The 115343-nt window shown below is 37.8% G+C and carries 101 protein-coding genes and 2 riboswitches (2 of these 103 cut by a window edge); of the genes, 11 read left to right on the top strand and 90 right to left on the bottom strand.

Features of this window, described 5'->3' with window-relative positions; translation table 11 throughout:
• The 5 genes from IEV09_RS01625 to IEV09_RS01605 form a co-directional block, all read right to left on the bottom strand.
• A protein-coding gene (locus IEV09_RS01625; protein WP_188366511.1) for an ABC transporter permease crosses the window boundary here: on the bottom strand, positions 1-53 show its 5' end (the start). 769 nt of this gene lie to the left of the window's left edge; only the first 53 of its 822 coding nucleotides appear in the window; it begins with the start codon at positions 51-53; its stop codon lies off the left edge, out of view.
• On the bottom strand, positions 50-1012 hold the full coding sequence (locus IEV09_RS01620; RefSeq protein WP_188366510.1) for an ABC transporter permease: 963 nt from the start codon (positions 1010-1012) through the stop codon (positions 50-52). The genes IEV09_RS01625 and IEV09_RS01620 overlap by 4 nt, the downstream gene beginning before the upstream one ends.
• A gap of 65 nt (positions 1013-1077) precedes the next feature.
• Positions 1078-2652, bottom strand: a complete 1575-nt coding sequence (locus IEV09_RS01615) for an ABC transporter substrate-binding protein (RefSeq protein WP_188366509.1) — start codon at positions 2650-2652, stop codon at positions 1078-1080.
• A 353-nt stretch (positions 2653-3005) separates the two neighbouring features.
• Complete coding sequence (locus IEV09_RS01610; RefSeq protein WP_188366508.1) at positions 3006-4184, bottom strand: cation:proton antiporter; 1179 nt, start codon at positions 4182-4184, stop codon at positions 3006-3008.
• Positions 4185-4239: 55 nt separating this feature from the next.
• A riboswitch (Fluoride riboswitch) is annotated at positions 4240-4315 on the bottom strand.
• A 28-nt stretch (positions 4316-4343) separates the two neighbouring features.
• Positions 4344-5324, bottom strand: a complete 981-nt coding sequence (locus tag IEV09_RS01605; RefSeq protein ID WP_188366507.1) for a tRNA dihydrouridine synthase — start codon at positions 5322-5324, stop codon at positions 4344-4346.
• Between the two features lie 171 nt (positions 5325-5495).
• Between IEV09_RS01605 and IEV09_RS01600 the strand changes: the two genes are divergently transcribed.
• On the top strand, positions 5496-5972 hold the full coding sequence (locus IEV09_RS01600) for a nucleoside deaminase (protein ID WP_188366506.1): 477 nt from the start codon (positions 5496-5498) through the stop codon (positions 5970-5972).
• A gap of 38 nt (positions 5973-6010) precedes the next feature.
• Here the strand turns inward: IEV09_RS01600 and IEV09_RS01595 are convergent, their stop codons facing one another.
• From IEV09_RS01595 to IEV09_RS01580, 5 genes are all read right to left on the bottom strand, one after another.
• Positions 6011-6607 (bottom strand): ankyrin repeat domain-containing protein, encoded by a 597-nt coding sequence (locus IEV09_RS01595; RefSeq protein WP_306450157.1) that lies wholly within the window; start codon positions 6605-6607, stop codon positions 6011-6013.
• Positions 6608-6761: 154 nt separating this feature from the next.
• Entirely contained in the window at positions 6762-7145 is a 384-nt protein-coding gene (locus tag IEV09_RS01590) for a RidA family protein (protein WP_188366504.1), read from the bottom strand.
• 186 nt (positions 7146-7331) lie between these two features.
• Entirely contained in the window at positions 7332-7460 is a 129-nt protein-coding gene (locus tag IEV09_RS12790) for a hypothetical protein (RefSeq protein ID WP_268234640.1), read from the bottom strand.
• A 38-nt stretch (positions 7461-7498) separates the two neighbouring features.
• Positions 7499-7813, bottom strand: coding sequence for a hypothetical protein (locus IEV09_RS01585; RefSeq protein WP_188366503.1), 315 nt, complete (start codon positions 7811-7813; stop codon positions 7499-7501).
• A gap of 371 nt (positions 7814-8184) precedes the next feature.
• On the bottom strand, positions 8185-9036 hold the full coding sequence (locus tag IEV09_RS01580; RefSeq protein WP_275950516.1) for an aldo/keto reductase: 852 nt from the start codon (positions 9034-9036) through the stop codon (positions 8185-8187).
• A 265-nt stretch (positions 9037-9301) separates the two neighbouring features.
• On the opposite strand from IEV09_RS01580, the gene IEV09_RS01575 reads away from it, so the two are divergent.
• Complete coding sequence (locus IEV09_RS01575) at positions 9302-10207, top strand: AraC family transcriptional regulator (RefSeq protein WP_188366502.1); 906 nt, start codon at positions 9302-9304, stop codon at positions 10205-10207.
• 120 nt (positions 10208-10327) lie between these two features.
• On the opposite strand, the gene IEV09_RS01570 is transcribed toward IEV09_RS01575, so the two are convergent.
• The 20 genes from IEV09_RS01570 to pcrA all read right to left on the bottom strand — a co-directional run bounded on the left by IEV09_RS01570 (position 10328) and on the right by pcrA (position 35783).
• The gene (locus IEV09_RS01570; protein ID WP_209651412.1) at positions 10328-11320 is read right to left on the bottom strand and encodes an alpha/beta hydrolase; all 993 of its coding nucleotides are present in this window, start codon (positions 11318-11320) and stop codon (positions 10328-10330) included.
• Between the two features lie 94 nt (positions 11321-11414).
• A complete protein-coding gene (locus IEV09_RS01565) occupies positions 11415-11774 on the bottom strand; it encodes a YbaK/EbsC family protein (RefSeq protein ID WP_229731640.1) in 360 nt (119 codons plus the stop codon).
• Positions 11726-11905 carry a hypothetical protein gene (locus tag IEV09_RS12695; RefSeq protein ID WP_229731639.1) on the bottom strand — a complete coding sequence of 60 codons (180 nt, stop codon included), beginning with the start codon at positions 11903-11905 and terminating at the stop codon, positions 11726-11728. The genes IEV09_RS01565 and IEV09_RS12695 overlap by 49 nt, the downstream gene beginning before the upstream one ends.
• Positions 11906-11934: 29 nt before the next feature.
• The gene (locus tag IEV09_RS01560; protein WP_188366500.1) at positions 11935-13281 is read right to left on the bottom strand and encodes a metallophosphoesterase family protein; all 1347 of its coding nucleotides are present in this window, start codon (positions 13279-13281) and stop codon (positions 11935-11937) included.
• A gap of 160 nt (positions 13282-13441) precedes the next feature.
• Positions 13442-13819, bottom strand: a complete 378-nt coding sequence (locus IEV09_RS01555; protein WP_188366499.1) for a RidA family protein — start codon at positions 13817-13819, stop codon at positions 13442-13444.
• A gap of 47 nt (positions 13820-13866) precedes the next feature.
• Positions 13867-14625: a DeoR/GlpR family DNA-binding transcription regulator gene (locus IEV09_RS01550; RefSeq protein WP_188366498.1), complete on the bottom strand. Its 759-nt coding sequence runs from the start codon at positions 14623-14625 to the stop codon at positions 13867-13869.
• A gap of 21 nt (positions 14626-14646) precedes the next feature.
• Positions 14647-15993 carry an alanine/glycine:cation symporter family protein gene (locus tag IEV09_RS01545; protein ID WP_188366497.1) on the bottom strand — a complete coding sequence of 449 codons (1347 nt, stop codon included), beginning with the start codon at positions 15991-15993 and terminating at the stop codon, positions 14647-14649.
• A 127-nt stretch (positions 15994-16120) separates the two neighbouring features.
• Positions 16121-17368, bottom strand: a complete 1248-nt coding sequence (locus tag IEV09_RS01540; RefSeq protein WP_188366496.1) for an MFS transporter — start codon at positions 17366-17368, stop codon at positions 16121-16123.
• 34 nt (positions 17369-17402) lie between these two features.
• Positions 17403-18356 carry a sugar phosphate isomerase/epimerase family protein gene (locus IEV09_RS01535; protein WP_209651413.1) on the bottom strand — a complete coding sequence of 318 codons (954 nt, stop codon included), beginning with the start codon at positions 18354-18356 and terminating at the stop codon, positions 17403-17405.
• Positions 18357-18600: 244 nt separating this feature from the next.
• Positions 18601-19206: an acetate uptake transporter gene (locus tag IEV09_RS01530; protein WP_188366495.1), complete on the bottom strand. Its 606-nt coding sequence runs from the start codon at positions 19204-19206 to the stop codon at positions 18601-18603.
• A 268-nt stretch (positions 19207-19474) separates the two neighbouring features.
• A complete protein-coding gene (locus IEV09_RS01525; RefSeq protein ID WP_188366494.1) occupies positions 19475-21511 on the bottom strand; it encodes a methyl-accepting chemotaxis protein in 2037 nt (678 codons plus the stop codon).
• Between the two features lie 416 nt (positions 21512-21927).
• Positions 21928-23637 (bottom strand): methyl-accepting chemotaxis protein, encoded by a 1710-nt coding sequence (locus IEV09_RS01520; protein WP_188366493.1) that lies wholly within the window; start codon positions 23635-23637, stop codon positions 21928-21930.
• A 904-nt stretch (positions 23638-24541) separates the two neighbouring features.
• Positions 24542-25915 carry a 23S rRNA (uracil(1939)-C(5))-methyltransferase RlmD gene (gene rlmD / locus IEV09_RS01515; RefSeq protein WP_188366492.1) on the bottom strand — a complete coding sequence of 458 codons (1374 nt, stop codon included), beginning with the start codon at positions 25913-25915 and terminating at the stop codon, positions 24542-24544.
• Positions 25916-26037: 122 nt separating this feature from the next.
• Positions 26038-27042, bottom strand: coding sequence for a diacylglycerol kinase (locus IEV09_RS01510; protein ID WP_188366491.1), 1005 nt, complete (start codon positions 27040-27042; stop codon positions 26038-26040).
• A gap of 10 nt (positions 27043-27052) precedes the next feature.
• On the bottom strand, positions 27053-28483 hold the full coding sequence (gatB, locus tag IEV09_RS01505; RefSeq protein WP_188366490.1) for an Asp-tRNA(Asn)/Glu-tRNA(Gln) amidotransferase subunit GatB: 1431 nt from the start codon (positions 28481-28483) through the stop codon (positions 27053-27055).
• Positions 28483-29952 carry an Asp-tRNA(Asn)/Glu-tRNA(Gln) amidotransferase subunit GatA gene (gene gatA, locus IEV09_RS01500; protein WP_188366489.1) on the bottom strand — a complete coding sequence of 490 codons (1470 nt, stop codon included), beginning with the start codon at positions 29950-29952 and terminating at the stop codon, positions 28483-28485. The genes gatB and gatA overlap by 1 nt, the downstream gene beginning before the upstream one ends.
• Positions 29952-30257: an Asp-tRNA(Asn)/Glu-tRNA(Gln) amidotransferase subunit GatC gene (gene gatC, locus IEV09_RS01495; RefSeq protein WP_188366488.1), complete on the bottom strand. Its 306-nt coding sequence runs from the start codon at positions 30255-30257 to the stop codon at positions 29952-29954. Before gatC ends, gatA begins: the two co-directional genes overlap by 1 nt.
• A 149-nt stretch (positions 30258-30406) precedes the next feature.
• A complete protein-coding gene (locus tag IEV09_RS01490) occupies positions 30407-31504 on the bottom strand; it encodes a CamS family sex pheromone protein (RefSeq protein ID WP_188366487.1) in 1098 nt (365 codons plus the stop codon).
• Between the two features lie 15 nt (positions 31505-31519).
• Positions 31520-33514, bottom strand: coding sequence for an NAD-dependent DNA ligase LigA (gene ligA / locus IEV09_RS01485; RefSeq protein ID WP_188366486.1), 1995 nt, complete (start codon positions 33512-33514; stop codon positions 31520-31522).
• 22 nt (positions 33515-33536) lie between these two features.
• Positions 33537-35783, bottom strand: coding sequence for a DNA helicase PcrA (gene pcrA / locus IEV09_RS01480; RefSeq protein WP_188366485.1), 2247 nt, complete (start codon positions 35781-35783; stop codon positions 33537-33539).
• Between the two features lie 196 nt (positions 35784-35979).
• On the opposite strand from pcrA, the gene IEV09_RS01475 reads away from it, so the two are divergent.
• The 3 genes from IEV09_RS01475 to IEV09_RS01465 are packed head-to-tail and all read left to right on the top strand — an operon-like array spanning position 35980 to position 39544.
• Positions 35980-36735, top strand: coding sequence for a DeoR/GlpR family DNA-binding transcription regulator (locus IEV09_RS01475; protein WP_188366484.1), 756 nt, complete (start codon positions 35980-35982; stop codon positions 36733-36735).
• On the top strand, positions 36732-37655 hold the full coding sequence (gene pfkB, locus IEV09_RS01470) for a 1-phosphofructokinase (protein WP_188366483.1): 924 nt from the start codon (positions 36732-36734) through the stop codon (positions 37653-37655). Before IEV09_RS01475 ends, pfkB begins: the two co-directional genes overlap by 4 nt.
• Entirely contained in the window at positions 37655-39544 is a 1890-nt protein-coding gene (locus IEV09_RS01465; RefSeq protein ID WP_188366482.1) for a PTS fructose transporter subunit IIABC, read from the top strand. Before pfkB ends, IEV09_RS01465 begins: the two co-directional genes overlap by 1 nt.
• A 62-nt stretch (positions 39545-39606) precedes the next feature.
• Here IEV09_RS01465 and glmM read toward each other — a convergent pair whose 3' ends face one another.
• Genes glmM through cdaA form a run of 3 tightly spaced genes read right to left on the bottom strand, consistent with a single transcriptional unit; the run spans position 39607 to position 42955 of the window.
• Positions 39607-40962, bottom strand: a complete 1356-nt coding sequence (gene glmM, locus IEV09_RS01460; protein WP_188366481.1) for a phosphoglucosamine mutase — start codon at positions 40960-40962, stop codon at positions 39607-39609.
• Positions 40963-40997: 35 nt separating this feature from the next.
• Positions 40998-42068 (bottom strand): CdaR family protein, encoded by a 1071-nt coding sequence (locus IEV09_RS01455; RefSeq protein WP_188366480.1) that lies wholly within the window; start codon positions 42066-42068, stop codon positions 40998-41000.
• A complete protein-coding gene (gene cdaA / locus IEV09_RS01450; protein ID WP_188366479.1) occupies positions 42068-42955 on the bottom strand; it encodes a diadenylate cyclase CdaA in 888 nt (295 codons plus the stop codon). The genes IEV09_RS01455 and cdaA overlap by 1 nt, the downstream gene beginning before the upstream one ends.
• A gap of 222 nt (positions 42956-43177) precedes the next feature.
• Here cdaA and IEV09_RS01445 point away from each other — a divergent pair, with 222 nt between their 5' ends.
• Positions 43178-43693 carry a DsbA family protein gene (locus IEV09_RS01445; protein WP_188366478.1) on the top strand — a complete coding sequence of 172 codons (516 nt, stop codon included), beginning with the start codon at positions 43178-43180 and terminating at the stop codon, positions 43691-43693.
• Between the two features lie 40 nt (positions 43694-43733).
• On the opposite strand, the gene IEV09_RS01440 is transcribed toward IEV09_RS01445, so the two are convergent.
• From IEV09_RS01440 to uvrB, 7 genes are all read right to left on the bottom strand, one after another.
• A complete protein-coding gene (locus tag IEV09_RS01440) occupies positions 43734-44435 on the bottom strand; it encodes an amino acid racemase (RefSeq protein WP_188366477.1) in 702 nt (233 codons plus the stop codon).
• A gap of 3 nt (positions 44436-44438) precedes the next feature.
• On the bottom strand, positions 44439-45692 hold the full coding sequence (locus IEV09_RS01435; protein WP_188366476.1) for a carboxylate--amine ligase: 1254 nt from the start codon (positions 45690-45692) through the stop codon (positions 44439-44441).
• Between the two features lie 96 nt (positions 45693-45788).
• Positions 45789-46724 carry a DNA-binding protein WhiA gene (gene whiA / locus IEV09_RS01430; RefSeq protein WP_188366475.1) on the bottom strand — a complete coding sequence of 312 codons (936 nt, stop codon included), beginning with the start codon at positions 46722-46724 and terminating at the stop codon, positions 45789-45791.
• A 38-nt stretch (positions 46725-46762) separates the two neighbouring features.
• On the bottom strand, positions 46763-47749 hold the full coding sequence (locus tag IEV09_RS01425) for a gluconeogenesis factor YvcK family protein (protein WP_188366474.1): 987 nt from the start codon (positions 47747-47749) through the stop codon (positions 46763-46765).
• Positions 47746-48630 (bottom strand): RNase adapter RapZ, encoded by an 885-nt coding sequence (gene rapZ / locus IEV09_RS01420; RefSeq protein ID WP_188366473.1) that lies wholly within the window; start codon positions 48628-48630, stop codon positions 47746-47748. The genes IEV09_RS01425 and rapZ overlap by 4 nt, the downstream gene beginning before the upstream one ends.
• A gap of 180 nt (positions 48631-48810) precedes the next feature.
• Entirely contained in the window at positions 48811-51636 is a 2826-nt protein-coding gene (gene uvrA, locus IEV09_RS01415) for an excinuclease ABC subunit UvrA (protein WP_188366472.1), read from the bottom strand.
• Positions 51637-51648: 12 nt separating this feature from the next.
• Positions 51649-53637: an excinuclease ABC subunit UvrB gene (uvrB, locus tag IEV09_RS01410; protein WP_188366471.1), complete on the bottom strand. Its 1989-nt coding sequence runs from the start codon at positions 53635-53637 to the stop codon at positions 51649-51651.
• A gap of 237 nt (positions 53638-53874) precedes the next feature.
• On the opposite strand from uvrB, the gene IEV09_RS01405 reads away from it, so the two are divergent.
• Entirely contained in the window at positions 53875-56019 is a 2145-nt protein-coding gene (locus IEV09_RS01405) for an amino acid ABC transporter substrate-binding protein/permease (RefSeq protein WP_188366470.1), read from the top strand.
• A 1-nt stretch (position 56020) separates the two neighbouring features.
• The gene (locus tag IEV09_RS01400; protein ID WP_188366469.1) at positions 56021-56758 is read left to right on the top strand and encodes an amino acid ABC transporter ATP-binding protein; all 738 of its coding nucleotides are present in this window, start codon (positions 56021-56023) and stop codon (positions 56756-56758) included.
• Between the two features lie 47 nt (positions 56759-56805).
• Here IEV09_RS01400 and IEV09_RS01395 read toward each other — a convergent pair whose 3' ends face one another.
• The 18 genes from IEV09_RS01395 to thrS form a co-directional block, all read right to left on the bottom strand.
• Positions 56806-58515 (bottom strand): putative glycosyltransferase family protein, encoded by a 1710-nt coding sequence (locus tag IEV09_RS01395; protein WP_188366468.1) that lies wholly within the window; start codon positions 58513-58515, stop codon positions 56806-56808.
• A gap of 135 nt (positions 58516-58650) precedes the next feature.
• Complete coding sequence (gene dnaJ / locus IEV09_RS01390; protein WP_188366467.1) at positions 58651-59802, bottom strand: molecular chaperone DnaJ; 1152 nt, start codon at positions 59800-59802, stop codon at positions 58651-58653.
• Between the two features lie 153 nt (positions 59803-59955).
• Entirely contained in the window at positions 59956-61779 is a 1824-nt protein-coding gene (gene dnaK / locus IEV09_RS01385) for a molecular chaperone DnaK (RefSeq protein WP_188366466.1), read from the bottom strand.
• Between the two features lie 39 nt (positions 61780-61818).
• Positions 61819-62373, bottom strand: coding sequence for a nucleotide exchange factor GrpE (grpE, locus tag IEV09_RS01380; RefSeq protein WP_188366465.1), 555 nt, complete (start codon positions 62371-62373; stop codon positions 61819-61821).
• Between the two features lie 33 nt (positions 62374-62406).
• Positions 62407-63453, bottom strand: coding sequence for a heat-inducible transcriptional repressor HrcA (gene hrcA, locus IEV09_RS01375; RefSeq protein ID WP_188366464.1), 1047 nt, complete (start codon positions 63451-63453; stop codon positions 62407-62409).
• A gap of 133 nt (positions 63454-63586) precedes the next feature.
• Positions 63587-64756, bottom strand: a complete 1170-nt coding sequence (hemW, locus tag IEV09_RS01370) for a radical SAM family heme chaperone HemW (protein WP_188366463.1) — start codon at positions 64754-64756, stop codon at positions 63587-63589.
• Positions 64757-64876: 120 nt separating this feature from the next.
• On the bottom strand, positions 64877-65821 hold the full coding sequence (locus IEV09_RS01365; RefSeq protein WP_188366462.1) for a LacI family DNA-binding transcriptional regulator: 945 nt from the start codon (positions 65819-65821) through the stop codon (positions 64877-64879).
• Between the two features lie 197 nt (positions 65822-66018).
• Positions 66019-66702: a phosphoribosylaminoimidazolesuccinocarboxamide synthase gene (locus IEV09_RS01360; RefSeq protein ID WP_188366461.1), complete on the bottom strand. Its 684-nt coding sequence runs from the start codon at positions 66700-66702 to the stop codon at positions 66019-66021.
• 131 nt (positions 66703-66833) lie between these two features.
• Entirely contained in the window at positions 66834-67400 is a 567-nt protein-coding gene (locus IEV09_RS01355) for a methylated-DNA--[protein]-cysteine S-methyltransferase (protein ID WP_188366460.1), read from the bottom strand.
• 77 nt (positions 67401-67477) lie between these two features.
• Positions 67478-68419, bottom strand: a complete 942-nt coding sequence (ribF, locus tag IEV09_RS01350) for a riboflavin biosynthesis protein RibF (protein WP_188366459.1) — start codon at positions 68417-68419, stop codon at positions 67478-67480.
• A 4-nt stretch (positions 68420-68423) separates the two neighbouring features.
• Positions 68424-69356: a tRNA pseudouridine(55) synthase TruB gene (gene truB / locus IEV09_RS01345; RefSeq protein ID WP_188366458.1), complete on the bottom strand. Its 933-nt coding sequence runs from the start codon at positions 69354-69356 to the stop codon at positions 68424-68426.
• A 138-nt stretch (positions 69357-69494) separates the two neighbouring features.
• A complete protein-coding gene (gene rbfA, locus IEV09_RS01340; protein WP_188366457.1) occupies positions 69495-69842 on the bottom strand; it encodes a 30S ribosome-binding factor RbfA in 348 nt (115 codons plus the stop codon).
• A gap of 27 nt (positions 69843-69869) precedes the next feature.
• Complete coding sequence (gene infB, locus IEV09_RS01335) at positions 69870-72233, bottom strand: translation initiation factor IF-2 (protein WP_229731638.1); 2364 nt, start codon at positions 72231-72233, stop codon at positions 69870-69872.
• Between the two features lie 12 nt (positions 72234-72245).
• Entirely contained in the window at positions 72246-72548 is a 303-nt protein-coding gene (locus IEV09_RS01325) for a YlxQ-related RNA-binding protein (protein WP_188366456.1), read from the bottom strand.
• The gene (rnpM, locus tag IEV09_RS01320) at positions 72541-72837 is read right to left on the bottom strand and encodes an RNase P modulator RnpM (protein ID WP_188366455.1); all 297 of its coding nucleotides are present in this window, start codon (positions 72835-72837) and stop codon (positions 72541-72543) included. Before rnpM ends, IEV09_RS01325 begins: the two co-directional genes overlap by 8 nt.
• Positions 72838-72855: 18 nt before the next feature.
• Positions 72856-74013 (bottom strand): transcription termination factor NusA, encoded by a 1158-nt coding sequence (gene nusA / locus IEV09_RS01315; protein WP_188366454.1) that lies wholly within the window; start codon positions 74011-74013, stop codon positions 72856-72858.
• Positions 74014-74033: 20 nt separating this feature from the next.
• Positions 74034-74507 (bottom strand): ribosome maturation factor RimP, encoded by a 474-nt coding sequence (gene rimP, locus IEV09_RS01310; RefSeq protein WP_188366453.1) that lies wholly within the window; start codon positions 74505-74507, stop codon positions 74034-74036.
• Positions 74508-74680: 173 nt separating this feature from the next.
• Positions 74681-76615 carry a threonine--tRNA ligase gene (gene thrS / locus IEV09_RS01305; protein ID WP_188366452.1) on the bottom strand — a complete coding sequence of 645 codons (1935 nt, stop codon included), beginning with the start codon at positions 76613-76615 and terminating at the stop codon, positions 74681-74683.
• Between the two features lie 490 nt (positions 76616-77105).
• Between thrS and IEV09_RS01300 the strand changes: the two genes are divergently transcribed.
• From IEV09_RS01300 to helD, 3 genes are all read left to right on the top strand, one after another.
• Positions 77106-77738, top strand: a complete 633-nt coding sequence (locus IEV09_RS01300; protein WP_188366451.1) for an NUDIX hydrolase — start codon at positions 77106-77108, stop codon at positions 77736-77738.
• Positions 77713-78246, top strand: coding sequence for a nucleoside/nucleotide kinase family protein (locus IEV09_RS01295; protein WP_188366450.1), 534 nt, complete (start codon positions 77713-77715; stop codon positions 78244-78246). The genes IEV09_RS01300 and IEV09_RS01295 overlap by 26 nt, the downstream gene beginning before the upstream one ends.
• A 105-nt stretch (positions 78247-78351) precedes the next feature.
• Entirely contained in the window at positions 78352-80634 is a 2283-nt protein-coding gene (gene helD, locus IEV09_RS01290) for an RNA polymerase recycling motor HelD (RefSeq protein ID WP_188366449.1), read from the top strand.
• Between the two features lie 48 nt (positions 80635-80682).
• Here the strand turns inward: helD and cls are convergent, their stop codons facing one another.
• From cls to purE, 32 genes are all read right to left on the bottom strand, one after another.
• Entirely contained in the window at positions 80683-82257 is a 1575-nt protein-coding gene (gene cls, locus IEV09_RS01285; protein WP_188366448.1) for a cardiolipin synthase, read from the bottom strand.
• Positions 82258-82270: 13 nt separating this feature from the next.
• Positions 82271-82930 (bottom strand): hypothetical protein, encoded by a 660-nt coding sequence (locus IEV09_RS01280; RefSeq protein ID WP_188366447.1) that lies wholly within the window; start codon positions 82928-82930, stop codon positions 82271-82273.
• Positions 82931-82943: 13 nt separating this feature from the next.
• The gene (gene glpK / locus IEV09_RS01275; protein ID WP_188366446.1) at positions 82944-84464 is read right to left on the bottom strand and encodes a glycerol kinase GlpK; all 1521 of its coding nucleotides are present in this window, start codon (positions 84462-84464) and stop codon (positions 82944-82946) included.
• 118 nt (positions 84465-84582) lie between these two features.
• A complete protein-coding gene (locus IEV09_RS01270) occupies positions 84583-85299 on the bottom strand; it encodes a YebC/PmpR family DNA-binding transcriptional regulator (protein WP_188366445.1) in 717 nt (238 codons plus the stop codon).
• 94 nt (positions 85300-85393) lie between these two features.
• Positions 85394-86560 (bottom strand): nucleotidyltransferase, encoded by a 1167-nt coding sequence (locus tag IEV09_RS01265; RefSeq protein WP_188366444.1) that lies wholly within the window; start codon positions 86558-86560, stop codon positions 85394-85396.
• Positions 86561-86626: 66 nt separating this feature from the next.
• Positions 86627-87355: a class I SAM-dependent DNA methyltransferase gene (locus IEV09_RS01260; RefSeq protein WP_188366443.1), complete on the bottom strand. Its 729-nt coding sequence runs from the start codon at positions 87353-87355 to the stop codon at positions 86627-86629.
• A 1-nt stretch (position 87356) separates the two neighbouring features.
• Positions 87357-87719 (bottom strand): ribosome silencing factor, encoded by a 363-nt coding sequence (gene rsfS, locus IEV09_RS01255; protein ID WP_505661216.1) that lies wholly within the window; start codon positions 87717-87719, stop codon positions 87357-87359.
• Positions 87720-87725: 6 nt separating this feature from the next.
• Complete coding sequence (gene yqeK, locus IEV09_RS01250) at positions 87726-88304, bottom strand: bis(5'-nucleosyl)-tetraphosphatase (symmetrical) YqeK (protein ID WP_188366442.1); 579 nt, start codon at positions 88302-88304, stop codon at positions 87726-87728.
• On the bottom strand, positions 88279-88938 hold the full coding sequence (locus IEV09_RS01245; protein WP_188366441.1) for a nicotinate-nucleotide adenylyltransferase: 660 nt from the start codon (positions 88936-88938) through the stop codon (positions 88279-88281). The genes yqeK and IEV09_RS01245 overlap by 26 nt, the downstream gene beginning before the upstream one ends.
• A gap of 19 nt (positions 88939-88957) precedes the next feature.
• Positions 88958-89269 (bottom strand): ribosome assembly RNA-binding protein YhbY, encoded by a 312-nt coding sequence (gene yhbY / locus IEV09_RS01240; protein ID WP_188366440.1) that lies wholly within the window; start codon positions 89267-89269, stop codon positions 88958-88960.
• 11 nt (positions 89270-89280) lie between these two features.
• Positions 89281-90390 (bottom strand): ribosome biogenesis GTPase YqeH, encoded by a 1110-nt coding sequence (yqeH, locus tag IEV09_RS01235; protein ID WP_188366439.1) that lies wholly within the window; start codon positions 90388-90390, stop codon positions 89281-89283.
• Entirely contained in the window at positions 90387-90914 is a 528-nt protein-coding gene (locus tag IEV09_RS01230) for a YqeG family HAD IIIA-type phosphatase (RefSeq protein ID WP_188366438.1), read from the bottom strand. Before IEV09_RS01230 ends, yqeH begins: the two co-directional genes overlap by 4 nt.
• Positions 90915-91021: 107 nt before the next feature.
• Entirely contained in the window at positions 91022-91798 is a 777-nt protein-coding gene (locus IEV09_RS01225; RefSeq protein ID WP_188366437.1) for an inositol monophosphatase family protein, read from the bottom strand.
• 1 nt (position 91799) lies between these two features.
• Entirely contained in the window at positions 91800-92078 is a 279-nt protein-coding gene (locus IEV09_RS01220) for a UPF0223 family protein (protein ID WP_188366436.1), read from the bottom strand.
• Positions 92079-92640: 562 nt separating this feature from the next.
• A complete protein-coding gene (gene lpdA, locus IEV09_RS01215; RefSeq protein WP_188366435.1) occupies positions 92641-94047 on the bottom strand; it encodes a dihydrolipoyl dehydrogenase in 1407 nt (468 codons plus the stop codon).
• A gap of 7 nt (positions 94048-94054) precedes the next feature.
• Positions 94055-95659, bottom strand: a complete 1605-nt coding sequence (locus tag IEV09_RS01210; RefSeq protein WP_188366434.1) for a dihydrolipoyllysine-residue acetyltransferase — start codon at positions 95657-95659, stop codon at positions 94055-94057.
• Positions 95660-95689: 30 nt separating this feature from the next.
• On the bottom strand, positions 95690-96667 hold the full coding sequence (locus tag IEV09_RS01205; protein WP_188366433.1) for an alpha-ketoacid dehydrogenase subunit beta: 978 nt from the start codon (positions 96665-96667) through the stop codon (positions 95690-95692).
• Positions 96668-96670: 3 nt separating this feature from the next.
• Positions 96671-97777, bottom strand: a complete 1107-nt coding sequence (gene pdhA / locus IEV09_RS01200; protein ID WP_188366432.1) for a pyruvate dehydrogenase (acetyl-transferring) E1 component subunit alpha — start codon at positions 97775-97777, stop codon at positions 96671-96673.
• A gap of 451 nt (positions 97778-98228) precedes the next feature.
• A complete protein-coding gene (mgtA, locus tag IEV09_RS01195; RefSeq protein ID WP_188366431.1) occupies positions 98229-100823 on the bottom strand; it encodes a magnesium-translocating P-type ATPase in 2595 nt (864 codons plus the stop codon).
• A gap of 183 nt (positions 100824-101006) precedes the next feature.
• A riboswitch (M-box (ykoK) riboswitch) is annotated at positions 101007-101179 on the bottom strand.
• 147 nt (positions 101180-101326) lie between these two features.
• Positions 101327-102433 carry a non-hydrolyzing UDP-N-acetylglucosamine 2-epimerase gene (wecB, locus tag IEV09_RS01190; RefSeq protein ID WP_188366430.1) on the bottom strand — a complete coding sequence of 369 codons (1107 nt, stop codon included), beginning with the start codon at positions 102431-102433 and terminating at the stop codon, positions 101327-101329.
• A 247-nt stretch (positions 102434-102680) separates the two neighbouring features.
• Positions 102681-103658, bottom strand: coding sequence for a GMP reductase (gene guaC, locus IEV09_RS01185; RefSeq protein ID WP_188366751.1), 978 nt, complete (start codon positions 103656-103658; stop codon positions 102681-102683).
• Between the two features lie 170 nt (positions 103659-103828).
• On the bottom strand, positions 103829-104743 hold the full coding sequence (locus IEV09_RS01180) for an aldo/keto reductase (RefSeq protein WP_188366429.1): 915 nt from the start codon (positions 104741-104743) through the stop codon (positions 103829-103831).
• Between the two features lie 149 nt (positions 104744-104892).
• Positions 104893-106149, bottom strand: coding sequence for a phosphoribosylamine--glycine ligase (purD, locus tag IEV09_RS01175; RefSeq protein ID WP_188366428.1), 1257 nt, complete (start codon positions 106147-106149; stop codon positions 104893-104895).
• Positions 106150-106179: 30 nt separating this feature from the next.
• Complete coding sequence (gene purH, locus IEV09_RS01170; protein WP_188366427.1) at positions 106180-107721, bottom strand: bifunctional phosphoribosylaminoimidazolecarboxamide formyltransferase/IMP cyclohydrolase; 1542 nt, start codon at positions 107719-107721, stop codon at positions 106180-106182.
• Positions 107699-108298, bottom strand: a complete 600-nt coding sequence (gene purN, locus IEV09_RS01165) for a phosphoribosylglycinamide formyltransferase (RefSeq protein WP_188366426.1) — start codon at positions 108296-108298, stop codon at positions 107699-107701. Before purN ends, purH begins: the two co-directional genes overlap by 23 nt.
• On the bottom strand, positions 108295-109335 hold the full coding sequence (gene purM / locus IEV09_RS01160) for a phosphoribosylformylglycinamidine cyclo-ligase (RefSeq protein WP_188366425.1): 1041 nt from the start codon (positions 109333-109335) through the stop codon (positions 108295-108297). The genes purN and purM overlap by 4 nt, the downstream gene beginning before the upstream one ends.
• A gap of 15 nt (positions 109336-109350) precedes the next feature.
• Positions 109351-110790: an amidophosphoribosyltransferase gene (purF, locus tag IEV09_RS01155; RefSeq protein WP_188366424.1), complete on the bottom strand. Its 1440-nt coding sequence runs from the start codon at positions 110788-110790 to the stop codon at positions 109351-109353.
• Positions 110775-112997, bottom strand: coding sequence for a phosphoribosylformylglycinamidine synthase subunit PurL (gene purL / locus IEV09_RS01150; protein WP_188366423.1), 2223 nt, complete (start codon positions 112995-112997; stop codon positions 110775-110777). The genes purF and purL overlap by 16 nt, the downstream gene beginning before the upstream one ends.
• Complete coding sequence (purQ, locus tag IEV09_RS01145) at positions 112998-113672, bottom strand: phosphoribosylformylglycinamidine synthase subunit PurQ (RefSeq protein WP_188366422.1); 675 nt, start codon at positions 113670-113672, stop codon at positions 112998-113000.
• 1 nt (position 113673) lies between these two features.
• A complete protein-coding gene (gene purS, locus IEV09_RS01140; protein WP_188366421.1) occupies positions 113674-113928 on the bottom strand; it encodes a phosphoribosylformylglycinamidine synthase subunit PurS in 255 nt (84 codons plus the stop codon).
• Positions 113929-114194: 266 nt separating this feature from the next.
• Positions 114195-115319 carry a 5-(carboxyamino)imidazole ribonucleotide synthase gene (gene purK, locus IEV09_RS01135; protein ID WP_188366420.1) on the bottom strand — a complete coding sequence of 375 codons (1125 nt, stop codon included), beginning with the start codon at positions 115317-115319 and terminating at the stop codon, positions 114195-114197.
• On the bottom strand, positions 115312-115343 hold the 3' end of the coding sequence (gene purE, locus IEV09_RS01130) for a 5-(carboxyamino)imidazole ribonucleotide mutase (protein ID WP_188366419.1). The gene runs 457 nt beyond the window's last position; 32 of the gene's 489 nt are visible here — the last part of the coding sequence; its start codon lies off the right edge, out of view; it ends in the stop codon at positions 115312-115314. The genes purK and purE overlap by 8 nt, the downstream gene beginning before the upstream one ends.

Raw genomic sequence — 115343 nt, 5'->3', positions numbered from 1 at the left:
ACCGAAAAAGTATAAACCGGTGAGGAAAATAATAAGTTTCGGAATTTTATCATACTCGTGAACCTCCTTTACGAATCCGCGGATCGACAATCGAATATAAAACATCCGATAAGAGGTTACCTAAGATTACTAAAGTCGCTGATAATAGCATCATCGCCATAATCACAGGATAATCCAGACTTTTGGTAGCACTCATTAAATACGGTCCCACACCTGGCCAAGCAAAAATCGTTTCAGTAATAATGGCTCCCGTCACTAACATCGGTAGAGCTAAGCCTATTTGCGTGACTACAGGAATTAAGACGTTACGACTAATGTGTCGACTAAAAATTTGCCACTCACTTGCATGAAAAGCCCTTTGAACCATCACATAATCTTCTGACACTTGTTGCCTTGTCGATGATCGGATATAACGGGTTAACTCGGGAAAGAAAGCCACGGTTAATGTGGTGTAAGGTAAAATGAAATGATTGAGATAGTCCGCTAAATCGCCTTCTTTTCCAACAGTGTGCATACCGATAATTGAAAACCAATTTAAACGGTAACCAAAAAAATAAATTAAAATCATGGCAAACCAAAAAGTCGGTACAGCAATTCCAATAGAGGCAATTCCATCAATTAAACGATCCAAAAATTTCCCTTTATTAGCTCCTGCAATTAAACCAAGAGCAATTGCCAAAAATAAAGCCGTTAAATACGCAGGTAAAACCAAGCGAATCGTATTTGGAATTCGGACCATCATTTCTCCTGCAATGCTTTTTTGCGTGACTAATGAATAGCCCAAATCGCCAGTCACAATATTTTTAAGCCAAATAAAGTATTGAACTAAAAAAGGTTCGTTCAATCCATAGCGTTCTCTTAATAAGTCGATTTGACCTTGCGACATATTCGGTGTCGTCATTGAATCGATCACATCGTATGGTGCTAAATGAATAAGTGAAAACACGATAAATGAGATGACTAGTAACAAAGGAATCGCTTGTAGTATTCGTTTTAAGATATATTGGAGCACCTTTTTCATCCTCTCTGATTTTATATAAAAATTTAGGGGCGTGACTTCTGTCACAGCCCCTTCGTTTACTTAATCGTTAATTTAGATAAATCATCAAATGTATAAATTGGAATCAAACCAGCATCTTCAACGTTACCAATCCGGTTGCTAACTGCAAGGATCTTCTTATTATCAACAATTGGATAAATCCGGGCATCATCTGCAATTGCACGTTGTAAATCATCATACAGGAGTGCACGCTTCTCAGGATCTAGTTCAATTGCTGCATCAACAAATAGTTGGTCGGTTTCAGCATTCTTGGTTTGGAAGTAATTGGCACTTCCATTCGTTGTAAATAGCGAACTATATAAATCAGGATCATTTCCCATAATATAACCACCTAAGAAAAGGTTATATTTCGTAGAACCTGGTTTACTTAATTCGGTATAAATAGCTGTACCGTCGCCACCTTCTAAGGTTACATTGATTCCTGCTTGTTGTAATTGTTGTTGAATCAATGTCGCTTGAATCGTTTGAGCGGGATCAGTCGAGCTAAAAGCAATATTTAGTTTTAAATCTGTTACACCCGCTTCCTTTAAAAGCTCTTTTGATTTCTCAATATTCGTTTCATATTTTTCTAAATCTTCTGTTGCATAAGGGTTATTTGGTGGTAAAAATGAGTACGGTGTCGAAAAATATTGCTCATCCAAATAAGCTGCTTGATTGAGTTCTGCCTTGTTAATTGCAAAAAAGACTGCTTGACGCACTTTCGGATCTTTCAATGCCTCGGATATAGTATTGACACCCATGTAACCAACACGATTTTCTGAATATGGATAAGTTGTAATTGATCCACTGTCTAGATCCGCAATATCTGAAGGTAAGACAACTGCCGCATCGACTTCACCTTTTTGTAAGGCAACTTTTGCTGTATCTGTACTTTCAATAATACGTAACGTCACATTTTTAATTTTTGCTTCACCACCATAGTAGTGTTCGTTGGCTTCAAAAGTTAAATATTCGCCACGTTTATATTCTTTTAAGCGATAAGGCCCCGTTCCAACTGCCGGGCTCGACAAATCATTAACAGAAAAATCGGCTTCATCTTTAAAAACATGTTCCGGAATAATAAAAGTTTCGGAAACGATATTTTGCAAAGCAGCCGCACTTGGAGATGGTAAAACAAATTTTACCGTATAATCATCAACTTTTTCGATTTTAATCGGTTGATCATTAATCCATAATTGATCGGCATTCCCATTTTCTTTTTTTACTTTTTGTTCATAGGTAAAAACAACATCATCGGCTGTCAAGTTTTCGCCATCTGACCACTTGACCTCTTGTTTTAATTGAACAGTTAACGATAAGCCATCTTCTGCCGCTTCAACAGATTCTGCTAAGGCATTACGTTGAGTGCCATCCGTTTCTACAACAACTAATGGCGAATAAATCATATTATTCATTGTTAGCCCCCAACGATCACTTGTGTTAATCGGATTGGTCGATGACGGATCACCGCTAATTGCATAGGTAAACGATGCTTTATCTCCTCCTGAAACAGCCTCACTATTTCCGGTCTCGCTCGTATTTCCACCACATGCTACCAGTACCAAACTTGTCGCGACAATTATCCCAGCTAACCATTTGTTTCTTTTCCCCATTCGTATAGCCTCCCTTTTATTTAAAAACACATCAAAGGTTTTTTCTTAATTTCCTTTGATCAATGAAGCAGAACCAACAGCAACACTCGCCCATATCTTCATTATTCATCTTTTCTGCCTCACCTCCTTTAAATAAAAAAACCTTTATCAGCCAACGCAAAAAGCATTGCTGATAAAGGTAACATTCTTGTTCCTTAATAGAGCGTCAATTTATCGATTATACAACTTATTGTATTTTAATCAAAAAGACTGGTCTAATCAACGTTTCATACTTTCCCTAGCTTGTTAATAAGAGTTACTTTAACCTAATTGTAATGTACTGTCAAATAATACCACTCATTATTTTGAACTAGTCAATCTTTAGAAAGAAAGCTTCGATAAGTTTTATCCATTAAGATTGCTCCGAGTGGTGCAGTCACAACAATCGACAATACCGCAACGGTTAAAATAATTTCACCACTAGCCAATCCCATCGCAAGTGGTAACCCGCCAATTGCCGCTTGAACCGTGGCTTTTGGGGTATAGGCAATCGCTGTAAATATTTTTTCTTTCCGATCCAAATTTGTACCAATCAAGCTAACAAAAACACCGACAATTCTAAAGAATAAGCTTCCGACAACAATCAAAACAGCTAGAAATCCTGCATTCCTTGCATAGTCCAAATTAATTAACGCACCGACAAGGACGAACAAAAGAATTTCTGCCCCACTCCATAATTTTGAAAATTTTAATGATAAGCGGATTGTAACAGCCTGTTTTAACTGATTCAATGTCACACCAAGCGCCATCACTGCTAACAATCCTGAAAAACTAACAATTCCTGACAGCCATTGTTCACACGTGACGAGTAAAAATGAAAGTGACAACAAAATAATGACTTTTCCTGTGTCTCGCATTCGTAAAATGGTGAATAATTTCGCCAGAATGATTCCGAGTAAAACGCCGACAAAAATACCAAGAACAATTGCAATCGGAATGTTTAATAAGTGAGTGGCTGTAATCGACTCTCCTTGTGCCAATCCCATGAATGCCGTAAATAAAATAATCACAAAAACATCATCGACTGAAGCACCGGCTAAAATCATTTGGGGAATGCTTTTTTTCGTCCCATAATTGGTTTCCATCAATTTTAACATACGAGGGACAATGACTGCCGGAGATACCGCCGCGATGACTGTACCTAAAATAGCCGCATCTAATAAACTAAGTCCAAAAAAACGAGGACCTAATAGCAGCATACCAATTATTTCAAAACAAGCTGGGATAAAACACATTAAGATTGCTGGCCGCCCAACTTTTTTCAAGTCATAAACATCTAAATTTAAGCCTGCACGAATTAAAATAATAATCAATGCAATTTGTCTTAAATCCGTTGAAAGAGCTAGAATCGTCGGATCTAATAAATTCAAAACACCAGGACCTAGCAAGATGCCTGTCAGGAGCATCCCTAGCAATTGTGGTAGACCCATTAATTGGAATAATTTACCTAAACTCATCCCAACTAGAAAAATTAGTGCAAGTGATAGTAACATTTTGTTCTCTCCATTCTTCTCGCAGCAATCAAAAAAAGCCAATGATCCTGCGAGTATTTTCGCAGAAGTCATCAGCTTGAATAAGCGGTTTAGGTTGTACACCTAGGGAGAACTTCATTCCCTATGAAAAATTGTACTATAGGTGAAATCGACTGTCAATCAGCCACCGATTTCTTCTTCACTCATTTTCTGAAATGCATCTAAAATCGCGCGGACTTCATCCGTCGATTTTGTCCCCATTAAGCTCACTCGTAAATCACTCGCTCCTGGAAAACCTTTAACATAAATTTTAAAGAAACGATGCAAGCCTACGATTGAACGAGGTACCATCTCTGCATAATGATCTTGTAAATCAAGTTGCAGTCGTAATAAACCTAGTAATTCTTGACTCGTATGTTCTTTTTTTTCTAATTCAAATGCATAAGGATTTTTAAAAATCCCTCGACCAATCATTATTCCATCGACACCATATTGCTCAAATAATTCCAAGCCTTTTTGACGATCTGGAATATCACCGTTAATCGTAATCAATGTGTCGGGTGCAATTTTATCACGCAAAGCCATGATTTGTGGAATGACTTCCCAATGGGCATCGACTTTACTCATTTCATTACGTGTCCGCAGATGAATCGATAAATTGGCAATGCCTTGTTTTAAAAGGTGACTAATCCAAGCTTCCATTTCTGACATTTCAGCGTAACCAATTCTTGTTTTGACACTGACCGGTATTCCTCCAGCCTTAGCTGCCTCGATTAACTCTGCTGCAACTTCTGGGCGTAAAATTAAGCCACTACCTTTTCCTCGACCCGCAACATTGGGTACAGGACAGCCCATATTAATATCCAGCCCTTTAAAGCCCATTTCAGCTAGCGCAAGACTCATCTCTTTAAAATAAACGGGATTATCTCCCCAAATATGCGCCACGATTGGCTGTTCATCTTCTGTAAAAGCGAGGCGACCACGAACACTGTCTTTTCCATCTGGGTGACAAAAACTATCTGAATTCGTAAATTCTGTAAAGTACACATTCGGTGCGCCAGCTTCTTTAATCACATGACGAAAAACAACATCCGTCACATCTTCCATCGGTGCTAATACGAAAAAAGGCTTTGGTAAATCAGCCCAAAAATTGTTACTCATAAATGTTAACTCTCCATTTCTTACACTTTTTATCTACTGTTACGAATCATCTTCAAAAACATTCCTATTATACTAATAATTTAGCCAAGAAGCAAAGCCTTACGCATTGTTTGACATAAGACAGTCTCTCAGCCAAAATGAAAGATAAGATATTTAAGAAGGAGGATACAAATGATTGATGAGAAGGATAAGAAATATTTGAAACGCTGTGTCGAATTAGCCGAAATTGCCTTAACAAAAGGCGATGAACCTTTTGGCTCAATTTTGGTCTCTGCTTCTGGTGAGATTTTAGCTGAAGATCACAACCAGGTAGCTGGTGGCGATCATACTCAACACCCGGAATTTGCTTTAGCAAGATGGGCAGCAGAAAATCTAACGCCCGAAGAACGCCAAAAGTCCACTGTGTATACGTCTGGTGAACATTGTCCAATGTGCGCTGCAGCTCATGGTTGGGTCGGGCTTGGGCGGATTGTTTACGCTAGCTCCTCGAAACAACTCGTAGAATGGCTTAGTGCTCTAGGTGTGGCCCCAGGACGTGTTCGTAATCTATCGATTGCAGAAGTCATTCGTGATACGATTATTGATGGTCCTGACCCCGAATTGGCCGAGGAAGTTCGACTTCTACAAGAACGATTCCACACAAAATAACAAAAAAAGAAAGCTTTGTGACAAGCTTTCTTTTTTTGTTATTTTTGCAACTCCTGTAAAATTCGATCGTAGCCTAGCTCTTTGGCACAGTCTTCTGCTGTTCGACCTGAATGATCACGTAACGTTTTATCTGCATTGTATTTCAAAAGCTCCTGGACAATCTCTAAATAAACCTGCGAACCATCTCTTAAAGCAACCGCTTCGATTAATGCTGTATAGCCAAAATTATTTTGATGATTAATATCTAAACGACCGTCTTCAAGTAGTAATTTGACGTTGGCAAGGTGCCCTTTTTCCGCTGCTGGAATCAAGGCGTTACCACCATAACGATTGACAATTGATTGATCGGGCTGACCATGTTCTAGCATATATGCTAGAATCTCAGTTTTACCTTCGGCGCCTGCATATAAAAATGGACTGTCTTGTATTTGATCTTGCTGATTGACATCAGCCTTGGCATCAATTAATACTTTCGCAATTTCCAGTGAATTATTGTGTGTCGCAATTAATAGTGGGCTTTCACCTTGACTATTTGTCTGATTGATTGCATCGGGTTGAATGGCTATAATTTCTTTGACTGTCACTAAGTCATTCCCTTCAACGGCTTCGATTAATTCTCCTGATAACTCATCCATTGATATCGATCCTTTCGTTTCCATGGTTTCTGACATTTCAACACGGCTAAAACTATTAGTAGAAGAGATTGAATCCTCTGTAACCTTTTTCGGTGAGCAACCTACTAATAGTAAAGATACTGCGAACACGAATGCGATTGTCTTAAACATAGACTCACACAGGCTTCTTAACAATGCATTCAATTTCAACATCCGCACCTAAGGGTAACTCATAAACAGCGACACATGTGCGGGCTGGAAACGGTTCGTTGAACATCGTTTGATAAACGGAATTCATTTCCTCAAAATATTTCATTCCAGTTAAGTATACATTCACCTTTACAATATCATCAAAAGTCACACCCGCTTGATCTAGAGCATCTTTTAAGTAAGCAAAACTTTTCTTCGTTTGTGTCGTAATATCGTATTTCTCTCCTTGATAATCTGCCCCATTGTAGCCAGTTTGACCAGAGAAATAAATAAAATCACCCGCATCAACCGCATGAGAGTACGGTCCTGACGATGTCATTGATTTCCCAGTATACGTTTTTCTTCCCATAATATCCCTCCTATTTTCTGTTCTTATCTTATCATATAAATTGATCTGAAAGACATCAATCTATAGGACTCACCCTTTTTCCTTATGCGAAAGCGGATAAAGAATTCTTTATTCGTTAACTTTTTATCGATTTTTAAAAAAATAGCGTTATTCAACGAGTAATCATCGAATAACGCTATTTTTCGTTTACTTATTAAAAATCTTTGGCCCTTTACGCATGTTTTTACGATCGTTCTTCGGAACATCGACTTGTTTTGATCTTCCGCCGCCTTGTTTCTTTTTAATTAGTTCTTGCATTTTTTCTTTTGTATTCATAGTTATATGACACTTCCTTCATTAATATCGATGATTTGTTAGAGAAAGAATAAGTGAATACTACCGCCAATAACTGCCACCGAAAATAAAATTTTACTAATCAGTTTGTTTTTCTGAGCAAAATTCCCGATAATCAGAGCACCTATCGCTAAAACTCCCCAAATAAGACTAATCACTCGTTCCACAATAAAATTATTTGGCAATGCGGTAAATATAAGATAGGAGAATAAAATCCCTAAAATCGTATTCCAAATGAATCCAATATTTTTTTCGCTATTTTTATAAAGCAAAAATTGACCCACAACGACCAAAACAAATAGGATCACATAAAGCATCAATAATAGCTGCATCATAAAAATCCACCTCTTCTCTACTTGTGTAAATATAGCATATTGAATTTTTTTTTGAAAGAGAAAACCATGTTTTCATACGAATATTTTCAATAACTTACAAAATATCGACTTGTTGTTTACGATTTATTAGAATACCAACTAAAATTGAACGTATTAAGACGAACAATAGGATTAGAACAAATTCTGCTTGTCGAATTCGACCATTTAATAATAGAAGAAATAGGTGATTTTGATAGGTAGCAATTGTAAGATAAATATGCTTTTTACATCTGTACTATTGAAGGTTGATCTGGAAATAAATGGATGAACGAAACAAAATTTAAACCATTCCATTCGTATTTTTCTACGCTACTGACTCTCATCTTCTGTCTTTAAATGTCTAATTTTCTTAACCCTAATCCTTTAACGATTTCTGGATCACGATGCGAAAAAAATAAACTTTCTTTTTGATCCATTTGAGCAATAAGAGCCATGTTTTCTTCACTTAGTTCAAAATCAAAGACAGTGATGTTTTCAAGCATTCGCTCTTTACGGACCGATTTTGGAATCACCACAATGCCTCTTTGGATAAGCCAACGTAAAACGATTTGAGCGGGTGATTTTTGATACTCTTTTGCGATGGATTGCAATCTTTCGTTGGTAAACAACTCATTTCGTCCCTCTGCAAAAGGTGCCCACGCTTCAATCTGAACATTATTTTCTTTCATAAAATGAGCATTTTCAATTTGTTGATGGAAAGGATGTGTTTCGACTTGATTCACTGCAGGAGTGATTTTATTATGAATGATCAAGTCCATCAAACGATCTTCTTGAAAATTACTGACGCCAATCGCTTTTATTTTTCCTTCTGCGTAAAGCTCCTCCATCGCACGCCATGAACCATGTACGTCACCATAAGGTTGGTGAATTAAATATAAATCGAGATAGTCAACTTGCAATCTTTCTAACGAGAGATTAAACGCTCGTTTTGTTTTTTCATATCCAGTATCTTGCACCCAAAGCTTGGTTGTAATAAATAGCTCTTCACGAGGAATTCCGCTACGTTTAATGCCATTACCCACAGCCTCTTCATTTAAATATGAAGCTGCCGTATCAATTAAACGATAACCGATTTCTATCGCATCAACAACTGCCTGTTCACATTCTAGTGGATCATTGATTTGAAAAACACCAAAACCTAAGATTGGCATTTTTACCCCATTATTCAAAATAACTTCTTTCAAAAAAATTCCTCCTCATACTTGCATATTAGATTTAGTACCCACTCGATAAATTTATTTTTTGTCGAAAAATGAATATTTTCCAAATTCGCTACAAATTGCTAAACGTTATCAAAGTAGTAATCTTATTTTCATTATCGTTCAAGATCGGAATGAAACGGTAGCCTATATTTTTCAAATGTTTGCCTAATCCTCTCATATCCATTTACAGTTGAACCTCCTATCACTTATACTGGTTGAAATGAGATCTTATAAGGAGATGACTTTTATGTCACATCATTTACTACAGCAAGAAGCACTTACCAATATCATTGAACGATATACTCGAACAGACGGTCAACATCCTTCGTTGATTCCGACATTATCATTCACTCGAATATCAAAAATTACCGATCCTGCTCATGGTGTTTATACGACATCTTTATGTGTTATTGCCCAAGGTGAAAAAGAAGCCCTACTTTCAAACGAACGGTATACTTATAATCCCAATCATTATTTAATTGCTTCTGTCGAATTACCTGTTATTGCGCAAATCACAAAAGCTTCTTCAGAAAAGCCTTATTTAGCCTTAAAACTGGATTTTTCAGCTCATGAAATTATTGACTGCTTACGAGAAATGGCATTGACTACTCAAAAATCAAAGACTACGAAACGTGGCATATACATTAGTCAAATGGAACAGCCTTTACTTGACGCCTTGCTTCGTTTAGTCTACTTACTCGAAACGCCAGCAGATATTTCAGTCCTTGCACCTCTTATCAAAAAAGAAATTATTTATCGTCTCTTGCAAAGCGAACATCGGGAACAACTCATTCAAATCGGCATTGAAGGCAGTACGACACAACAAGTGGCACAAGTCATTCAATATATTACAAAAAACTATGAAAAAAATATTCCTATCAAACAGTTGACTGCTATCGCACAGATGAGTCCCGCAACTTTGTATCGTCATTTCAACCAAGTAACAACGATGAGTCCCATCCAATTCCAAAAAGAATTACGATTACAAACGGCACGACGTCTCCTAATTTCGGAACCCTTAAACGCTTCCGATGTTGCTTTTCGTGTCGGATATGAAAGTCCGTCCCAGTTTAGCCGAGAATATTCTCGAATGTTTGGTCGGTCACCCAAAGAAGACGTGAAGTTTTTTGAAGAAAAGTTGACGCTACGATAACTAAAAAATGGACACCCATAATTGACGATTAGGGTTGCCCATTCTTCATTTTGTTCAATTATCTTTGTTTAGATATCTAAAAAATTCTACAATCGTCCTAACAAATAACTCCATCTCTACTTATTGACTCGTTTCATTTAAAAAATCAATTAACTGATTAAACGTATTTACTGCTTGTGGCGTATTCATTATGAATTGATATTCGTGTTCTAATTTGGCCTCATCAAGTGAATAAAAAACATCCTGAACCATCACACCTTGTGCTCGTAATTTTTCTGCCAATGCAACGCCTTGATTTTGGAAAGAATTCACATTTCCATCTGTAATAAATGTACTCGGAAAGTCTTCTCCAACGTGTTCAATGATCGAAGCTTCTTGTATCACCTCTGAATTGGACCAATCTCGTTCTCCAATGTAGGACCAACCAATTCTCTTTAAGAAAAATTGCAACACAGCATTATCACTCATGCTCGCAAATTGCGAGATATCATATGGTCCGCAGAATAATAATGCGCCTTTAAGCGTCTCTATAGGGATGCTGGCTTGAATGTCACTCTTGTTTTTATAGTTTTTATTGACTTGAATCGTTAAATATTGACTGGCAATTTGTGCTCCAGCTGAATCACCAGCAAAATAAATTCGCTCTAAATCAATCCCATAATCTTCTGCATGTTCTTTTATGTATTGATAAGCTTCATCCAACTGTTTAACAGGTGTAGGATAGATTGCACTGGGCGCCAGTTGGTAATTAAGATTCACAACGACATAACCTTGGTTAGCGATTTGAACGGCATACTCCGTTACGTCTGATTTATCTCCGCCTACAAACGCGCCTCCATGAACCCAAAATATAACAGGTACTTTTCCACTGTGTTTAACAGGTTTAACGACATCTAAATAGCCATCTTTAAACTTTGATTCGTAGGAAATATCTGTATAACTAATTGTTTGTTTTTCAATTTCATCATAGTTAGCTGGTTTAACTGCTAACCCTCCTTCAAACATTTTATTAATTAATAGTGCCGTCGGTCGAGGTGAAACAAAGATTAAAGCAAGTACGAGACCAATTCCCCCAAGTAAGACAATAGCAAAATTCCTGACTATTTTTTTCAAAAGCATTTACTCCTATCCGAGTCACTATTTTTATTTGACTGAATTTATTTTATCATGTTCTCATTCAAATGTGAGAATATTTATCAAAAAACAATCAATGATTCCATTCAAACATGTGATAATGTGTCACTTGGCAATAATTCATCAGTTTAGGAATGATTTCACCATGAAAAACAAGTGTTTGGTCATTTCGATTCGGATGAAAAGCTACGGCTGGATGATTGACAATCTTTTTTTCGATGAAATAATGAATCGTTTTTCTTTCATCATTTAGAACATTTAGCAGTGAAACGGCACCTGGTTCAACTTTTAATTTTGTAAATAATTCTTCTTTTGAGGCAAAACTCAATTTATTTTCACCAGTTAATTCTGACATTTGTTTCAAAGTCAATGAACATTCTTCCGTTACACTAAATAAGTAGGACGCACTCTTCTTTTTGTTACGTAAAAACAAATTTTTATTTCCAAAATCTCTTCTTCAAATACTAATAATTTAGCTTGTTCGATCGTGTAAACAGGGATATGTTCATAACGCTTATACGAAATACCTTCTGTTTCGAAAAAATCAGCGTATGGTTTCTTCATTAATGGCCTCCACTTAGATTTTATTCTTTTTACGGTAAATCAATTGTGATCGATCGATTGTTCGGGATGTTCGTATCTTCAATCGAATGTTCAATACTTTGCCACAGTCGAGGAACTGATTTTTTTAACATTGCATAGTTGGGATCATTTCTAATCTGATCTTTCTCCGCTTCGGTCAATTGATTATTCCCTGTAAAATATCGTAAATTCGCCTCTCCTACCATATCAGCTAATTTTTCAGCATTTTCGATGTCTGACTGTACAAGAATATTTGTCGCAAGATCTTTTCCAACTTGGCGATATTTCTCTTCTAGATATGATGGATACTCTTTTAAATAAGGATTTTCTAAAGCAAGTGAGTCAAAATATTCTCGTGGATCGAAAGCCTCTACTTCATACTTCATTTGATTATTTAATAGTTGTAGATGGCCAATCTGATTACCCGCAGTACTAAAAGAGGAACTAGTAATTTCATAAAAATTCGGATTATCTCTGCTTTGCATAATATTTTGTAAATGGATATGCCCGGTCACTGCCAGTGGTACCTCATACTGTTTAACAAGTGATAACACCCTCGTGGCATTATTCAAAACAAAACCTTTTGTAACTTTTTCATTGTGCGCTAATAAGTTATGATGCATGAAAAGAATCGGTGTTTTTTTCAATACTTTCGCTTCTTTTAGAGAGCTCTCAATCCATTCAAGTGTCTTTTCCTTAAATTCGCCACTTGTAATGGGTTCTATTTTTGAAAAACGATCCGCATAAATATTACTATCGAGGAATAACAAGCGATAGTTTTCTAGGTCAACCGCATAGCTGAGTGAATGTTTATCTTCTGAATGACTGAGGTTATAACCATCAGAAAAAGCCAATCGAAAATCACCGGGACTAATTTGGTGTGTCGTAATTTGTTGTTGATTGGTGAATTTTCGTGCCCAACCATTATAAATATCATGATTACCTGGAATCGCAAAAACAGGGATTCCTGCTGCTTTTAATGGCTTAAAAATTTCAGTCATTTGTTCTAGACTCTGTTTTTCACCATTTAACGTCGTATCACCGGTCAGTACAATGCCATCCGGTTTTTCTTTCAAAGCTTTTTTGACAAAAGCTGTTAAGACTTGTGAAGTATATCGAATGTCTTTTCCAACTGAAGTGGCTTCAAATTGCCGAAATTTTTCGCTATCCTCAAATAATTCATCTGCATAAAAATGATTATCTGAAATAACCCACAGTTCAGGATCTGCTGCAGTCAATAGTTGTTTAGGAACTTGCGTACTCGCTTGCCCTTTCATGCGTTGTTGATTGATAATAAACAACGCACTCATGAATACGATACTAATTATAAAGATGATAAAACTTCTTTTTTTAATCAAGCGTTATCCTTCCTTTTAAAGACATTTTTGTGAATTTAGTACTATTTTAGTATAAAAGACTTCGGGATTATTTGCACTCAATTGGCTTAAATGTAAATAAGTGCAAAAAAACCTAAAAACAAATTACTTTCGAGTAATCATTTTTAGGTTTTTTTACGATTTATAGTGTTGCAATCACTTCAATTTCAACTTTGACGTCTTTTGGTAGTCGAGCAACTTCCACACAGCTTCTAGCAGGAAACGGCTCTTTGAAAAACTGGCTATAAACCTCATTAATTTCTACGAAATCATTCATATCTTTAATAAAAATAGTTGTTTTAAAAACTTTCTCCATGCTCGTTCCTGTTGATTCTAGAATCGCTTGAACATTTTCTAATGATTGCTTTGCTTGTTCTTTCACACCTTCTGGAATCATTCCAGTTGTTGGATTAACTGGCAATTGACCGGATGTATAAACAAGTTCTCCTATTTGAATAGCTTGCGAATATGGCCCGATAGCACCAGGTGCACCATTTGTTGTGATTGGTTTAATATTCATTTGTCATTCTCCTTTGATTGCTATAATATTATGTTATAAATTTCTTTTTAAATAATTTCTACACCATATTCTGAATATTTTTTTATAATATCCGGATTTACCTTAGAATCTGTAATAATTAAATTAATTTCCTCAATGTCAGCAATTTTCACAAGGGACTCATTATCCACATTATCACTTGTGACTAAGACAATTACTTCTTGAGAAATCTCAATTAACTTCTTTTGAATATGAACTTCGCTCATTAAGTAATCAGTCACTCCTCGGGAAAGCGAAACTCCAGCCATACTTAAAAATGACTTGTGAACCACAAAATTCGACAACATGTCTCCTGTAAATTGTCCATCAAATGAGTATTCTTTACTGTTTAAGACACCGCCTAATAAAATAATTGTAAAATTTTCTTTTTCGGCTAATTCATTTGTAATCATCAGTGAATTGGTGATTATCGTCAACTCATTGAAATGATGCTTCATTTCTTTAGCAATTTCTAAGTTTGTTGTACTATTGTTCAAAGCAATGACAGAACCTTCTTCAATATAGCTTACCGCTTTTTGGGCGATTTCTCTTTTCTCCTCAATCGACTCGTCTTTTCTTTTTGCATAATGTAGTTTGCTCGATTGATTTCCTTTTAAGACGGCCCCACCATGAACACGCTTCAATAACCCTTTTTTTTCTAGCGTTTCTAAATCTCTTCGAATTGTTTCGATCGATACATCAAATTCACGTGTTAATTTTGAAACAATCACACTACCTTCAATCGCCAATTTTTTTAAGATTTCTTCTCTTCTATCAGCCGCTAACAAGCTATCGCCTCCTTTATTATATTATAAGTCTACCATAGAAAGATATTCATCGTTTCTTTCTTTCACCTTCTTACTCAAGAGTAATACTGCTAAAATATTTGGAATAATCAAAATTCCCAATATACTATCTTGAATACTCCAAACTAGGGATAGTTCAATCCAACCACCGATTACAATCAAAACTAAAAAAACATATTGATAGACAGTAATTTTTTTATTTCCAATAATGTATTCAATTGCTGTATTTCCTAAGTACCACTGAGCTATCATTGATAAAAAACCAAAAACAACTGTACTCATTCCAACAATATATTTAAATAGTGGGTGAACCGTCCCAAAGGCTAGACTGACTAAAACAGCTGGTGACGCACTTGTTTCTAAAACTCCAGTTGTTAAAATCGCAAACGCAGAAATGGAGCAGATGACAATCGTATCAACAAAGACTTCAGTAATGCCAAAAATCGCCTGTTTTCCAACATGATCAACTGTCGCTGAAGCATGTAATACCGCAGCCGTTCCCTCACCGGCTTCATTAGAATAAAGACCTCTAGATACACCATAACGCATACTTTCTCGTATTGAATAACCTAAAACGCCACCCACACCAGCTTCAAGAGAAAATGCACTTTCAAACATACTAACAAAGACACTTGGGATCGTTTTAATATTAATTAAAATAACGATTGTGCCACCGATAACATAAAAAACTGTCATAAAGGGTACTACTTTTTGTGTCACTGTACCAATTCTTTGAATTCCTCCAATAATGATTAGACCAATTAAAATAATCAAACCAAACGTCGATAGGAGTGGAGGAATACTAAACATTGACTCTATATTCATTGTAATCGCATTTGCTTGAATAAGTGTTCCCCCGGCATTTTGTAAGAGTAAAAGAATCGCATAAATAATAGCTACTTTAGGTAATTTTAAACCTTTAGAAATATAGTACATTGGACCACTAATATACGTTCCGTCTTCTAATTTCTCACGATATTCCATTCCTAATAAAATCTCACTATATTTTGTTGCCATACCAATCATAGCAGCGATCCACATCCAAATAACACTACCCGGACCACCTGACACAATTGCTGTAGCAACTCCAACAATATTTCCATTGCCAATGCAACTTCCTAAAGCCGTACATAGCGCTTGGAAAGGAGTTACATTTCCTTCTCCCGTGACTGCTTGACTATTTAAAATCGGTTTAACAATGGTTTCATTAAGTATTTTGGGTAATTTTTTGATATAAAAGAAACGGATAAGGCCGCCCAAGTACAATCCAGTTCCAATTAGTAAGGCAATTAACCAATTACTCCAAATTAAATTTGAAAAGCTAGTAAAAAAAAGTTCCAGTTTGTCCATGGTCGACTCCCTATCCTCTTTATAATATTTTTCAAAAACTCTTATAACCCTATATATAACAATCAAAAATAACTACAGAAGTGATAGAGCACTCTATAGTTATTTTTGAAATGTCATCCCATTGCTCTTACTTTTTTTGAATTTTTTTAACAAGTAGATTGCTGACAATGAATCCAGCAACACCGAAACCACACATAATTAAGAACACTATCTGATATCCTTTTAAGCCAGGGTTATTATCTAATATATTCCCATACAAAGTGTATGCAAAAATCCCAGGTGCATAACCAATAAAGCTTCCAATAGACATTGCCGCCCCACTCATCTCATTTGGAATTTTAATTTCACCCATCGGAGCAAAGAAAACCGCTCGCATTGCGAAAATAATCGTTCCAATGACTAATGTTAAAATCATTCCAGTGTAAATGCCTAAAACTTTATGCGGTAGGAAAGTAAAAAGTCCTAAAACAATTACACCTACAACAAAAGAGAACCTTAAGAATTTTGAGGGAGATTTAAATTTTTTATCAGCTAAAACACCGCCAACTGGTCCACTTAAGATTTTCAATCCGTATTGATTAATAATACCATACGCACCCACTAAAGCGACTGGTAACGCATAAATTTCTTCTAAGAATGGTAAGAAATACACAAGCCCACAATACATACCATACACGAAGAAAATCGTAAACGATACGAGCCAAACTTCTGGCATTTTCAACGTTGCTTTTACAACTGCCATCGTGTCACCTTTCGTTTTTTCTGTTTGATCAACTACGACTTTCTCATCGTGTTCCAAGCAGAAATACGAAATAATTCCAATCACAATCATCGCAATTGCAAAAAACCAAATGGAGCTTTTCAGTCCTAGTGCACTACTGCCCAACCAAGCAAAAATCCCTAAGCCAATGAAAGCAACAATCGTATCGACTAAGCCGCGACCTCCTTCAAGGAAACCAAATAGCCTTCCTTGTTCATGATCATCCCCTAATGATTTGACTGATTTTAATAAAATCGGCCAGTAGAGCATATCACACGTAATTCCAAACATCGCATAAATAAATAATATGACTTTAAAACTTGGGAAAGTTGCCAACCAAATACTTAAAAACCCTGTTAAAATCAAGGCAAGTGGCAACATGATTTTTTTAGAAAACTTATCAGAAATATAGACTGAAAAGATAAAACCAAAACTAGCAATCGTTGACCAAACACCTGTAGCTGTTCCAATTTGAGTGTGGCTTAAGCCCATAAACTCTTGCATCGGGACGTAGAAAGCTGATTTTAAACTAGCAACTTTATAAATCGTCCCAGCACCTAATACGAGTATGGCGAAGGTAAACCATTTCTTAAAATTTGCACTCTTTGTATCCATTTAATAAACCCCCACTAGATTTTTCACTTTTTGACTACCGGCAATATTTATCTCGTAAAGCTAATGTATGTTTCACACATTGTTCAACACCTCTAGCTTGATCTTCAATCATCTGATCCATTAAGTGTGCTGGTGGATAGTAGTAGTCTAAAGGCTTGATTTCATCATAATCATAGGGTGGTTGTTCAACTTTAAACGCCCCTTCTCCGACTTCATAAACCCCACCTGCTCCAGCTTCACGTTTAAAGCGCGTACAATAAGGGAAACACATTTCAATATTGATACGCGTGAGTGGTGACTCTTCTACTAAAATCTTAAAGCATGTATCCAAATCAATGTTACCTGTTCCAATTGGAACGCCACACACTCGATACTCATCGCCATCTTGTACAATAATATGGTCTTTGAAATGAGTGGTATAAGCATATGGAGCAAGTTTTTTAACTGCTTCAACGGGATCTTCCCAGGCCATCATACCGTTCCCCATGTCACAGTGTGCTTTAATCCAAATGCTATCTACTTCTTCAATCATACCGATAATTTCATCCGCTGTTTCGAACTCATGATTTTCAAGCGCAATTTTCACACGGTATTTTTTTAGAACAGGGATTAGTTTCTTTAAATCTTCAACAACTGTTGGGAATACAGATGAATCAAACTCGTCAAACGGAATATAGGTTCTAATCACATCTGCACCAATTTGGTGTGCAACTTTCACCACTTCTGTTAAGTGCCCCACTTCCGTTCCGCATGTATCAATCTCCGCAAACAAGTTATACTTTTGGATTTCAGTTTTTACTCGAGTTAAATAATCCGTATCAAAAGATTCTAGTACTTTGATATGTTCACGACCCGGCCATGGAATAATGTTTAACATTACGCCATCTAAACCTAATTCTGCTGTTTTTTGAATAAATCCAAAAACATCCATTTTCCCAGTAATAAACTGTAAGTGATAACTTTCTGTTTCTAATCCAATTTTCATCATGTGTACACTCCTTGTATATTCTTTAACAATTTGTACTATACACCATTTTGAATCCGTTATCAACACACAAATGCAACTTTTACATGTATTTATGACCGTTTATGTGTTTTTAAATAAAATAAACCACATAAAACCACTCAAATATAATTTAATCAAATGCTTAATACATCAAAAAACCAGTTAACAAGACAATAAAAATCGTCCCATTAACTGGTTTGTTTATCGTTTAAATATTATGATACTCTTACTTAAAAATACCAAATGGTTTTCCAACTGGTAAAAATGTTTTGCCGAAATGTGTATTCAAAACTGCGGCACCACAGCCATAAAATGAAACGAGTGCAATTGCTAACTCTGAATAAGCCGCTAATAAGTGCATACCGTGTTCCATAATACCAAATGAAGATGCTGCTAGTCCTAAGAATAATAAGTCAATTAAGAAGAAAATCGTAAATAATACTTTATGTGTTTCCATGGCACCTAATGTCATAAAAATGGTAAAGATTAAGTAACCAACAAAGGCGAAACCTAGTTGTTTTGGATCAGCACTCGCTTTTAATGCTTCACCAAATACACCATTTTGAATTAACCATGAAAAGCCCATGGCAAACCAGAAAAATCCGTAAGCCGCAAAAGCTGTTGCACCAAACGTGTTATTATGTTTAAAATCATATACCGCTGCCATCAATTGTGCCGATGCACCTAAAAAAATTGCCCACGGTAAAACTAAAGAGACATCTGAGGTTAACCCTAATTTTTGTGAAGAGGCTACCAGTGTCACCATTGCTAATCCAAACAGACCTAATGCCGATGGATCTGCTACGATTACTTTAACTTTTGTTTCTTTCATTCTTTGATACTCTCCTATCCTTTTTTCTTGAACGCTTGCTTTGAAGTCACTCAAGATTCCTTTTATAATCCTTGGCTATAAAATAATACCTCATACATCTTAGCAAAATTTTATTTAATATGATACTGTTTTTCTTGATTTCTCATATAATATCGCTACCATCGCACGCAAGGATACTTTCGTGGTCGTTCTAGCGTACCAAACAAGTCGCTTTCGATAGCTTACACCGCAAAAAAGAAGTCGAATATTTTTTCGACTTCTTTTAACATTAGATTCTAAACTGTGCAACTCTACGACTTAAGTCTTCTGCAATTTTTGCAAGTTCCTCACTTGAATGAGCAATCTCTTCCATTGAGGCCGTTTGCTCTTCAACTGAGGCAGATGCTTCCTCTGTTCCTGCGGCGTTTTCTTCTGATATCGCAGAAAGTTGCTCAATCAGCGTAATAATTTCTGATTGATCTTCTGCCATTTCATCACTCGATTCACTTACTCGATCGATTATCTTTTGCATTTCATCAATTGCTTCTGTAATTCCATCAAATTTATTACTTGTCATTTCCACACTCTCAGATTGCGATACTACAATTTGTTCTAGAACACTCATCGTCTCGACTCCTGTAGCGGTCTTTGTCGTTAATTCTTGAATAATTGTACTGATTTCTCCAGTAAATTGTCTCGATTGCTCAGCTAACTTACCGATTTCATCTGCAACTACAGCAAACCCACGACCAGAATCCCCCGCTCTTGCTGCCTCGATGGCTGCGTTTAATGCTAATAAGTTTGTTTGATCAGCAATATTTTGAATCATCGCACTCGCGCGCGCAATTTGTTGAGCGCTTTCGTTTGTTTCAACAATAATATCATAAACTTCTTTTGAAGAACGACTATTGTTCTGTGTTTTTTCTACTAATTCCCCTAATATATCGAGTCCTTGATCTTTTAGGACATCGACTTGTTGCGTTGATTCGTTTAACTCTTCAATATATCCCTTGTTTGCTATAACCAATTCACCTAAGTGCATAATCGCTTGAACACCTTGTTCGGTTTCTTTGGCTTGGGTAGATGCACCTTTGGCAATTTCTTCAATCACGGTTGCCACTTCTTCTGCAGCAACAGCAGATTGTTGGCTGATTGCAGTTAACTCCTCGGAAGAACTCGCCAACTGCTCAGATGCTTCCATCACACTACCAATCACATCTTTGACTGCACCTTGCATACTTGATACTGCTTGTGATATTTCACCAAATTCGTCTGTTTGTGCTAATAAATCACTCGGCAATTCATTTGAAAAGTCACTTGCAGCCATGAATCCCATTTGCTCTTTCAATTTATTGATTACTTTTACAGCATCGTTGGATGAGCGATACAACACAACACCTAAGATCGCAAAAGCTGCTAAGGCTGAAACAGCGGCTACCATAATATTTTTTTGAATGGATGACTGAATATTCTCCATTGCATAACCAATACTAAATGCTCCGACATGCTCACCATTAATTGTTGCTGGGTGAACAATGTCATATACAGCAATCTTCTCTTCTCCATAATCCCATGACTCCGCATAAATCTCTTTATTAACTACGGCTGATACCGCACCCTCATCCTCATAGACCTTTCCAATTTCTTCGTGGTCACTATGAGCTGTTGCTACAAGATTATTATCAATAAACATCACGTAAACAATCCCATCATCTGCAGCCATAATATCGACTAAACGTTGATAACTAAATGTCTCTGTCAACTCTTGAATCGTATCCGCTAAAATTCCGACTTGAACATAGCCTTGATTACCTATTTTAAAATAACCATATTTGATGAACTGTCCCGTCTCGCCGTCTTGTACGATTTCATCCATTACTTCTGATTCACCTGATTGAATGAAGTCATACATCCGATCACCAGAACTTGCTCTCCATCCTATAAAATCTGAGATGTTTGTATGCAAAACTTTTCCATTGCGATCATAAACATAAATTTCATCGACATCAGAACCTGCGACTAACGCTTCGATAAATGCATTATCTAAATGCGCCATACTTATTTGAATCGTATTATTCGTTGTTCGAATGGTATTATCTAGCATCTCGGTCATCTGATTGAGTGAATTTGTGTTGTCTTCAATCCGATCAATAAATTTTTCAGATGTGGCAATCCCGTTACTTCTCATCTCTGATAGTAAACTATCGCGAGTGAAATAAGAAGTTATTGCTCCAATTCCTGTTATGACTAGTAACACAACAATCAGCGGAATGATGACCAGTTTAACTTTAATCGTACTGCGTCTCAGTGATTTTTCTTTTTTCATTTTTTTTATACAACTTCCTTCCCTTTAATCGAACAATCAACTTAAAAATTCTTATAAATACCTCTTTCCAAAGCCAGACAATATTTTTTACTTTGCCTGAATATCGAAACAACTATCTAGTACTCTCAGAAACCTCCTGCTAATACCCTCTATCGACCGAAGTCCATTTAACTTAAGTAAAACAAATAAGAGTCATGTTGCCAAATCCAGATAACATCACTCAACAATGTGTTCCGAATTTAATATCGTAATTAAATACCACTCGTTTCCTTTTTATTTCAAAGAGTCGTCTACACTCGATATTTTTAACCCTTATCATGGATTTATTGATTTACTGTCATCGAAAAAAAACATCCCTTACTAGAAAAGGTTCTTCTAGTAAGGAATATTTTATCTTTAATCAATTCTCTTATAAGTTATACTCTAAACTGGCTCACGTTACTTTGTAGTTCTTCTGCTATTTTCGATAGTGATACCGAAGCAGACGTAATTTCTTCCATTGAGGCTAGCTGCTCTTCAGAGGCAGAAGCAACAGTTAATGTATTCCCTGCTGAAACTTGAGAGACTTGTGCGATTTCTTCAATTGAAGCATTAACTTGTTCCACACTTGCTGACATCTCTTCTGATACTGCAGACGTCTCTTGAATACGAGCACTTACAAGATCAATATTATGTAAAATCGTTTTAAAACTTTCCTCGGCTTCATTGACGACAATGACTCCTGTTTTCACTTCTTCCGTTCCTTGATGCATCACATCAACTGCTTGAGAAGTATCTTCTTGAATTTTGTGAATCAATACAGTAATTTGATCGGCTGATTGTTTCGATTGTTCTGCAAGCGTTCGAACTTCCTCCGCTACAACTGAGAAACCTTGTCCATGTTCACCTGCCCGTGCCGCTTCAATCGCAGCATTAAGTGCAAGTAGGTTCGTTTGATCAGCAATCGTTGTTATCACTTCAATAATTTTACCGATTTGGTTTGAGCTAACACGTAACTCTTGAACAACAGTTGCCGATTGATTAACAGATGAATTAATCGTATCCATTTGCTCAATCACTTTTTTCAATGATTCAAATCCTTGGTTTGCCCCTTGATTCGTCTCTAGAGCTAGCTCGGAAACACTTGAAGTTGACTCTGCAATTTGTTGAATACCAATTGACATCTCGTTGATCGCTAATGAACTCTCTGCAGCTCCGCGTTCTTGCGCTTCCGCTCCTTCAGCAACTTGTTGAATCGAGATTGTAATTTCATTCGTTGCTTCCGTTGTTTGTTCAGCACTCGCTGTTAATTCTTGCGAAGAAGCAGCTACCTGCTCTGAGATGCCATTGACTTGCCTCATTAATCCTCTTAAGCGAGACATCATTTGATTAAATGAATTCATTAATTGCCCTAACTCATCTTCAGAAGTATATGTTCCTTCAACGGTTAAATCGCCATCTTCAGCAGCTGACATCAAGGTTTTCACTTCTTGAATTGGGCTGACAATCATTCGAATAATGATTATCGCAACCACCACCTCTACAATGAGTGACAGTACGAAAATCGCAATAATAATCGCACTACTCACATTGTTACTTTCAGTGATTTCGTCATTTAGGTTATCCGCATATTCTTCCAAATAAACTTCAATATCTCTCATGTAAGCGTTTGCTGCTCTTCGGCTTTCTTGTACATCAGATAAGAAAAGAGCATAACCTTCGTCTTGTTTGTCCGCAAAAGCCAAGTCAATTACTTGACCGAGCCCTTCAATGTATTCCTGATTGGCTTTTTTAAATTCCTGTAAATTCGCTAGTTGTTCATCAGATAGGAGAATATTTTCTAATTTTTCCACGTATTCGTACGTTTCTTCTTCTCTTTCAATAATATCAAGTCGACGTTCTTCTTTTAAATCGTATTCTTTATCCAGTAATATTTCAAGAATAAAACTATCGATGGCACGATTATTTGTTCGAATCTGCCCTTGCCATATAATCGGTTGTAGTGAATAATCGAAGACATCTTCTGAATATCGATCCATCTTATCCATTGAGTAATACGCCGTACCAGCAACTACCCCCAAAAAGATCAATGAAATGGTTACTAAGGCTATTAACTTCGTCCTTATTTTGGCATTTTTTAGTGTCACTAAATCAAACTCTCCTTTTCTATTTCATTTGAAACTTCACGAGATAATCCATACGCATCACACGAACCAAATGTTTATGGTATTTTTCAGGAAAATGGTGTAGTCATTTTTCCTTTGTTAAAGATTCTGAATCTCTGTAATACTGTCACTCACTTTAACTCCGTTGTCTACCAATGGTTTACAATGCTGATTGATTTGTTTTTTTCTCGCTCTTACTTAATACAATCGGCATATTATAAATAAAGTTAAATTTATCACAATATCTGATTGTAAAATCGCGAATGACAATAACATAATTATTGTCATCCAGTACTAACCAAACAAAAATACAGCGACGGATTCCTATCTGTTTGTGAGTAGATTTTCTTCCAAATGATCACTATATCGAATGAAAGCAGGTAGTATCTTACATTTTTTCGAGTGTCTTGCTATATTTATATTGTAAAAAAATTGAAAAAAGACAGATTTTTTAGGAATGAGTATAGGAATCGAATATTCAGAAGTCGTGCCCTTTCGCTACGGATTATTGAATTGTGCACTTGTAGTTTAAATAAAAACCCTGTATCTATAATCACAAATGGATGATCGACACAGGATTTCCCGTAGTTATTCATATTCAATTGAGTAAAAAATCACAAAGTCAGTATCGAATTCGCAGATATTCCGCCATCAATTCGATACTGACTACTCCGTATTTAAAGAAACCCTATATAACTACTTTCAGACAACATTAGTGAGACTACATATAACAAATTTTTCTTTATTTCTCTATTCTGTCATTGATACCTCTAAAATTCGGTCATTAAAAATCCCACAACAAAAAAAGGATTTCACCTGTTTATTCACTAAAAACAAACTTAGGCGAAACCCTATCATTCTCACTATATTAAAACTTTGTTAATTCTTATTTACCAATCTTAGACAACAAAGCCACACACTCAACATGATGTGTTTGTGGGAATAAATCAACCGGTTGAACGACTTTTGTCACATAACCTTGTTCTGCGAATAGGCCTAAATCACGAGCCATCGTCGCTGGATTACATGAAATATAAACGACTTTTTTCGGTTTCATTTCACATGTTGCTTCAATAAACGATGCTTCTAATCCTTTACGTGGTGGATCCACGAACACAACATCTGCTTCAATCTCAGCTTTTTCCCATTGTTTCATTGTTTTTTCTGCACGTCCAACTAAATAAGTAGCATTTTCGATGCCATTGATTTCTGCATTTTGTTGCGCATCTTTAACCGCTTCTTCTACAATTTCCATCCCATAAACGTGGCGAACTTGCTTTGCGATACTTAAACCGATTGTGCCAATACCTGCATAGGCATCAATTACAATATCTGTTGGTTTCAATTCAGCCAACTCGAAGGCTTTTTTATATAACTCTTCTGCTTGGACAGTATTGACTTGATAAAATGATTTTGAAGAAATACGGTAAGTGTTTCCTAGTAATTGGTCTTCGATATAACTTTGACCAAACAGAACTTTTTCATGTTCACCTAAGATGACATTGGTTTTTTCTTCGTTAATGTTTTGCATTACAGAAACAACTTCTGGAATTTCTTCTTTAATAATTTCAGCAATTTCACGGCCTTTGAAGAATTTTGCACGGCGAGTAACTAAAACAACCATCATTTGTTGGCTATAATGACCACGGCGGATGATGATGTGACGTAAGAAACCTTCGTTAAATTCTTCATTGTAAGCTGTAATATTAAAACGTGCTAAAATTTCACGAACTTTAACGATGGCAGAATCAATTGCTGGATCTTGAATATAAAAATCTTCAATCGGAATAATGTCATGGCTGTTTTTACGGTAAAAGCCCGTTACTAATTCCCCTTGCATTTTACGCACTGGAATTTGTGCTTTGTTACGATATTCGATTGGATTTTCCATACCAATGGTTGGTAAGACTTCCACTTCTGGCATTTTAGCAATTTTACTCATCACTTTTACAACTTGTTCTTGTTTAAACGCTAATTGCTTGTCGTAAGCTAAGTGGCTTAACGGTGCAATTCCTGTACGCAACAAATCATCATTTGACACTTCTTCTCGATCTGGACTCGTTGTCAAACGCTCTGTTACGCGTGCATAACCAAATTTGCTACCTGCTTTGATTATTTTTACTTTAGCAACTTCTCCTGGTAAAGCATTCTCAATAAACAGGGGATAGTTATCGACTTTAGCAACACCTAATCCTTCGTGCGACAAGTCAATAATTGTTACTTCTAATTCTTGGTTCTTTTTTAAATTTTTGGGGTTCATTTGTTTTCTCCTTTAATTGTATCTTCACTCTATTTTAGAGAATTTAATTGAAAAAGGCAACAAGAAAGGAAATGCGTTGAAAACAAAATGTTTTCTCACATTTCCTTGACTAACCGGCTTCGTTATTCAGTTTCTTGTTCACTAGCTTCTAACTTTTCAATTTCTTCTAAAAACTCTTTGCTAACTTCCTCATACTCACCAATTACTGCTTTGTTTGGAATCGCATCAATATTGGCGTAAAATTCAATATGATTTTTTAAATTGGTGAACGTCATTGGTGCGTCTCCTCCATATTCGCCATCTAAATTAATCATTAGACGCTTCTCTGGATTCGGAATGTTCACTTCCAATTTGGTCGTTTTGGTATAAATAAGACGTTTGTCATTTACGTGTTTTCCACCACTTAACATTAAACGAATTAAATGAATAATCTCAAAAATATTCGCAGTTTTAACGATTATTAACGAGAATTTTCCATCATCCAACTTGGCATCCGGAACGATTTGCTCGAAACCGCCCACAGAATTCGTTAATCCTAGGAAAAACATGGATGCATCGCCTTCATAGATACCGTCATCATATTTCAGATGCATCTTGATTGGTTTAACTTGCGGCAATAACTCTGCACCTTTTGCCAGATAAGCTAAATAGCCAAAGATGCTTTTTAGTTCTGAAGGCACTTCATATGTCAATTCTGTTAAATGTCCACCTGCTGCGATATTAATGAAATACATTTCCGCAGCTTGACCGATATCCATTTTAAGTGTTTGGTTTTTTAGTATGACTTCTGCCGCAGCGCGAATATTATCTCGCGGTACTTTCAAAGCACGCGCATAATCATTGGTTGTCCCTCCAGGAATAATCGCCATTTTCGGACGTTTTTCCAGAGGAGCAATTCCATTGACAACTTCATTAATAGTGCCATCACCACCAGCTGCAACGATTAAATCAAAGCCAGCTTCGGCTGCTCGTTGGGCTTCCTTCTTGGCAGACTCTGGTTCAGCTGTCGTGGCATAGGCGCTTGCTTCAAAACCAGCTTGTTCCAACACGTCTAAAATATCAGGTAAATTCTTTTTCATTAGTTCTTTACCTGAAGTAGGATTGTAAATAACCCGAGCTTTTTTCATGCTGCACCTCTTAACGTTTTGATAATTCTTCTTGTAGTAGTTTATTCACAACACCAGGATTTGCTTTTCCTCGTGTTGCTTTCATAATTTGACCGACTAAGAAACCAACTGCACGATCCTTACCATTTTTGAAATCATCAATCGATTGTTGATTATTGTCTAAAACTTCATTAATCATCGGTAATAATTGACTTGGATCGGATAATTGAATTAATCCTTGATCTTCAACGACTTTCTTCGCTTCGCCACCATTTAAAATTAACTCACGGAAAACTTTTTTAGCAATTTTCGAACTAATCGTTCCATCTTCAATTAATGCAATCATTCCAGCTAAGTTTTCAGGTGTTAACTTTGTATCGTGTAATTCTATTTTTTCACTGTTTAAGTATGCTGAAACTTCGCCCATTAACCAGTTTGATGCTTGTTTCGCATCTGCTCCTGCATTAATCGTTGCGTCAAAGAAATCAGACATTTCTTTTGTTAACGTCAAGACCATTGCATCGTATTCTGGCAATTCAAAATCAGCAATGTAACGTGCACGACGAGCTGCTGGCATTTCAGGTAATGATTGGCGTACTTTTTCAACCCACTCATCGCTAATTTCGAAGCGAGGAACATCTGGTTCTGGGAAGAAACGGTAATCCGCTGATCCTTCTTTAACACGCATTAAGCTCGTTGAGTTCGTTGCTTCTTCAAAGCGACGTGTTTCTTGTTGGATTTCTCCACCTGAAAGTAAGACTTTTGCTTGACGTTTTTCTTCATAAATTAAACCACGGCGAACAAAGTTTAATGAGTTCAAGTTTTTAATCTCTGCTTTTGTTCCAAATTCTTCTTGACCATACGGACGTAAAGAAATGTTGGCGTCACAACGCATTGATCCTTCTTCCATTTTCACATCTGAAACGCCTGTGAATTGGATGATTGAACGTAATGCTTCAATAAACGCGTATGCTTCATCTGGTGAGCGCATATCTGCTTCTGAAACAATTTCGATTAACGGTGTGCCTTGACGGTTTAAATCGACGTGTGAATAACCATCCATACCATGTAAATTTTTACCCGCATCTTCTTCTAAGTGAACACGGTTAATACGAATAATTTTCTTTTCACCGTTCACTTCGATTTCAATCCAACCATCGTGTCCGATTGGCTTGTCATCTTGTGAAATTTGGTAAGCTTTTGGATTATCTGGGTAGAAATAGTTTTTACGGTCAAAATACGTATCTTGCGAAATTTGACAATTTAGCGCAAGAGCTGCTTTCATACCATATTCTAAGGCTTGTTTGTTCATTACTGGTAATACACCAGGATAACCCCAGTCAATCACATGGGTGTTTGTATTTGGCTCTGCACCAAAATGAGCGGGTGCTGGCGAGAAAATTTTTGAATTTGTTTTTAATTCAACGTGGACTTCAAGCCCAATGACTGTTTCGAAGTTCATTATTTATCTCCTCCTAAAATCACTGGTTTTTTCGTGTGGAAATCAGTCGCTTGCTCAAAAGCGTAAGCGGCTTGATACATGGTTTGTTCATCAAAATGTTTCCCAATAATTTGTAAGCCTACTGGTAATCCTTCTGAGAAACCAGCTGGAATCGACATTCCTGGTAAGCCTGCTAAATTCACTGGAATCGTTAATAAATCACTTAAGTACATCGCAACTGGATCAGCAATGTTTTCGCCTAAACCATAAGCTACGTTTGGTGCTGATGGGCCAATGATAATGTCGTAGTTTTTAAAGACATTGTCAAAGTCTTGTTTGATTAATGTACGGACTTGTCCAGCTTTCTTAAAGTGTGCATCGTAAAATCCTGAACTTAATGAGAAGCTACCTAACATAATACGACGTTTGACTTCTGTTCCAAAGCCTTCGCTACGTGATTTTACATAAACATCTTCTAATGTTTCAATGTTTTCTGAACGGTAACCAAAGCGGATGCCGTCAAAACGTTGTAAGTTTGAACTTGCTTCTGAAGACGCAATGATGTAGTAAGCTGCTACACCGTATTTTGAATGCGGTAAGCTAACTTCTTCAACGATTGCCCCTAATTTACGGTAAGTATCTGCGGCTTCTAAAATCGCCGCTTTAATTTCAGGTTGAATTCCTTCACCTAAATATTCTTTCGGTAACGCAATACGCATTCCTTTCACTTCACCTGTTAATTTCGCAGTGAAATCTGGAACTGAACGACCAGAAGATGTGCCATCTTGTGCGTCAAAACCACTAATCGCATTTAATGTATAGGCATTGTCTTCAACGTTACGAGTCAATGGACCAATTTGGTCTAAAGAAGATGAAAAGGCAATTAAACCATAACGAGAAACACGACCATAAGTTGGTTTCATCCCAACAATCCCATTAAAGGCTGCTGGTTGACGAATCGATCCACCAGTATCTGTTCCTAATGATACTGGAATTTGGCCTGCGGCAACGGCTGCTGCTGAACCACCAGATGACCCTCCTGGAACTTTCGTGTGATCCCAAGCGTTTTTAGTTGTTTTAAAATACGATGTTTCCGAACTTCCACCCATCGCAAATTCATCCATGTTTAATTTCCCAACTGGAATCATGTCTGATTGATAGATTTTATCCATCACAGTAGCATCATAAATTGGATCAAAATTATAAAGCATTTTTGATGCTGCTGTTGTTCTTAAATCTTTCGTTACAATATTATCTTTGATCCCAATTGGAATTCCAGCTAAAACATTGCTATCTGTAATCCCTTTTAAGTCAATTGCTTTCGCTAATTCCAGTGCTTTTTCTTCATTTAAAGTAATGAATGAATCCACTTTTGGTTCTGTTTCGTTAATACGGTCAAATGTCGCACGAGTTAAATCCGTTGCTGTAATTTCTCGTGAAGCCAGTAAGTTATGTAACTCAACTAAACTTTTATCATATAATTTCGTCATTATGCACCAGCCTCCCCATTATCCATAATCGCTGGTACTTTAATAAAGCCATCTTCTGATTCTGGAACATTTTTCATTAATTCATCGCGATTCCAACCTTCAGCCGGTACATCTTCGCGCATCACATTAATGACATCGACTACGTTTGATGTAAAGGGAACACCTTCTGTATCCACTTCCTCTAACATTTCAACCATATCAATAATTTTTCCTAATTGAACGGTAAATTCTTGTAATTCGTCATCACTAAAAGACAACTTTGCTAAGTTAGCAACGTGTTTGACTTCTTTTTCACTAATTGCCAATATTATCCCCCTCTTATCCATTCATGCAACTTTGCATTTTCTTTTCACTGTATTGTATCATTTTATCGCCCTTGTTGAAATGATAATCCCGTTTTTTTCATGAGATTCCGCTATTTTACTGATTTTCAAGGCTTTCTCTCTCTTTTTAATTAACGAAATTGATATGAAATCACTTCTTTGGTTCCCGCTTTTCGCCCCACATAGGCTTGCGGTGTTGTGACCGATTGAATCTGGACTTCAACTGTTCCTTGAATATCTTCAAATAGCGATTCAATTTGTTTTCCTACAAATTGAGCCAAACTGTCAATTTCTGTTTGACTAAAATATTTCGAGTCCAAATTAATAACAATCGTTTCGATCTCACGCTCAATAAAATGAACTTTTCCAGTCACACCAACAACCTTTGGAAAAGCTGTTTGTAGACTAGATTGAAACGTTTGGAAGACCTTATTGATTCCTTCCTCTGTCGCAATATTTGTCTGTCCACTTAAAACAGGCAACGTTACATAAGCCTCATTGACTTCATCAAAAACATCGACGGCTTGTTCTCCATCTTTGCTAACGGCCTTATAAATATAACGTCCACCATTAATATCTTTCTTATTCGCTTGTTCAAAAATCCCAATCATAATTGGAATTTTTTCAAATTGAGGTGTTTTTCGAAGACGACTTAAAATAGCATTGACTGTCTTTTTGATCTGTCTCATCAAGACGTCTTGAGAAATCTGCTCTTGAACCTCGCCTGACTCATCATAACGGGTAAATGCTAAGCCAAAACTCAAACCACCTAAAGTACGTCCCTCTTCTTTAAAAAAATCATATTCAATAATTTGTTGGAAAATAAGCGGTTGTTTAGGATCACTAGCATTTAAGCCTTCTGGATTCTCTTTTGATTCACGGCCCAACCATTTCGTGACTGTCTCTTCATCTAAGACTTGACCTTCATGAAAGTAATACAAATCGGTAGGAAATATTTCCTTCGAAAACTGTAGCAAACCCGTTTCAAAATTTCTTTGATTAAAGCCACTGCTCGATCCACTCGCCGTTATTCCACGAATCGTACTCGTTTGATACGTTCCTTCAGTTAGGATTCCTTGATACACGCCATGGTCTACACGCCCCGTTGTCACGGTTTGGTTCGCTGCTTGTGTATCCCGAATCGGTTTGACTTCTTTTTCAAGATTTCCACAGCCAGAAATCAAAAAGAGACTGGCCGCGATAATTAATAGAGAGTTTCGTTTCCTCATCGCTTATTCTCCTTTCTATTCTACTGCGGTAACGAATTGTGCCTCCGTCCAAATCTCAATACCTAGACTTTGGGCCTTGGTTAATTTACTTCCTGCCTCTTCTCCGGCAATCACTAAATCGGTTTTCTTCGAAACGCTCCCCGTTATTTTTCCACCTTGATTTTCAATGATAGCTTTCGCCTCATCGCGGTTAAAGTGGGTCAACTTCCCTGTCAAAACAACGGTCTTATCTTTGAAAATCGATGTTACTTCTGAAAGCTCTACAGATGTTTTGCCTAAATAAGTCAAATTCACACCAGCTGTTTGAAATTCAACGAGCAATTCCTGAACTTCTTTGTTGTCAAAGTAATTTACCACACTGTCAGCAATCGTCTCTCCAATTGAGAAAATACTTGAGATTTCTTCTTTAGTAGCCAAACTTAAAGTCGGAATATCTCCGAAATGCTCGAGTAATATTTTGGCTGCTTTGGCACCTACATGACGAATACCTAAACCAAATAATAAGCGCTCTGCTGAATTCGTCTTACTATTTTGAATCGCTGTTAAAAAATTATTTGCTGATTTTTCTTTGATTTTATCTAAATTTAAAAAATCCGCTTCGGTAAGCAAGTACAAATCAGCAACATCTTTGACAAAGCCTTTGTCAAACAACTGTGCTAAAACTTTTGGTCCTAAACCATCAATATTCATCGCATTTCGTGAAACAAAATGATTCAGTCCTTCTTTCATTTGAGCTGGACACTTAGGATTAATACAACGTAAAGCAACTTCTTCTTCTAAATGAACGAGTTCACTATCGCAGACAGGGCAATGCGTTGGTATCTCATAAGGCACACTACTTTCGGGACGTTTATCCTTTATCACATACGCAACTTCTGGAATAATATCCCCCGCTTTATAAATAATCACCTGATCGTTTAAACGAATATCTTTTGCCTCAATGAAATCACGGTTATGTAAACTCGCGCGTGCAACCGTTGTTCCCGCCACTTTTACAGGCGTCATCACTGCTGTCGGTGTCACAACACCTGTTCGTCCAATCGTCCATTCAATATCTTCGATTGTTGTTTCAACTTCTTCTGGGGGAAATTTATAAGCAATAGCCCATCTTGGCGCACGAACAGTAAATCCTAAAGCCTCTTGTTGGGCAAAATCATTCACTTTAATCACAACACCATCAATTTCATAAGGTAATTCACTACGTTTTTGATGATATTCCTGAATGTATTCCCAAACTTCACTCATATTTTGACATAAACGATGCTCACGATTGATTTTAAAGCCCAATTCGTCTAATTCCATTAATGCATCCGCTTGATTCGTCACATGTAACGTACCCGCATCGGCTACGGTATATAAAAAGCTACTTAAATTTCGTTTGGCTGTTACACTTGAATCCAACTGGCGTACACTTCCCGCCGCGGCATTTCTTGGATTAGCAAAAACATCTTGTCCCGCTTCCTCTCGCTCCTTGTTTAATTGAATGAACGATTGCTTTGGCATATAACACTCACCACGAACTTCCATTGAGTAAGGATGAGTCAATTGCAACGGAATAGAACGAATCGTTTTTACGTTTACGGTGATATCTTCACCAATCGTTCCATCCCCTCGTGTCGCTCCGCGAACAAGTTTTCCTTCTTCATAACGTAAGGAAATCGAAAGTCCATCAATTTTCAATTCACATGTATAGGAGACTTCTTTTCCTAAAGCTTTTTCAACCCGTTGATTAAAAGCAATCAAGTCCGCTTCACTAAACGCATCATTTAAGCTAAATAACGGAATTTCATGATTCACTTTTTCAAAGCCTGGTGAAATAATTCCACCGACACGCTGAGTCGGTGAATCACTCGCAATTAGCATCGGATATTGCTCTTCTAACGCTACAAGTTCAGCGTATAATCGATCATAAACAAAATCTTCAATGGTTGGCTGGTCTTTTACATAATATTCGTGAGCATATTGATTTAATTCTTCTACCAGCTCTTTCATTCTTTGTTGTGCTTCCATAAAGACCCTCCTATTTGTACTTTTATTCTATTTTTTCAATCGGTGCAAAGGCAGCTAATAAGCGCTTGACACCTTGTTGAGGAAAAGCAATAAATAACTCCGTATCTTGTCCTTCACTAATCATCTTAACCACGGTCCCTTGTCCCCATTTTTTATGATTGACCTTATCACCAATCGACCAATCGCTTGTGTGAGCACCCGTCATTTTCTTACTTGAAACGGTTGCCTTAGTTGGTTGATGATAGACAGGTTTTAAGACTTGCGGTTTGCTGTAGCCTTGCGTAGTAGCTGCCGGACGACTCGAGGTCTCCTCTAGCAAGGTTTGGTTAATTTCACTAATAAATCGTGACGGTCGATTGTATTGACTACGACCATAGAGCATGCGTGAAAAGGCATTCGTCAGATAGAGCTTTTCTTCTGCACGCGTAATTCCAACATATGCTAAGCGACGCTCTTCCTCAACGTCTTTATCTTCTATTAATGAGCGTGAGGACGGAAAGACATTTTCTTCCATACCAACTAAAAAGACGATTGGGAACTCTAGCCCTTTAGCCGCATGTAAAGTCATTAATGTCACTTGGGTACTTTCTTCTTCGTAGGAATCGACATCGGAAAGTAGCGCTAAATCATTCAAGAAAATAATTAAACGTTCTTCTGGTGTCGTTTCACCTTCTTCATTTTCGGCATTCGCTTTGTATTGCTTATCAAATTCTTGAGTAACTGTTAAGAATTCTTCTAAGTTTTCAATTCTAGCTTGTGATTCTAACGTATTTTGAATACGTAATTCGTTGATGTATCCACTTTTTTCAAGTACTTGTTCTGTCAATTCAGTCACACTTAAATAAGGTATCATCTGCGTGAAATCCATCATCATCTTGCCAAAAGTTTTTAATTCTGCCCCTGCTTTACCAGAGATATTTGCTAAATCAGCATTTTGGGCCGTTTCTAATAGCGACCAATCATGAATATTGGCAAACTGATGCAACTTATTTAAAGAAGTTGGTCCAACACCCCGTTTGGGTACATTAATGATTCGTTCAAGACTAATCGAATCACTTGGGTTGGCAATCGCGTTTAAATAAGCTAGTAAATCTTTAATCTCTTTACGATCATAGAATTTGTGTCCTCCGACCATCTTATAAGGGATATTAGCCTTTAAAAGGGCATCTTCAATTGCACGTGATTGGGCATTGGTTCGATATAAAACGGCGAAATCACTATATTTACGATTCTCTTCACGAATTCCTTGACCGATTTGATTGACAATAAATTGACCTTCTTCTCGTTCACTCTGACCGCGATAATACGTAATCGCTTTTCCTGCAGGATTATCGGTCCATAATTTTTTTTCATGACGGTTGTGATTATTTTGAATGACCTGGTTCGCAGCTTCTAGGATTGTTTGTGTTGAACGATAGTTTTGCTCAAGCAAAATGACCTTTGCCTCAGGGTAATCTTTTTCAAAATCTAAGATGTTTTGCATATCTGCACCACGCCAACCATAAATACTTTGATCCGCATCACCAACGACACAAAGATTTTTGAAACGATCCGCTAACAAATTAACTAACGTATACTGCGCATGGTTCGTATCTTGATATTCATCAACATGGATGTATTGAAATTTCGCTTGATAGAAACTTAAAACTTCTGGCGCTTCTTCGAATAATCGAATGGTATTCATTATCAAATCATCAAAATCCATGCATTGATTTCGTTGCAATTCCTTTTGGTAACGAGTATAACATTTTGCTACGATTTGTTGATAATAATCACCTTTTTGGGTTTCATACTTTTTGGGTGTGACGATGTCATTTTTCGCATTTGAAATCGTCGCTAAAATACCTCGAGCATCATATTTTTTAGGATCTAAATTTAGCTCCTTAATGATTCGTTTCATAACTGATAACTGTTCTGAAGAATCTAAAATCGTGAAATTTTGAGAATAGCCAATTTTGTCAATGTCTCTACGTAAAATTCGAACACACATTGAGTGGAACGTTGATACCCAAACATCCTCACCTTGAGAGCCTAATAATTGGACTACACGCTCTTTCATTTCTTTAGCGGCCTTATTCGTAAAGGTAATCGCTAAAATATTCCATGGATTAATCATTTTCTCTTGAATGAGATATGCAATTCGATGTGTCAACACACGGGTTTTTCCACTTCCGGCACCAGCCATTAATAGTAGCGGACCTTGTGTTAGTTGCACCGCTTCTTGTTGTCGTTCGTTCATTCCATTTAATAGTACATGCTTGGATGACATAAAATTCAAACATCCTTTCTTTTTTCATCTCTTCAATTATAGCACCTCCTGATTTGTCATCAAAGGGAACAAGTAACAAAAATCGATTCTTTTCTAAATCCTTTCATTTCGAGTGATTGTTTCTGGTTGTTTTTGACTGATTTCGATTGATTCAATAAATGGAATATGATATATTCATAGACAAGGAGTGATGTAAATGCTTACAGAAGAGCGTTATCAATTTATTTTATCATTTTTAGAAACAAACCAAACAATTACCATCCATGAAATAACTCGCTCGCTCGGCACTTCCGAGTCAACCATTCGTCGAGATTTACAAACTTTAGAAGATCGCGGTTTGTTAATTCGTGTGCATGGGGGCGCCAAGAAAAAGCAACAGTTAAACTACGAACCTTCAATGAATGAAAAAAAAACACAGCGTCATTTAGAAAAAAAGGCTATCGCTCAATTAGCCGTCACAAAACTCCAACGAAACGATATGATTTATCTCGATGCTGGGTCGACAACCCTTGAAATGATTTCCCTCTTACCAAAAGATTATGATTTGACGGTTGTTACAAACTCTGTCACACACGCTATCCATTTGTTAGACGCACAAATTCCGACGATTATTCTAGGCGGTTCATTAAAAATGCGCACTGATGCTATTTTGGGTTCAACTGCTGTCCAACAATTACAACAACTTTATTTCGATAAAGCCTTTCTTGGAATCAATGGCATCGATGTTCAATCTGGTTTCACCACGCCCGATCCAGAGGAAGCTTTCTTGAAAAAAACAGCAGCTAACCAAAGTCAAAAAACATTTGTTTTAGCCGATCATTCAAAATTTAAAGAACGTAGCTTCTCCCAAGTGTTACCACTAGTCAACGCGCACATCCTAACAGACAATTGTCCTGTTGACATTTTATCTAAGATCCAAAAAATAACAAATATCACGGAGGTTAACCAATGATTTATACAGTAACCCTTAATCCTTCGATTGATTATGTTGTCCATGTCGAACAAGTTGAACTGGGACAAATTAATCGAACAAACAAAGAATTTAAATTTCCTGGAGGCAAAGGAATCAACGTTTCCAGAATCCTAGAGAGCTTGGACATTCCTACGACTGCCTTAGGTTTTCTCGGTGGCTTTACCGGAGACTTTATTCAGTCCGCTTTACAACAAGAAAAAATTATGACTAACTTCACTAAAATCACAAAAGATAGCCGCATCAACATTAAATTAAAATCTGATACTGAAACAGAAATTAATGGTTCGGGTCCGACGATTTCTCCCGCCGAGATAAAAGACTTCTTAAAAACTTTCGATTCACTCACAACTAACGATACCGTTGTTTTAGCCGGGAATCGTCCCAACAGCTTGCCGAAAGACTTTTATCAACAGCTCATTACGCAGATTCAAGAGAAAAATGCGCACTTTGTTATTGATACAACTGGTGATGATTTGTTAAATGCCCTTCCCTATAAGCCACTCTTGATTAAACCTAACAATGATGAACTCGCTGATTTATATCAAACAAACATTTCAAGCTTTAGTGATTTGCTTCATTACGGAAAAAAACTTTTAGAAGATGGTCCTGAGCACGTTATTATCTCAATGGCTGGCGACGGCGCTCTGCTCTTTACTAAAGAAGGGGTTTATCAAGCAGATGCAATTAAAAGACCTTTAAAAAACTCTGTCGGCGCAGGTGATTCTATGATCGCTGGTTTCGTGGGTCAATATTCACTTAACCATGATCCAGTAGAAGCCTTTCGTTGGGGTGTTGCTTGCGGTAGTGCAACTGCTTTTTCAGATGATTTAGCACAAAAAGAATTGATATTAGCTTTGCTACCAGAAGTTAAAATCACCAAAATTGAGGAGGAAATATAATGGAAATCACAGACTTGTTGCGACAAGATGCCATGATTATGGATTTAAAAGCAAGTGATAAAATAACAGCTATTGATGAAATGGTTGAACGACTTTACGACATCGGAGCAATCAGCGACCGAGCAGCATTCAAAGTTGGAATCATTGCCCGCGAAGAACAAACATCCACCGGCCTTGGTGATGGAATTGCGATGCCTCACGCTAAAAACGCCTCAGTAAAACAAGCGACTGTTTTATTTGCTAAAAGTCAAAACGGGATTGATTACGAAGCTTTGGACGGACAACCGACCTTTTTATTTTTTATGATTGCAGCTCCCGAGGGGGCAAATCAAACACATTTACAAGCTTTGGCTGCTCTTTCTGGACGCTTAATTGATCCGGTATTTGTGAATCAATTGAAAAACGTCCAAACTCCTGAAGAAGTTTTCGAACTTTTTAATCAAATTGGAAAAGAACAAGAACCTGAAAATGAAGAAAACGAAAACCTTAATCGCCCTTTCTTAGTCGCAGTTACTGCGTGTCCGACGGGTATTGCGCACACTTTTATGGCGGCTGACGCGCTCAAACGTAAAGCCAACGAAATGGGCGTTGAAATCAAAGTCGAAACAAACGGTTCTGAAGGGGTTAAAAACAAACTAACACCTAACGACATTAAAAGAGCAACAGCCGTAATTGTCGCAGCTGATAAGAAAATCGAGATGAATCGTTTCGATGGAAAACCTTTACTGAATCGACCCGTTAGTGATGGTATTCGTAAAACAGAGAGTTTAATTAACGAAGCCCTGTCTGGTTCCGCACCGATTTACCATGGTGATGCATCAGCTACACTAGAAGAAACACAAAAAAGTGGTTCTTTTGGGCAAGAAATCTATAAGAACTTAATGAATGGCGTTTCCCATATGCTACCTTTTGTGATTGCTGGTGGGATTTTAATTGCTCTGTCCTTTATGATTGATCAATTTATCGGTGTCCCTGTTGATTCTTTAGATCAACTAGGTAGCTATAATATTCAAGCGGCCTGGTTCAACCAAATCGGTGGCGCCGCGTTTAGCTTTATGCTTCCTGTATTAGCCGGTTTCATTGCCATGAGTATTGGTGATCGTCCTGGTCTAGTGGCTGGTTTTGCTGCTGGCGCTTTAGCTAGTAGTGGTGGTGCTGGTTTCCTCGGCGCTCTCGTTGGTGGTTTTCTGGCAGGTTATGTCGTTCTCTTCTTAAGAAAGATCTTACGCTCTTTGCCAAAATCCCTTGACGGTATTAAGACGATTTTATTTTATCCAGTTTTCGGCTTATTAATAACCGGACTGTTAATGTTACTAATTAATGTACCGATGAAATTAATTAATGATGCCTTAAATAATTTCTTGTTAAGCATGGATGGTACAAATGCTGCGTTACTAGGAATCATTTTAGGAGTCATGATGGCTGCTGACCTTGGAGGGCCGATTAATAAAGCCGCCTATGTCTTTGGTACTGGTACTTTAGCTTCAACTGTAGCTACAGGAGGAAGCGTCGTTATGGCTTCTGTGATGGCGGCCGGCATGGTGCCTCCATTGGCAATTTTTATTGCCACACGACTGTTTAAAAACAAATTCACTCAACAAGAACGAGAAGCTGGCTTAACAAACATTGTCATGGGACTATCTTTCGTAACTGAAGGAGCGATTCCTTTTGCAGCCGCAGATCCCTTACGCGCTATCCCTAGTTTTATGGTAGGTGCAGGACTTGCTGGTGGTCTCGTCGGGGCATTTAGTATTAAATTATTGGCACCACATGGTGGCGTCTTTGTTATTTTCTTACTTAGCAACCCATTCATGTATTTATTGTTTATTTTAGTTGGTGCACTCGTTTCTGGTATCCTTTTGGGTGTATTAAAACAACAATCAAAATAAACAAAATCCCACCGTTGGCTATTTCGCTTCTGCCAACGGTGGGATTTTTTATTGTTATTTCATTAATCTAAGCCGATTTCTTCCCGAACGACTGCCGAAATTTTCTCGACATAATATTCAACCAACTCATCAGTTGGCGCTTCAGCCATCACACGCAATAATGGTTCTGTTCCGGATGGACGGACTAAGATACGCCCATTCCCGCCCATTTCTAACTCCGCTTCTTCGATGACTGCTTTAATTGCTGGAACATCCATCGCACCATTTTTATTTGACACTCGAATATTAACGAGTTTTTGCGGATAAATCGTTACTTCTGCTGCTAATTCTGATAATTTCTTCCCTGTTTGTTTCATGACATTTAATAGTTGGATACCGGACAACATCCCATCCCCAGTTGTATTAAAGTCTAGGAAAATCATATGACCAGACTGCTCGCCACCAAAGTTATAGTCGTTTTTACGCATCTCTTCCACAACATAACGGTCACCAACTTGGGTGATCACATCTTTCATTCCCGCTTCTTCGACTGCTTTACGGAAACCTAGATTACTCATCACAGTTGTAACGATTGTATCTTTTTTCAAACGTTTATGTTGGGCTAGATATTTCGCACAAATATACATGATTTTATCACCATCGACGATATTTCCTAGTTCATCAACTGCAATAATTCGATCACCATCGCCATCAAACGCTAGGCCTACATCTGCTTGTTTTTCAACGACAAACTCAGCTAATTTCTCTGGATGAGTCGATCCGACACCATCATTAATATTTAATCCATTTGGTGAGGTACCCATTGTAAAGAAATCTGTTTCTAAATCAGCAAATAATCGATGAACCAATGTTGAAGTCGCACCATGGGCACCGTCAATACAGACCTTGATTCCTGACAAATCGCCATTAATCGTTTGCTCTAAGAATTTAGAATATTTTAATAATCCTTCTGGAAACTCACCGACTGTTCCCAAACCTTGAGCTGACGGACGTGGTAATACGTCTTCTTCTGCGTCTAGCAACGCTTCAATTTCTAATTCTTGTTCATCAACTAATTTAAATCCATCATTACCAAAGAATTTAATCCCATTGTCTTCAGCAGGATTATGTGAAGCTGAAATCATTACACCCGCACTCGCTTTTTGTGTACGCGTTAAATAAGAAACACCTGGTGTTGCAATCACGCCTAATTGTAGGACTTCGATACCAACAGATAGTAAACCAGCAATCAACGCGCTTTCTAGCATTTCCCCAGAAATTCGAGTGTCTCGGCCAACAAGTACACGTGGACGTTGAGAGCCTGTCTCGTGTTGGCTTAAAACATAACCACCATAGCGACCTAATTTAAATGCTAATTCTGGTGTTAGTTCTTTATTGGCTTCACCACGAACACCATCTGTTCCAAAATATTTACCCATAGTTATTTTATCTCCTTGTCTACTAATCGTTTCTATTAATTACTTGTTTCGGATGTTTGATCCGTTGTGTTGCTTTCTTGAGTCTGTGTCTCACTATTGATTGTTTCTTTTGATTCTTCGGATGTCTCTTTTGAATCTTCAGAACTTTCCTTCATCACAATTGGTACCGGTGTGATTGTTAACAGTACTTGTTGAGGATGAACGAAGACTCCTTCACTTGCGCTTAGAGTAACTGAGCGCTCAGTATATTCTTTAATCTTCGAAATATCAATCGGCACACTTAAACTTTGATAGTTAGCTAATAAATCAAGCGAACCAATCAAGACCGCCGTCTGCTGACTTAAACGAATTTCAAAATGTGAAATCCCCTGTGGTAACGTGCCTGTTTGCTCAACCGTCAATGGCACTTCTTTTTGCGGTGCTTTTATTTCTAATGTAACGAGTACTTTTTCTGGCGAGAGGATGGTATTTAAAATTTCACCATTCTTATCTACGGCATAAATTGGTATTTCTTTTGATAAGTTTTGATTAATCCCCTCTAATGAATCAAGATTAGCAACCACTTGAGCGATTTCTAGCATGCTTTCATGACCTGTTCTCACTTCAACTTCAGCTGGATTAACTTTTGCACCTGTCAATTGGTAACCTTCTGCTAAATTTTGATTGGAAATATTAACTTCGACTGGAAAAGTCTTCGTTTCAAGTCGTTCAATCGTGACCGTAATACTTGTCGGCTCAATCGAGGCCTCGACACCACTAATCAAGTTTTGAACTTTTAAAGGCACAACATGCGTTCCTTCTTCTAGCTGAGTCAAATCAGCCACTACTCGAAAAGTTCTCGTTTCCTCATTAATTTCGCCATTTAAAAGAATGCGATTTAAACTACTCAAACGAACCGTCACTGTTGGTTCATAACCTTGAATAAAATACTTGTCAGCATCGTAGTTTGGTTGGATCACAACGGCTTGAATGGTTTCTTCAAAGCGATTTGGCGACAAAATACCCGCAGTAAAGTTTGAACTTTTTGTACTAAAAAATAGAATCAAACTAAAGACTAACGATAATAATGCATACATTACATTTGTCACTCGATTTCTTGTAAACATTATCGGTCACCTCGCGTCAATCGATTGATTTCTTTCCATAGCGTCACAAATATATTCTTTTTTTCTGGGTCTTTAACTTCTGGAATGAGGTTTTGATTTAGCATTTCAACATACTCTTCTGAAGTTAAATTGGAATACAAATGGTTTTGATGCGCAATACTGATTTCTCCCGTTTCTTCTGAAACAATTAAAGTCAGAGAATCCGTCACTTCGGCAATTCCTACAGCCGCACGGTGTCTCGTTCCAAAATGTTTTGGAATTAACAAACTATCCGACAATGGCAAGTAGGCACTGGCTACAGCAATTTTTCCGTCTCGAATAATAACTGCACCGTCATGTAAGGGAGTGTTTGGAATAAAAATGTTAATTAGTAATTCTTCTGATAAATCAGCGTCTAAACGAATACCCGTTTCGATGTATTCTTCGAGCGATGTGTTGTTCTCAATTGTAATCAGCGCACCAATTTTCCGCTTAGACATGTATTGTAATGCTTTGTCTAGCGCTGTTACCATTGCCTCATCTTGATTTATTTTATTTTTTTCAGAACTGAGCAATGTAGTACGCCCTAAATGTTCTAATCCGCGACGGATTTCAGGTTGGAAAATAACGATACCTGCAATCACACCATAAACAATAATCTGGTCCATTAACCATGAAAGTGTATGTAGACCGATAATTTCTGAAAAGAATCGAATTGCTACAAAAACAGCAACTCCCTTGAATAATTGCAAAGCTTTTGTTTTTCGTAATAATTGAATCAATTTATAGATCATAAACCAAACAACAAGCACATCTAAAATATTAATAAAAAGCGAGCTTGTAAACATATCCCACGAAAAAAACTGCAACCAATATTCTAGTCGAAACCATTCACCTATATTACTCACATCCGCATACCTCCCTTTTTTCATATTTTAACAACTTTAATTATAACATAGCTTAAAGCACTCGTTTTGAAAAATATGAAATTTTCAGTCCATTCTCACTTTTTTTCTAAAGAATAATGCTCTACTCATCCGATTGTCTGTTTCGGACTTACTAGTTTTAGATAATTTTGTTATAGTAATAAGTGAAACAAAAATAAGCGTTCTTTTAAAGGAGTCAGTAAAATGGATATTTCAATTATTAAGGCAGAATCTGTCACTGCTGAAACAGGTATTTTCATTGGAGAACATGCACCAAAACAAACAGTTGAATTTATGAATGTTCGCTGTCCTTATTGTAAGAAATGGTTTGAAAATTCTGCCGAAATTTTATCGGAAGCAGTCGATAGTGGGAAATTACAGCGTGTCATTAAGCTTTTTGATAAGGAAAAGGCATCACTGCTTTCTGGGAACGTGATGCACCGCTATATCTCTAAAACCGATGGTCGCCAAGCGCTACTTGACCTCACAAAAATCTATGCTACACAAACCTCTTGGGGGCAATTGCCACTTGAAGACGTCGCTGTCTACGCTGAAGAGACACTCAATTTAACGTTACAAGACGATCTTGATACAACCAACAAAATTATCGAAGAAGCGAATCAAGCAAATATTAAATTTGTACCGACAATTCTTTTAGACTCGCATATCTTTGATGAAAACATTTCGCTTGAAACACTATCTAGCTATTTAAATCAATAAAAAATGAAGGTTTAAGAAAGGAATATTCCTTTCTTAACCTTCATTTTCTTAATGTGCGTGCTTTTTCAATGGTTCGATCAACTAAAACCGATTGTGCATCAATGACAGGATACAGATGATCCGAAAAATGCTCTTGCATTAATGATAGTTCTGTACATCCTAAAATGATTTTTTCGCAACCAGCATCCAATGCGGCTTGTAAGATTTCAAAGTATAAACGGTCATTCAATCGATCATTTTCTTTAATTTCATGATAAATCAAATAACTAATCTTTTCTTGCAATGCTTTAGGTGGTAGATAGACATCAAGACCTGCTGCACGCATTTCTTTTTCATAGATTCCAGCTTTGACACTACCCTCTGTCCCAAAAAATGCCACTTTTCCACTTGTACCACTTTGAAGAACTTCTTCAACCGCTTCTTTTGGCATATTTAATAAAGGAATCGGCGTCGCTGCTTGTAAATCATCAAAAAAATGGTGCGCCGTATTACACGTTAAGACAATAAATGCTGGTTTCAATAAATTTTGTTGTGCAATATCTTCTAACAAGTAAGGAAGAGGATTCTCTTGATCGGTATTTAAAATATAAGCCGTTCGATCAGGCACACTCGCATGATTAAATAAAACGTAATTTAAATAATCTTGATCTTTTTTAGCATGGACGCGTTTGTTTAGCAAATGAATAAAGCTTTCAGTCGCCATAGTTCCCATGCCTCCAAGAATACTAAAAAAGTCTCTCATCGATTACCCTTCTTTCACTTCGAAAAATTTTTTGAATCGCTCGTTGTATTTATAAAATGCCCATTTCATTCTTAGGTAACGTCCTAAAGAATGATCTTTTTCATAAAAAATCGTCGTGCCCCAACGTCCAGCTTGCAATAATTGCTTGCCTCGTTCTTTTTCTTCATTTTCATTTGCGTATTTTAGAAAAATATTCTTTGGAACACCTAGCCAGAGTTTCGAATCTTTTGTCTCTTTCTTACCATAAACCGTTCCAGTAAATACACGATTGAAAACAAGATCATCGGTAATGAACTTAGCTAAGTTCAAACCATTCAAAGTTAAAAAGAAACTACTTCTACCTTGTCGTAAGTTGATTTCAAATAGTTTATATTCATCATCTCTTGGGTCGTATTTTAAATCAAAATTCGCAAAACCAACGTATTGAATATCCTTTAAAAACTGTTCAATTCGTTGATAAAGTTGTTGATTTTCATCTGGTAATATTACAACATAGTTCCCGACTGACCCTGGACTTGGATCTTCTAACAATGGATGACCCAATCCCATTAAACGAACTTGGTGCTGATGATCCACATATGCGTTTAGGACGCGCATGTTACTGTCATCTCCAGGAATAAAATCTTGTGCAATCATTTCACTTTGGTAACCTGCTTGGTAAATACGCTCAATAATCACGTCAAACTCTTCACGATTGTGTAAAATAAATGCCTTTTTTCGTCCTTCAAAATCAATTGACAGCCACTCGACACTATTAGCCGGTTTCAAAGCAATCGGAAATTCAAAAGGGAGCGCTACTTGATATTTCCCATCAACCATTGAATCTTTCGTAATTATTTGTGTTTTTGGATACGGTAGCTGATATTTTTCGCAAATATCATAAAATTCAACTTTATTTACTAATCCTTTAAATAACTCATAGTCATTCGCAATGAACGTATAATGTGGCGCAAGAACGGCTTTATTTTTTGAAAGTAGCTCTGCATAGCCATCGCCACATGGAATTAATAAATACGTTACATCCGGTTGATTGTACGTAGTTTGAGACAGCTCTAGTAACGTTTCCGTAAACACAGGATCTTCATCAAATCCTTTGGTTGGATGAACCGTCACAATTTGACTACTTTGTGTTGGTGCTAGAACAAATCCAGCATGAGCTTCTGATTTAATACCGTATGCTTCATGAAATGATTTAGCCATTCCATAAACATTCATATCACTCCCTAATAAAATAGGGACAAATTTCTTTTGTACCATTCTCTAACACTCTCTTTTTCCAAGATTTTTTCCATCTCAATCATCCTACCATAAAAAATCATTGTTTTTAAATGTTTCTTCACTTTTATATGAAAATTAATGTTTACCCTCGCGTAACTCCTCAGCAAAGTCATTAATCTTACGAATGCGATGATTAATACCCGATTTTGAAATCACTCCAGTTGGCACCATTTCTCCCAACTCTTTTAAGCTTACTTCAGGATTTTCAAGTCGTAATCGTGCAATTTCTTGTAATTTTTCAGGCAATGCACCTAACCCCACGCGAGCCTCAATAAATTCGATATTCTCAATTTGTTTTGACGCTGCATCGATCATCTTGTTCATATTCGCTGTTTCACAGTTAACGATGCGATTGACTGAATTACGCATATCACGCACAATACGGACATCTTCAAATTTTAACATTGAATTAGTCGCGCCAATTAACGTTAAAAAATCGGCGATGTGTTCTGCGCCTTTCAAATAAGCAATATATCCATTACGACGTTCGAGTGTTCGACCATTTAATCCGTAATAATTGAGCATATCACAAATATCTTGATTATGCTCTTCATAAGTCGAATAAATTTCTAAATGATAACGGCTCGTTTCTGGATTATTGACCGATCCAGAAGCCATAAAGGCTCCTCTTAAATAAGATCGCATCTTTTGTGAATTGCCCATAATCTCGTCTGAAACATGACTATGGACCATCATCCCTTCAAAAATACTTAAATCATCTAAAATTTCCTTGGTTTCTTGTTTCAAACGAACGATATAGACGTTATTTTTCTTTAATTTCATTCGTCGACGTACAAGTAATTCACTACGTACGTTGTAATGATCTTTTAATAATGAATAAATTCGACGAGCAATTGCCGCATTCTCCGTTTGAACATTCAGGATAAATTGTTGATTTTGAATACTCAATGAACCGTTCATCCGGATTAAGGCAGCTAACTCGGCTTTTGCATGCTCACGATGAACTTCTAATGTTGTTAATTCTTTTTTTACTTCCGATGCAAAAGACATTTTCTCACTCCTTTATCTCTAGATGACCGTCTAGAGTGCTAATAAACAATACGTAACAATTCTTCAATAACTTTATCTCCATCATGGAACACGCCGCCGTCTCTCAAAGCTAAAAAATCAGTTGATACAACACGGCATCCTTGGGCGCGTAAGTCATTGAAATCATGTCGAACTTGGACTAAATATTCATCGTAAACTTCAAAGTCCATATATCCTTCAGGAACTTTTTCAGTATTAACCAAAACAGTGTCAATAAACGGCTGCTTCAGATGCTCATGTAAAATTTTAATATGATCGGCATCTGTAAAATGCTCCGTCTCACCTTTTTGAGTCATAATATTGCAAACATAAACGGTTTCAGCTTTTGTTTGCAATAACGCCTCACCGATTTCTGGAATCATTAGGTTGGGCAAGATACTAGTAAATAAACTTCCTGGCCCTAAAACAATTAAATCCGCTTCTAGAATTGAAGACACGACTTTACGAGCTGCTTTGGGTACCGCTCCACATGCTTGAGTCACATAGACATAATCAATCGTTTTTCGATGCTCCGCAATTTTTGATTCACCAGAAACACTCGTTCCATCTTTAAAAACGGCGTGTAACACAAGTGGCTCATCTGAAGAAGGATAGACTTTTCCTTGGACATGCATCATCTTTGATAATAATTGAACGGCTTCGTACGTACTTTCTCGCATTTCAGACATTGCCGCAATAATTAAATTACCTAATGCATGGTTAGCTAAGAATTTGTCTTCTTTTTTAAAGCGATACTGAAAAATATCGGCATAAAGTTGTGGCATGTCTGACAGTGAGACTAATACGTTCCTTAAATCTCCAGGTGGAGTCATAGAAGTCACTGAATCGCGTAACTCTCCACTACTTCCACCATCGTCTGCAACTGTAACAATTGCTGTTATATCCATTCCCTGGTTTCTTAAACTTTTTAAAAGAACAGGTAAGCCCGTTCCGCCACCAATGACGACAATCTTTGGTTTACGAATTCGATAGGTCTTTAATTTCATGAGCGATTAACCGTTTCTTTCCGCTTATCTTTATCGCGATGGGTCGTATTCACTTTATATTCATCTTGAAACGATTCTGTTAAACGCTTAGTCAGGGCAACCGAACGGTGTTGCCCACCCGTACAACCAATTGCGACAGTTAAGCTACTTTTTCCTTCTTTAATGTAACCTGGGACAATACTATGCAAGAGTTGGTTAAATTGTTGATAAAATGATTCCGTCTCTGGAAAACTCATGACATAATCATAAACGGGTTGATCCAATCCTGTTTTAGGACGTAATTCCGGTATGTAATGCGGATTTGGCAAAAAGCGCACATCCATGACAATATCAGCATCGATCGGAATACCATATTTGAAACCAAAGGACAGCATTTCAATTCGGAAACCACTTTCCTTTGATGCTTGGAACTCCTGATTAATCGCTTCGCGTAGTTGTCGAGGTGTTAAATTCGTTGTATCAATTACAATCGAAGCTTGTGTTTTTAAGTCTTCTAAAATTGCGCGTTCTTTACGGATACCTTCTGTTACTAAGCCGTCCATCGCTAGTGGGTGCGTACGTCTTGTCTCTTTGTAACGTGAAACCAACTCACTATCTGAGGCGTCTAAGAACAACATTCTTGTATCAATAAAAGCTGTATTTTCAATATTCATCAACATTGTTTGGATTTCTTCAAAAAACGAACGAGAACGTAAATCAACGACTAATGCAATCTTTGTTACTTTCCCAGATTCTTTTACTAATTCCCAAAACTTAGGAATTAAATTTGGAGGCATATTATCAATACAGAAATACCCCATATCTTCAAAACTTTGAATCGCCACTGTTTTCCCAGCGCCACTCATTCCAGTAATAATGACTAGCTCTAAACTTTCAGTCATCGCAATCATTCCTTTTTCTATTTTCTATTAGTCATTGTAACACTCCACGCGTATCATAGCTATGTTTTTTCCTCAATGAACACAAAAATGAAAGAAAACACAGTATTTTAACACTGATTGTTCTAAAGTATTCGTGAACAAGTAATAAGGCCGTGACAACTGTCACAGCCTTATTGTTGCTTATCCTTTTTGTAATACTTTTTTCAAGTATTGCCCAGTATAACTTTCTGCAACTTGAGAAATGTCTTCTGGTGTGCCCGTTGCTAATAACGTACCACCACCATCGCCACCTTCTGGACCTAAATCGATTAAATAATCGGCTGATTTGATGACATCTAGATTATGTTCAATTACCAACACCGTATTTCCCTGATCGACAAGGCGCTCCAAGACAACTAGTAATTTCGCAATATCTTCTGAGTGCAATCCCGTTGTTGGTTCATCTAAAATATAGAGACTCTTACCATGTGATTTTTTGTGTAACTCACTTGCAAGCTTCATTCGCTGAGCTTCACCACCAGACAATGTGGTTGCTGGTTGCCCTAGCGTAACATAACCTAAACCTACATCGACAATCGTTTGTAATTTACGATTTATTTTAGGGATCGCTTTGAAAAATACGACGGCATCTTCGACTGTTAAATCTAAAATATCCGCAATGTTTTTTCCTTTGTAACGAACTTCTAATGTCTCTGAATTGTAACGTTTGCCATCGCAGACCTCGCAAGGAACATAAACATCTGGCAAGAAGTGCATTTCTATTTTGAGAATACCGTCTCCTTTACAAGCTTCACAACGACCACCTTTAACGTTGAAACTAAAACGGCCTTTTTTATATCCACGAACTTTTGCTTCGTTCGTCGCCGCAAATAAGTCACGCACGTCATCAAAGACGCTTGTATAAGTTGCCGGATTACTACGAGGGGTACGCCCGATTGGACTTTGATCGATATCAATTAAACGTTCAATATGTTTATAACCTGTTAGTTTTTTGAATTTACCTGGCTTATTTGAATTACGATTAATTTTTTGAGCCAATGCTTTTTTCAAAATATCATTGACGAGCGTGGACTTCCCTGATCCTGAAACACCCGTTACAGCAATGAAACTACCTAATGGAAATTCAACCGAAATGTTTTTTAAGTTATTTTCAGTTGCGCCAGAAATTTTAATCGACAATCCATTTCCCGTGCGACGTTCTTTCGGAACAGGTATGCGACGTTTGCCTGATAAGTATTGTCCGGTTAACGAATTCGGATTATCCGCAACTTCTTGCGGTGTTCCACAAGCGACAATTTCCCCACCTGCATGACCTGCGCCTGGACCAATATCAATCAGATAGTCCGCAGCCATCATCGTATCTTCATCATGTTCAACGACAATCAGTGTATTCCCCAAATCGCGCATCTTTCTTAACGACCCCAATAAGCGATCATTATCACGTTGATGCAACCCAATCGATGGTTCATCTAAAATATAAAGCACACCAGATAAGTTCGAGCCAATTTGCGTGGCCAAACGAATCCGCTGAGCTTCTCCACCGGACAAACTACCGGATGCTCGACTCAAGGTTAAATAATTTAATCCCACGTTTTGCAAGAAACTCAAACGATCGTGTATCTCTTTAACAATCGAGTGAGCGATTATCGTCTCTGCTTCAGATAATCGTAAGCCTTCAATAAAACAAATCACATCATTAATCGAATAATCGCTGACTTCACCAATATGTTTATCATTGACTTTTACAGCTAATGCTTGAGGATTCAAACGATAGCCATGACAAGTTTGACAAGTCAACTCCGTCATATATAAACGCATTTGTTCTCTAGTGAAATCGCTATTTGTTTCATGGTAACGACGATTAATGTTCGTAATCACACCTTCAAATGCTACTTCGACATCACGCACACCACCGAAATCATTTTCATAATGAAAGTGGAATAATTCGCCGTTTGATCCATATAAGATAATTTGTTGATGTTCTTCGGGCAGTTCTTCAAATGGTGTGTCTAAATCGATATTAAATTCTGCACATGCTTGCTCAAGCATTTGCGGATAATACTGTGAACTGATTGGATTCCAAGGAATCAATGCACCTTGTCGTAGTGTTTTACTTTTGTCTGGCACAACTAAGTCAATATCGACTTCTAGTTTAATACCCAAACCATCGCATTCACCACACGCACCAAAGGGAGCATTAAAAGAAAACAAACGTGGCTCCAATTCTCCTACTGTAAAACCACAATAAGGACACGCGTAATGTTCACTAAACAGCAACTCATTTTCACCGTTGACGTCAACTAGCGCATAACCTTCTGCTAACCGTAGCGCATTTTCTAAAGAGTCAAACAAGCGTGAACGAATGCCTTCTTTTAAAACAATTCGATCCACGACAATGGCGATGTCATGTTTTTTATTTTTTTCTAACTCAGGTACTTCACTGACATCATAAACTTCGCCGTCCACTCGAACACGAACATAGCCTTCTTTTTGAATTCTTTCAAAAACTTTTTTGTGTTGTCCACGCTTTTGATTAATTAATGGTGATAGGATTTGAATTCGACTACGCTCAGGTAACACTAAGACTTGATCGACCATCTGCTCGATTGTTTGGCTTGTAATCTCAATATGATCATTTGGACAAATCGGATGTCCTACTCGAGCATATAGTAAACGCATATAGTCATTAATTTCTGTCACTGTCCCAACAGTCGAACGAGGGTTTTTACTCGTCGTTTTTTGATCAATTGAAATCGCAGGACTCAAGCCATCAATACTATCAACATCCGGCTTATCCATTTGACCTAGAAACTGCCTTGCATAGGCAGATAAGCTTTCAACGTATCTTCTTTGTCCTTCAGCATAAAGTGTATCAAATGCTAACGAGCTTTTACCCGAACCAGATAATCCAGTAATAACCACCAATTTATCTCGCGGAATGCTTACATCGATATTTTTTAAATTATGGGCACGCGCGCCCTTAATAATGATTTTGTCATTTGCCATCGTCTTACTCCTTTATTGAGCTTTTAATTCTAAAATAGTATCTCTTAATGTTGCTGCTTTTTCAAAATCAAGTGTCTTAGCCGCTTCTCGCATCTCTTGCTCGAGTTTTAAAATAAATAATTCTTTTTCTTCTCTTGATAAATCATTGTAAGAAGTCGCAAAATCTTCGCCTGATTCTTCTGCTGCTTTAGAAATCGAAATGATTTGACGAATTTCCTTAATAATTGTTTGTGGCACAATACCATGTTCTTTATTATATGCTTCTTGAATATCTCGTCGACGTTGTGTTTCGTCAATCGCTTTTTGCATGGAATCCGTCACTTTATCTGCATACATAATAACTTTACCGTCTGCATTTCGAGCAGCACGACCGATAGTCTGAACAAGCGAGCGTTCACTACGTAGGAAACCTTCTTTATCTGCATCTAGAATCGCAACGAGCGAGACTTCAGGCACATCAATTCCTTCACGTAATAAGTTAATACCAATTAATACATCGAATTCACCTAAACGTAAGTCACGAATAATTTCAGTTCTCTCAAGTGTTTTAATGTCACTATGTAAATATTTCACTTTGATTCCTAATTCTTTGAAATAATCAGTTAAGTCTTCAGACATTTTTTTAGTTAAGGTTGTAATAAATACGCGTTGATTTTTTTCAACTCTTTCATTAATTTCACCGACTAAATCATCAATTTGTCCCATAATCGGTCGAACTTCGATTACTGGATCTAGAAGGCCGGTTGGTCGAATAATCTGTTGCACGATATGATTTGTTTGCTCGTATTCATAAGGACCAGGTGTTGCTGAAACGTAAATAATTTGGTTGACATGATTTTCAAACTCCTCTAAGCGCAATGGTCGATTATCAAGCGCAGATGGTAAACGAAAACCATAATCAACGAGCATTTGCTTCCTTGCACGGTCACCATTGTACATCCCGCGAACTTGTGGCATTGTCACGTGAGATTCATCAATCACTATTAATGAATCTTTTGGGAAGAAGTCAATCAATGTATAAGGCGGTTCACCTTCTTTTCGGCCATCTAAATGTCTCGAATAGTTTTCAATCCCAGAGGTATAGCCCATCTCACGCATCATTTCAATATCGTAATTTGTTCGTTGCTCTAAGCGTTGAGCTTCTAGCAATTGATCATTTTGACGTAAAACACCTAAGCGCATTGTTAACTCAGCTTGTATTGCCGCAATCGCTGTTTCTAAATGATCCTCATCCGTCATAAAGTGTGTTGCTGGGAATATCGACACATGCTCCAAGTCGCTAACTATTTCACCCGTCAACGCATCAACTTCTCGAATACGTTCAATTTCATCTCCAAAAAATTCAACTCTTAATGCTCGTTCGTCACGTGAAGCTGGAAAAATTTCTACAACGTCTCCTCGTACCCGAAAACGTCCTCGTTGAAAATCAATATCATTGCGCTCGAATTGAATTTCGACTAACGATTTCAATAAACGATCCCGTGAAATTTCCATATCCGTTCTCAATGAAACTACTTGTTTTTGATATTCCATAGGAGATCCTAGACCGAAAATACACGAAACAGAAGCAACAACAATCACATCATTGCGCTCTAATAGTGAAGATGTTGCCGAGTGACGAAGTTTATCAATCTCATCATTGACGCTCGAATCTTTTTCAATATAAGTATCACTAGAAGGAACATAGGCTTCTGGTTGATAATAGTCATAGTAACTAACAAAATATTCAACGGCATTCTCAGGGAAAAACTCCTTAAACTCACCGTAGAGTTGACCAGCTAGTGTCTTATTGTGAGCAATAATCAAGGTCGGTTTATTCACCGCTTGAATCACATTTGAAATCGTATAAGTCTTACCTGTTCCTGTGGCCCCAAGTAGTACTTGCGCTTTTTGTTTCTGATTAATTCCGTCAATCAATTCACGAATTGCTTGTGGCTGATCGCCTGCTGGCTGATATTTAGATATCAATTTAAATTTACGGGTTATGTCCCTTTCAATCATCCGATTTCCTACTTTCTATCAAATCTCACACTGCTACTATTTTACCATAGCGAACATACTTTCGCTATTTTTTTATCTGTAATCGAGTTGTTTTAACTTTTTCTTTATGTTACATTTCCTAACATCAATTGTAATAAACTGTATTAAATTCCACTCATTTTAAACAAAAAGATTGATTCTTATGAATTTAATAAGCTATAATTTTAAGATAGACTGATTACAGGAGGGGTTTTTATTATGAAAAAAGGTCTAATGTTACTTTCACTTTTATCAATAGTATTGACTGGACTACTTTTTACAACAAAAAATGTAGCCGCAAAGGAGAAAGTTTATCAAATTGGAACAGATGTTACATTTGCTCCCTTTGAATTCCAAAATACTGACAACGAATACGTTGGGATTGATATTGATTTACTAAAAGCAATCGCTGATGACCAAAATTTCGAAGTTCAGTTTCAGCCACTTGGCTTCAGCTCTTCCATTCAAGGCGTCACATCGAATCAATTAGATGGAATGATTGCCGGGATGAGTATTACGGATGATCGAAGAAAGACATTCGATTTTTCCGACCCATATTTTGATAGCGGCATTCAGATGGCTGTCCGAAAAGATGACACGAGCATCACAAATTATCACGACTTAAAAGGCTTGACCGTCGGCGCTAAAGTCGGAACAGAGAGTGCTACTTTTCTAGAAGAAAATCAAGAAAAATACGGCTATAAAATCAAGGTTTACGAAGATGCAACGGGTCTCTACGGATCACTTAAAAACAAAGCATTAATAGCAATCTTCGATGATGCACCGATTTTAGGTTATGCAATTAACCAAGGAGAACCCTTTAAATTAGTCGGACAACCAGAAAAAGGAAATTCTTACGGTTTCGCTGTAAAAAAAGGCGAAAACAAAGAATTATTAGAAAAATTCAATGCCGGCCTAAAAAAATTAAAAGCATCTGGTGAATACGAAAAAATCGTGAACACCTACATCACTCAGAGCCCTACAAATGAGACGATGAAAAAAATTGAACCACTGAAGAAAAGCTACACGATTGCCAGTGATTCGGCTTTTGCACCTTTTGAATTCCAAAACAGTGAAAACCAATATGTTGGCATTGATGTTGACTTACTAAAAAGAGCAGCAGAACTTCAAGGTTTTACACTTAAATTCAACCACATCGGATTTTCTGGCGCCGTTCAGGCAGTCGAATCGAATCAAGCAGATGCAATGATTGCTGGGATGACGATTACAGAAGAACGCAAAAAAGTCTTTGATTTTTCAGACGCTTATTTTGATAGCGGGATTCAACTTGCTGTTAAAAAAGGAAATACGACCATTCAGAGTTACGAAGATTTATCTGGCAAAAAAGTCGGCGCTAAAGTCGGAACAGAAAGTGCCGATTACTTAGAAGCCAATAAAGAAAAGTACGGCTATACCGTCAAATACTTTGATGCAGCTGACCAACTATACGACGCCGTTCGAGTTGGAGCAATTGATGCTTTAATGGATGACTATCCCGTCATTGGTTACGCGATTGCACAAGGACAAGAATTATCAACACCCCTTGAGCGCATTTCTGGCGGACAATACGGCTTTGCTGTAAAAAAAGGCCAAAACCCAGAGTTATTAGAAATGTTCAATGAAGCATTAAAAGAAATGAAACGCTCCGGCGAATACGAAAAAGTACTTGGAACTTATATTCATGACGGCAAACCAGAAAGCAGTACCGTCGACGAATCAACCTTTACTGGTATTTTAAAAAACAACTATCAAGTCTTATTAAAAGGTCTTGGTAAAACAATCATTTTAGCTCTTGTATCCTTCGGTCTAGCTTTAGTTGTCGGTATCGTTTTCGGCTTAATGAGTGTCTCACCAATTAAACCGTTGCGCTTCATCGCCTCTATCTACGTTGATATCATTCGCGGAATCCCGATGATGGTACTTGCTCTATTTATTTACTTCGGTTTATCCGATGCCATCGGCTTAACGATTCCTGACTTCACAGCTGGAGTTATTACGTTAACCTTAAACGCAAGTGCTTATATTGCAGAAATCGTACGTGGCGGGATTAATGCCGTCCCTGTCGGTCAAACCGAAGCAGCACGCAGTCTTGGTCTTTCGTATATGCGTACCATGCAAAAAATCGTTTTACCACAAGCGATACGAATTATGATTCCTTCATTTGTTAACCAATTCGTCATTTCTTTAAAAGATACAACGATTATCTCTGTGATTGGAATTGTCGAATTATTACAAACTGGTAAAATTATCGTTGCACGTACAATGCAAACAACAAACGTCTATCTAATTATTGCGATCATGTACTTAATCTTGATTACCGCCTTAACCAAACTAGCCAAATCATTAGAAAAGAAGGTGAACTAAGATGAGTGAAAAAATAATCGTTAAAAACTTAGTCAAAAAATACGGCGAAAATACCGTCTTAAACAATATTAGCACCACAATTAACGAAGGTGATGTTGTTTGTATCATCGGCCCTTCTGGTTCAGGAAAATCAACCTTTTTACGCTGTTTAAATCGCTTAGAAGAAACGACAAGCGGCAATATTTACATTAACGGCGCAGATTTAACGGCAAAAAACACAAATTTAAACGAAATTCGCCAACATATCGGAATGGTTTTCCAACATTTCAATTTGTTCCCACACCTTAGTGTCCTACAAAATATTTTACTTGCACCAATGGACTTAAAAGGTCTTTCACGCAAAGAAGCGGAAGAAAAGGCTATTCGCTTACTGGATAGTGTTGGTTTAGCCGACAAAAAAGATGTCTCACCCGATAGTTTATCAGGTGGACAAAAACAACGTGTTGCAATTGCTCGTGCGTTAGCAATGGAGCCCGATATTATGCTCTTCGATGAACCAACTTCTGCACTTGATCCAGAGATGGTTGGCGATGTTTTAAACGTCATGAAACGCTTAGCAAAACAAGGCATGACAATGGTGATTGTCACACATGAAATGGGCTTTGCCAAAGAAGTTGCCAACCGCGTGATGTTTATCGACAGCGGTAATTTCTTAGAAGATGGTACACCAGAACAAATTTTTGAAAATCCACAAAACGAACGCACACAAGACTTCTTGAATAAAGTATTGAATATTTAACAAAAAAGCAGCCAAGCTCAGTTTTCACTCGAGCTTGGCTGCTTTTTTTAGTCTTTGATTTTCACGAATCGATAACCCAACATCAAAATTAAGGTGATCATTGGGATTGCTAGCGCGATACTTAAGTACTTCGAATGCGAGTAAGCCAGGATCAGCGTATTTTCGCCTTCTTTAGAGGTAACTTTCGGGGTCCCAATAGTTGTCAAATCAAGTTCTTGATGAGGCATTTTACGTTGGTTCAGCCACACCTGCGTACGATCATAAATGACTACCGGCACCAATACTTCTTCATTTAATCGCGCTTGCCACGTCACGACCAAAGAACCATCGATGACTTCTTTCGTAAATTCCCCTCCCTGATTTTGATCAATAATAAATTCTTTGTACTGTTTGTATTTATTGAATTGATCCGTTTGATAAATTGGTAAATAATCGGGGGTTGATTTTTGGACAAGTAACAAAATCTCTTGTTTCTCTCCGCTAAAAACCGCTCTTTTCAATTGTTCACTATCTTCCGTATAAAGATATGTATGCAAGCTTGATTCAATCGGTTGCTCCTTAAGTTGCCAAACGAGACAAAAATAACCTGTCAACAAAATCGTTTGCACTAGCGCTAAGGCCATCGCAATATTTAACACTCTTGTCGTTCGGTCTTTCTTTTTGATTATCACTTGTCCGTTCCTACCAATAAAAATAAGGAGTAAGACCGTAAACGGTACAAAAAAACGAAATGGAAATTGGATTGTCTCAATTATTTTCCAGTTTTCCTCCATTAACAAACGCCAAGGAATCAAATTCGAAGATAAAATTAGAAAGAACACAGCAACACCCACTGTGACTCGATCAAACAATACTAGTTCATGCCACTTTTTACGAATAAACCAAATAAAATAACCAATAAATAATAGTACAACTCCAGGTGTTACTAACCAGTAGATGCTATTATACGTAATCGTACTTTGGTGCATTAAGTGATTAACAAACGGCGCTAACAGTTCATTACCGCTATACAGTGTCAACAATCCATACCAAACATTGGTAGTCAGTAAGAAAAAGAGTAACACCGATAAAACACCTTGAATAAGCAACTGTCCTCTTCTCTTTTTTTCAACAACAAAGATTGTTCCATAAAAAAAGAGGTAAACAATCGCTAATAACACTGCCGAAAAAAGATGGACTTGAAACATTAACGCCATAAAAAATCCGACTTGCCAACTATTAAAACGCTTATCTTCATACAGGCTAACCATCGGCCACAGACATAGCGGAAAAATCGCTGCGCCCCAACTCGTAAAACCTTGACGCGTTACCCAATACAAAATAGAAAACGAAGTCATATAGATGATACTCAATTGCAACGCACGTTTTTCGATCACCTGACTACGTTTTAATAAAAGGTACATACTATGCCCTGCTAAACCAAAAAGAATCAGATTAGCTAAGTTTTGATAGATGAACCATGATGGACTTATCCATACTAAAAAACCATTAAAATAAGCCATTAAAGGACCATAAAGAGCATTTACAATTCTACCTGACTGTTGAAAACCATATTGACTCATAAAATATTGAAAATTATGATTTTCAATTTGTTGTGCCACATCATAAAATCGATTGAAATGGAAAAGAATATCCGAACCAAAAATCATACTTTTAGATAACAATTGCGGCGTGATGAGTAAGAAAGCTAGCAGATCAATGATTAGCCAACTTTTCCAATGCTCTCGTATTTTTTGCTTGCATTTCAAAATAACCATCGACCACCTTTCTTATCAGCGACTTTCGAGTCACCTGAAGCTCTATTTATTGTTTCACTCTTTTTTTATCTTAGGTTGGTAAAAAAAGAACCATCAAAGTTCGATAAAACAGAACTTCGATAGTTCATCGATTCTTTACTTTTTCTTACTGCCACCAAAAGCATCTTTAACTTTATCAAAGAAGCCTTCTGAGTGTTGCTCATTAGTTTCATGGCCACTTACTTTGGCATAGTTACGTAACGCATCTTTTTGTTCGTCACTTAAGTTTCTTGGTGTCATGACTTTGACAGTGACTTGTTGATCACCATTTCCAGCTCCACGTAAACGAGGCGCTCCTTTACCACGTAAGCGGAATTTCGTTCCTGTTTGTGTTCCTGCTGGAATTTTCAATTTAACGTCACCATGAACAGTTGGCACGTTGATTTCATCACCTAGAGCGGCTTGAACGAAGTTTAATGGTAACTCATAATAAATTTCGCCACCTTCACGGTCAAAGATATCACTTTCTTCGACATAGAAAACCACGTAAAGATCACCGTAAGGTCCACCGTTAACACCCGCTTCACCTTGACCCGTTAAGCGCATTTGTTGCCCATTTTCAACACCTGCTGGTACATTGACTTTCACGCTGTGTGTTTTCTTTTCATGTCCATTACCATGACACGTTGGACAAGGTTCCTTAATTTCTTTCCCTGTTCCACGACACACATCACACGTTTGACGGCTCATCACACGACCAAGCGGCGTTTGACGCTCAACATTAATCGTACCCGCTCCATGACACTTATGACAGGTAGTCGGTTCCGTTCCTGGTTTCGCACCATTTCCGTGACAAGTATGACATGTTTCTTCACGTTTGTATTGAATATTTTTCTCAACACCAAAAATCGCTTCTTCAAAAGTTAAATTCACTGAGTACTGTAAATCATCACCTTGACGGGGTGCGTTCGGATTCATACTACGACCGCCACCACCAAAGAAGGACTCAAAGATATCTTCAAAGCCACCAAAACCACCGGCTCCAGAGAAACCACCGAAGCCGCCACCGCCGCCGAAATTCTGGTCTGTACTTGCATGTCCATATTGGTCATAAGCAGCACGTTTTTGAGGATCACTTAAAATTTCATAAGCTTCAGCAACTTCTTTAAACTTCACATCAGCATCTGCTTCTTTGTTGATATCTGGATGGAATTTTTTAGAAAGTTTGCGGTACGCTTTTTTTATTTCATCATCAGAAGCACCTTTTTGAACTCCAAGGACTTCATAATAATCTCTTTTTGTTGCCATTTACTTCCCCCACTTTATAAGCATTTCAGTCTTTCGTATTCTATCACAAAAAGACTGGTAGATACACCTTTTTAAATTTTCTAATAAAAGACTTAAAAAGTATCAATAGAAAAAGCCAAAGTTTAGTGGCTTTGGCTTTTTCAACGAACGCAATTAGTCGTTATCTACTTCTTCGAAATCCGCATCAACGATATCATCTGCGCCACCTTGTGCAGCATCTGGATCTTGTTGTGCTTGTTGTTGAGCAGCTTGTTCATATAATTTCACCGTTAGGTTTTGAACAATTTCATTCAACGCATCACGTTTTGTTTTCATTTCTTCGATGTTATCCGCTTCAACAGCAGCTTTTAGCTCATCGCGAGCTTCTTCAGCTTTTTTCACTTCATCTGCATCAACTTTACCATCTAATTCTTTCAATGTATTATCCACTGTGAATAATAATGAATCAACATCGTTACGTAAATCAACTTCTTCTTTACGCGCTTTATCTGCTTCTGCGTTTGCTTCTGCATCTTTAATCATGCGATCGATTTCTTCATCTGATAAACCTGAAGAAGATTTAATTGTAATAGTTTGCTCTTTTTGTGTTCCTAAATCTTTTGCAGATACGTTTACAATACCATTTTTATCGATATCAAACGTTACTTCGATTTGAGGAATACCACGTGGAGCTGCAGGAATATCTGTTAATTGGAAACGACCTAATGTTTTGTTATCTGATGCCATTGGACGCTCACCTTGTAACACGTGAATATCTACGGCTGGTTGGTTGTCTGCTGCAGTTGAGAAGACTTGTGATTTACTTGTTGGGATCGTTGTATTGCGATCGATTAATTTCGTAAATACGCTACCCATTGTTTCGATACCTAATGATAATGGTGTTACGTCTAATAATACGACGTCTTTCACATCACCACTGATTACGCCACCTTGGATTGCTGCACCCATTGCAACTACTTCATCTGGGTTCACTGATTTATTTGGTTCTTTACCTGTTTCTTTGCGTACAGCTTCAACAACTGAAGGAATACGAGTTGATCCACCAACTAAAATAACTTCGTCGATTTCTGATTGTGAAACGCCTGCGTCTTTTAATGCTTGACGTACTGGAATTTTCGTACGTTCAACTAAATCAGCTGTTAATTCATCAAATTTCGCACGAGTTAAGTTCATTTCTAAGTGTAAAGGACCTGCTTCGCCAGCTGTGATAAATGGTAAGCTGATTTGCGTGCTTGTTACACCTGATAAATCTTTTTTCGCTTTTTCAGCAGCGTCTTTTAGACGTTGAACAGCCATTTTATCTGCTGATAAATCAATGCCGTTTTCTTTTCTGAATTCTGCTACCATGTAATCGATGATTTTGTTATCAAAGTCATCTCCACCTAAATGGTTATCTCCAGCAGTTGATAGTACGTCGAATACACCATCACCTAATTCAAGGATTGATACGTCAAATGTACCACCACCAAGGTCAAATACTAAGATTTTTTCTTCGCGGTCTGTTTTATCTAAACCATAAGCTAATGCTGCTGCTGTTGGCTCGTTAACAATACGTTCTACTTCTAAACCAGCGATACGACCTGCGTCTTTTGTTGCTTGACGTTGCGCATCGTTAAAGTATGCTGGAACAGTGATTACTGCTTTTTCCACTTTTTCGCCTAAGTACTCTTCAGCAAAACCTTTTAAGTATTGTAAAATCATTGCTGATATTTCTTGTGGCGTATATGTTTTACCTTCTGCCTCAACGTTGAAACCAGCTTCACCAATATGACGTTTGATTGATGAAATCGTATGTGGATTTGTCACTGCTTGACGCTTCGCTACTTCACCAACTTGGATCTCACCATTTTTGAAAGATACAACAGATGGTGTTGTACGGTTTCCTTCTGGGTTTGTAATAATTTTTGCTTCTCCGCCTTCTAAAACAGAAACAGCTGAGTTTGTAGTACCTAAGTCAATTCCAATAATTTTACTCATAGTGAATGATCTCCTTTATATTTAAATTCAGTTTATTTTTTATTGAGCTACAATAACCATACTTGCACGTAATACGCGGTCATGTAGTTTGTACCCTTTTTGTAATACCTCTACGACAGTATCGGATGGAACATCTTCACCTGCCGGGATTGTTTGGACTGCTTGATGTATGTTTGGATCAAAAACTTCACCTTTTGCTGGAATTTCTTCAATTCCTTCTTCTTTAAGAGCAAAACGCAAACTTTCTAAAACCATCTCAACACCTTTTTTTAGTCCTAAACTTTGTTCGTCTGTTGCTTCAGTTGCCATCGCGCGCTCTAAGTTATCAATAGCAGGTAATAGCTGCTTACCTAGATCTTGCGAACGGTAACGTTGCAATAACTCACGTTCATTACGATTTCTTTGAACAATGTTAGCCATTTCAGCAGAAACACGTAAAAATTTGTCTTCCATCTCATCTAACTTGATTTTTAATTCATCGACTTCCGAAAGTTCAACTACTTCTTCTGCTTCAACTTCTTCAACCGCTTGATTGTCAACAATCTCTTCCGCATTTTTCTCTTCAGCGACTTCTAATTCTTTTTCTTCTGACAATTAACGAACATCCCTTCTTTAAAAACTTTATAATTAGGACTCACTACCTGTATCGAGTTCTCGATAGTAGTCAGCCAATTTCACTGATAATTCTTGTCGAAATAAATCGACTAGCCCAAACATTTTAGAATACGGCATATTCGATGGCCCTAAAAGAGCAATCGTTCCATGTCCATGTCCTTTAATGCTGTAACTACCTTGAATCAAACTCATATTTTGTAACAATTCATTTCCAAGCTCATCGCCAATTTTAATTTGAATCAGCGAATCATTCGGAGTTAATAACTGAGTTAGCGCCTCTGGATTTTTCATAAATGAATACATCGATTTGAACTGAATTTTATCTTGAGTTGGTTCAAAATCAAGTAAATTCATTCGTCCTCCAACATAAATACGTTCTTCAAACAATTGATTGAACATATTTTCAAATAAATCTAAAATACCTTCTGTTGTTTGGAAGTACTTATGTAGAGTCATCGGGATTTCGGTCCGTAAGCGATGGTATACGGTGATGAGCGATTCTCCGACCAAACGATCATTGATAATTCGAACCATCACATCTAGTTCTTCACTTCGGATGTTTTTTGGTAAAGTAAATACTTGGCTCTCAACATTCCCCTTATCTGTCACAATAATTGCAACAATTTGACGGTGATTGAGTGGAACCATTTTGAAACTCGTTAATCGTCGTTCGTTGACGTCGGGTCCTAAAGAAAGTGCAGTATAACTCGTTAAACTTGATAAAACGGTGGCTGATTGCTGAATAATTTCATTAATCTCACGAAATTCTTTACCAAGCGCTTGACGAATTTTTTGAACTTCTTGTTGTTCGACTTCAATCGGCTGTAACAAATGGTCAACATAGTAACGATAACCTTTCATTGATGGTACACGACCAGACGAAGAATGTGTTTTAACGAGTAAATCACGCTCTTCAAGCAATTTCATCTCATTACGAATCGTTGCAGAACTAACTGTAACGCCCGCTTCCATTAAGGTCTTGGACCCTACCGGTTGCCCCGTCGTCGTGTAGTTTTGAATGATCAATCGCAAGATATCGCCTTGTCTTTCTGTTAACAAATTTTCTCACCCCTTATTAGCACTCCTTTATCATAAGTGCTAATACGATTATAAATATACCATATCCTCACTATTTGTCAAGGATTTAGATAAAAAAATTAGCACTCATAAGAATCAAGTGCTAATCGATGTTTTATTCTTTTTCTAGCAAGAATTTTTCGAAGACGTCATTCCCGACGAACAAGCCTTTGGATGTTAGTCTTAAGCGCTTTTCATCCACAACTGCTAGCCCTTCCGCTTCTAAATCCGGCAATATCTTGGCATAGACCTCGGTTAACTCTTTCTTAAATTTTTCTTTAAAATTAGCCAATGAAACGCCTTCCAACTTCCGTAAACCTAAAAACATTTCTTCTTCTATTTGGTTTTGAAGCGTCAATTCTTCTGTCTCCACAATCGGTCGTTGATTTTCTTTTAGTGGTTTCATATAGTGCTGAATCGGTCCTAAGTTTTTATAGCGTTGATTACCTAAGTAGCCGCTAGCTCCAGCGCCAAAACCGAAATAGTTCTCGTTATTCCAATAAACAAGATTATGCATCGATTCTTTCCCTGGTCGAGCAAAGTTACTAATCTCATATTGATGGTGCCCACTTTTTTCCATCGCTTCCATTGCCTCGGCAAACATTTGTGTTTCAATTTCTTGACTAGGTAACTCTAAACGCCCTTGTCGAATCCAATTCATAAACATTGTTTTGTTTTCTAAAATTAAAGAATACATCGAGTAATGTGGTAAATCAAAAGCTAATGCTTGATTTAACGTATCTCGAAAACTTTCAAGTGTTTGTCCAGGTAAGGCATAGATTAAATCAATACTCACATTATCAAATTGTTTCTTTTCAAGTAATTTGATCGTGTCATATACATCTTGAGCAGAATGTTTACGTCCTATTTTTTTGAGTAAGCGATCATCAAAAGTTTGAACGCCCATCGATAAACGATTAACACCGTGTGCTTTTAATACTTCCAATTTTTCTGACGTCAAATCACCAGGATTCGCTTCGACTGTAAACTCTTTTGTCGTCGCCGTCGGTAGATAACGATGGACCCCCGTTAATAAAACATCCAACTGCTTAGCCGTCAAGGATGTTGGGGTTCCTCCACCAATATAAATTGTCTCTGAAATAGCTGTCGGATATTGTTCTAATGTTAAACGGATTTCTTTTAGCAACGATTCGATGTACTCATCCACAGGCTGCCCTTCCAAAAAGACTTTGTTAAAATCACAGTAATAACAAATATGCTCACAAAAGGGTATATGAATATACGCAGAAGTGCTTCTACGATGGTGGTTGTTTAATTCTTTCAATTTATAAAAACTCCTCAATAACTATTTTACACTGTTCAATATTTCTCCCTATTATAGCATAATTCTTTATATGTGTTTTTATTCGAACCTTACGAAAAAAAATAAAGCCCGGGCATGACTTTATTCCCTTAAAATAAATTTTGATTGGAACACAAATTGTTTTTGGTCTGTTGTTTGCGTTGCGACATCAAAACCACGATGACCAATCGCTTTTAAATGATGATCAATCGTCGAAATATTTAATAACTGACCACTCAGTTGGTTTTCTTGTCCTAAAAGCAAAGGAACTTTCTGCCCATTTTTTAGATAAACCGATCGCACACCCGCTGCAACGTTATCAACATTTGCAAAGATACATTCGATAGATTCATCGTTCACTAAACGTTCTTTCCCCACTCGCACCCCATCTTCGTACGTTGTAACACCCGAAATAATCTTTGAGGACTCAGGATAGGCGTCAAAAACTTCAAAATAAGTATCCAGTACCACTTGACTCGTCGCACTTGACTCATATTCACGACTTAACAAAATAGTAATGTTAGTGATTCCTTGATTTTTTAACCATAAAAACGCTTCGATATACGCTGGTCGACGATTTGAATAAACAGCTAACAAGTCACTTCTCTGTGGGTTTTCACAACAAACAATTGGTCCGTATTTCGTATATTCCGCTAATTTTTCTAAAGAAATCCCTCTGGATGTAAAGATAATAGCGTCAAATGCTTTACGTCTTAATTGCTCAAGGTATTCAACTTCAATCGTTTCATCATATTCTGAAGGTAAAATAACGACTCGATACCTTGTTGCGAACGCCTTATCAATGACACCGTTCAATATTTCTGTAAAATACGGATGTTGTGTATGCGGTAAAATCACACCAATCGTATTGTTTTTCCCATGACTTAAGTCGCGTGCAATCTCATTTGGGACATAATCGAGCGCTTGAATTGCAGCTTCAATCTGTTGACGAGCGGAGTCAGAGACATGATTTTTACTGTTTAAAACACGTGAAACCGTAGAGACTGAATAACCACTTTTCTTAGCTACATCATGAATCGTTGCCATATTACCCCTCCCTTTTTCCTTAATGACTACTAATGACAATATATCACCATTCAGTGGGTTCGTACATCTAACCAACCGAATTATTGATTGCTATATTTTTAAACCTAGCATCTAAAACCGGTTTTAGGTCAAGCAAGAAAAATAAGTCATCAAAAAAAGGGGACATCGTCGATTACAACAATGTCTCCCTTATGTAATTATACAAATAAGTATTTCTCTAAATCTAATGGATGAACAGACTCTTGCTCTTTAAACACGCGCATATTCCCGCCTGACAGCTCATCAATCAGCACGATATCACCGGCTTTTTCACCGCGACCAAACTCCAACTTAATGTCATAAAGTGTCAAACCTTTAGCAGCAAGTTCTGATTGAATCAATGAACAAATACGTCTTGTTTGCTCCTTGATGACTGCATACTCACCCTCTTTTAGAATCCCTAAAAGCACTAAAGCATCTTCATTAATGAATGGGTCTTGGCGCTCATCGTCTTTAATTGTGATCTCGACATAACCAGCTAAATCTGCTCCTGATTCAATATAATCACCGTAACGACGGATAAAACTGCCCACGGCTTTATAACGACAAATCACTTCTAACCCTTTACCAAAAACCGAAGCTTTTGTAACATCCATTGTTTTTTCATCGAGGTCAGCTGCTAGGAAATGGGTAGCAATTCCCGCTTCATTTAGTTGTTCAAAGAAATATTTACTCACTCTCAGACCTGATCTACCCGATCCTTCAACCGTTAAGCCAACTTGATTTTCACCTGGATCAAATACACCATCTTTACCAGTCATTTCATCTTTAAAAACCAACCGAATATTCCCGTCTGCTTTTTGGTAAACATCTTTTGTCTTTCCTTTATAAATGAATTCCATAACGCACCCCTTTAAATTAGTTAATATTTTTGGAACACCCATAGATTACCACACTTATTCGTGAATGAAAATGTTTATTAAAGTTTTTTCGTTCGTTTATAAGTTAATATTCGGATTATTCCTAGATTAACTTATAAGATTTGATTGTAATTAGCGAACGATCTAGCTTCTTTAATATTTTTAGGAATGAAGTATGAGTTTTCAGGAATCTTCTCGAGCGCAAAAAGCTCTAACTTTCGTTCAATTCCACCACCGTATCCTGTCATACTACCTGTTTTACCTATTACTCGATGACACGGGATAATAATCGAGATTGGATTACTTCCGACTGCTCCACCGACTGCCTGAGCTGACATTTTATCTTTCCCCATCGATTGCGCAATTTTTTGACTAATTTCCCCATAAGTCGTTGTTTGACCATAAGGAATTTGACAAATTTCTTTCCATACACTTTGTTGAAAGGAAGTTCCTTTCGGCGCAAGAGAAAATGTTATTTCCGGATTCTCACCTTTAAAATATGCATCCAACCAATGTACTACTTTGACAAATAAAGGCAGCATTTCTTCGATGATCCGCTGATTTTCTCTTTTTTTCTGGAATTCACTACGATGGTAATGCACGCCCGTCAAATCCTTGCCATCACTTAATAAAATAAGTTCTCCGATTGGTGAATGGTATGTTTGACTATATATTGTCATTTTTCTCCCACCTTTACTGTATGATTGACTAAAAAAAGAGCTTCGACCATCGTCTTCGCTCTTTCATTCATCAATCATTATCTCTTTGCAAAAAAATCTCTTGTATCTTTTTCATCTTGATTTAATTGTTCAATTAAACCTTCTACGCCAGAAAATGCAACTTGACCGCGCAAGAAGTGTAACCAACGAACTTCAACTTTTTCACCATATACATCTTGATTGAAGTCTAAAATGTTAACTTCAACAGTGATTGGACGATTCTTTTCGAAAGTATCATTGCGACCGATTGATCCCATTGAGGGGTACCATTGATCACCTACTTTGATTTCTGTCACGTAGACGCCTTCAGTTGGCAAATGAGTCGTACGTTGAATTTGGATATTGGCTGTCGGAAAACCTAATGTTCGACCACGAGCATCACCATGGACAACCGTTCCACCAAACGTATAATCGTAGCCTAAAAGCTTTGTAACTTCTTCCATATTACCAGTATCTAACTCTTTACGAATCCGTGTGGAACTAACTTTTTCTCCTGCAAGCGACTCCCTAGGAACCGTCACAACTTCAAAGCGCTCTTTCGCATAAATAGATAGTCTTGGCATATCAGCAATGTCTCGTTTGCCATAAGTATAATCAAAGCCCGCAACAACGGCTTTCGCATGTAACCCCACGATGTATTGATCAACGAATGCTTGAGGGGCAAGGCTTGCAAAATCAGAAGTAAACTCAACAATGTATAAATAATCCACGCCAAATTGAGCCATTAAGCGACTTTTCTGCTCTAAATTTGTTAAATATTTCATTTCATCAACTGGTACTTTTTGAAAAACAATCGATGGATGCTGATTAAAAGTCATTAGCGCTAACTTGATACCTTTTTGATCTGCCAGTTTTCGTCCTTCCTGGATTACCTTTTGATGCCCCTTATGTACGCCGTCAAAAAAGCCTAAAACAAGAACAACCGGTTCGGCTGGGATTTGATTTTCAGTGTACGGGTGACGAATTTCAATAATTTGCATGCGTTTATTCCTCTCTTAATTCGGTTCTGAGCACTTTCCGAGGTTTGACAATTCCCTCATTCGTTGGATGTGCTTCGTATAAACTTACTACCGTGCCTTTATAAAAAACAGCAATTAGCGTGTTCGGAATTTCCTCTAAACCTAACTCTTGATATGTCATGCGCGAACCATTTTTAACCATCAACCATAAATCATCACTAATATCAATTCTCGGAAATTCTTGCACACCATACTCCACCGGTAATAAAGCTTTTGAAATTTGAGATTCAGCCATTAGCTCAGCCACTTGTTCCAATGTGACACCTTGTTCCTTGGTAAAACCACCACTTGCTGTTCGAGTTAAATCTGACATGTGCGCCGGCACACCTAACAAGACTCCTGTATCAACTGCTAGGGTCCGAACATAAGTCCCTTTACCACAAGCGACTCTAAAACGCCAGCTCTGTGTCCCTGTTTCTTCATTCCAAACGGGATCAGAAGTCCGTTCAAAAGTATCGATTTGCGCTTTACGTTGTGGTCGTTCCACAGGCTCATTTTCTCGTGCATATTCGTAAAGTTTTCTACCATTAACTTTTACCGCAGAGTACATTGGGGGGATTTGAGTAATTTGACCCGTTAACCGTGTCATTGCGTCATCTATTTGCTCATTTGTAAAAGGCTGAGATAATCGAACTTGTTCTACAATCTCACCAGAAACATCTTCTGTCGTTGTACTAAAACCTAAGGTGATTTCACCTTCATAAATTTTTCCAGAATCCGTTAAAAATTCAATTACTTTTGTCCCTTTACCAATACAAATAGGTAAAATACCGTCCACATCGGGATCAAGTGTTCCACCATGTCCAACTTTTTTTGTTTGCAAAATCCTTCTTAATTTAAAAACGCAATCATGACTCGTCATGCCACGTTCTTTCCACAAAGGCAATATTCCATCCATTTATTTCACACCTTTATTAAACATTTCAACTGTCCTATTATAGCACGTTTCTAAAAATTAGACATTCCAAAGTCTTACTCAATCATAAAAAAAGCAGAAGCCAGTTCCGAGGAACGTCAGCTTCTGCTTTTAAATGACTTAATCTTGATTTAATTTTCTCAACATCGCATCAATTTTATTACCATATTCAACAGATTCGTCTAATTCAAAAACAATCTCCGGTGTTTTATAGATACTTAGGGCTTTACCTAATTCTCTACGAACAATCCCAGCTGCTTTATCTAAACCGACTTGAGCTGCTTTCTTATCAGAAGCAAGCCCTGATAAGATACTGTAATAAATTGTTGCTTGTTGTAAATCACCAGTCACTTGAACTTCAGTAATATTGACATCTTCAACCCGAGGGTCACGGACAGTTTTTCGTAAAATCTGGTTAACTTCTTTTAAAATTTCTTGAGCGACACGACGATTACGATAGTTAGCCATGAGACAGCCTCCTCTTGATTTTAATTTTTATTTTCTTTTAACTTCTTCCATAACAAAGCCTTCAATAATGTCATCTGTTTGGATTTCATTGTATTTCTCAATCATTGCACCACATTCAAAGCCTAATTTAACTTCTTTAACATCGTCTTTAAAGCGTTTCAAGCTTGCTAAGTGCCCTTCGAAAATTACGATGCCATCGCGGATGACACGAACGCCACTATCACGACGGATAAAGCCATCTGTTACGTAACAGCCTGCAATTGTTCCAACTTTTGAAACTTTATATGTTTCACGAACAAGCATTTGACCAGTAATTTTCTCTTCGAATTCAGGATCAAGCATCCCGTTCATCGCTGTTTCAATTTCATCAATCGCGTTATAAATAACACGGTGTAAACGAATATCCACTTGCTCTGCATCGGCTTGTTGTCTTGCTTGAATTGTCGGACGAACGTTGAATCCAATCATAATGGCATTACTTGCTGCTGCTAACGTAACATCACTTTCATTGATTGCACCAACTGCTGAATGGACAATATTTACACGAACGCCTTCTACTTCAATCTTTTGTAAAGAGGCAGATAGCGCTTCTGCTGTACCTTGAACGTCAGCTTTAATAATTACGTTAACGGCTTTAATTTCGCCTTCTTTTAAGCTGTCAAATAAGTTATCTAACGTTACGCGTGTATTGCTACCGCGTTGTTCTAATTGTGCACGTTTCGAGCGTTCTTCACCTGCTGCACGAGCTGTTTTTTCATCTTCGAATGTTACGAAACGATCACCCGCTTGAGGAACATCATTTAAACCTGTAATTTCAACTGGCGTTGCAGGTCCCGCTTCTTTGTCACGACGACCAATATCATTCGTCATTACACGAACACGACCAAAGGTATTTCCGACAACAATCGGATCCCCAACTTTTAGCGTCCCTTGTTGAACAAGAAGTGTTGCAACCGGTCCTTTACCTTTATCCAAGCGCGCTTCAATCACTGTACCGATTGCGCGTTGTTTAGGATTCGCTTTTAAGTCTTCTACTTCAGCAACTAATAAAATCATCTCTAATAGTTCTTCAATATTTTGGCCAAATTTCGCTGAGATTTCAACAAAAATGGTATCTCCACCCCACGCCTCTGGAATTAAGCCATGTTCACTTAATTCTTGCATCACGTGTTGCGGGTTTGCTGCAGGTTTATCGACCTTGTTAACTGCTACAATAATTGGCACTTCTGCCGCTTTTGCATGGTTAATCGCTTCGATTGTTTGTGGCATTACACCATCATCAGCTGCAACAACTAAAATCGTAATATCTGTGATACTTGCTCCACGAGCACGCATGCTTGTGAAAGCCGCATGTCCTGGTGTATCCAAGAAAGTAATTGGTTTACCGTCAATATCGATTTGATAAGCACCGATATGTTGCGTAATACCACCTGCTTCCCCACTTGTTACGCGTGATTTACGTAACGTATCAAGTAGTGTTGTTTTACCATGGTCAACGTGACCCATGATTGTCACAACTGGTGGACGTGAAACTAATTCATCTTCGTTTACTTCTTCAACTTCAAAGAATTTATCGATATCCGCAATATCAACTTGTACTTTTTCTTGCGCTTCGATTCCGTAGTCCGTCGCTAATAATTCAATCGTCTCTTTATCTAATGGTTGGTTTTGGTTAACCATCACACCCATCATAAAGAGTTTTTTGATAATTTCAGCAGGCTCACGGTAAATCTTTTTCGAAATATCCGCCACGTTCATGCCATCTGTATACTCTAAAATTTCTGGTAATTCACGGAATTTACGTGCTGGAACAGCTGGTTTCACTTCAGTTGATTGCTGTCTACCCTTACGGCCTTTTTTGTTAAAACGTGAACGATTTTGATTATTTCCCCAACCAGTATTACGACCTTGGTTTGAGTTATTACGCCCTGGTTGATTCGAACGATTTTGGTTTTGTCCTTGTTGTCCTGCATTTGTGCCTTGTGCTGGACGGTTTTGTCCTGGATTTGATCCTTGTGCTGGACGGTTTTGTCCTTGGTTTGACCCTTGTGCTGGACGGTTTTGCCCTGGATTTGATCCTTGTGCCGGACGATTTTGTCCTGGATTTGATCCCTGTGTTGGACGGTTTTGTCCTTGGTTTGACCCTTGTGTTGGACGGTTTTGTCCTTGGTTTGACCCTTGTGTTGGACGGTTTTGTCCTTGGTTTGGTCGTTGTGCCGGGCGGTTTTGACCCGGTTTTTTATTAAGCGCTTGACGGATTGAACGTTCTTGTGCTTCAGAAATAACAGCCATGTGATTCTTAACTGTGATTCCTAATGTGTGTGCTTTATCGATAATCTCTTTACTCGATGTATTCATTTCCTTCGCAATTTCATAGACTCTTTTCGTCATGTAATCACCTTCCTAACCTAATAATAGTTCCTTCATCTTCTCAGAAAAGCCACGATCTTTGACACCTACGACCATTCGACTTTTACCGATTGCCTGACTTAATTCATTTGAATTAAAGTCAGTTGAGCAAGTAACTTTGTAAAAAGAACTTTTGTCTTTAATACTTTTTTGCGTGTTTTTCCCAGCGTCGTTTGCGACAAACACTAAATGAACTTTTTGAGCTCGAATGTCTTTTAGTGTCAACTCTTCACCACTGATTAACTTTCCTGCACGCATCGCCAGGCCTAACAAGTTTAAAACTTTTTGATTATTCATTTGCAAACAACTCTTTTCGAGCTTTTTGATGCGTGACGTAATCTAGTAATTCCTGATAAAACGCATCAGGAATTTTCGTTTCTAACACGCGATCAAAAACCTTTTTATCCCATGCTGCCTGTGCTTCTTTAGGCTCAATTGCCAAATAAGCACCGCGTCCTGGGGCTTTACCTGTCGGATCAATTGAAACGACGCCTTCTTTTGAACGGGCAATCCGTAACAATTCTTTTTTCGGGAACATTTCGCCAGATACAACAGATTTTCTCATCGGAATTTTTCTTTTTTTCATATAAATCCCACCTCGAAATTATTCGTTATCGAACGTTACATTCTCGTAGTCATCTGAAGTCATATCTGGATTTCCCATGATAACTTCATCCACTACGGTTTCTTCCATTTGTACTTCTTTTTCTAAGTTTTCATAATAACTCATCATATCTGACTCTGATTTGATATCAATCTTAAAGCCAGTTAATTTAGCAGCTAAGCGAGCGTTTTGTCCACGCTTACCGATTGCTAATGATAGTTGGTAATCTGGAACAACAACCGTACATGCTTTTGGATTATCTGCTGAGAAAATGACATCACTAACTTCTGCTGGATTTAAAGCATTCCCAATAAAGACTGCTGGATCTTCGCTCCATTCAACAATATCCATGTTCTCGCCTTTTAATTCATTAACTAAAGCTTGTACACGTTGTCCTTTTGGTCCCACACAAGTTCCAACTGGATCAATGTTTGGATCGTGTGAACGAACAGCCACTTTTGAACGATCGCCAGCTTCACGTGCGATGCTAACAATCTCAACTGTACCATCATAGACTTCTGGTACTTCTTGCTCAAATAAGCGACGTAATAAATCTGGATGGCTACGGCTTACAAAAACTTGCGGGCCTTTTGATGTGTTTTCAACTTTTGATACATATACCTTAATACGGTCATGCGGTTGATAAAATTCATTCGCCATTTGATCTTGTTTTGATAAAACAGCTTCAATTTTACCTAAGTTTACATAAATGTAGCGGTTATCTTGACGCTCAACAATCCCTTGCATAATATCATTTTCATATGCGCTAAATTCCGTATAGATAATATTACGCTCCGCTTCACGAACTCGTTGCAAAATAACTTGTTTCGCTGTTTGAGCTGCAATTCGACCAAAATCTTTCGGCGTCACTTCAAAACGGATTTTATCACCAATTTCATAAGCGGGATTAATTAAGATTGCGTCTTTCAGAGAAACTTCTAGTTGAGAATCCATCACTTCTTCGGTTACTTCTTTTACCGCGTAAACATGGATGTTTCCTTTTTTATTGTCAAAGACAACTTCAACGTTTTGCGATTGGCCATAGTGACGTTTGTATGCTGAAATCAAGGCTGCTTCTAACGCTTCAATGACAATTTCTTTTGAGATGCCTTTTTCAGCTTCTAGCGCGTCTAAGGCGTTTAACATTTCTTTACTCATCTTCTTTGAATCCTCCGTTATTAAAATTGAACCGCTAAACGAGCGTGGGCAATATTTTTGCGATCAAAAGTCATTTCTTTTTCTCTTGTTTTAATACGAATCTTTAGAACCAATTGTTCGTCGTCAAATGACTGTAAAAAGCCTTCGTATTGTTTTTCGCCATCAACTGATTGATAGAAAGAAACATGAATATACGCTCCTAAAGCTTTTTCATAGTCGCTTTCTTTTTTCAATGGGCGTTCTGCTCCAGGAGAAGAAACCTCAAGAAAATAAGCTTGTGGAATCGGATCAGGGTTCATGGCATCCAAGGCGTCACTTAGACGTTCACTAACAAGTGCACAATCTTCAAGATCGATACCTTCTGCTTTATCAATGAAAACACGTAAAAACCAGTTTTTCCCTTCTTTGACAAACTCTACCTCTACTAACTCAAAATTTTCCGCTTCCAAAATCGGTGTTACTAAATCCGTAACAGTTTCCACAACCGTACTCAAAATGTGATCCCTCCTTTTATCTCTCGTAACGAAATCCATTTCATTCCATAAAAAGAGTGAGGGGAAAATTGCCCCTCACTCGACTCAAGTATCATTACATTTAGAAATATAACATATTTTTTCAGAAAACTCAAGGAAATCGCATGCAAACATTTAGTTTTATTGTTCGAACTTTACTTGCTACGATTCCAAACATCTGCGGCAATAGCATCAACGAAGATATCTAATGCTTGCACACTTGTTTCTTTCGAACCATAACGGCGGATATTTACAGAAGCATCATTCACTTCTTGATCGCCGACAACGATTTGATACGGAACTTTTTGTGTTTGCGAAGCACGGATCTTATAACCCATTTTTTCATTACGATTGTCTAATTCAACACGAATACCTTTTTCTTGCAGACGTTCTTTCACTAATTGGGCATATTCATGATGCGCTTCAACGGATACTGGAATAATCGTCGCTTGAACAGGCGCTAACCATGTTGGAAATGCACCTTTGTACACTTCAGTTAAGTAAGCAACGAAACGTTCCATTGTTGATACAATTCCACGGTGGATAACGACAGGGCGGTGGTTGTTTTCACCGTCTTCTCCAACATAAGTTAAATCAAAACGTTCTGGTAATAAGAAATCTAATTGGATGGTTGATAATGTTTCTTCATTACCTAAAGCTGTTTTTACTTGAACATCTAATTTCGGTCCATAGAAAGCTGCTTCACCTTCTGCTTCGAAGTACTCTAAACCAGACTCATCCATTACTTCTTTCAAGACTGTTTGCGCATGGTTCCACATATTGTCATCATCGAAGTATTTCTCTGTATTTTTTGGATCACGGTAACTAACACGTAAACGGTAATCGGTAATATCAAAGTCCGCATAAACAGCAGTCATTAAATCTAATGTGCGTTTAAACTCTTCTTTGATTTGATCCGGACGTACAAACGTATGCCCATCATTTAAGGTCATTTCACGGACACGTTGCAATCCAGATAATGCACCTGATTTTTCATAACGGTGCATTTGACCCAATTCTGCAATACGAATAGGTAATTCACGATATGAGTGGATGTCATTTTTATAAACCATCATATGGTGTGGGCAGTTCATCGGACGTAGTACAAGCATTTCGCCATCACCCATATCCATTGGTGGGAACATATCTTCGTGGTAATGTGCCCAGTGACCTGAGCGTTTATAAAATTCTACGTTAGCCATAATTGGTGTATAAACGTGTTGATAGCCTAACGCAATTTCTTTATCGGTAATATAACGTTCAATTGTACGACGAATCGTTGCACCTTTTGGCAACCAGAACGGTAATCCTGCACCCACTTCTGGAGAAAGCATAAATAAATCTAATTCTTTCCCTAGTTTACGGTGATCACGTTCTTTAGCCTCTTCACGCATTTGGATAAATTCTTTTAAGGCTTTTTTGTCAAAAAAGGCTGTTCCGTAGACACGTTGCATCATTTGGTTGTCTGAATTTCCACGCCAGTAAGCACCAGCTACAGATAATAATTGGAAGACTTGGATGCGCCCAGTTGATGGCAAGTGCGGCCCACGACATAAATCAATAAAGTCGCCTTGCTCATAAGCCGTAATCACTTCATCGGCTGGCAAATCATTAATTAACTCTTCTTTATACGGATCTCCAGCAAACAGTTCAAGTGCTTCTTCTTTTGATAGTACACGGCGAACAATCGGATGGTTCTCTTTTACGATTTTCATCATTTCTGCTTCAATAGCAGCGAGATCTTCTGCAGTTACTGGATTTTCCCCATTATCTGTATCATAGTAGAAACCAGAATCGATCGCAGGTCCCACACCGAAATGAATATTCGGATATAAATGACGCATCGCGTGTGCCATTAAATGAGCCGTTGAGTGGCGTAATAATGCTAATGCATCTTCGTGATCAGATGTCACGATTTCTAAACTAGCATCTGACTCAATTCCTAATTCTAAATCGACTAACTCACCATTAACTTTTCCTGCTAATGCTTTTTTAGCTAAACTTTTTGAAATGCTTTCGGCAATTTCTTTTGTTGTAATCCCAGCATCAAATTCTTTGATTGCGCCATCTGGAAATGTTACTTTAATCATTTTTTTTCCTCCTATATATAGATTTTTTATTGCAATTCCTGTTTTTTTTGCAATAAAAAAAGCCCTCATACCGCTCTATGCGATATTAGGACGTATCATCGTGGTTCCACCTAAATTTAAATATACAACAAAAGATTGTATATTTCTCAAGCGTGATAACGGAAACGACCGCCCTTGTTTCGACAAAGGTTGTAAAAAAAGTGGTCATTCTTTGGTTTTCTTCTGGAAAAGTTTCAGCCAAGCTTTTCCTCTCTAATAGAAGACTCTCAAATGCAGGTGTCTTTTTTATCAATCAAATATGTTCCTATTTAAGCACTTTTCCGAAGAAAATGCAAGCGACTTTCAATTTTTATTTTGTTTTCTTAAATTGATGGACAGTTTTTCTCATTTTTTTTCAAATCTTTCCTACTTTTTTAATAAAGTCGAAACAAGTACTATTCAGCAGTCATTTTCTTTTGTTAAAATAAGATAAGAAAAGGAGCGTGTTACTATGAACGTTTTAGCACTTTACCAACGAATACTTGCCATCGCTCAAAATGGTCAAACTTTTGGGAAAGACCCTTTTGATCAAGAACGTTATCAAGAACTAGAAAGAATCGCTATCACACTAATGAGTCAGTTAAGTGACCACCCCATCGAAAGCATTGTTGACCTCTTTACGTCAGAACAAGGTTACGCAACACCAAAGATTGATGTTCGCGCAGTGATTACCAAAAACAATCAAGTTTTACTTGTTCAAGATAACCAAACAAAAAAGTGGTCACTTCCAGGTGGTTTTGCCGAGGTCGGTTTATCACCCATTGAAAACATTCAACTTGAAGTACTTGAGGAAACAGGACTCGAAGTCACCGTTAGCTCTTTACTAGCCATCTTTGACACACAACAAACAAATAGCCCACAGACTTTCCAATTTTATAAATTGGTCTTCGCTTGCGAGGTACTAGGAGGCCATTTTCAAACAAACCACGAAACGAGTCAAGCAGCCTACTTTTCTTGGGATCAGTTACCCCCTCTTTCCACTAAAAGAACTTCTCTGGAACAACTACAGATACTGAAGTCAATAAAAAATAATATTCACATCGACGGAGGTCACATAAATGCACACAAAAGTCCTAACGATTAGCGGAGTCACTGCAGGTGGTAAATCTACACTCTGTCACACACTACTTGAATTACACCCTGAAGCAAAGTGCCTCTCTTTTGACGATTACAGTATCGATGCTTTACCAAACTCGCCCACATTTGACTTTTTCTTACAAGAACCGTTACTTGCAATCAATCAATATGATTTGACGGCATTAATGCGTGATTTTCATATCTTCTATGGAAAAGTCCCTCTAATTTTAGTGGACTTTCCTTTCGGTCGAACGCATCACATATTAAATGAATACATCGACTTAGCAGTGTACTTACAAACACCTTTTGATATTGCCTTAGCTCGTTACATTAAACGTGAATATAATGAACACAGCGCACCTCAAACTATTTTTGACTGGTGCCAGACGTATATTGAATTTGTTCAACCTCTCATTTCGTTACATGAAAAAACCGTCTTACCTTCTTGCGACCTTGTACTTGACGGAATAAATCCTCCTGAAACAAACGCCTTAAAAATCATGCCTTTCATCTAAAAAAGGCATGATTCTCATCAGTGATTAAGAATCAGAACTTTTTTTCGTATTCTATTCATTTATGTGCTATACTTTTAAGGTCAAATTTTTAGGAGGTATGCCTGTATGACTACCCGTGAAATGGAAAAAAATCAGTTAGTTAAAATCATTCAATTAATTGATAACGAAAAAGAAATTATCAAAATTCAGCAAGAAAAAAGTATTGATTCATTACAGGATCAATTAAAAGAAGTAGCTGAGAAAAAAATAAATACCGGTTCAGAAGAATCATTCTATGAATCCGTTGTTGAATATCAACAACATGAGCAGGATTTACTATTACGCTACCAAACGGCCGAAGCACAAAAAAAGCGCCTGAAAACATTAAGCGTGATGGAAAAATCTCCCTATTTTGCTCGAATTGACTTTAAAGAAGGGATTGAACCAGAAGAAACACTATACTTAGGAATTGCTTCCTTACGAAATAAAAACGAGGATACTTTAGTCATTGACTGGCGTGCACCAATTGCCAACTTGTATTATGACGGGACATTAGGACCCACTTTTTATAGTACAGACACCGATCATTTTGAGGTGGATCTTTTACTAAAACGTCAATTTAAAATTCAAGATGGCGAAATGATCTCTATGGTTGACACCGCTGAGAATATTAACGATGATTTTTTACTGGAAATTTTAGATGAAGCTTCATCTGGTCAAATGAAAAACATTGTTTCAACCATTCAACAAGCTCAAAATGAAATTATTCGCGACACAACAAACAAAGTCCTTTTAATTGAAGGAATTGCTGGTAGTGGAAAAACGTCCGCTTTACTCCAACGTATTGCTTTCTTAATGTATCGTAATCGTAAATGGTTAGAAGACGATCACATTTTGTTATTTTCACCTAACCATTTATTTTCTGATTATATTTCACAAGTTTTGCCTTCATTAGGTGAAAGCGAAGTACCTACACGAACCTTTAAAGATTTTCTACATCACCTATTACCTAAGTATGAAATCATCAGCGAAGAAGAGGAAGAAAGTCACTTTTTATCTGGCAAAGATAACCAAGTCGAAAAACTATTAAATAGCTTACAACTTGTACGCCGAATTGATGCCTATATCGAAAATATTACAGCCGTTGGACCACTTTTTCGCGATCTTAAGATTAAAGGTGAACTCTATATCTCTAGAAAACAGATTCGTCAGTGGTATAACGACACCAATCCAAATTTACCATTGTATCAACGTAGCCAATTGCTTCAAACAAAATTATTGAAAAAAATTGGTGGGCTAGAACGAGATGAGTTACGAAAACCTTGGGTCAAGGAAGAAACAGAAGATCGAATTCAAGAACTTTTTGAGAATGATCCACATCAAGAATATACTGAAGAAAATGAGCGTCGCTTACGCAAGAAAATTCGTATGCAAATTGTTCGCCGAAAATTCCGCAGCATGACAAATGGTGTTAAGAATTTCCAATTTATTAATAACCCAAAACAATATTTACATTTCTTACAGCAAGTGCCAACAAGTATTTTGAATAAATTTAATCTTTCAGAAGCAGAATGGTCAAATCATTTAAATGAGCTCAAACAGCAGTTCCGTCAACGTCAACTCTCGCAAGAAGATGGCATATTATTTTACTTATTATCAAAAAGTCTTTTCCCAATGGATGTCGAACAAAAAGCTCGTTTTATCTTTATTGATGAAATGCAAGACTTCCCTCCATCTCAAGTTGCTTTATTAAGAGAGCTTTATCCGAAAGCTGGGATTAGTTTATGCGGCGACTTAAACCAAAAAGTTTTTGGTAATGAAACGATTGTTGATTCACTCGATTACTTATTCCCAGATGAGTCCCTTGCTCGTTATCAATTAACAACCAGTTATCGTTCAACCAAAGAAATTACTGATTTTGCAAATCAATTCTTAACACAAGAAGATCAAGTAAAAACCACCGCACGTAACGGTAAAATCCCGACCTTAATTCAAGCAGCAACTACCCAAACAATGGTCGAAGAATTATTAAGCCACACAATGACAACCCATCAAAACCATCCACATTGGCGGATTGCTATTATTGGTAAAACCGTCGAAGAATGTGAAAATTTATATGCTCACTTTGATGAGAAAACGCAACATAAGATTCAATTAATTACTTCAGAAGATGATTTTATGAAACGCAATATTATGATTATCCCCGCCTACCTAGCAAAAGGTCTAGAATTTGATAGTGTCTTCGCTTGGAACATTGGTGATAATTTCGTGAATCATCAAGATCAACTCATTTTATATACTATCGCAACGCGTGCGATGCATGAGTTGACCATTTTAACTCCAGTAACGAAAAGTCCCTTATTTTCATTAACCGATCCCGCAACTTATCAAATCACGCAATCAAAATAGCAAAAAGTTCCTAAAAAGTCTATTAAAAGACTTTTTAGGAGCTTTTTTTTACATTAGTGGTGCAAAGATTTTTAGTAGCCATCCCATTATCTTCGTCATTGTTTTCTCATTACGAATATCCCACAAAGTAATTTTTTGTGAAAGGCTTATCGTTTTCTTAAAGTCTTCTGTAATCTCAGCAATTGCAGGGACATCTTCTAAATAAACACCACATTCGAAATGATGATAGAAGCTACGATAATCTAGATTGACCGTTCCAACGGTTGCTTTTCGCTCATCAACGACGAAAACTTTAGCATGGACAAACCCTGGCGTGTATTCATAGATATTCACCCCAGCTTCAATTAAGGTCCGGTAATGACTTTTAGCTAACGCAAATGCATATTTCTTATCCGGGATATGCGGCAAAATTAAATCGATTGTTACACCACGCTTGGCTGCAAACGTGAGCGCTGTTTCCATTTCACCATCTAAAATTAAATACGGCGTCATAATCTGCACCGATTCTTGCGCTTTATTTAATAAGTCAAAGTAAATCATTTCACCTACCCGTTCCGAGTCAAGTGGTGAATCGGCATAAGGTAATACCCAGCCTTTTTGAGCATCTGCTGTAAATGTTTTTTCCTTCGGCACGTTTAACCAGTGTTCAAAGTCCGAAGTGTCACCATCCAGCGCCCACATCTGTAAAAACATTAACGTAAAGCTCTCGACAGCGTCTCCTTTGATCCGAACGGCGGTATCTTTCCAATGACCGAAACGTTCAACTTTATTAATATATTCATCCGCTAGATTCACTCCACCGGTAAAAGCAACTTGTCCATCAACCACACAAATTTTACGATGGTCTCGAAAATTGTAGACGGTAGAAACTAACGGTTGAATCGGTGAAAAAACTCTGCATTTAATTCCAAGTTTTTTTAAATCAGCCGAATAAGACCGAGGTAATAACGAGAATTCGCAAAAACCATCATACATAAAACGAACTTCGACACCTTCTCGAGCTTTTTCAATCAGTATTTCGAGAATCTGACTCCACATTTCACCCCTACCAACAATAAAGTATTCCATAAAAATAAACGATTTGGCTTTACTGAGTTCTTCTAATAGTGCAGCAAATTTTTCTTCGCCAGACGAAAAATACGTCACGTCCGATTGTTGATAGACAGGAAAAGCATTCGTCTGATTGACAAAACGAACAAGCCCTTGAAGATCCTTGTGTTCCTGCAATTGTTTCTTTGTTTTATCTTCCATCCCGATTAAACTGCGACTTTTTTGAATAATCGCAACTAGACGACGACGCTCCATACGATGCCCAAACTCTAGTCTTGTATAAAGATATAGTAAAATACCTACTACAGGCAATACCGTAAAGACAATCATCCACGTCATTTTCACGCTGTTATCACTCGGGCTATTAAATAAAATAATATAACCCGTTAAAGTGAAGACCATATTCCCAGCATAATATAAATGAATGTAGTTATTTGCTACGTAATCTAATAAACCAAATAATAACCAAACTTGAATAAATAATAGTATTAAAATAATACCAAAGCGGCTAAAAAGTAATTGTAACGCCCCTTGTTTCCCCTTTTCAAACAAATCTCTATTTTCTTTTTTCATTTACTCCTCCAACTTAATTCTTGACTTCAAATAATTTAGTTTCTGGATATTTCAAATGAATAATTTTAAATATGACTGCTAACTCTGACATATTTTGTGGATTCTCACGATCAAAGATCTTACTGTGGCGCCCAATTCCACCATTATCGATTAATTTATTATTACGATTCCAATCAATAAATTCTTCTAAACTAGAAATTTGGCTCAGTGGAAAACCTGCACCATCTAAAATTTCAGATAAACGAAACGAAACATAAGCACTATCAATGATTATGCCGTGTGGATTCGCACGAGGTAATGGGTCATCCTTCGCCGCTCTCATAATGACTTTCTTCGGTTTGTTTTCTAAGTGCCAATCTAATAAGTAAAAGAAAGCTTCCATACGAACCGACTCCTCAAACAAACGATAGGAATCTTCTGTCATCCGAAAAACTAACGGTATCAAATAATCCTCTTTGTAGATTAACATCGGAGCACGTGTAACTGAGCAATTTAAAAAACGATTCAAATAGCTCATCCCGCGGAAATCACCTAAACGGTAACCTTGAACACCAAATTCTTTGTAGCGAGTAGCCAAATAAGAACAGTCACTAATGGTTACTGAAACTTCTGTCAATTTTTCATATCCGCTTAAAATTCGATCAAACGGTTTTAACATAATGGCTTGTTCCATTTACTCTCTCCTATCATTTTTTATTTATCGGGCGATGTTTAAACTTCATTGTCGCTTCCACTGCTTCTTGCCATCCCTCATAAAGATTGTCACTAACCTCCTGAGGCATCTGTGGTTCAAACGTTTCAGCCTTCTGATACATCCCCTTAATTTCATCAAAATTTTGCCAAAAACCAGTAGCTAGTCCAGCTAAAAAGGCTGCACCCAATGCTGTAGTCTCCAAAAAACTTGGTCGCTTAACCGTTGTTTGCAATATATCTGCTTGAAATTGCATTAAAAAATCATTGCGCGAAGCACCGCCATCCGCTTTTAGCAGCGTGATTGGTACTTTGGCTTCTTGGACCATTGTATGCACCACATCTGCTGTCTGGTACGCTATGGCCTCTACTGTACCTCGGATGAAGTGGGCTTTATTTGTGCCACGCGTTAGCCCAAACACCGCCCCTCGCGCTTCTTGATCCCAATAAGGCGCACCCAATCCAGTGAAGGCAGGCACCACATACAAATTTTCACTATCTTTGACTGATTCACAGTAATGCTTCGTTTCAGAAGCGTCTTCAATCAATTCAAGCCCATCACGCAACCACTGAATCGCAGAGCCAGCAACAAAAATACTGCCTTCTAACGCATAGATTACCTGATTTTTAATTTGATAAGCAATCGTAGTGATTAAACCATGTTCAGAAGAAATCGCTGTCTCTCCTGTATTCATTAAAATAAACGCTCCAGTACCATACGTATTCTTAATCATACCTACCTGAAAGGCACCTTGACCAATTAGAGCCGCTTGCTGATCCCCGGCGATGCCAGCAATAGGGATTCTTTGTCCAAAAAACAAATAATCACTTGCATCTGTATAACCAAAAATTTCTGTATTTGAGCCGACTTTAGGTAACAGACTGCTAGGGATATCGAATAAATCGAGCAGCTCTTGATCCCAAGTCAAATCATGAATATTAAATAGCATTGTCCGACTAGCATTCGTTAAATCGGTCATATGAACTTGACCGCCTGTTAAATTCCACAAAAGCCAAGTATCAATTGTCCCAAATAGAAGTTCACCTTTTTTCGCACGTTCTTTCAATTCCGGCTGTTGTTCAAAGAGCCATTGAATTTTGGTTGCTGAAAAATAAGAATCAATCGGCAAACCCGTCTTTTCTTTAACAATCTTACTATAGCCTTGTGCTTTCCAATAATCAGCGACGCTACTCGATTGTTTCGACTGCCAGACAATCGCATTGTAGACTGGTTCACCCGTTAATCGATCCCAAATAACCGTTGTTTCGCGCTGATTCGTAATACCTATCGCTTGGATTTCTTCTGGCTGAATCTTCCCTTCAATTAAAACTCCAGCAATCACATTTTGCACGGAATTCCAAATCTCAATTGGATCATGTTCGACCCAACCAGCTTGAGGGAAAATTTGTGGAAATTCTCTTTGACTTGATGCGTAGGCGTTTCCGTCTTTCGTAAAGGCAATTGCTCGACTGCTCGTCGTGCCTTGATCAATCGCTAAAATGTACTTTTTCTCCATTCATTGCCACCCTTTACTCACATTCTTTTTCCGTGAATTATATTATAACATAACCAATTCACTGTGAGTTAAAATAAGAAAAAGAGAAGAGGTTTTCCCCTTCCCTTCACGCTTCTTCTTAGTCAAGTTCTACATTATGGTAAATTTGTTGAACGTCTTCTAGATCATCTAATGCGTCGATCATTTTCTCAAACATCACCAAGTCATCACCGGCTAGTGTGATCTCATTTTGCGGAATCATTTGCATTTCTGCAATACTAAATTCAGTGATTCCTTTTTCATTTAACGCAACTTGGATCGCATGGAAATCTTCCGGCTCACCATAAACAATGATTTGATTTTCTTCTGCTTCAACATCTCGTACATCAATGTCTTTTTCCATTAAGTATTCTAAAATTTCATCCGCATCATCACCTGCAAAAGCAATTAAAGCCGTATGATCAAACATATAGGCAACTGCACCAGAAACACCCATATTTCCACCATTTTTACCGAAAGCTGCACGCACATCTGAAGCTGTACGATTCACATTATTCGTCAATGTATCGACAATCACCATTGAGCCATTCGGTCCGAAACCTTCATAACGAAGTTCAGAAAATTGCTCGTCACTTGAACCTTTTGCCTTATCAATCGCACGATCAATAATATGTTTTGGTACGTTATACATTTTCGCTCGATCAATAACAAATTTTAATTTTTGGTTTAAGTGGGGGTCTGGTTCCCCTGATTTTGCTGCAGCATAAATTTCAATTCCAAATTTTGCATACGTTTTACTTGTATTGTTATCTTTAGCTGTTTTCTTTTCTACAATATTTTGCCATTTACGACCCATATTCCCACTTCTCTTTCTAATTATTACCAACTTCATCGGTTGGTCAATATCCTTCATTATTATACTTTGCGATTATCAATCTGTGAAGTATTTTTTACGGATTCTTTATTTGAATTGGATAGCGCCCAAAGTTTTGCTCTTGAATCTTAGAATTTGCTAACATATAAATTTGATCTGCTCGAATTTTCAATCCAAATTGCTGCTCTTCTTTTTTTCCTATTTTAGAAAGAATCGGCAAAGGGCATCTCTCCTTGGCTTGTCTTAAATATTCTTTGCCTTGTTCGGTAAAGCCAAGCACTTGAATGCTCGGATGCTCCCATGCGTTGTCCATTATTTCAACTGTAATTCCTAAAAGCACATAGCAACACAATCGTTGCAAACGTGTTTGGGTATAACGTTTCGATTTAATTTGTGCTAAAAACTCATCGAAACTATTTGCTATTTTCGCACTTTTTTTCAATCGATGTTCTAATCCTTCAGACATCTGATAGATCTTTTTCAAATCACTTAATGAGCGAACCAATAACTCATATTTCAGTAACGGCCAAAAAGACTCCCAAAAAACATGGTAAGATGCTAAGCCATCAAGCGTTTCTTGCGGTACCGTGTGTGAAATAGCTTGTTTTTTTGCTAAACCTTGACGAATCGCTGTTGCACTAGCAATCGTCGTCTCCAGCGACTGGGAATGATAACCTTGAGAAATCCGATTAATCGGAAATAAGTTCATCGGGTGTTCATATTTTGCATTTTCTCGGCTATAGCTTAAACCTAAAATATGATTTGGTTGAACCGTTTTTGTCACCCATTCTGGAAATAGTTGCGCCATCACTCGTTGCATTTTCTCTGCGTATGTTTGATTATCATTCTTCAACGATTGAAACAAAGCATTAATACGCTCTTCTTCTACAATCATTATTTCACCATAGTTTTGATAGTCAAAAGTCGAATGATTGTCCGTTCCAAAACAAAGACTCTCACAGCCTAACGCTTGTAAAATCGCAACACTACCTTTTGCAAAATAATCAGCTGGTTGGAGTGACCATTCAATCGGCAATTCGACAACCAAATCTACGCCATTAGCAAGTGCTGCTTTAGCACGTTGCCATTTATCAATAATTGCCGGTTCGCCACGTTGAAGAAAATTGCCACTCATGACCGCGATAATCACATCGCTTCCAGACTGTTGACGGGCTTGTTTTACGTGATAGCGATGACCATTGTGAAAAGGGTTATATTCAACGATTACACCACAGGCTCTCATCTACTTCCTCCTAAACAACGAAGACGAGAGAAAAGTTCTTACACTTTTTCTCTCGTCTACTCGTTTTTATTTTTGACAAACAAAAAACCAGCGACGGCTTTTCTCATTTGGTTCAATATCAATGAAATCTGCATATGTTTCAACACTTTGAAAGCCAGCATTTTCCAACATACTCAAATATTGAGCCAGTGGATACGTTCTTTCAGCATGTAGTTCATCTTCGCGGATAAACTTCCCCTCTTCATCTTCAACAAAGAATGTTAGGAAATGTTCAATACTATGCTTTGTTTTTCCTGGGTAGCTATCCCACAAAAAGGCAAATTCTTCTGTTTGATAATGGTAGCTATAGCTTGGAAAGACCTCATTGACTTGATACGTTGAGTGGACATCAAAAATGAAAATCCCCTCTTCTTCTAATATTTGATAGACACCGTCAAATACTTGTTGTACATCTTGTTCATCTTTCATGTAACAAAGGGAATCAGAAAAACAAGTCACCGCTTGGTACGTGCCACTATTGGCTAAATCAAGCATGTCCCCTGCTACGAATTGAATCTCCAACTCTTCTTCTTGTGCGCGTGCACTGGCAATCATTAACATTTCTTCTGATAAGTCTAACGCTGTGACATCAAAGCCATTTTTTGCGAACTCAACCGCTAAAGCTCCTGTTCCACACGCCAATTCTAAAATTTGTTTACGGCCATTTAAATGACGTAAAGAAAAATCAAGCCAACGTTGATACAATGTCGTATCCATCACTTCATCATACACAAAAGCAAACGTTTCGTAGGCCATGTTACTCATCAATCCAATCAGAGATTGCTACAAGTGGGGCATCTGACCAAAGTTTCTCAAGGTTATAAAATGCACGTTCTGATGTACTGAATACATGAACAATCACATCACCTAAATCAACTAAAATCCACTTACCTCCATCTTTTCCTTCAACACGATTGACAATGACTTTCTCTTTATGAGCTTGCTCAATTACGGCATCCACAATCGCTGAAATTTGACGCTCAGTATTCGCTGAACAAATTAAGAAGTAATCGGCTAACAATGAGATGTCTTTTACTTCTAATGCCATAATATCTTCTGCACGCTTACTATCAACTGCTTTTACTGCTAATTCTAAAATCTGTTTACTTTCTATGGGAATCTCCTCCTAGTTTGTTTTGACTACCCATTGGTTATATGTTTCTATCGTTTTTGGGTAAATCGGTAATTCTTTTTTTATTAAATAAAGTAACGTTTGTTTCGTTTCATAGGCTACAGCCAAATCTAAATCAATAGTTGCTAAACGACGAGCTTCCTCAACGCCTGGGAAATCACGATCAGCTTCAATATAATCCGCTACATAAATAATTTTATCTAGTAGCGTCATCTCTGCCGCTCCCGTCGTGTGCAGGCGAATCGCTTGTAAAATCGTTTCATCTTCAATGCCTAGCTCTGTTTTGACAAAGTAAGCACCCACAATTCCATGCCAAATCGCATTATTCCAAGTTAACAATGCCGGATCAAAATCCTGTTCCTTAATCGTTTGTAGGAACTCTAAATCACTTCGCTCTTTTGCGTAGTCATGTGTTAGCGCAGCGATACTCGCTTGTTCTGGTGAAGCGCCATATTGTCGCGCTAAAGCAATCGCACTTTTTTCGACACCAAGTACATGTTGAAAACGGGCGGCACTCATTTGACTTTGTACCTTACTGACCAGTTCTTCACGCTTTAGAAAATTGATTGTCATCTTGATACAGCCCCTTTTCCTCAATATAAGCTTGGACGCTATCTGGTACAAAATAACGAATCGAACAACCTTGTGCAATTTTCGTCCGAACAATGGTTGAACTGATCTCCATTAGAGGAACATCCACCCAAATAACTGGATAGGAAGTTTCTCGTGGATAGTTCGGTCGTTGTACACCGACAAATTGAACGAGCGTCATTAACTCATCGATACGATGCCATTTAGGTAAATATTCTACCATATCTCCACCAATAATAAAGAAATAATCCGTATCAGGATTTTTCTCCTTTAAAGCAAGCATCGTTTCATAGGTATAACTCGTTCCACCACGTGTCAATTCAATCGTCTCGATACCTAACATTGAATTACCTTTAATCGCTAACTCAATCATTGCTAATCGATGATTGGCATCAATTGTTTCCTTTCGATCGACGTGTGGTGGTGTAAATGAAGGCATTAGATCGACACGATCTAAGCCTAAGCTTCGACCTACTTGGTCAGCGACGATTAAATGAGTGACATGTATAGGATTAAAATTTCCTCCTAGTAAACCAACTTGCTTCCTTTTTTCAGTCGAAAATGACTCTTCTGCGACTGGAAGCGTCTGAATATCTTGGATTGTTTTGATCCTCATTTCAACTCACCAACCTTTTTTATATTCTACGAACTTGCTCAGAAATTTTACGGTATTTATCTTTTGTTGATGGTTTGAAGACAACTAAAACCTTACCGATAATTTGAACAACTTGACATCTTAAAGCCGATTCTAACGCTGCAGCCACTTCTTCGGCTGTCTCGTCCGTATTTTGTAATAACGTCACTTTGATTAACTCACGTTTTTCAAGTGCCTCACCGATTTGTTGAATCATCGCGTCATTCATGCCACCTTTACCAACTTGAAAAATTGGTTGTAAGTGATGTGCTTGACTACGTAAAAAACTTTTTTGCTTTCCTCTTAAATCCATATAAAATCTCCTTAAATTAACGCTTTTCTTTTTAGTACGGCTACCCCTTTAGGTGCCCAACCTGCAACAACGCAAGGTTTTGTAATTGTAACCCAACCTAATCCTGAGAAAACAATGTCGGTCTTTTCTTTAATTGAAAATTCATAACGAACCAATTCTGGAAAATCTGCCACTTCAGTTGGACGAGGTGGTTGTAATAAACCACCGACATGTTTTTGATAAAACTCATCCGCTTTTTCTAATTTCGTGCGGTGAATTTCTAAATCATTTGATAAGTATGCTGTAAACGGACTCTTTTCTCCTTGAATAAAGTCAAAACGAGCTAACCCACCTAAAAACAATGTTTGACCCGCATTTAATTGGTAAGTTTTCGGCTTGATTTCTTTGTGTGGCGTAACGATTTTTAAGTCTTTCGCCCCTAAATAATGCGCCATTTGGTGACGGTGGATAATTCCTGGTGTGTCAATTAATGCTTTACCATCATCCAATGGAATTTCAATCTTATCTAGCGTTGTTCCTGGGAAACGTGACGTTGTAATTAACTCTTGAACACCTGCTGTTTGTTTAATAATTTGATTAATCAACGTTGATTTCCCAACGTTGGTTACTCCAACAACATAAACATCTCGACCTTTACGATGTTTTTCAATCGCGTCTAATAAATTGACCATTTCTTGTGGCTTCATCGCACTCGTTAACATGACATCAATAGGACGCAAGCCGACTTCGTGTGCACGTTCTTTCATCCACTGCGTTAATTTTGGTGTTTTTAATGACTTCGGCAAAATATCGACCTTGTTCCCAACTAATAACACTGGATTATCACCGACAAAACGGTGCAATCCTGGAATCAGTGAACCATTAAAATCAAAAATATCAACTACATTAACGATTAGTGCTTCTGTTTGCCCAATTTCATTTAACAATCTTAAAAAATCATCATCGGTTAATGAAACATCTTGAATTTCATTATAGTGACGCAGACGGAAACAACGTTGGCAATACACTTCGCCTGTCTCCAAGCCTTTTTCAAGTGCGCCTTTAGGTGTATAACCCATTTCGGTTTTATCGGTTGTTTGAATCTTGACACCACAACCAATACATTGGATTTCTTCTATCATTTTAACTCCCCTTGCCAGATCATATCTGGGTGTTTACTTTGTAAGTATCGCATAATTTTACGTTCCATAAAACGGTTGAACTGTGTTTTCCAGCTGTCCGTCGCAACGACGGGTTTAACTAAGACACTACGAACACCTGCCGTATTTGAAGCTTTGATATCCGTCATCAGTTGATCACCAACCATGATGACTTCTTCTTTGGTTAAACCAAGGCGTTCAACTCCTTGATTAATTCCTTTAGTAAATGGTTTTAATGCCCGTGGGATAAATTCTAAATCTAAAAAATTTAATGCTGCAGCGACACGATCATGGCTATTATTTGAAACAACCATCACCGGGATTCCGGCTGCTTGCATCCCTTCTAACCAATGACGCAATTCATCGGTTCCATTTGGATTATCCCAAGCAATGAGTGTATTATCTAAGTCTGTCAAAATTGCTTTAATCCCAAGGCTGTGACAATGCTCTGGGGTAATTTGATAAATGGCTTCTACCATCCAAGTTGGTTTATATTTTAAAAACATATTTTCTCCTTTAAGCAAAAAATCAAGGAGCACGTTCCTGTACTCCTCAACCGTTGATTATACAACAAATAGTAACTAAAAAACAGTTTTTATCCTTGATTTTAAAATTATTTTTCTGTATTTAAGGCAATCGCTAGAATTTCATCATAAATTGGTGCAGAAGCCGCTAAAAATTGCTCTTGTCCGTCGAATTTTAAGGGCTCGCCATTAAAATTCGATAGCTTCATGCCAAATGTTTGTAAGATCGCGCCACCTGCTGCGTAGTCCCAAGGTGATAAGTTTGAAATATAAGCAACACGGCGTCCAAGTGCCAAATGGACCAACTCTACCCCGGCACAGCCCGACATACGAACGCCCATTGAACGACGACCAATTTCTTGTGAGTTTCCAACATTTTCGCGATACATCTTACAATTGATACCAACTAAACCGGCGGAAAGTGAAGGAATTGTCGGTTGATTGACACGATCTTCATTTAAATACACACCGATTGACGGACCACCCCAAAGGAACTCTTCTTTTATGACGTTATAAATAAAGCCCAATACCGGCTCTCCGTCTTCATAAATCCCAACCATAATACAGAAGTTTTCACCTTCTAAAACAAAATTCATCGTGCCATCAATCGGATCAATGACATAGACACGACCCTCCATGCTTGATAGCGCATGTTTCCCGTTTTCTTCCGCTAATATATTAGCTGTTGAATCAAAAGATACAATGCGTTCAATTAAAAAATCTTGCGTTTGCTTATCGAGGTTGGTAACTAAATCTGTCCGACTTGATTTCGTATCGACTTCCAACGATTCTTTAGCAAGAGCTTTTTTTAAATTTTCGCCGGCTTCTACCATCCAGCGTTTCATCTCATTAATTAAAATCTGCATATTATTTTCCTTTCATTTTTAGTGTGGATTTCGTTGATTGCTTAGCTTCTTGTACAAGATGATACAAAGAATAGCCAGAGATTGCTTCGAATTCTTTCCCCAACTTCCGTTCTTCTCCAATGCTTCTTACCACCGTTTTAAAGCCACGATATCTATCTAAAAACGTTTGTTTCGCAATCCCTTTTTCGTAAGCTTCTTCTACAGCCGCCCATAAATCCATCACTAAAATCATTTCTTCTGTTGTCCATTCAATATCAATGGGGTATTGGTAATCTTTCATTTTTTTAAAACCTCAATCATTTTTATATTTACTAACTCTATTTTAACATAAATTCAACAAAAACAAAAAATAGATAGTAGGGCCTTGCTTTGCGCAATTGTGTTTTTTATACGAACAACTTCTATGACAACCATCTGATGATAGCGATTCTGGAAAGAAAGCATACTGCCTATCGCAAAAGAAAGATGAAGCGATGTTGTTTAATACGTTTTACCGTATTCTCCGCCATTCACTCGTTCGATAACTTTATTTAGTAAAGTTCACTTCTAAATTGGTATCATCGACCTTAACGAGGATACTACAAGCCTTAGAAGTCATTCCGGTAGATTAACTCGCTTTGCTCGAACAGCATCAGTAATCGATGACTGAGGCGGTCTCACAGCTCCTTAAGTAAAACAGTTTCTCGTAGGATAGCGTAAACTTCTGTTATCTGTAGCCTATTCAGATAACTAAATAAAAATTGTTCAACTATCTGATAGACCAGACTTTTCAGAACTTATACTTTCCTGAACGCGAAATAGACCCTCTAGAAGACTTGCTTCTAGAGGGTCTAAAAAAATTTTTATGCGTGGATAGGTAAACCTAACGCTAACTCAGCAGCATCCATCACGATTTCTCCTAATGATGGGTGTGGGTGAATTGTTAAAGCAATATCTTCAGCATTCATGCCAGATTCGATTGCTAACGCTAATTCAGAGATCATATCTGAAGCTCCGATACCAGCGATTTGCGCACCGATAATAACATGGTCTTCAACCGTTGTTACTAGACGGATAAATCCTTCTGTTTTACCTAATGACAATGCACGGCCATTTCCTGCGAATGGGAATTTAACAGCTTTCGCTTCAATTCCTTGTTCTTTTGCTTCAGCAATTGTTAAACCAACCGATGCTAATTCAGGGTCTGTAAAAGCGACTGCTGGCATTGCTTTGTAGTCAACTTCTACTTTTTTACCTGAAATTGCTTCAGCCGCAACTTTTGCTTCATAACTTGCTTTGTGAGCAAGTGCCGCACCGGCAACGATATCACCGATTGCATAGATGTTTGAAACGTTTGTACGTCCTTGTTTGTCAACTGGAACTAATCCACGTTCGCCGATTGTTACACCAGCTAACTCTAATCCCATGTCATCTGTGTTTGGACGACGACCAACAGTAACCATTACGTAGTCAGCAGTAACCGTTTCTTGTTTACCGTCAACTTCATAAGTTACAGTTACGTCTTCACCGTTATCAACTGCTTCTTTAGCCATTGCTTTAGTAACAATTGTAACGCCTTTTTTCTTGAAGTCATCTTCGACAATTTTCACCATGTCTTTTTCGTACGTTGGTAAAATTTGTGCAGAACCTTCTAAAATTGTAACTTCTGAACCTAAGTTAGCATATGCGCCACCTAATTCAGTACCGATAACACCGCCACCGATAATTACTAATTTTTTAGGAACTTCTTTTAAGTTTAATCCGCCAGTCGAATCAATGACACGACCTTTGAATTTAAAGCCAGGAATTTCAATTGGGCGTGAACCAGTTGCCACAATTGCATTTTTGAATTCATATGTTTGTGCTGAATCTTCGTTGATAACACGTAATGTTTTATCGTCTACGAAGAATGCTTCACCTTCAATGATTTCAACTTTATTTTTCTTCAATAGGAAACTAATTCCTGAAGTTAATTTGTTTACGACACCATTGTCTTTCCACTCTTGTGTTTGAGTGAAATCTAATGATACGTCTGAAGCTGTTACACCAAACATTTGAGAGTTTAGCGCTTCTTGGTAATGATGACCTGCAGCAATTAATGCTTTTGAAGGGATACATCCGACGTTTAAACAAACGCCGCCGATGTATTCTCTTTCAATGATTGCTACTTTTTGTCCCATTTGAGCGGCACGGATGGCAGCTACATAGCCACCAGGTCCTGAACCAATTACAACTGTATCTAATTCTAAGGCGAAATCTCCTACTACCATGTGTTTATCATCCTTCCATTAATAGTAACTCTGGATCTGCTAACAGACGCTTGATGTTGTTCATTGCTAATTGAGCAGTTGCTCCGTCAACAATACGGTGGTCAAAGCTTAATGATAATTTCATTACGCGACCAACAACAATTTCGCCTTCTTTGTTAACAACAGGTTGTTGAGCAATTGTACCCACACCTAAAATCGCTACTTCTGGGTAGTTGATGATTGGTGTAAAGAATGCGCCACCTACTGAACCAATGTTACTAATTGTAACGGTACCATTACGCATATCGTCCGCTGCTAATTTACCTTCATGAGCCGCTGCTGCTTTTGTATTGATTTCATCTGCAATTGCAAATAATCCTTTACGGTCAGCATCTTTTACGTTTGGAACGTATAAGCCATTTGGTGTATCTGTCGCGATTCCGATGTTGTAGTAGTTTTTGTAAACAACTTCTTGATTGACATCATCAATTGAAGCGTTCATAACTGGGAATTTCTTCATTGTTGCTGTCAATGCTTTAACAACATATGGTAAGAACGTTAATTTTGTATTTTGTGCTGCTGCTACATCTTTAAATTTCTTACGTTGATCCCATAGGTTTGAAACTTCTACTTCGTCATGTAATGTAACATGAGGTGCAGTATGTTTGCTGTTCACCATTGCTTTAGAAATTGCTTTACGCATTGGTGTTAATTTTTCGCGTGTTTCTAATTCACCTAAGTTTGAGCTGAACGCTTGAGGCGCTACTGCTGCTTTCGCTGCTGGAGCTGCTGCTGTTTCAGTTGCTACCGCTTCTGCTGCAACTGGTACTGCTGATCCGCCTGCTAAGAAGCTTTGGATATCTTCTTTTGTTACGCGTCCACCTTTACCTGTTGGCGTTACTAATGTAATATCAACATCGTTGTTTCTAGCAAATTGACGTACTGATGGCATCGCTAGTACACGTTTGCTTGGGTTCGCTGCTGCAACAACTGCTGATGACGTTGACGCTGCTGCTTGTGTTGGTGCTGCTTCAGTCGCTACTGGTGCGGCTACAGATGCACCAGTGTTGTGGCCAGGTGCGTCGATTTCAATTAAGACATCACCTACGTTTGCTACTACGCCTTCTGCTACAACGATATTTGTTACTTTACCCGTTACTGGAGATGGAATCTCTTCAACTGATTTATCGTTTTGTACTTCTAATAATGTATCGTCTTCATTGACTGTATCGCCAACACTTACGAACCACTTAACGATTTCGCCTTCTGCAATTCCTTCACCGATATCTGGTAATTTGAATTGGAAAACGCCCGCGCTTTCAGCTGCTGGTGCTGCAACAGCAGCTGCAGGAACCGCTTCTGCTACTGGAGCTGAAGCTGCTTCACTTTCGTAACCAGGTGCATCGATTTCAATCAATACATCACCTACGTTAGCTACTACGCCTTCTGCTACAACAATTGCTTTAACTACTCCAGTTACTGGAGATGGGATCTCTTCAACTGATTTATCATTTTGTACTTCTAATAACGTATCGTCTTCATTGACTGTATCGCCAACGTTTACAAACCACTTAACGATTTCGCCTTCTGCAATTCCTTCACCAATATCTGGTAATTTAAATTGAAACGCCATGTCTGTTATCTCCCTTTCGTATCCGCACTATTAAAAGTTTGCGATTTCTCTTACTTTATCTTCAATATCTTTTGCGTTAGGTAACCATGCGCCCTCAGCTTGACCAAATGGGAAAATAGTATCTGGTGCAGCAATACGTCCGATTGGTGCTTCTAATGAAAGAATTGAACGTTCAGCAATTTCAGCAGCAACTTGTGCGCCAACTCCAGCTTGTTTTTGAGCTTCTTGAACGACAACAACACGTCCTGTTTTTTCAACAGATGCTAAAATTGTTTCTAAATCTAAAGGAGCTACCGTACGTAAATCAATGATTTCAACGTCAATGTTTTCTTTTTCTAATACTTCTGCTGCTTTGATTGATTCACGAACCATTGCACCGTAAGTAATAATTGAAACATCTTTACCTTCACGAGTGATTCCAGCTTTATCTAATGGTACAACATAAGATTCTTCAGGAACTTCATCACGGAATGAACGGTATAATTTCATGTGCTCTAAGAAAACAACTGGATCATTACTTCTAATAGAAGCAATTAATAGTCCTTTTGCATCATATGGATTTGACGGAATAACAACACGGATACCAGGAGATTGAGCGATTAAGCCTTCTAAGTTATCTGAGTGTAATTCTGGTGTATGCACACCTCCACCAAATGGTGAACGAATTGTAATAGGTAAATTACGAGTGCCGCCCATACGGTAACGCGTACGTGCCATTTGTGCAACTACTTCATCCATTGTTTCGAAAACGAAACCAAAGAATTGAATTTCTGGTACTGGACGGTAACCTTCTAAAGCTAAACCAAAAGCTAGTCCGCCAATTCCTGATTCTGCTAAAGGCGTATCAAAGACACGCTCTTCGCCGAATTTTTCTTGTAAGCCTTCTGTTGCACGGAAAACCCCACCGTTTTTACCAACGTCTTCACCAAACATGACTACGTTTTCGTCAGCTGCTAATTCACAAGCAAGTGCATCAGTGATTGCTTGAATCATTGTCATTTGTGCCATTTTTTATTTCGACTCCTTCGCTTCATAGAATTCAATTTGCTCTTTAATGTTTTGTGGTTGAACTTCAAACATTGATTTTAAGAAATCTGAAACTTTTTGTTTCGGTTGCTTATCAGCTTCTGCAATTGCTACTTTGATTTCTTCTTTTGTATTTTCGATAACTTCATTTTCTTTTTCTTCATTCCATAAACCTTTTGCTTCTAAGTAAGCACGGAAACGGATTAATGGATCTTTTGCTACCCATTCGTCATCCATTTCTTTTGAACGGTAACGAGTCGGATCATCACCTGATAATGTATGTGCACCGTAACGGTAAGTTATTGCTTCAATTAAAACTGGACCATTTCCAGCAATTGACCAATCACGAGCCATTTTTGTTACTGTATACATTGCTAATGGATCCATTCCATCAACTTGGATTCCTGGGATTCCAGCAGAAACAGCTTTTTGAGCTAAAGTAACAGCTGCTGTTTGTTTATCACGAGGAGTTGAAATCGCAAAACCGTTATTTTGGATGAAGAATACTGCGTTTGCTTTGTATGCTCCAGCAAAGTTAATTCCTTCATAGAAATCACCTTGTGAAGAACCACCATCACCTGTATAAGTAAATACAACGTTTGGTTTTTTACGCATTTTTAATCCTAATGCAACACCGGCAGCTTGAACGTATTGTGCTCCGATAATAATTTGTGGTGGTAAAGCTTTTAAGTCTTCTGCATAGTAGTTACCCGCAGCATGCCCGCGAGACCATAAAAATGCTTGAGTTAAAGGTAAGCCGTGTTGGATTAATTGTGGAACATCACGGTAACCTGGTAATAATACATCTTCTTTTTCAAAAGCAAAATGACTTGCTAATTGACTTGCTTCTTGTCCAGCTGTTGGAGCGAAGAATCCTAAACGTCCTTGACGGTTTAAGGCTGTTGAACGTTGGTCAAGAACACGTGACCATACCATACGAGTCATTAACTCCACTAATTCATCATCTGTTAAATCCGGTACTAACGCTTCGTTTACAACGTTCCCATCTTTGTCTAATGCTTGATACATCGGAAAATCCGAATGTGCCTTGTCAAGTAATGCTTGGAAGTCAATTGTTTTATTCTTTGCCATCTTGTCACACTTTCCTCTCTTAAATAAGTTCTTGTATGTTGTTAAATTGTAACAGCAATTTATTTCTGTACCACTGTTAATATCAATTACAGTATTAAATTATCACTTTTGATATAAAAAAACAAGTAATAAGTTTCAAATAATTGCGATTTCAGCTATGAAAGAGCCTATTCTGAAAAGATTCATTAGTGAAACGAGTCACATTCAACCATTCACTTTTTCTTTTTTCTGTATTATTAGTACAGCTTATTCAAAAATAAAAACAGGAAACGCCTAATTAGCAACCTTTGCATCAACTCTAACGCTTGTGAAAAATCCTCAATCAGTACAATTTATCTTTTTTAACTAAAAATGAATATGACAGTTTTCAAATAAAAAGAAACAGTTTCTCTATGAAATTTCACAGAAAACCATTTCTTTTTAATTCATTCTTTTTCAATTTATTGATAAATCAGAGCCATTCACCTGTTAAGCGAATATACAAACGTTTGGCAAATTCTAATGTAATCAGGTATGCAGCAACGATTCCAACAAACCAAATCCAATAATTACTTGGCAATGCACCAAAATCAAACAATGTACGAAGTGGTGTCAAAATAATTACGAACGCCGCAATGATTGCAAGCAAGGTTGAAATTAGTACAGGTAGCGATGCGATACTTTGAACAAATGGCACCTTTTTGGTGCGTACAACATGTACGACCAGCGTTTGTGTGACTAATCCAATCATAAACCAGCCAGCTTGGAAGATACTTTGTTCGGCAACCGTATTGGCTGAAAAAACAAACCACATAACGATAAAACCAATAACATCAAACAGGCTACTTACCGGTCCAATATAAAGCGTGAATTTCAATAGTCCACCAATCTGCCATTTAACCGGTTTTTCAAGTTCTGATTGATCCACACGATCCCACGGAATCGTTAGCTGTGCAATTCCATAAATTAAGTTTTGCACGAGTAGTTGAATCGATAACATCGGTAGAAACGGCAAGAAAGCACTTGCTACTAAAATAGAAAAGACATTCCCAAAATTCGAGCTAATGGTAATTTTAATATATTTCATAATATTACTAAAGACTTTACGTCCTTCAATCACGCCGTGTGCCAATACATCTAAACTTTTTTCGAGTAAAATAATGGAACTTGCATCTTTTGTAATATCTGCAGCGGTATCAACTGATATTCCTACATCAGCTGTCCGTAGTGCCGGGGCATCATTAATACCATCGCCCATAAATCCAACCGTATGACCTTTGCTTTGAATTGCTTCTATTATACGCGATTTTTGCATGGGATGTAATTTAGCAAATAAATGAACCGTTTCGGCCGCTTGCGCTAACTCTTCATCCGACATTTGATCCACATCCGTTCCTAAATAAAAGCGATCGGCTTCAATTCCTACATCTTTACAAACTTTTTGTGCAACAACCGCATTGTCACCTGTCAAAACTTTCACGGCGACACCGTGCTTATGTAAGGAATCTATTGCTGTAACTGCTGATTTTTTAGCTGGATCTAAAAAGCCCATGAATCCGATAATTGTCATTTCTTTTTCATCACTAATCGAATAAACCGCATTATCATGGACATCCAAACGTGTCGCAACAGTTAAAACTCTCATCCCTTGTTCGTTTAAACGACGGTTAACGTTGCGCATTTTCTCCCGCAACTCCTCTGTAATACTTGTGACTTCACCGTTGATTTTAACGTGTGAACACACCGACTCCATTTCTTCAACGGCACCTTTAGTAACCATTAGTTGATGCCCATCGACATCCATAACGACTGTTAATCGACGGCGAGAAAAATCAAATGGAATCTCATCAATTTTTTGAATGTTTTTAAAAGCCACTTGGCGATCATTTTCTTCAAAATAGTTTATAACCGCAATATCCATTAAGTTTTTCCAACCCGTTTGGTAAAAAGAGTTCAAGTACGCAACATCGAGCACTTCATCATTTTCTTCTCCTAAGGGATTGATGTGTTGAACTAAAACAACCCGATCTTCAGTAATCGTCCCTGTTTTATCCGTACATAGGACATCCATACTGCCTAAGTTTTGAATCGAAGGTAATTCTTTTACAATTACTTTTTCTTTTGAAAGGGTTAAAGCGCCTTTGGCTAAGTTACTTGTCACAATCATTGGTAGCATTTCTGGTGTCAAGCCTACCGCAACGGCAATCGCAAAGAAGAAGGCTTCACTCCAATCACCTTTGGTTAGGCCATTCAATACGAAAACAATTGGGAATAAAACCATAACCATACGTAAGAGTAATTTACTCACACGAACTAACCCTTCGTCAAAAGTCGTTCTACCTCTTTTTTTCGTCGCATTTTTCGCAATATCACCAAAAAAGGTGTTTTGTCCTGTTTTTAAAATAATAGCTGTTCCTTGACCACTTAAGACGTCTGTCCCCATAAAGATAACATCTTGCATTTCAATTGCTGAAAGATCGGTCGCTTCTTTTTCGACACCCGGGTCGACAAATTTTTCCACTGGCATCGACTCACCAGTTAACGATGATTGATTGACGAATAAGTCATTCGTCCAAATTAAAACAGCGTCAGCGGGAATCATATCACCTGTTGCAAGACGCACAACGTCTCCTGGAACAACCTCATCCATTGGAATTTCAATGGTTTCATTATTTCGAACAACGGCACACGTGTTTTCAATTAACTCTTTCAACGCCTCACTGGCTTTTTGCGAACGAATGTTTTGAATAAACGTAATCGTCACACTTGCTGCAATCATTACAGCCATTACAATTGCCGCTTCATAGTCTTTTACTAGCAAAGAAACGAGCATTAATCCTGTAAGTACGAGGACAAACGCGTCTTTAAAAGCAGAAAGAAATACAAGCCAAGCAGGTGTTGGTTTTTGAGCGTCGACTTTATTAGGCCCAAATTCTTCCAAACGTTCTTTTGCATCTTCTGCTGAAAGACCTTGCGGTGAGGAGCGTAACTCCATATACAGCTCTCGTTCAGATAAAAATGCGAGTTTTTTTAGTTCTTGTTCTTTTAATCCATTGTTTTTGATCATTGTCATTCCTCCTCATTTATTAGGATTCTTGCCCCTTATGACTTAACGGGTGAATCCTGTTATTAATCCTCTGGGCATCGGGGTTATCCAATTCATCATCCGTCCTTTCTTGATCATTTTCATAACGGTAGCGGTCAGAACAAAAATAAAACGCATACTCAACAATGAGTATGCGCTCTTACTTTTCATAGTCACCGTTGAGCTTTAGCACTATAAAGCGTAGACAAGTCATCGGACTTATCAGCTACATTATGAATAACCTTCGCGATTATTCCTGTTAACCAACTCAGAATCTCTCGATTCTTTCGCGGCAGCAGCTTGTTTCTTTATAGGAGCCTCACCTAACAATTATTTAAATGATTATTTAAGTGTTTCGTATTTTTACGTATCCAACACTTACTACACTTAATATACTACGTGTTCTTCATCCGTTTGTCAAAAAAGAATTGCCTTTTTCAGATATTTTCTGAAAAATACAGCAATTCTCCTTTAGTATTTCCTTTTTATTTTTGATTAAAAAAAGAATAAATACCAGATAAAATACGTTCCGATGCCTGACCATCACCATATGGATTTTTTGCTTGGGCCATTTTTTGATACGCTGTTTTATTTGTTAATAATTCCTTAATCTCTTGATAGACAACTGACTCATCTGTACCAATTAATCGTAACGTACCAGCTGTAACCCCCTCTGGTCTTTCCGTTGTGTCCCGTAAAACAAGAACAGGAACCCCCATTGATGGCGCTTCTTCTTGAACGCCACCTGAGTCACTTAAAATCAAGTAACTTCGTGCCATTAGATTATGAAAGTCAACGACATCAAGCGGCTCGATTAATTGTATATTAGCAAACTGACTCAAATGCTTTTGTGCTAAATCACGGACTTTAGGATTTTTATGCATCGGAAAAATAATTTGATACTCCGGAAATTCACGTGCAATTCGACTGACAGCCAAAAATACGCTTTGCATCTTGCTTCCTAAATTCTCCCGGCGATGCATCGTCAAAATAATATTTTTATCATCTTGAAGATTGACACCAGTCAACTGATGCGAATCGCGAATCGTATATTTCATTGCATCAATCGCGGTATTTCCTGTAACGAAAATATTGTCTTCTGGATGATTTTCTAACAGTAAATTCTCTCGACTCGCTGTTGTTGGAGCAAAGTACAGATCAGCAAGACAGTCTGTCATTTGTCGGTTGGCTTCTTCTGGAAACGGAGAATACTTATTCCATGTCCGTAAACCAGCTTCCACATGCCCGATTTTGATTTGTTGGTAAAATGCAGCTAATGATGCAGCAAAAGTCGTCGTTGTATCACCATGTACGAGCAAAATATCTGGTTTTTCATTTTCTAAAATAGGTTGTAATGCAAGTAAAATTCGCGTAGTAATCTCTGTTAGCGTTTGGTTGGTAGACATAATATTAATATCGTAATCAGATTGAATGTCAAAAATAGTCAATACTTGATCGAGCATTTCTCGATGTTGCCCGGTTACAATGACTTTCGACTCAAAGCGAGGGTCCGCTTCTAACGCTTTGACAAGCGGAGCCATTTTAATCGCTTCTGGACGCGTGCCAAAAACAGAAAAAACTTTAATTGTCATATCTTCACTCCTCATGTAATCTCTTTACAGTATATCAAAACAGCGGATCTTTGTATGCAACTATTGTTCACACCCATCGATTCAAAAATGATTTTCTATGAGAAGAAATAAAATTCTTTTCTTTATATCTCTGTTCAACTACAAGAATATTGATTGATAACCGGATACTAAAAATCTGTCTGCTATTTTAAAAACTTCACTAAAAAAAGCAGGTCTTTTCAGTAAACTGAAAAACCTGCCTAAACAATTAAATTGTATCACCGTTAAAAATCGAATTTTTAACAATCACATAATCAACTTTTCGAATGGCTTCTAAATCTTTTCCACCAGCGTATGAAATCGATGATTGTAAGTCTTGTTGCATTTCAGTTAACGTATCTTGTAGAGATCCTTTATGATTAACCCAAATTTTCTTACCTTCAACGTTTTTCTTTTCACCTTTTTGGAATTCAGATGCTGAACCGAAATATTCTTTCATAACAACACCATTTTCAACTTTTGTTTCACCTGGAGATTCTTCATGTCCAGCAAATAATGAACCAATCATAACCATTGATGCACCAAAGCGAACCGATTTCGCAATATCTCCATGTGTACGGATACCACCGTCAGCAATAATTGGTTTACGTGCAGCTTTTGCACACCAACGTAGTGCTGCCAATTGCCATCCACCAGTACCAAAACCTGTTTTTAATTTTGTAATACATACTTTACCAGGACCAATTCCAACTTTTGTAGCATCGGCTCCTGCATTTTCTAATTCACGAACGGCTTCTGGCGTTCCCACGTTCCCTGCAATCACAAATGTTTCAGGGATTACTTTTTTTATGTGTTTGATCATATTGATCACGGCGTTTGAATGTCCATGTGCAATATCAATTGTAATATAATCTGGGATAGTATTTTGCGCTGCTAGCTCTTCAACAAATGGGTATTCATAATCTTTTACACCTACACTAATAGAAGAAATCAAGCCTTTTTCTTGCATTTTTTTGATAAAAGGAATACGTCCCTCTTCATCAAAACGGTGCATAATATAGAAATAACCATTTTCCGCTAAAAATTCTGCAATTGTTTCATCCACAATTGTTTGCATATTTGCCGGCACAACGGGCATTTTAAAGCTATGTTTTCCTAATTGAACCGTAGTGTCACACTCAGAACGGCTATTTACAATACATTTGTTCGGAACTAACTGAATATCCTCATAATCAAAAACTTGCATCTCAAACATCAAAAACATCCTCTCAATTTTTCTTACTTAATGAGTTTGGGCGTTTCTCAACACCATAGCAACCTTAGCCGATTTTTAAATAAAATGCAACCAAGATATCGCTTTATCCAAATTAAAAAGCGCGAATGTTCGTCTTTTCGCACTTTCGTTGTCTTATTTACTTAAGGTAGAACGTTTCCAGCTGCTAAATAAATTTGATACCAATCTTTACGGCTCAATTCAATTCGTGACGCATGAGCGATTTCTTTCAATCGTTGCAAATTCATCGTTCCAACAATCACTTGCATATTTGCTGGGTGTGTCAAAATCCAAGCTGAAGCTAAACCAGTCGGTGTTGTTTCATATTTATCTGCTAATTGACGCAATTTTTGATTTAATTCCGGGAATTTTTCATGCTCAATAAAAACACCTTCAAAATGGCCATATTGATACGGTGACCACGCTTGAATCGTCATATCGTGGAGACGTGAATATTCTAAAATGCCCCCATCACGATCCGTTGCAAAAGAGTCATTCATATTCACATGGAAACCTCGATCAACCATTTCCGTATGTTTAATTCCAAATTGTAATTGATTGGCAACGAGTGGCTGTTTGACAAATTTTTTCAATAATTCAATTTGACCAGGGTTTTGATTACTGACACCAAAGTGTTTCACTTTTCCTTGTTGTTCTAATAAATCAAACGCTTCTGCTACTTCTGCCGGATCAAATAAGGTATCTGGACGGTGTAATAATAATGCATCTAAGTAGTCCGTTTGTAGGCGTTTCAAACTGCCTTCCACTGACTCAATAATATGTTTTTTCGAAAAATCAAACATTTCACCAGGAACGATGCCACATTTTGATTGAATAAATAAGTCTTCTCGCTGAATCGTTGTTTCTTTTAACGCTGACCCAAAAATGGTTTCACATTCACCCTGGCCATAAATATCTGCATGGTCAAAAAAAGTAATCCCTTGCTCCACTACAGATTCAATGACTTTTACAGGATCCTCTGCACTCGTAATACGCATACAACCTAAAATAATTGAAGGTACTTCTAAATCCGTTTGCCCAAATTTCACTTGCTTCATCTTGTAATCATCCTCTGTCATTTAGTAAATTACATTTTACCACATGTAACCAGAATCATTCGCTTTTAGCGCTCATTATGCACTATTTTTATTATTTTTAACAAAAAAACTCGCTACAATTCGAAACGAATTGAAACGAGCGGTCTTTTTTACTTTGTTAGAGCCTTACTGCCAATATCACTACGATAAAAGAGTTGCGTCGTGTCCATTTTATCTAATGCTTGATAGACTTTTTGTTGCGCCGCTTCAATTGTCTCCGCATGCGCTTCAACTAAGAAGACACGCCCACCATTTGCAACGAGCTTGTCTTGTTCACTTTTTACACCAGCATAAATGACGGATACATCCGGATGATTGATTTCTGGTAAAACCATCCCTTTTTGATATGCTTCTGGATACCCTTTAGCAGCGACAACGACACCCACGCTTGCTAAGTTATTCCATTGAATTTCAGGTGTTTCATGCGCAATTAATTTCGTAATCACTTGCGCTAAACTACTTTCAAGCCTCGGTAAAACAACTTGTGTTTCTGGATCACCAAAACGAGCATTGAATTCAATGACTTTCGGACCATTTTCAGTTGCAATTAACCCCGCATACAAAATACCATGGTACGGCGTTCCTCTTTGGATCATACCTTGAACCGTCGGATAGAGCACTTCTTGGACGGATTGTTCCACAATTGCTTCTGAGATTTGTGGTACTGGTGTATAAGCACCCATCCCACCGGTATTTGGTCCTTGGTCAAAATCAAAGGCACGCTTATGATCTTGGGCAATCACCATTGGATAGACTTTCTCGCCATCCACAAAAGCTAAAAGCGAAAACTCTTCACCTGCTAGAAATTCTTCAATCACAACTCTGGCACTGCTTGTCCCAAATTTTTGCTCTTCTAACATTTCGTGTAGTGCGTCAATAGCAACTTCAATCGTTTCAGCGACGACAACACCTTTACCAGCTGCTAAACCGTCTGCTTTAATGACTATCGGTGCACCCTGCTCAATGACGTAGGCTTTCGCTGCGTCAAAATCAGAAAACGTTTGATATGCCGCGGTTGGAATGTTCCTTTCACTCATTAATTCTTTGGCAAATTCTTTTGAACCTTCAATCATTGCTGCTGCTTTATTTGGTCCAAATATTTTCAGACCCGCTGCTTGAAAGTCATCAACAATACCATTTAACAACGGAATCTCAGGTCCAACAAAAGTCCAATCGATTGCTTCTTTTTTTGCAAAAGCAATTAATTCTTCATGTGCATCTTCTGCAATATCGACAACGGTAATGCCATCTTTTGTCATTCCAGCATTTCCTTTTGCACAAAAAACTGCTGTTACTTGCGGATCTTCAAATAATTTTTTCCCTAAGGCATGTTCACGACCACCACTACCGATAATTAAAAGTTTCATTTTGTACTCCTTTTTTGTTGCATACATATTTTAGTGTTTAAAATGACGAAGATTTGTAAAAATCATTGTAATGCCATATTGATCGGCCATATCAATCGATTCTTGATCTTTAATACTTCCACCCGGTTGGATAATCGCTTTGATACCGTGTTTTGCGGCATATTCCACACTGTCACTCATTGGGAAGAATGCATCACTTGCTAAGACTGCACCTTCGATTTGATTGGCAGCAGTTGCTTGATCAATCGCAATTTTCACAGAACCCACACGATTCATTTGACCAGCACCAATACCTACCGTCCGTTGACCGTTCGCTAATAAAATCGCATTTGATTTAACATGCTTTACACCATTCCAGGCAAAAGCCATGGTTGCTAGCTCGGCATCTGTTGGTTGGCGTTTTGTGACAACTTTCCAATCCGCCGGTCCTTCTTTTTGATTGTCTGGACTTTGAACAAGTAAGCCACCTAAAACGGAAACAACTTCGGCTTGTTCGCTAACAGCAGCTGAAAAATCAAGTGTTAATAGACGTAAATTTTTCTTTTGAGCTAAGACTTCAAAAGCATCCGCATCAAAAGAAGGCGCAATAATAATTTCTAAAAAAATATTTTTCATTTGGTTCGCAACTTCTAATGTCACCGGACGATTGATGACAACAATCCCACCAAAGATTGATACTGGATCGGCTTCATAGGCATTCATAAATGCTTCATAAGCAGTCTCTCCTGTACCAATACCACATGGATTCATGTGCTTCACTGCAACCGCAATCGGTTGATCGTATTCTGCGGCAATCTTAACAGCTGCATCTGCGTCACGAATGTTATTGTATGATAACTCTTTACCGTGCAATTGCTTAGCACTCGCAATTGAGAAGTTTTTTGGTAAGGCATCTTGATAAAAATCAGCGGATTGATGGCTATTTTCACCGTAACGTAATGATTGTTTTAAATCATATGTTAATGTTAATTTTTCAGGTTCTGTTTCACCGACTAAATCCGTTAAGTAACTCGCAATCAACGCATCATAAGCTGCTGTGTGACGGAAAACTTTCGCTGCTAGTTTTTGGCGAGTCGCAAAAGTCGTTTCACCTGTTGCTTTATATTCTGCTAAAATCGTTGGGTAATCACTTGGATCAACTGCCACCGTTACAAATTGATGATTTTTAGCAGCAGAACGTAACATACTCGGTCCACCGATATCAATGTTTTCAATGGCTTCTGCTTCCGTTACATCCGGACGACTAATCGTTTCTTTAAATGGGTACAAGTTAACGACAACCAAATCAATCGGATAAATTTCATGTGTCGTCATCGCTGTTACATGGCTTTCCAAATCACGACGCCCTAACAGGCCACCATGAATTTTCGGATGCAACGTTTTCACACGACCATCCATCATTTCTGGAAACGCTGTAACGTCTTCAATGCCAATCGTCGCAATACCCGCTTGATCTAAAGCCGCTTTTGTGCCTCCTGTTGAAATAATTTCAAACTTTAACGCCACTAATTCTTGAGCAAATTCAACAATTCCAGCTTTATCTGATACACTAATTAACGCTCTTTTTAACATAAGAATGAGACCCCTTTTGGATAATTTCTGCTAGTACCTTTGGATACCAGTGATGTTCTAATTGATGAATCTTTTCTTCTAAACTTTCAATCGTATCTTCTTGAGTGACTTCTGTGATCGCTTGGGCAATAATTGGACCCGTATCGACCCCTTCATCAATATAGTGAATCGTAATACCACTATATTTTACACCATAATCAAAAGCGTCTTTAATTCCGTGCAAACCAGGAAAACTCGGTAACAAAGAGGGATGTAGATTGATAATTTTTTGAGGGTACGCTTCTAATAATGTTTGACCTACAATACGCATATACCCCGCTAAAACAATCAACTCAACGTCAAATTCAGTCATCACGCGTTTAATTTCTGTTTCATAAGCGATTTTATTCGAAAAATCTTTCGGTAAAAAAGAAAAGGTTGGAATACCATATTTTACCGCACGTTCTAAGACATAGGCCTTTGGTTGATCACAAAAAAGAACGGCAATTTCACCCTGAATTTGCTTTTGTTCAACAGCTTGGGCAATGGCTTCAAAATTACTGCCATTGCCCGATGCAAAAATTGCTATTTTTTTCATTTTGCTTCAATCCATTCAATCGCTTGATCGGTTTGTGCTTTCACTTGTCCAATAACGTAAGACTCGCTATTCGCTTCTTTCACGATACGTTGAACATCGGCTACTTTATCAGCGGAAACAGCTAAGACCATGCCGATTCCCATATTGAAAATTTCGTACATTTCCATCGCTGGGATGTCGCCATATGTTTCCAGATCTGTAAAAATTGGTAAAATTGGCCATGAGCCTAATTGAATTTCAGCTGCTAATTGTTCCGGTAACATGCGAGGAATATTTTCAACAAAACCACCACCAGTAATATGCGCAATCCCATTGACAAGGCCTGCTTTAACTAACGGTAAAATTTCTTGAACATAGATTTTTGTAGGAGTTAACAATTCTTCTTTTAACGCTTTTTGACTCGCGTTTAAAATGGAATCACCCGTTAAACCATTCATTTCGAAGAACACTTTACGCACAAGCGAGTAACCATTTGAGTGAATACCTGAAGCGGGTAAACCAATTAAAATGTCGCCAGCTGCAATTTTTTCACCTGTTACTAATTGAGATTTTTCAGCGATACCAACCGCAAAACCAGCTAAATCGTAATCATCTTCTCCATACATACCAGGCATTTCCGCTGTTTCGCCACCAATTAATGCGGCTCCCGATTGCAAGCAACCTTCGGCAACACCTGCGACAACTGCTTCTAAACGCTCTGGATGATTTTTACCAGTTGCAATATAATCAAGGAAGTAAAGCGGTTCTGCGCCTTGAGCGACGATATCGTTGACGCACATAGCAACACAGTCGATCCCAATCGTATCATGTTTATTTTCTTGAATCGCAACCATTAACTTCGTTCCGACACCATCCGTTCCAGACACAAGAACCGGTTCTTTTACACCTAAGACACTTAAATCAAAACAGCCTCCAAAGCCACCTAAAGCGCCCATCACGCCTAAACGTTCTGTTTTCTTTACATGTTTTTTAATTCGTTCCACCACTTCGTAGCCAGCTTCAACGTCTACGCCTGCTTTTGCATATGCATTCGGCACTTTGCATTCCTCCAATTATTTACTCACTTTGTTCTCTTTTAATGACGCACGGTATTTCTTTTCATAATCGTATAATGGCGTTGGATAATCACCGTTAAAATAAGCCATACACAACCCTGAATAAGGGGCATCGAATGTTAAACCGATTGACGAAATTAAACCCTCTTCACTTAAAAATGCCAATGAATCCGAGCCAAAACGTGTATTCATTTCGTCTAAACTTAAATCTGCTGCAATTAATTCTTTTCTTGTTTTAATATCGATACCATAAAAACAAGGGAATTTTAATGGCGGTGAAGCAATACGTAAATGTACTTCTTTCGCTCCCGCTTCTTTTAATAATTGCACGATTCTTTGTGATGTTGTTCCGCGGACGATTGAATCATCGACCAAAATAACACGTTTACCTTCTACTACTCCTTGAACCGCAGACAATTTCATACGAACCCCTTGTTCGCGTAGTTCTTGTGTTGGTTGAATAAAAGTACGTGCAATGTATTGATTTTTAATTAAACCTAACTCGTAAGGAATTCCTGAAACTTCAGCATAGCCACTCGCGGCAGATAACGATGAATTTGGTACACCAATCACCATATCCGCTTCAACTGGCGCTTCTTTTGCCAATGTCCGTCCCATATTTTTACGTGCCGTATGGACGTTCACTCCGGCAATATTCGAATCGGGACGTGCAAAATAAATGTATTCCATCGAACAAATCGCATGTTGCGTGTCTGTCGTGTAGGCATCAATTTTTAATCCTTCATCGTCAATAACAATGACTTCTCCCGGACGTACATCGCGTACAAATGCGGCACCATTTGCTTCAAGCGCACAAGTTTCAGACGCGACAACATACGAACCATTTTTCATTTGTCCGATTGATAACGGTCGAAAACCATTTGGATCAAGCGCTGCATACATGGCATTTTCGGTCATTAAAATGTAAGCAAAACCACCTTGTACTTGATTCAAACTTTCTTTTAAGCGATCCAAAAAGGTTGGCGCTTCACTTTTACGAATCAGATGCATCAAAATTTCAGTATCTGAGCTTGAATGAAAAATCGCCCCTTGCTCTTCTAATTCACGACGCAATGTTTTCGCATTCGTTAAATTACCATTATGCGCTAAACTAACTTGACTATCGAAAAAGCGGAATAAGAAAGGTTGAATATTATCAACATGTCCATTACCTGAAGTCGCGTAACGAACATGACCAATGGCAGCATTTCCATGTAGTTTATTTAAACGATTTTCATTCGAAAAAACTTCGGATAATAAACCAAGTCCACGATAACCATGAAGGTGTCCTGCTTCATTTGAAACAATCCCCGCTCCTTCTTGACCGCGGTGTTGTAAATTATGGAGACCAAAATAGGTGACGCGAGCAGCATCTTCGTGTCCCCAGACACCGAAGATACCGCATTCTTCATTTAGACTTCTTATTTCAGTAGGCATGAAAGTGCGTCCTCCCAAACTTGTTTCACTTTACTTGTTTCTAATTCAATCACAGCATCTTTTGCAGCGATCATTAATTTACCTGTCTCTGTTACTTGACCAACATGCGCCACTTTATCACCCGCTAAGGCCTCAAATGCTGCTTGATCCGCTGGAGAAACACTTAGGATAAAACGTGATTGCGTTTCAGCAAATAATTCTTCTTTTGTAACATCAACAGTTACATCGACACCGAATTGATTGCCAAATGCCGACTCTGTAATTGCGACAGCTAAGCCACCTTCGCTACAGTCATGCGCACTTGCAACAAGCCCTGCTTGAATCGCTGCTAAAACGAAATCTTGATTGGCTTTTTCAGTAGTTAGATCAAAGTTCATTAAACGGCCTTCGATTTTACCTGCTTGCATTTTTTGAATTTCGCTTCCGTTAAAGTCAGCGCCTGTTTGACCAACAACATAAATCAAATCGCCCGCAGTTGTAAAGTTTTGCGTCGTAATATGAGCCACGTCTTCAATTAAACCAACCATTCCGATGACTGGTGTTGGATAAACCGATTGACCATTTGTCTCGTTGTATAACGAAACGTTTCCAGAGATGACTGGTGTTTCTAGCGTACGACAAGCTTCTGAAATTCCATCAGCTGCCGTCCATAACTCCCAGAATCCTTCTGGTTTGTCTGGTGAACCGAAGTTTAAACAGTCAGTAATTGCTAATGGTTTTCCACCTGATGCCACAATGTTACGTGCTGCTTCTGAAACGGCAATTTGACCACCAATTTCAGGATTTAAGTATAGGTAACGACTATTACAGTCCATTGTCATCGCTAACGCTTTGTTTGTACCGCGAACACGGATAACCGCCGCGTCACTTCCTGGACCGACAACCGTGTTTGTACGAACTTGTGAATCAAATGTTTCATAGACCATTTTTTTCGAAGCAATTGTTGGTTGTTTTAATAAGTTTACTAACGTTTCGCTAGCATCCGTAATTGTTGGAATAAAGTTTTCTAATTGAGCAAACTCGGCAATACGTGCAGGCTCTTTGTATTCTTTATAGTATGTTGGTGCATCTTCTGCTAACGCATCCACCGGTAAATTCGCTACTTCAATATCATGATGGAATAAGCGATACATACCATCATCGGTTACAACACCGATATTTACCGCATCTAACTCATATTTTTCAAACAAATCAATGACTTGTTGCTCTTCACCTTGTTTAATACATAAAAGCATACGTTCTTGCGATTCAGAAAGCATCATTTCGTAAGGTGTCATGTTTGTTTCACGCTGAGGCACGTCATCTAAGTATAATTTTAGACCAGATCCGGCTTTTGACGCCATTTCTGAACTAGAAGAAACGAGACCGGCTGCTCCCATATCTTGAATACCGACTAAAATATCGTTGTGCTCTAAAATCAACTCTAAACAAGCATCCATTAATAATTTTTCTAACAATGGATCACCAACTTGAACCGCTGAACGTTGCTGATCTTCACCCTCTACGAATTCTTCAGAAGAAAATGTTGCACCGTGGATGCCGTCGCGTCCTGTTTTAGCGCCGACATACATGATTGAGTTTCCGATTCCTTTGGCTTGTCCTTTTTGAATATCCTTGTGGTCAATTAATCCAACACACATCGCATTGACTAGTGGATTTTTTTCATAAACGTCATCAAATTGAATTTCGCCACCAACTGTTGGAATTCCGATACAGTTGCCGTAACCACCGATTCCTGCAACGACTTCTTCAAATAAGTATTTTGTACGATCGTTGTCTAATTCACCAAAACGTAACGAGTTCAACATCGCAACCGGACGCGCTCCCATACTAAAGATATCACGAATGATACCGCCAACCCCTGTTGCAGCCCCTTCATAAGGCTCTACTGCTGATGGATGGTTATGACTTTCCGCTTTAAAAACAACTGCTTGTCCATCGCCGATATCGACAATCCCAGCACCTTCACCTGGTCCTTGTAAAACGTGTTCACCTTCCGTTGGGAATTTACGTAGAACAGGTTTTGAATTTTTATATGAACAGTGCTCGCTCCACATTACAGAGAACAAACCTGTTTCAGTGTAGTTTGGTAAACGATTCAAAATTTTCTCTGAGATTAAACTGTATTCTTCGTCTGTTAGTCCCCACTCAGCATAGATTCTTTTGTCTTTAATTTCTTGCGGTGTTGGCTCCATTACTTTATTCATTTATACAGTCACCTTTCCATAGTTCTTCAAAATTGATGCAAAGAATTTTTTGCCATCGGTCGATCCTAATAATTCTTCCATCGCTCTTTCTGGATGCGGCATCATCCCTAAAACGTTCCCTGCCTTGTTTGTAATACCAGCAATTCTTTCTAAACTGCCATTAACATTCTCTTTATATTTGAAAACAATTTGATTGTTTGCTTCTAACTCTTTTAACGTTTCTTCGTCACAGTAGTAGTTTCCTTCACCATGAGCAATCGGTAATGTTAATTGTTCGTTTTCGTCGTATTCCGTCGTAAATTTCGTTTGATTATTAACAACTTCTACTGGAACGGGTTTACAAATAAAACTTAGCGATTCGTTACGTTTTAAAACGCCTGGTAACAAACCAGCTTCGGTTAAGATTTGGAATCCGTTACACGTGCCAAAAACTGGTTTACCTTCTTCAGCAAAACGTACCACTTCTGACATAATATTTGAAAAACGGGCAATTGCACCACAACGTAAGTAGTCACCGTATGAAAAACCACCGGGTAATAAAACACCGTCAAACCCAGCTAAACTTGTTGCATCATGACGAACGTATTCTGCGTCTGCACCCATGACATCTTTGATTGCCCAAAGTAAATCAAGGTCACAGTTAGAGCCTGGAAAAACAATGACCGCAAATTTCATCTTATGCTTCCTCCATTGTTTGAATTTCATAACGATACGTTTCCATATTCACGTTAGCTAATAATTTATCACAAACCTCTTCAATCATTGCTTCTACTGGACGGTCTGATTTTGCAATTTTTATTTCAAAATACTTACCAATTCGCATATCTTCCACTTCTGTGTAGCCTAAACGGTGAACTGCTCCTTTTACCGCTTCTCCTTGTGGGTCTAATACTGATTCCTTGTAAGTAACATAAACTTTTACAAAATACATTTACTCTTCTCCTTCACGAGGTGCTGCTTTCCTTAATTGACGAACGACATCCAATTAGAAATCATCGAACAATCGGTTTTAACTAGCTTTTTTCCTCTATTTGATGCATTCATTGTAACAACGATACTGATAAACCGTCAACGAAATATTTACATTAAATAATTAATAAACAACAATCGTTCGCCTTTAGGGAACAACCGTTCAAAAAAACACCCTTAAAAACGGAACATTCGCTTTTAAAGGTGTTTTTTTCTTATATTTTAAATTTATGATATTTTCCAAACATTCGTTGCATCAATTTCTTTTTTCGTTTTTTCAATATCATCGGTCGTAATAGTGACATGCCCCATTTTACGGCCCGCTTTGGCTTCTTCTTTTCCATAGAAATGGAATTGCCATTGTGGTTGCTTCATAATTTGCTGATAACTTTTTTCAAGTTCTTCACCTAAAATATTGACCATGATCGCTGACGATAACAGCTTGACTTCACCTAATGGCCAACCACAAATACCACGAATATGAGCGTCAAATTGGCTCATATTGCAAGCTTCGATTGAATAATGTCCAGAATTATGTGGTCTTGGCGCCAATTCATTAACGTAGATACTTCCAGATTCTGTTAAAAACAACTCAATCGCCAGTACACCATGCAAATTGACTGCTTTTGCAATCACTTTAGCAATTCGAGCAATTTCATTCGCAACATCCGGTAAAATATTCGCTGGTGCAATTGTTTGATATAAAATATTGTTGCGATGAATATTTTCGACAATCGGAAAAGTTGTAAATTCTTGGCCATTTCCAGCCACAATAACCGATAATTCTTTCTCAAAAGGAATCCAAGCTTCAAGTTCACAAGTGCCTGAACGCAGTAAGTTCATCGAAGGCGCTAAATCAGTCATATCTTTTAAGACATACTGTCCTTTACCATCATAACCACCACGTGTTGTTTTTAAGACACAAGGATAACCAATGCTTTCGATTGCCTCTTGAATATCCGTTGGACTAATAATTGTTGAATATGGTGCAATCACAATGTTATTTGCTTCTAAAAATGATTTCTCTAATAAACGATCTTGTGTAATCGCTAGTAAATCAGTACCTTGTGGGACAGGAACTTGTTCTGTGATTGCCGCCAACGCTTCCACATTCACGTTTTCAAATTCATAGGTGACAACATCGCTTCGACGAGCCATCTCTTCCAATGCTAAGACATCATCATAGTCCGCTAAAATATGCCAATCCGCAATTTGTGCTGTCGGACAATTTTCTGCTGGGTCTAAGACACCGACTTGAAAGCCCATTTTCTTCGCGCTCATTGTTAACATTCTTCCTAATTGCCCGCCACCAATAATTCCAATAGTCGCTCCCGGCATTAATGGATTAACCAAGTTGATCACTACTTTCTATCACCA

Source organism: Enterococcus alcedinis (assembly GCF_014635985.1).
In the GTDB taxonomy this organism is placed as follows: domain Bacteria; phylum Bacillota; class Bacilli; order Lactobacillales; family Enterococcaceae; genus Enterococcus_I; species Enterococcus_I alcedinis.
Note: the sequence above shows the minus strand (reverse complement) of the source record. Positions and strands in the feature narration are given on the sequence as shown.

What these genes read in the sequence shown, in the direction of transcription:
- IEV09_RS01445 (WP_188366478.1), top strand. Translation starts at nt 43,178, where the DNA reads ATGGATATTTCAATTATTAAGGCAGAATCTGTCACTGCTGAAACAGGT.
- IEV09_RS01425 (WP_188366474.1), bottom strand. Translation starts at nt 47,749, where the DNA reads ATGAAATTAAAGACCTATCGAATTCGTAAACCAAAGATTGTCGTCATT.
- IEV09_RS01295 (WP_188366450.1), top strand. Translation starts at nt 77,713, where the DNA reads ATGCACACAAAAGTCCTAACGATTAGCGGAGTCACTGCAGGTGGTAAA.
- IEV09_RS01435 (WP_188366476.1), bottom strand. Translation starts at nt 45,692, where the DNA reads ATGGTACAAAAGAAATTTGTCCCTATTTTATTAGGGAGTGATATGAAT.
- purL (WP_188366423.1), bottom strand. Translation starts at nt 112,997, where the DNA reads ATGAATAAAGTAATGGAGCCAACACCGCAAGAAATTAAAGACAAAAGA.
- IEV09_RS01210 (WP_188366434.1), bottom strand. Translation starts at nt 95,659, where the DNA reads ATGGCGTTTCAATTTAAATTACCAGATATTGGTGAAGGAATTGCAGAA.
- IEV09_RS01405 (WP_188366470.1), top strand. Translation starts at nt 53,875, where the DNA reads ATGAAAAAAGGTCTAATGTTACTTTCACTTTTATCAATAGTATTGACT.
- IEV09_RS01180 (WP_188366429.1), bottom strand. Translation starts at nt 104,743, where the DNA reads ATGAAGCAAGTGAAATTTGGGCAAACGGATTTAGAAGTACCTTCAATT.
- purS (WP_188366421.1), bottom strand. Translation starts at nt 113,928, where the DNA reads ATGTATTTTGTAAAAGTTTATGTTACTTACAAGGAATCAGTATTAGAC.
- purD (WP_188366428.1), bottom strand. Translation starts at nt 106,149, where the DNA reads ATGAAACTTTTAATTATCGGTAGTGGTGGTCGTGAACATGCCTTAGGG.
- yqeH (WP_188366439.1), bottom strand. Translation starts at nt 90,390, where the DNA reads ATGATAGAAGAAATCCAATGTATTGGTTGTGGTGTCAAGATTCAAACA.
- mgtA (WP_188366431.1), bottom strand. Translation starts at nt 100,823, where the DNA reads ATGATCAAAAACAATGGATTAAAAGAACAAGAACTAAAAAAACTCGCA.
- rapZ (WP_188366473.1), bottom strand. Translation starts at nt 48,630, where the DNA reads ATGACTGAAAGTTTAGAGCTAGTCATTATTACTGGAATGAGTGGCGCT.
- IEV09_RS01595 (WP_306450157.1), bottom strand. Translation starts at nt 6,607, where the DNA reads ATGGATGAGTTATCAGGAGAATTAATCGAAGCCGTTGAAGGGAATGAC.
- rbfA (WP_188366457.1), bottom strand. Translation starts at nt 69,842, where the DNA reads ATGGCTAACTATCGTAATCGTCGTGTCGCTCAAGAAATTTTAAAAGAA.
- IEV09_RS12790 (WP_268234640.1), bottom strand. Translation starts at nt 7,460, where the DNA reads ATGAATACAAAAGAAAAAATGCAAGAACTAATTAAAAAGAAACAAGGC.
- IEV09_RS01585 (WP_188366503.1), bottom strand. Translation starts at nt 7,813, where the DNA reads ATGATGCAGCTATTATTGATGCTTTATGTGATCCTATTTGTTTTGGTC.
- guaC (WP_188366751.1), bottom strand. Translation starts at nt 103,658, where the DNA reads ATGCAAGTTTTTGATTATGAGGATATTCAGTTAGTTCCGAACAAATGT.
- IEV09_RS01455 (WP_188366480.1), bottom strand. Translation starts at nt 42,068, where the DNA reads ATGTTTACAAGAAATCGAGTGACAAATGTAATGTATGCATTATTATCG.
- rlmD (WP_188366492.1), bottom strand. Translation starts at nt 25,915, where the DNA reads ATGAACCCCAAAAATTTAAAAAAGAACCAAGAATTAGAAGTAACAATT.
- ribF (WP_188366459.1), bottom strand. Translation starts at nt 68,419, where the DNA reads ATGCAAATTATTGAAATTCGTCACCCGTACACTGAAAATCAAATCCCA.
- IEV09_RS01265 (WP_188366444.1), bottom strand. Translation starts at nt 86,560, where the DNA reads ATGAGAGCCTGTGGTGTAATCGTTGAATATAACCCTTTTCACAATGGT.
- dnaJ (WP_188366467.1), bottom strand. Translation starts at nt 59,802, where the DNA reads ATGGCAACAAAAAGAGATTATTATGAAGTCCTTGGAGTTCAAAAAGGT.
- yqeK (WP_188366442.1), bottom strand. Translation starts at nt 88,304, where the DNA reads ATGACAATCAATTTTCTAAAGCGTGAAGAACTGGTCAGTAAGGTACAA.
- glmM (WP_188366481.1), bottom strand. Translation starts at nt 40,962, where the DNA reads ATGGGTAAATATTTTGGAACAGATGGTGTTCGTGGTGAAGCCAATAAA.
- pdhA (WP_188366432.1), bottom strand. Translation starts at nt 97,777, where the DNA reads ATGGCAAAGAATAAAACAATTGACTTCCAAGCATTACTTGACAAGGCA.
- wecB (WP_188366430.1), bottom strand. Translation starts at nt 102,433, where the DNA reads ATGACAATTAAAGTTTTTTCTGTTTTTGGCACGCGTCCAGAAGCGATT.
- IEV09_RS01325 (WP_188366456.1), bottom strand. Translation starts at nt 72,548, where the DNA reads ATGAATAATCAAAAAGTTTTAAACTTGTTAGGCCTGGCGATGCGTGCA.
- IEV09_RS01510 (WP_188366491.1), bottom strand. Translation starts at nt 27,042, where the DNA reads ATGAAAAAAGCTCGGGTTATTTACAATCCTACTTCAGGTAAAGAACTA.
- glpK (WP_188366446.1), bottom strand. Translation starts at nt 84,464, where the DNA reads ATGGAGAAAAAGTACATTTTAGCGATTGATCAAGGCACGACGAGCAGT.
- IEV09_RS01535 (WP_209651413.1), bottom strand. Translation starts at nt 18,356, where the DNA reads ATGATGAAAATTGGATTAGAAACAGAAAGTTATCACTTACAGTTTATT.
- IEV09_RS01530 (WP_188366495.1), bottom strand. Translation starts at nt 19,206, where the DNA reads ATGAAAGAAACAAAAGTTAAAGTAATCGTAGCAGATCCATCGGCATTA.
- IEV09_RS01590 (WP_188366504.1), bottom strand. Translation starts at nt 7,145, where the DNA reads ATGGGAAGAAAAACGTATACTGGGAAATCAATGACATCGTCAGGACCG.
- IEV09_RS01270 (WP_188366445.1), bottom strand. Translation starts at nt 85,299, where the DNA reads ATGGGTCGTAAATGGCAAAATATTGTAGAAAAGAAAACAGCTAAAGAT.
- IEV09_RS01465 (WP_188366482.1), top strand. Translation starts at nt 37,655, where the DNA reads ATGGAAATCACAGACTTGTTGCGACAAGATGCCATGATTATGGATTTA.
- IEV09_RS01440 (WP_188366477.1), bottom strand. Translation starts at nt 44,435, where the DNA reads ATGAGAGACTTTTTTAGTATTCTTGGAGGCATGGGAACTATGGCGACT.
- IEV09_RS01540 (WP_188366496.1), bottom strand. Translation starts at nt 17,368, where the DNA reads ATGGATACAAAGAGTGCAAATTTTAAGAAATGGTTTACCTTCGCCATA.
- IEV09_RS01555 (WP_188366499.1), bottom strand. Translation starts at nt 13,819, where the DNA reads ATGAATATTAAACCAATCACAACAAATGGTGCACCTGGTGCTATCGGG.
- IEV09_RS01355 (WP_188366460.1), bottom strand. Translation starts at nt 67,400, where the DNA reads ATGACAATATATAGTCAAACATACCATTCACCAATCGGAGAACTTATT.
- IEV09_RS01605 (WP_188366507.1), bottom strand. Translation starts at nt 5,324, where the DNA reads ATGAGTAACAATTTTTGGGCTGATTTACCAAAGCCTTTTTTCGTATTA.
- whiA (WP_188366475.1), bottom strand. Translation starts at nt 46,724, where the DNA reads ATGTCTTTTGCATCGGAAGTAAAAAAAGAATTAACAACATTAGAAGTT.
- IEV09_RS01490 (WP_188366487.1), bottom strand. Translation starts at nt 31,504, where the DNA reads ATGAGGAAACGAAACTCTCTATTAATTATCGCGGCCAGTCTCTTTTTG.
- yhbY (WP_188366440.1), bottom strand. Translation starts at nt 89,269, where the DNA reads ATGGATTTAAGAGGAAAGCAAAAAAGTTTTTTACGTAGTCAAGCACAT.
- IEV09_RS01360 (WP_188366461.1), bottom strand. Translation starts at nt 66,702, where the DNA reads ATGGAATTCATTTATAAAGGAAAGACAAAAGATGTTTACCAAAAAGCA.
- purF (WP_188366424.1), bottom strand. Translation starts at nt 110,790, where the DNA reads ATGCCTACTGAAATAAGAAGTCTAAATGAAGAATGCGGTATCTTCGGT.
- IEV09_RS01300 (WP_188366451.1), top strand. Translation starts at nt 77,106, where the DNA reads ATGAACGTTTTAGCACTTTACCAACGAATACTTGCCATCGCTCAAAAT.
- IEV09_RS01245 (WP_188366441.1), bottom strand. Translation starts at nt 88,938, where the DNA reads ATGAGGATCAAAACAATCCAAGATATTCAGACGCTTCCAGTCGCAGAA.
- dnaK (WP_188366466.1), bottom strand. Translation starts at nt 61,779, where the DNA reads ATGAGTAAAATTATTGGAATTGACTTAGGTACTACAAACTCAGCTGTT.
- IEV09_RS01400 (WP_188366469.1), top strand. Translation starts at nt 56,021, where the DNA reads ATGAGTGAAAAAATAATCGTTAAAAACTTAGTCAAAAAATACGGCGAA.
- thrS (WP_188366452.1), bottom strand. Translation starts at nt 76,615, where the DNA reads ATGATTAAAGTAACATTTCCAGATGGCGCAATCAAAGAATTTGATGCT.
- infB (WP_229731638.1), bottom strand. Translation starts at nt 72,233, where the DNA reads ATGACGAAAAGAGTCTATGAAATTGCGAAGGAAATGAATACATCGAGT.
- ligA (WP_188366486.1), bottom strand. Translation starts at nt 33,514, where the DNA reads ATGGAAGCACAACAAAGAATGAAAGAGCTGGTAGAAGAATTAAATCAA.
- IEV09_RS01610 (WP_188366508.1), bottom strand. Translation starts at nt 4,184, where the DNA reads ATGTTACTATCACTTGCACTAATTTTTCTAGTTGGGATGAGTTTAGGT.
- IEV09_RS01225 (WP_188366437.1), bottom strand. Translation starts at nt 91,798, where the DNA reads ATGCAGATTTTAATTAATGAGATGAAACGCTGGATGGTAGAAGCCGGC.
- purN (WP_188366426.1), bottom strand. Translation starts at nt 108,298, where the DNA reads ATGAAAAAAATAGCAATTTTTGCATCGGGCAATGGCAGTAATTTTGAA.
- IEV09_RS01525 (WP_188366494.1), bottom strand. Translation starts at nt 21,511, where the DNA reads ATGAAAAAAGAAAAATCACTGAGACGCAGTACGATTAAAGTTAAACTG.
- IEV09_RS01600 (WP_188366506.1), top strand. Translation starts at nt 5,496, where the DNA reads ATGATTGATGAGAAGGATAAGAAATATTTGAAACGCTGTGTCGAATTA.
- IEV09_RS01475 (WP_188366484.1), top strand. Translation starts at nt 35,980, where the DNA reads ATGCTTACAGAAGAGCGTTATCAATTTATTTTATCATTTTTAGAAACA.
- nusA (WP_188366454.1), bottom strand. Translation starts at nt 74,013, where the DNA reads ATGAGTAAAGAAATGTTAAACGCCTTAGACGCGCTAGAAGCTGAAAAA.
- IEV09_RS01365 (WP_188366462.1), bottom strand. Translation starts at nt 65,821, where the DNA reads ATGGCAACGATTCATGATGTAGCTAAGAAAAGTGGTTATTCAGTCTCT.
- pcrA (WP_188366485.1), bottom strand. Translation starts at nt 35,783, where the DNA reads ATGTCATCCAAGCATGTACTATTAAATGGAATGAACGAACGACAACAA.
- gatA (WP_188366489.1), bottom strand. Translation starts at nt 29,952, where the DNA reads ATGACGAAATTATATGATAAAAGTTTAGTTGAGTTACATAACTTACTG.
- pfkB (WP_188366483.1), top strand. Translation starts at nt 36,732, where the DNA reads ATGATTTATACAGTAACCCTTAATCCTTCGATTGATTATGTTGTCCAT.
- IEV09_RS01395 (WP_188366468.1), bottom strand. Translation starts at nt 58,515, where the DNA reads ATGGTTATTTTGAAATGCAAGCAAAAAATACGAGAGCATTGGAAAAGT.
- IEV09_RS01220 (WP_188366436.1), bottom strand. Translation starts at nt 92,078, where the DNA reads ATGAAAGATTACCAATACCCCATTGATATTGAATGGACAACAGAAGAA.
- IEV09_RS01230 (WP_188366438.1), bottom strand. Translation starts at nt 90,914, where the DNA reads ATGTTTTTAAAATATAAACCAACTTGGATGGTAGAAGCCATTTATCAA.
- rnpM (WP_188366455.1), bottom strand. Translation starts at nt 72,837, where the DNA reads ATGAAAAAAAGAAAAATTCCGATGAGAAAATCTGTTGTATCTGGCGAA.
- uvrA (WP_188366472.1), bottom strand. Translation starts at nt 51,636, where the DNA reads ATGGCAAATGACAAAATCATTATTAAGGGCGCGCGTGCCCATAATTTA.
- IEV09_RS01205 (WP_188366433.1), bottom strand. Translation starts at nt 96,667, where the DNA reads ATGGCACAAATGACAATGATTCAAGCAATCACTGATGCACTTGCTTGT.
- helD (WP_188366449.1), top strand. Translation starts at nt 78,352, where the DNA reads ATGACTACCCGTGAAATGGAAAAAAATCAGTTAGTTAAAATCATTCAA.
- IEV09_RS01280 (WP_188366447.1), bottom strand. Translation starts at nt 82,930, where the DNA reads ATGGAACAAGCCATTATGTTAAAACCGTTTGATCGAATTTTAAGCGGA.
- lpdA (WP_188366435.1), bottom strand. Translation starts at nt 94,047, where the DNA reads ATGGTAGTAGGAGATTTCGCCTTAGAATTAGATACAGTTGTAATTGGT.
- gatB (WP_188366490.1), bottom strand. Translation starts at nt 28,483, where the DNA reads ATGAACTTCGAAACAGTCATTGGGCTTGAAGTCCACGTTGAATTAAAA.
- uvrB (WP_188366471.1), bottom strand. Translation starts at nt 53,637, where the DNA reads ATGATTGAAAGGGACATAACCCGTAAATTTAAATTGATATCTAAATAT.
- purH (WP_188366427.1), bottom strand. Translation starts at nt 107,721, where the DNA reads ATGTTAAAAAGAGCGTTAATTAGTGTATCAGATAAAGCTGGAATTGTT.
- IEV09_RS01260 (WP_188366443.1), bottom strand. Translation starts at nt 87,355, where the DNA reads ATGGCCTACGAAACGTTTGCTTTTGTGTATGATGAAGTGATGGATACG.
- IEV09_RS12695 (WP_229731639.1), bottom strand. Translation starts at nt 11,905, where the DNA reads ATGAAGAAACCATACGCTGATTTTTTCGAAACAGAAGGTATTTCGTAT.
- cls (WP_188366448.1), bottom strand. Translation starts at nt 82,257, where the DNA reads ATGAAAAAAGAAAATAGAGATTTGTTTGAAAAGGGGAAACAAGGGGCG.
- truB (WP_188366458.1), bottom strand. Translation starts at nt 69,356, where the DNA reads ATGGATGGAATATTGCCTTTGTGGAAAGAACGTGGCATGACGAGTCAT.
- IEV09_RS01575 (WP_188366502.1), top strand. Translation starts at nt 9,302, where the DNA reads ATGTCACATCATTTACTACAGCAAGAAGCACTTACCAATATCATTGAA.
- purQ (WP_188366422.1), bottom strand. Translation starts at nt 113,672, where the DNA reads ATGAAATTTGCGGTCATTGTTTTTCCAGGCTCTAACTGTGACCTTGAT.
- IEV09_RS01545 (WP_188366497.1), bottom strand. Translation starts at nt 15,993, where the DNA reads ATGGACAAACTGGAACTTTTTTTTACTAGCTTTTCAAATTTAATTTGG.
- IEV09_RS01615 (WP_188366509.1), bottom strand. Translation starts at nt 2,652, where the DNA reads ATGGGGAAAAGAAACAAATGGTTAGCTGGGATAATTGTCGCGACAAGT.